At 48.4% G+C, this 84,435-nt stretch carries 66 protein-coding genes, 3 tRNA genes and 1 pseudogene; 38 read left to right on the forward strand and 32 right to left on the reverse strand.

What is annotated here, in order from left to right:
* Positions 1-136: 136 nt before the first annotated feature.
* Positions 137-1,897, reverse strand: a complete 1,761-nt coding sequence (locus H8S65_RS12895) for a helix-turn-helix domain-containing protein (protein WP_186930364.1) — start codon at positions 1,895-1,897, stop codon at positions 137-139.
* Between the two features lie 271 nt (positions 1,898-2,168).
* Positions 2,169-3,452, reverse strand: coding sequence for a DEAD/DEAH box helicase (locus H8S65_RS12900; RefSeq protein ID WP_186930365.1), 1,284 nt, complete (start codon positions 3,450-3,452; stop codon positions 2,169-2,171).
* A 185-nt stretch (positions 3,453-3,637) separates the two neighbouring features.
* Here H8S65_RS12900 and H8S65_RS12905 point away from each other — a divergent pair, with 185 nt between their 5' ends.
* Complete coding sequence (locus H8S65_RS12905; RefSeq protein ID WP_186930366.1) at positions 3,638-5,182, forward strand: PAS domain-containing sensor histidine kinase; 1,545 nt, start codon at positions 3,638-3,640, stop codon at positions 5,180-5,182.
* A 28-nt stretch (positions 5,183-5,210) separates the two neighbouring features.
* On the opposite strand, the gene H8S65_RS12910 is transcribed toward H8S65_RS12905, so the two are convergent.
* From H8S65_RS12910 to H8S65_RS12940, 7 genes are all read right to left on the reverse strand, one after another.
* Positions 5,211-6,038: a transporter substrate-binding domain-containing protein gene (locus H8S65_RS12910; protein ID WP_186930367.1), complete on the reverse strand. Its 828-nt coding sequence runs from the start codon at positions 6,036-6,038 to the stop codon at positions 5,211-5,213.
* A 4-nt stretch (positions 6,039-6,042) separates the two neighbouring features.
* A complete protein-coding gene (locus tag H8S65_RS12915) occupies positions 6,043-8,154 on the reverse strand; it encodes a putative porin (RefSeq protein WP_186930368.1) in 2,112 nt (703 codons plus the stop codon).
* Positions 8,155-8,224: 70 nt separating this feature from the next.
* A complete protein-coding gene (locus H8S65_RS12920; RefSeq protein WP_186930369.1) occupies positions 8,225-8,767 on the reverse strand; it encodes a 2-oxoacid:ferredoxin oxidoreductase subunit gamma family protein in 543 nt (180 codons plus the stop codon).
* Between the two features lie 21 nt (positions 8,768-8,788).
* On the reverse strand, positions 8,789-9,553 hold the full coding sequence (locus tag H8S65_RS12925) for a thiamine pyrophosphate-dependent enzyme (protein ID WP_186930370.1): 765 nt from the start codon (positions 9,551-9,553) through the stop codon (positions 8,789-8,791).
* A 249-nt stretch (positions 9,554-9,802) separates the two neighbouring features.
* Positions 9,803-10,888, reverse strand: a complete 1,086-nt coding sequence (locus H8S65_RS12930) for a 3-methyl-2-oxobutanoate dehydrogenase subunit VorB (protein ID WP_186930371.1) — start codon at positions 10,886-10,888, stop codon at positions 9,803-9,805.
* Positions 10,889-10,897: 9 nt separating this feature from the next.
* Complete coding sequence (locus H8S65_RS12935) at positions 10,898-11,125, reverse strand: 4Fe-4S dicluster domain-containing protein (RefSeq protein WP_115499504.1); 228 nt, start codon at positions 11,123-11,125, stop codon at positions 10,898-10,900.
* Between the two features lie 144 nt (positions 11,126-11,269).
* Complete coding sequence (locus H8S65_RS12940) at positions 11,270-14,062, reverse strand: alpha-L-rhamnosidase (protein ID WP_186930372.1); 2,793 nt, start codon at positions 14,060-14,062, stop codon at positions 11,270-11,272.
* Positions 14,063-14,889: 827 nt separating this feature from the next.
* Here H8S65_RS12940 and H8S65_RS12945 point away from each other — a divergent pair.
* Positions 14,890-15,045, forward strand: coding sequence for an HU family DNA-binding protein (locus H8S65_RS12945; RefSeq protein ID WP_186930427.1), 156 nt, complete (start codon positions 14,890-14,892; stop codon positions 15,043-15,045).
* A gap of 37 nt (positions 15,046-15,082) precedes the next feature.
* Here H8S65_RS12945 and H8S65_RS12950 read toward each other — a convergent pair whose 3' ends face one another.
* The 6 genes from H8S65_RS12950 to H8S65_RS12975 all read right to left on the reverse strand — a co-directional run bounded on the left by H8S65_RS12950 (position 15,083) and on the right by H8S65_RS12975 (position 20,885).
* Positions 15,083-16,684 carry an MFS transporter gene (locus H8S65_RS12950; protein ID WP_186930373.1) on the reverse strand — a complete coding sequence of 534 codons (1,602 nt, stop codon included), beginning with the start codon at positions 16,682-16,684 and terminating at the stop codon, positions 15,083-15,085.
* Between the two features lie 12 nt (positions 16,685-16,696).
* Positions 16,697-17,770, reverse strand: coding sequence for an HlyD family secretion protein (locus H8S65_RS12955; RefSeq protein WP_186930374.1), 1,074 nt, complete (start codon positions 17,768-17,770; stop codon positions 16,697-16,699).
* Between the two features lie 11 nt (positions 17,771-17,781).
* Positions 17,782-19,092 carry a TolC family protein gene (locus H8S65_RS12960; protein WP_186930375.1) on the reverse strand — a complete coding sequence of 437 codons (1,311 nt, stop codon included), beginning with the start codon at positions 19,090-19,092 and terminating at the stop codon, positions 17,782-17,784.
* Entirely contained in the window at positions 19,070-19,510 is a 441-nt protein-coding gene (locus tag H8S65_RS12965) for a MarR family winged helix-turn-helix transcriptional regulator (protein ID WP_186930376.1), read from the reverse strand. Before H8S65_RS12965 ends, H8S65_RS12960 begins: the two co-directional genes overlap by 23 nt.
* A gap of 71 nt (positions 19,511-19,581) precedes the next feature.
* On the reverse strand, positions 19,582-19,971 hold the full coding sequence (locus H8S65_RS12970; RefSeq protein WP_186930377.1) for a hypothetical protein: 390 nt from the start codon (positions 19,969-19,971) through the stop codon (positions 19,582-19,584).
* Between the two features lie 65 nt (positions 19,972-20,036).
* Positions 20,037-20,885, reverse strand: coding sequence for a peptidylprolyl isomerase (locus tag H8S65_RS12975; protein ID WP_186930378.1), 849 nt, complete (start codon positions 20,883-20,885; stop codon positions 20,037-20,039).
* Positions 20,886-20,997: 112 nt separating this feature from the next.
* On the opposite strand from H8S65_RS12975, the gene H8S65_RS12980 reads away from it, so the two are divergent.
* Complete coding sequence (locus tag H8S65_RS12980) at positions 20,998-22,674, forward strand: putative transporter (RefSeq protein ID WP_186930379.1); 1,677 nt, start codon at positions 20,998-21,000, stop codon at positions 22,672-22,674.
* A gap of 209 nt (positions 22,675-22,883) precedes the next feature.
* Here H8S65_RS12980 and H8S65_RS12985 read toward each other — a convergent pair whose 3' ends face one another.
* Together H8S65_RS12985 and H8S65_RS12990 are read right to left on the reverse strand one after the other, a co-directional pair.
* The gene (locus H8S65_RS12985; RefSeq protein ID WP_186930380.1) at positions 22,884-23,036 is read right to left on the reverse strand and encodes a hypothetical protein; all 153 of its coding nucleotides are present in this window, start codon (positions 23,034-23,036) and stop codon (positions 22,884-22,886) included.
* Between the two features lie 874 nt (positions 23,037-23,910).
* Positions 23,911-28,392, reverse strand: coding sequence for a translocation/assembly module TamB domain-containing protein (locus tag H8S65_RS12990; RefSeq protein ID WP_222616288.1), 4,482 nt, complete (start codon positions 28,390-28,392; stop codon positions 23,911-23,913).
* A 110-nt stretch (positions 28,393-28,502) separates the two neighbouring features.
* Between H8S65_RS12990 and tsaD the strand changes: the two genes are divergently transcribed.
* On the forward strand, positions 28,503-29,531 hold the full coding sequence (tsaD, locus tag H8S65_RS12995) for a tRNA (adenosine(37)-N6)-threonylcarbamoyltransferase complex transferase subunit TsaD (protein ID WP_186930382.1): 1,029 nt from the start codon (positions 28,503-28,505) through the stop codon (positions 29,529-29,531).
* Positions 29,531-30,001 carry a CinA family protein gene (locus H8S65_RS13000; RefSeq protein WP_186930383.1) on the forward strand — a complete coding sequence of 157 codons (471 nt, stop codon included), beginning with the start codon at positions 29,531-29,533 and terminating at the stop codon, positions 29,999-30,001. Before tsaD ends, H8S65_RS13000 begins: the two co-directional genes overlap by 1 nt.
* A 1-nt stretch (position 30,002) precedes the next feature.
* Here H8S65_RS13000 and H8S65_RS13005 read toward each other — a convergent pair whose 3' ends face one another.
* The 8 genes and pseudogenes from H8S65_RS13005 to pbpC form a co-directional block, all read right to left on the reverse strand.
* The gene (locus H8S65_RS13005) at positions 30,003-30,293 is read right to left on the reverse strand and encodes a hypothetical protein (protein WP_303140711.1); all 291 of its coding nucleotides are present in this window, start codon (positions 30,291-30,293) and stop codon (positions 30,003-30,005) included.
* Between the two features lie 311 nt (positions 30,294-30,604).
* Positions 30,605-30,862: pseudogene (locus H8S65_RS13010) on the reverse strand (BRO-N domain-containing protein); the annotation flags it as partial.
* A gap of 70 nt (positions 30,863-30,932) precedes the next feature.
* On the reverse strand, positions 30,933-31,826 hold the full coding sequence (locus H8S65_RS13015; protein ID WP_186930385.1) for a hypothetical protein: 894 nt from the start codon (positions 31,824-31,826) through the stop codon (positions 30,933-30,935).
* A 6-nt stretch (positions 31,827-31,832) separates the two neighbouring features.
* A complete protein-coding gene (nth, locus tag H8S65_RS13020) occupies positions 31,833-32,477 on the reverse strand; it encodes an endonuclease III (RefSeq protein ID WP_186930386.1) in 645 nt (214 codons plus the stop codon).
* Positions 32,478-32,480: 3 nt separating this feature from the next.
* On the reverse strand, positions 32,481-32,867 hold the full coding sequence (gene crcB / locus H8S65_RS13025; RefSeq protein WP_186930387.1) for a fluoride efflux transporter CrcB: 387 nt from the start codon (positions 32,865-32,867) through the stop codon (positions 32,481-32,483).
* Between the two features lie 79 nt (positions 32,868-32,946).
* Positions 32,947-33,966, reverse strand: coding sequence for a phenylalanine--tRNA ligase subunit alpha (gene pheS, locus H8S65_RS13030; RefSeq protein ID WP_008155519.1), 1,020 nt, complete (start codon positions 33,964-33,966; stop codon positions 32,947-32,949).
* A 107-nt stretch (positions 33,967-34,073) separates the two neighbouring features.
* Positions 34,074-34,955: a DUF3078 domain-containing protein gene (locus H8S65_RS13035; RefSeq protein ID WP_186930388.1), complete on the reverse strand. Its 882-nt coding sequence runs from the start codon at positions 34,953-34,955 to the stop codon at positions 34,074-34,076.
* Positions 34,956-35,081: 126 nt separating this feature from the next.
* On the reverse strand, positions 35,082-37,421 hold the full coding sequence (gene pbpC / locus H8S65_RS13040; protein ID WP_186930389.1) for a penicillin-binding protein 1C: 2,340 nt from the start codon (positions 37,419-37,421) through the stop codon (positions 35,082-35,084).
* Between the two features lie 538 nt (positions 37,422-37,959).
* Between pbpC and H8S65_RS13045 the strand changes: the two genes are divergently transcribed.
* From H8S65_RS13045 to H8S65_RS13065, 5 genes are all read left to right on the forward strand, one after another.
* The gene (locus H8S65_RS13045; protein WP_186930390.1) at positions 37,960-40,329 is read left to right on the forward strand and encodes an ABC transporter permease; all 2,370 of its coding nucleotides are present in this window, start codon (positions 37,960-37,962) and stop codon (positions 40,327-40,329) included.
* A 15-nt stretch (positions 40,330-40,344) separates the two neighbouring features.
* Positions 40,345-42,720 (forward strand): ABC transporter permease, encoded by a 2,376-nt coding sequence (locus H8S65_RS13050; protein ID WP_186930391.1) that lies wholly within the window; start codon positions 40,345-40,347, stop codon positions 42,718-42,720.
* Between the two features lie 53 nt (positions 42,721-42,773).
* Positions 42,774-43,454: an ABC transporter ATP-binding protein gene (locus H8S65_RS13055; protein ID WP_186930392.1), complete on the forward strand. Its 681-nt coding sequence runs from the start codon at positions 42,774-42,776 to the stop codon at positions 43,452-43,454.
* A gap of 58 nt (positions 43,455-43,512) precedes the next feature.
* Positions 43,513-45,897, forward strand: coding sequence for an ABC transporter permease (locus H8S65_RS13060; protein WP_186930393.1), 2,385 nt, complete (start codon positions 43,513-43,515; stop codon positions 45,895-45,897).
* A gap of 904 nt (positions 45,898-46,801) precedes the next feature.
* Positions 46,802-47,743, forward strand: a complete 942-nt coding sequence (locus tag H8S65_RS13065; RefSeq protein WP_186930394.1) for a sugar phosphate isomerase/epimerase family protein — start codon at positions 46,802-46,804, stop codon at positions 47,741-47,743.
* 98 nt (positions 47,744-47,841) lie between these two features.
* Here the strand turns inward: H8S65_RS13065 and H8S65_RS13070 are convergent, their stop codons facing one another.
* A complete protein-coding gene (locus H8S65_RS13070; RefSeq protein WP_186930395.1) occupies positions 47,842-48,270 on the reverse strand; it encodes an HIT family protein in 429 nt (142 codons plus the stop codon).
* A gap of 308 nt (positions 48,271-48,578) precedes the next feature.
* On the opposite strand from H8S65_RS13070, the gene H8S65_RS13075 reads away from it, so the two are divergent.
* Together H8S65_RS13075 and H8S65_RS13080 are read left to right on the forward strand one after the other, a co-directional pair.
* Positions 48,579-48,866, forward strand: a complete 288-nt coding sequence (locus tag H8S65_RS13075; RefSeq protein WP_255489201.1) for a hypothetical protein — start codon at positions 48,579-48,581, stop codon at positions 48,864-48,866.
* 203 nt (positions 48,867-49,069) lie between these two features.
* Entirely contained in the window at positions 49,070-50,347 is a 1,278-nt protein-coding gene (locus tag H8S65_RS13080) for a hemolysin family protein (RefSeq protein WP_186930397.1), read from the forward strand.
* A 7-nt stretch (positions 50,348-50,354) separates the two neighbouring features.
* On the opposite strand, the gene H8S65_RS13085 is transcribed toward H8S65_RS13080, so the two are convergent.
* Together H8S65_RS13085 and H8S65_RS13090 are read right to left on the reverse strand one after the other, a co-directional pair.
* Positions 50,355-51,041 carry a potassium channel family protein gene (locus H8S65_RS13085; RefSeq protein WP_186930398.1) on the reverse strand — a complete coding sequence of 229 codons (687 nt, stop codon included), beginning with the start codon at positions 51,039-51,041 and terminating at the stop codon, positions 50,355-50,357.
* A gap of 15 nt (positions 51,042-51,056) precedes the next feature.
* Complete coding sequence (locus H8S65_RS13090; RefSeq protein ID WP_186930399.1) at positions 51,057-52,877, reverse strand: TrkH family potassium uptake protein; 1,821 nt, start codon at positions 52,875-52,877, stop codon at positions 51,057-51,059.
* Between the two features lie 227 nt (positions 52,878-53,104).
* On the opposite strand from H8S65_RS13090, the gene H8S65_RS13095 reads away from it, so the two are divergent.
* From H8S65_RS13095 to H8S65_RS13125, 7 genes are all read left to right on the forward strand, one after another.
* Entirely contained in the window at positions 53,105-53,845 is a 741-nt protein-coding gene (locus tag H8S65_RS13095) for an NUDIX hydrolase (protein ID WP_186930400.1), read from the forward strand.
* A 9-nt stretch (positions 53,846-53,854) separates the two neighbouring features.
* The gene (locus H8S65_RS13100; protein WP_186930401.1) at positions 53,855-55,342 is read left to right on the forward strand and encodes a xylulokinase; all 1,488 of its coding nucleotides are present in this window, start codon (positions 53,855-53,857) and stop codon (positions 55,340-55,342) included.
* 40 nt (positions 55,343-55,382) lie between these two features.
* Positions 55,383-56,711, forward strand: coding sequence for a xylose isomerase (xylA, locus tag H8S65_RS13105; protein WP_186930402.1), 1,329 nt, complete (start codon positions 55,383-55,385; stop codon positions 56,709-56,711).
* Between the two features lie 87 nt (positions 56,712-56,798).
* The gene (xylE, locus tag H8S65_RS13110; protein WP_186930403.1) at positions 56,799-58,343 is read left to right on the forward strand and encodes a D-xylose transporter XylE; all 1,545 of its coding nucleotides are present in this window, start codon (positions 56,799-56,801) and stop codon (positions 58,341-58,343) included.
* 35 nt (positions 58,344-58,378) lie between these two features.
* Positions 58,379-59,197, forward strand: a complete 819-nt coding sequence (mtgA, locus tag H8S65_RS13115; RefSeq protein WP_186930404.1) for a monofunctional biosynthetic peptidoglycan transglycosylase — start codon at positions 58,379-58,381, stop codon at positions 59,195-59,197.
* Positions 59,194-59,862, forward strand: a complete 669-nt coding sequence (gene lipB / locus H8S65_RS13120; protein ID WP_186930405.1) for a lipoyl(octanoyl) transferase LipB — start codon at positions 59,194-59,196, stop codon at positions 59,860-59,862. Before mtgA ends, lipB begins: the two co-directional genes overlap by 4 nt.
* A complete protein-coding gene (locus H8S65_RS13125) occupies positions 59,859-60,821 on the forward strand; it encodes a tRNA-dihydrouridine synthase family protein (RefSeq protein ID WP_186930406.1) in 963 nt (320 codons plus the stop codon). Before lipB ends, H8S65_RS13125 begins: the two co-directional genes overlap by 4 nt.
* Here H8S65_RS13125 and H8S65_RS13130 read toward each other — a convergent pair.
* The 3 genes from H8S65_RS13130 to gpmA all read right to left on the reverse strand — a co-directional run bounded on the left by H8S65_RS13130 (position 60,791) and on the right by gpmA (position 63,081).
* Positions 60,791-61,552: an exodeoxyribonuclease III gene (locus H8S65_RS13130; protein WP_186930407.1), complete on the reverse strand. Its 762-nt coding sequence runs from the start codon at positions 61,550-61,552 to the stop codon at positions 60,791-60,793. The genes H8S65_RS13125 and H8S65_RS13130 overlap by 31 nt on opposite strands.
* 128 nt (positions 61,553-61,680) lie before the next feature.
* Entirely contained in the window at positions 61,681-62,190 is a 510-nt protein-coding gene (locus tag H8S65_RS13135; protein WP_186930425.1) for an RNA polymerase sigma-70 factor, read from the reverse strand.
* Between the two features lie 138 nt (positions 62,191-62,328).
* Entirely contained in the window at positions 62,329-63,081 is a 753-nt protein-coding gene (gene gpmA / locus H8S65_RS13140; protein WP_186930408.1) for a 2,3-diphosphoglycerate-dependent phosphoglycerate mutase, read from the reverse strand.
* Positions 63,082-63,224: 143 nt separating this feature from the next.
* Here gpmA and H8S65_RS13145 point away from each other — a divergent pair, with 143 nt between their 5' ends.
* From H8S65_RS13145 to H8S65_RS13215, 15 genes are all read left to right on the forward strand, one after another.
* Complete coding sequence (locus H8S65_RS13145; RefSeq protein ID WP_186930409.1) at positions 63,225-64,250, forward strand: FecR family protein; 1,026 nt, start codon at positions 63,225-63,227, stop codon at positions 64,248-64,250.
* A 238-nt stretch (positions 64,251-64,488) separates the two neighbouring features.
* Positions 64,489-67,788 (forward strand): TonB-dependent receptor, encoded by a 3,300-nt coding sequence (locus H8S65_RS13150; protein WP_186930410.1) that lies wholly within the window; start codon positions 64,489-64,491, stop codon positions 67,786-67,788.
* 12 nt (positions 67,789-67,800) lie between these two features.
* Positions 67,801-69,411, forward strand: coding sequence for a SusD/RagB family nutrient-binding outer membrane lipoprotein (locus H8S65_RS13155; RefSeq protein WP_186930411.1), 1,611 nt, complete (start codon positions 67,801-67,803; stop codon positions 69,409-69,411).
* Positions 69,412-70,213: 802 nt separating this feature from the next.
* Positions 70,214-70,615 carry a nickel-responsive transcriptional regulator NikR gene (gene nikR / locus H8S65_RS13160; RefSeq protein ID WP_186930412.1) on the forward strand — a complete coding sequence of 134 codons (402 nt, stop codon included), beginning with the start codon at positions 70,214-70,216 and terminating at the stop codon, positions 70,613-70,615.
* Between the two features lie 90 nt (positions 70,616-70,705).
* Positions 70,706-72,589, forward strand: coding sequence for a TonB-dependent receptor plug domain-containing protein (locus tag H8S65_RS13165; RefSeq protein ID WP_186930413.1), 1,884 nt, complete (start codon positions 70,706-70,708; stop codon positions 72,587-72,589).
* Positions 72,590-72,635: 46 nt separating this feature from the next.
* Positions 72,636-73,463: a 3-methyl-2-oxobutanoate hydroxymethyltransferase gene (panB, locus tag H8S65_RS13170; RefSeq protein ID WP_186930414.1), complete on the forward strand. Its 828-nt coding sequence runs from the start codon at positions 72,636-72,638 to the stop codon at positions 73,461-73,463.
* On the forward strand, positions 73,463-74,794 hold the full coding sequence (locus H8S65_RS13175; protein ID WP_186930426.1) for a cobyrinic acid a,c-diamide synthase CobB: 1,332 nt from the start codon (positions 73,463-73,465) through the stop codon (positions 74,792-74,794). The genes panB and H8S65_RS13175 overlap by 1 nt, the downstream gene beginning before the upstream one ends.
* Positions 74,795-74,800: 6 nt before the next feature.
* Positions 74,801-75,388: a cob(I)yrinic acid a,c-diamide adenosyltransferase gene (locus tag H8S65_RS13180; protein WP_186930415.1), complete on the forward strand. Its 588-nt coding sequence runs from the start codon at positions 74,801-74,803 to the stop codon at positions 75,386-75,388.
* A 69-nt stretch (positions 75,389-75,457) separates the two neighbouring features.
* On the forward strand, positions 75,458-75,775 hold the full coding sequence (locus H8S65_RS13185; protein ID WP_186930416.1) for a type II toxin-antitoxin system RelE/ParE family toxin: 318 nt from the start codon (positions 75,458-75,460) through the stop codon (positions 75,773-75,775).
* Between the two features lie 8 nt (positions 75,776-75,783).
* A complete protein-coding gene (locus H8S65_RS13190) occupies positions 75,784-76,128 on the forward strand; it encodes a HigA family addiction module antitoxin (protein ID WP_186930417.1) in 345 nt (114 codons plus the stop codon).
* A gap of 28 nt (positions 76,129-76,156) precedes the next feature.
* Positions 76,157-77,551: a dipeptidase gene (locus H8S65_RS13195; protein ID WP_186930418.1), complete on the forward strand. Its 1,395-nt coding sequence runs from the start codon at positions 76,157-76,159 to the stop codon at positions 77,549-77,551.
* 1 nt (position 77,552) lies between these two features.
* The gene (locus H8S65_RS13200) at positions 77,553-78,863 is read left to right on the forward strand and encodes a DEAD/DEAH box helicase (RefSeq protein ID WP_186930419.1); all 1,311 of its coding nucleotides are present in this window, start codon (positions 77,553-77,555) and stop codon (positions 78,861-78,863) included.
* The gene (locus H8S65_RS13205) at positions 78,860-80,122 is read left to right on the forward strand and encodes an amidohydrolase (protein ID WP_186930420.1); all 1,263 of its coding nucleotides are present in this window, start codon (positions 78,860-78,862) and stop codon (positions 80,120-80,122) included. Before H8S65_RS13200 ends, H8S65_RS13205 begins: the two co-directional genes overlap by 4 nt.
* Before the next feature lie 268 nt (positions 80,123-80,390).
* Complete coding sequence (locus H8S65_RS13210) at positions 80,391-81,215, forward strand: purine nucleoside phosphorylase I, inosine and guanosine-specific (RefSeq protein ID WP_186930421.1); 825 nt, start codon at positions 80,391-80,393, stop codon at positions 81,213-81,215.
* Between the two features lie 11 nt (positions 81,216-81,226).
* Positions 81,227-82,015, forward strand: a complete 789-nt coding sequence (locus H8S65_RS13215; RefSeq protein ID WP_186930422.1) for an aspartate dehydrogenase domain-containing protein — start codon at positions 81,227-81,229, stop codon at positions 82,013-82,015.
* Here H8S65_RS13215 and H8S65_RS13220 read toward each other — a convergent pair.
* On the reverse strand, positions 81,998-82,882 hold the full coding sequence (locus H8S65_RS13220; protein ID WP_186930423.1) for an NAD(P)-dependent oxidoreductase: 885 nt from the start codon (positions 82,880-82,882) through the stop codon (positions 81,998-82,000). The genes H8S65_RS13215 and H8S65_RS13220 overlap by 18 nt on opposite strands.
* 110 nt (positions 82,883-82,992) lie before the next feature.
* Here H8S65_RS13220 and H8S65_RS13225 point away from each other — a divergent pair, with 110 nt between their 5' ends.
* From H8S65_RS13225 to H8S65_RS13240, 4 genes are all read left to right on the forward strand, one after another.
* Positions 82,993-83,763 carry an SGNH/GDSL hydrolase family protein gene (locus H8S65_RS13225; RefSeq protein ID WP_186930424.1) on the forward strand — a complete coding sequence of 257 codons (771 nt, stop codon included), beginning with the start codon at positions 82,993-82,995 and terminating at the stop codon, positions 83,761-83,763.
* A 100-nt stretch (positions 83,764-83,863) separates the two neighbouring features.
* Positions 83,864-83,939: transfer RNA gene (locus tag H8S65_RS13230), tRNA-Gly, on the forward strand.
* Between the two features lie 51 nt (positions 83,940-83,990).
* Positions 83,991-84,072, forward strand: a tRNA-Leu gene (locus H8S65_RS13235).
* A 9-nt stretch (positions 84,073-84,081) separates the two neighbouring features.
* Positions 84,082-84,165 (forward strand) — tRNA-Leu (locus H8S65_RS13240).
* Positions 84,166-84,435 lie beyond the last annotated feature (270 nt).

Raw genomic sequence — 84,435 nt, forward strand, 5'->3', positions numbered from 1 at the left:
GAACGAAAATGGCAATTATTACTTATACAACTCGGAAAATTGCGGCATAGAAAAATACTATATCGGGAAAAGGAGGAAACGATATAAAAAGAGGATGTGTCGGTTTTGACACACCCTCATTGGTCAGGATAAAGTTTTAGCGAGTGAGCGAGTCCCTGTATTCCGACGGTGTCATACCATATCTGTTCCGGAAGATACGATAGAAACTTCTTGCATTATTAAATCCGGCATCCGTCGCTACCGCTTCTATCGTATAATTATATTCCCGGAGCAGGTGGATGGAATAATCCAGCCGTTTGTTGTTGATATATCCGCTGAAGTTCGTGCCGGCATAGGTTTGGATCAGTTGTGCAAACGTGTTTTTCGAAATATGGATCTCTTTGAGCAAACGGTCCCTGGTAATATCCGGGTCCAGATATAGTTTTTCTTCTTCGATCAAGCGATCCAGTTTATCAAACAGATTCTTGTCTTCCGGAGACATTTTCACCACGTTATTTTCATCATCTTCCTGTTTTGTGCTTTCGTGTATTATTTCCTGCGGTACATTTTCAGGCATTTGCTTCAGCCTTTCGACTTCGATCTTCGCCTGGTGCAGTTCTTCCTGGCATTTCAATTGGTTGTTTATTTGTTTGGCCAGGAAACGGTTTTTTCGTTTGACCGTATGCAGATGGCGGACGACCAGGTAGATCGTAAGGCCGGCAAGCAGCAACATGCTGATCGTCGCAAACTGGATTATTTTCTGCCGGTCGAGCATTGCCTCCTGCTTTTTGATTCGCGTGTCTTTTTGATGAGTCTCGTAGATGGTTGCCAATTCAAGGGCGGCATTTTGTTTTTCGCGTGTAGTGATGCTGTCGGTGATGACCGATATGCGGTCTTTATAGTTTAAGGCAGCCCGGTAGTTGCCCAAACCGGTTGCAATGTCGGCCTGCCGCGATAGGAACCAGAGGAAGTCGGTGCTTACGCTATCCTGGTTGTTGACGAACTCTTTTTCACTCATCAGGCAATTGGCAGCCTCGTCATATCTGCCCGCCAGTATCAGGTAGTTCAGCGCCTCTGTTTTACCGTGAGATGTTTGGGCGAATTTTGTTGCACGATATCGTTTGAATGCTTCGGCTGCTTTTTCTTTTTGTCCTTTATCGAAGTAGAATACCGCCATTTTGCTGAATAAAAAACCATATTGTTCATCTAAATATCCCGGAGGAGCGCCTCCTAATTCAGCCATTTTGCCGATCAGTTTTTCTCTTTTCTTCCCGACTTCAATGGCCTTGTCTATTTCTTTCTTGCCATAATAATAGGTCATTTGTTGCCCGTATATAAAGGTCAAGGAAGCTAATTCGCGTATGTCGTTGCTGTTTTCAAACATTTGGATCGCTTGCCGGACGTAGGGTTCTGCCTTTTCCTGCAATCCTTGTTCCCGGTAGATCGTGCCGATTTGAAACAAGATGTCGCCTTCTATCCGTTTATACCCGATTTGTTTTGCTTTTTCGTATATCTCGGTTGCCAGCTTCATGGCCTTTTGGTATTCGGCTGAAAGCATATAAGCCGTTATCACATCTCTTTTTATTCTTATTTCGAGCATAGGCGAAGCCGTTTTCATGGAGTCGCTTTGCAAGGTTTTGTTCAGATATGTTTCGGCCAGATGGAACATACGTCTGTTATTGTATATCTGGAATCGCATATAGTTCGCTTTCATATCCGATATTATCCCTTTCGTCTCGGCAGTATCGAGCAGGTTTAAAGCTCGCTGGTGTTCTGTAATATAGATCGATTGTATGTAATCATAAGTATAAACGCTGTCTGCCGGGGAAGACATATCGTTTTTCTGTTGCGGATCTGTGCTTAGGCATCCTGCCAGTAAGCAGATAAAGAGGCTGATGATAGGGTAAAGTGTTTTCATATTTGTCCATTTTTTCAGTGGCAAAGGTAGAAAAAATGAAGTAGATGTCACCTGGGTGATGCAAATAAACAAGATATAATTTATGGGTTCGTGCCGCCATGACAGGAATTCTCTTTAATATGATAGAAACACATCTTTACACTGACAGCTGGAGACGGTTGTAGAATAATCGGGTAGGCCATAATCAGGAAGTGTATCAAAACTCTCCTGTTTCCACGTCAAGCGCGGGAACAGGAGAGTTTTGATACACTTCTATTTTTATAAACGCTATTTATGCTTCCTTTCTCGGCCTTCCCCTGCGGCGTTGGTTGTTATTGCCGGCGGGGCGGCTGTTGCTTTTTCCTTTTCCGCCGTCTTTGCGGGGGCGTCCTCTGCCGCGACGCATGTTGGAGTATTTTTCGGGCTCGTATAAAGGGGTTTCACCGAATTTGGGATCGACCGGTATTTTGTAGACTTCCTTATCCAGAAATTCTTCGATACGTTTGAATTGGAATTGTTCTTCGGTGGAAATGAAAGTGATGGCTAATCCCTCGCCGTTCGTTCCGCGGGCGGTACGACCGATGCGGTGCACATAGTCTTCCGGGTCGTGGGGAATGTCGAAATTGACTACCAACTTGATGTCGTTGATATCGATTCCGCGCGAGACGACATCGGTGGCAACGAGGATATCGATACGTCCGTTCTTAAACTCTTTCATTACCTCTTCACGCTGTGACTGCTCAAGGTCGGAATGCATGGCAGCCACGTTGAACTTCATTCGTTTGAGGGTGGATGCCAACTCCTTTACTTTCATTTTTGAAGACGAAAATATAATGACACGCTGCGGACGGCTCTGTGAGAACAGGTCTTCCAAGATACGCAATTTCTGCATATCGTAGCAGACATAGGCCGTTTGCATGATTGTTTCGGGTGGACGGGAGATGGCTATCTTGACTTCTACCGGATTTTTCAGGATCGTTTGAGCCAGCGTCCGGATCTTGGGCGGCATCGTGGCGGAGAACATGATTGTCTGGCAAGCCGGTGGCAGTTGCTTCTGGACCTGCATGATATCGTCATAAAATCCCATGTCGAGCATCCGGTCCGCTTCATCAAGGATGAAGAAGGATACCTGCGACAGGTCGACAGTCCCCAGTTTGATATGCGACAATAAACGTCCGGGGGTAGCGATCACAATATCGGCACCCATTTCCATCCCGCGCTTTTGTTGCTCCCAGGCAATACCGTCCGTTCCTCCGTAGACAGCAACGGCGGAAACGGGGACAAAATAGGTGAAACCTTCGATTTGCTGGTCGATCTGTTGGGCCAATTCGCGTGTGGGAGCCATGATAATGGCATTGATAGCATTGGCCGGATGTAATCCTTTGCTGAGTTCATTGATTACCGGCAACACATAAGCCGCTGTTTTTCCTGTTCCAGTCTGTGCACAGGCAATAATGTCTTTCCCTTCCAAAATAACCGGAATCGTTAGTTCCTGCACTGGAGTTGTCTCCATAAAATTCATTGCGTCAAGACCATCCAATACGGCCTCTTCTAAATCCAATTCGTCAAATCTCATCTTTCATCATTAAATTCCCGGTAAAGGTAGGTAATATTTGGCAATATTTATTACACGGAAGGCTGCTCTTCTTTCAAAACAGTCGTTTTTTTCAAGAAGATATTGATTTTAACGATGTTTTTCAAGGGTGTTGTTATAAAAATAAATATCTTTAGACCCAAATTAGCGTTTTAAAGCATTTTGTTATGGGCAGTACTTATGGCGGAAAGGATTTTCAGCCAATCTTACAAAAGCAAGATTCATTACATGAATTGATCAATACGATTTTGGATAAACTACCGTTAGGCGTTTTTGTAAAAGATGCCGAAGATGATTTCAGATATCTGTATTGGAATCGTTTCATGGAAGAAATAACCGGTATCGATACGAAAAAGGTTGAAGGGCATAATGATTTCGAACTGCGTTTTGATGCGATCATGTCGGCAGAAGAGCGTTTGGAGTTGGATCGTGATGTCATGATGACAGGTAGAACTGTTGAGTTCAATGGCAAGATTTCGGATGTATATGGCATTCGGAAAGATATTGAGGTCACAAAATTCCCGATCGCACTGAGTAACGGCAAACCTCTGTTGCTGGCTCTATGGCGCGACGTCACTGCCCGCAATAAGATGGAAAACACACTGAAGCGTTCGCAAGTACTCACCAAAATGGCTTTGCATGCAAACGACATCCGGCTTTGTTCCATATTTGTAAATCCCGATAGCAAACGAAATTATAATGATGCGGTTGTCCAGGTGAATAACTGGTTGCCGGGGAAGGAAGACGAACTGATTGATATCTCATGGCCTCGCTTTGCCGCGCGGGTTCATCCTGACGACAGGGAGATGCATGATGAGGCTTTCCGGAAGTTATGTTCGGGAGAAATGTCGGAAGTGAAAATCGAGTTGCGTGTGAAATATCCGGGAATGGATGATTACCACTGGCGTGAATCGTCGGCAACCGTTTACGAACGGGATGAACGGGGAAGAGCATTTGTGATTTTGGGGTGCACGATCAATATTCAGGAACGTAAGGGACAGGAACTGAATCTGGAAGAAGCCCGGCATAAAGCGGAACTTGCCGACAAGATGAAGTCCAAGTATCTGGCTGATATGAGTCATGAGATCCGTACCCCGTTGAATGCGATCACCGGTTTTTCCGAATTGATGGCTTTTGCCGATTCGGATGAGGAACGTCAGGGGTATTATGAGATCATTAAAACGAACAACCAGTTGCTCATGCAGCTGATAAACGATATTCTCGATCTATCCAAGATCGAAGCCGATGCCATCAAGATCAGTTATGAACCGGTCGATATAAACGAGCTGATGGATACGACATTTGCCTCTGTCAAACTCCGTATGCCGGAAGGTGTACAATTGTTCCTGGAAAAAGGCAGTTGCACTTGTCATTTCGGGACCGACAGCATCCGCCTGTTGCAATTGATCAATAACTTGGCGAATAACGCCATAAAGAATACCCAAGAGGGAAGCATCACTTTGGGATATACCTGCCTGCCGGATAAACGTCTGAAGTTTTATGTGAAGGATACGGGAATCGGCATTGCAAAAGATAAACTGGAGAGTCTTTTCACCCGTTTTGTCAAAGTGAACGATTATGTGGAAGGAATCGGTTTGGGGCTTGCCATCTGCCAGGGATTGGTCACTAAAATGGGTGGTTCCATGCACGTGGAATCCGAATTGGGTGTCGGTTCGACTTTCTCTTTCGTGTTGCCGTCACATGATGAATAATGTGCCGAAGCGATAATTCGCCGTTACATTATTTATAATATTTCTTATAGATCTTATTGAATGTACCGTTCTTGCGTATCTGGTCCAGCCAGCTGTTCAGGCTGTCGAGCAGGATAGGGGAGTCTTTGCGGACTGCCCAGGATTGGAGTTGCGTGAAACTTATGTCTGTTTTGATATCTATTTCCGGAAGTTGTTTTTGGGAAAGGACGGCTATTTGCTGGTCGCAGACGGCATAATCGATATCTCCTTTGGCTACCATGATGGCAAGCTGTTCCCCGGAATATAACTCGTCTTCTATTACGTAAATCGTATCGCCGATCTCATGTCCCAGGTTCTGTAGCCTGAGTTGGGAAGGAGAATCTTTCGGGATATATAAAGTCTTACCGGCCAGATCGAGTTGGTTACGGATCGGTTTAAGCCCGTTGTTGGCCTCTTCCGTTCGTTGTATCAGGACTTGTTTGTTGAGGACGATCGGCTCTGTGAACAGATATTTCTCTTTGATCTCGCTGGTTATCGGGATATTGCGGGCGACAACATCGCATTTGTTCTCTTCGAGCATATCGAAGCTCTCGGCCAAGCTCATTTCTAAAAGCGTCTGTACTTCCAAGCCTGATAATTGGGCGATGGCCTGGCTCAGTTCATATTGGAAACCTTCTATCGTATCGCCTGCCACATAATAACCCGATTGATTGTATTCGGTCACCAGCCGCAGGATTCCCTCTTCTTTGATCTCCGGATAATCGCGTGGGAGAATCTCTGTTTTCGACATGGTTTTCAGACGCCATAACATGATCATGGTTGCAACGGCGATTATCAGCAGCCCTGTATAGACTCCTATCAGTTTCCTCGATTTCATAAAATCAGTTGTTGAATGTGACAGCCACGCCCATTTTCAGGACGAACGGATCCAGCGGATAATGCGCCAGCGAGAAGTAGTTCGGATTGACGAACTTGGAACTCAGATTGTAGCCCATCACAAAGAAACGAGCCTGTTTCAGGTGGAAATTGACATAGGCATTGACAAGCGGGTAATTACCGACTTTCACTTCGTCCTGTACCTGGAACTGCTGTGTAGCCGGTTCGTAATACGGGGCGTAGTAAGAAGTATTATAATACATATTGGCCCCCAATTGCACCATCAACACCTTTGCTACCTTAAATTTCAGATACATATTGGTGTACAGGCTGATTTGAGGCAAAGGCAGTACACTTTTGTCGCTGCTCAACTGATAGGCTACTTCGTTTTCCCATCCGAAAGCGCGGTACATGACGTCTTGTTTGATGCGGGCGTTTATCACCTGCAAATTTCCGTTTTTCTGTTCCGGCATTCCTTGCTTGTTGAAGAATACATAGTTTTGTATGCTTTCGATCCCGGCAGACAACTGTGTCCGTGTCGATTCGAGGTCGATCTTGGCTCCGGCGTAGATTTGCTGGATCATGTTCATATCCCGGTTATCCCACCAGAAATAACGGGAATGGAAATGCCGCATATAGAATGAAGGAGTGACATTCTTGATGTATCCTTCCGCACTGATCGTTGCGTCTTTTTTAAATAGCTTGAATTTGGTTTGCAGGTTTCCCGTAGCCCGGAATTCCCCGATGTCGTCACCTACGACGCAAAGTTCTCCACGGGCATTGTAAGTCAGGATGTTTCCTCGGCGTTTGGAGATTTCAGCTCCGATATATGTAGAGAATTCGTCATAAACCTGTGTAACCGGAAATTCGATGGTGGAAGGAGAGGCGTCTAACCCGCTACCGTATTCGGGATCGTAAGACAGTCCCGGTATTTGGGCCGGCAACTGGAATTTGCGCTTGTCGAAAGTCGCAAAGGCTGTGATGCCGAACTTAGCCCAGTCCTGAAAACCTTCGCGGAGGGAGAGCCCGAAAGTATTGCGCAGATTCCAATAGGAAGTACGGTCGTCGACACCCGTACCGTTTTCCAAGCCGAATACACGCGGGTCCCCATCCGGAGTCAGATAGCATTCGTTCAGATTTTGGTTCGCTTCCGAGCGGAAACGGCGGCGGTTGTCCTGATATTCCAGTGTATGAATGATACTGGATACAGGAATAAATATTTTTACTGGATTTCCTAACGTGTCCACTTCCCCTTCCAGTTCGCGTTCGAATCCGAGGTTATAATGGTGGCTCAGGAAATACTGTTTGCCGCGTACACGGTTCCATGCCTTGACCGGATAGCGTGTGTCGAAAGCCTTAGGGTCGTCCTGGTTTCTCTCGCCGGCAAAATATTGGTCCGGGTTGGTGATAACCGAGTCGTTGGCCAACCCTCCGTTTTCGTAATTGATGAAGTTGAAGTTGCTCAGGTAGGCATGCGCTTCGTAGCGATCCGACTTGTAACTGCCGAAAAGACGGTAGCTCAACAACTTATTACCGTTATTCTTGTAATATCCGCGACTGTAGATATAATCCAGATCGCCGCCTACGTTGATCTTCGGGCCGAAGTTCATGGTCAGCGTGCCTTTCAATCGTTCGTTTTTGCTTTCGCTTCCTCCCATAGTCGTATACATCACGTTCGTATAGGGGATTTTCGTATTGTAATACAGGGCGTTCTGAGGGTCCGTGATATAATAATCGTAAGCATCGGCAAACAGGAAATCCCGTGGTTCCTTGCGTTCGGAAAAGATACGGGTTTGTGCCGGTGACCCCGTATTGGCCAGATAGCCGACTGCCAGCGATTCGGATTCCACCAGCGTGCTGTTGGCGAAATTCAATTTATGTGTGTCCAACGGGGCAATATAAGGATCGCCCAGCAGAGGCGTAAGGCGGTAGGCCGTGATACGCTTGTTGTCCGTCGATGCGCTATCGGGAATCAGCAGGCTGTCAGGAACTTCCTGATTGGCTTTGGAGAGGTTGCCGAGCGAGAATCCTTTCCGGTCTCCGCCCGGCCGGCGTTGCGCATGCAGAGCCGAAGCGGATATTATCAAGAGTAATAATATGTATAAGCTATGCTTCATGAGGGGCAAAGATATAACAAAAGGGCGTCCTACGAAATAGAAACGCCCTCTTTATATTCTTTTTGCAAGATTACACTTTCTGTATAATCTCCATACCTTTCTTAATGGCAGCCTCGTTCATCGGGATGAGCTTGTGGTGGCGTTCGGGCAGGGATTTCTTCAAGCCTAACAGAACGTTTTCCAGTTTCACCATCGGGACGATTTTCAGCAGTCCGCCAAGGATCAGCATATTGAATGCTTTCTCGTTTTTCATTTCCGTAGCCGCGTCCATGGCATCCACGCGATATACGCTGACGTCGGTCCGTTTCACCGGTGTATGGATTCCATATCCGTCATAAATAATGATGCCGCCTTTTTTCACCTTGCTTTCGAACTTGTCCATAGAGGGCTGGTTCAGGATGATGGCAATATCATATTCGTTCAGTACGGGAGAGCTGATGCGGTCGTCACTCAGGATAACGGTTACGTTGGCTGTACCACCACGTTGTTCAGGGCCGTAAGAAGGCATCCAGCTGACTTCCTTCCCTTCCATCAGGCCGGAGTAAGCCAGGATCTTACCCATTGACAAAACCCCTTGTCCGCCGAAACCTGCTATTATTATCTCTTGTTTCATTGTCAATAATTTGCTGATTAATTATTCTTTGTTCTTGAGATCTCCTAACGGATAGAACGGGAACATATTCTCTTCCATCCATTTATTTGCCTTTTCAGGTGTCATTTTCCAACCGGATGAACAGGTGGAAACGAATTCGACAATTGAAGTGCCCTTGCCGGCCATCGAGTTTTCGAATGCCTTGCGAAGCATCTTTTTAGCTTTGCGGACGGCTGCCGCAGTCTGTACGCTCTGGCGGGTGACCAGGCAGGTCCCTTCCAACTGTGCAAGCAGGTCGCCGATCTTCAGCGGGTAACCGTTGAGGGCGATGTTACGACCGTAGGGGCAGGTTGCCGTCGGCATTCCTTCCAGTGTCGTAGGAGCCATCTGACCGCCTGTCATACCATAGATGGCATTGTTGACAAATACGATCACGATATTTTCTCCACGGTTGGCGGCATGGATTGTTTCGGCGGTACCGATGGCAGCCAAGTCACCGTCGCCCTGGTAAGTGAATACCATCTTGCCCGGATTCAGTCGCTTAACAGCTGTCGCGATAGCAGGCGCACGTCCGTGAGCCGCTTCGATCCAGTCGATGTCCAGATAATTATAGGCAAAAACGGCGCATCCGACAGGAGAGACGCCGATCGTTTTATCTTCCATACCCATCTCGGCAATCACTTCGGCAATCAGCTTGTGTATCACGCCGTGACTGCAACCGGGACAGTAGTGCATGGGATTTTCATTCATCAACCTGGGTTTCCCATATACCAGGTTTTCCGGTTTAATTATTTCGTTAACTTCCATGTTCGTAATTATTTAGCTAATAAATCTCATCAGATATTGAACCAAGCGGAAACAGATTGCCGCGCCACCGCAATACAGGAATGGCTGGCGGTTTTCAGGGAAGGCGAAGTAGCAGATTACTGCCGCTACAGCCAAAACCATGAATAACCAGGTCAATATCGTGTCAATTTTACTTCCGCGTGTCATGATTGAAAATTAAGAATTAAGAATTAAAAAATAAGACAAGTCGACTAAATGATTTCTTAATTATTAATTCTTAATTATTAATTCCTTAAGCGCATTTAGAACTTCATCCGGGGTGAACACGATACCACCGAGGCGGCCGAAATGTTCAACCTTTACCTTACCGTTTACGGCCAGACGTACATCTTCAACCATTTGTCCGGCGTTCAGTTCGACAGAAAGCATACCTTTTACTTTATCAGCATAAGCAGCAATCACTTTTTTCGGGAACGGCCATAATGTGATAGGACGGAGCAGCCCGAGCTTGATGCCTTCCGCACGTGCGATTTCGACCACTTTCTGGCAGATACGGGCGGAAGAACCGAAAGCGATCAGCAGATATTCAGCATCTTCGCACTGGAACTCTTCGTAGCGGACTTCATTTTCTTCGATCTTCCGATATTTAGCCTGGAAGCGGATGTTGTTTTCTTCCATCTTTGCCGGGTCCAATTCAAGTGAAGTAATGACATTCGGTTTACGGCCGGCTGTCTTTCCCTGTGTAGCCCACGGGCATTCGGCTATGATTTCTTCTTCTGTACGGCGTGTATGGAAAGGAGGCAATACCACTTTTTCCATCATCTGGCCGATGATACCGTCTGCCAGAATAATGGCAGGATTGTTGTATTTGAAAGCGAGTTCGAAACCTAATCCGACGAAGTCCGCCATTTCCTGCACGGAAGAGGGAGCGAGCGTGATCAGGCGGTAGTCGCCATGTCCGCCACCTTTGACTGTCTGGAAATAGTCAGCCTGGCTGGGCTGTATCGTCCCCAGACCGGGACCGCCACGCATCACGTTCACGATCAGACAGGGCAGTTCGGCCCCTGCGATATAAGATATACCTTCTTGTTTCAGACTGACACCGGGGCTGGACGAGGAGGTCATCACACGTTTGCCTGTACCTGCACCTCCGTATACCATATTGATGGCTGCCACTTCACTTTCAGCCTGTAACACGACCATTCCGGTTGTTTCCCACGGCATTTCGGCCATCAGGGTTTCGAGTATCTCCGACTGCGGAGTGATCGGGTAGCCGAAGTAACCGTCTACACCGTAGCGGATAGCCGCATGGGCGATGGCTTCGTTACCCTTCATTAATTTTACTTCTTCTGCCATATCTGTTTATTATATTTTTACTTTATAGATGGTTAAACAACCGTCCGGACAAACTAACCCGCAACTTGCACAACCGATACAGTCATCGGGGTTTTTCATGTACACATAATGGTATCCCTTGTTGTTTACTTCACGCGGGTGCAATTCGAGCACATCCGACGGGCAGGCTACTACGCAAAGATTGCATCCTTTGCATCGCTCTGTGTTTACAACAACAGCTCCTTTTATCTTCGCCATAATTTATTATATTTAAAAACTAATGTAACACTAACTATCTCATTTGCGACTGCCAAAGGTAGTAAAAACTTTACAGAAAGAATCTTTTTTACTTTAATTAGTATGAAATTGTTACTTCCGGCCGCCTGTAAAAATGGCCGCGAGTCAAGGCGACACCTGCTTTGTGGCGACGGGAATCAAGCGGACAGGACTGTTAAGCCCTGATGGCATCGGTTCCCATTTGTCGTATTGTTTTTGCTGGTAATCCAGGTTGACCATGTTGATCTCCTTGAAGATTCGCCAGACTGTTTTCCGGCGATCGTAATCGGCGATCCTGTTTGCGGGCAGGTTGGTCACATCCACATCGATCCGGTTAACGCCCGGAACCAGATAGTCTCCGACTTTCAGGCGGAAAGGGACAGCCCAGACGGTTCCCGCCGGCTGCCCGTTGATGTGGACACGTGCACTTTCGCGTACGTCCCCCAAGTCCAGTATCCAGTCGTCGGCTGCTATTTCGGGCAGTCTGAATGTCAGGCTATACCGGGCAGTCCCCATATTCCGTCGTGCGTCCGGATGGTCGAGTGTGGTCCAGGAGGCAGGACGGTCTATCACGAATGTCCCCGGAATGGCCGGTTCGCTATCGCGGAAATTCAATATCCAGTCATGATCCAGGCCGATGCTGACCGGCTGTTCTTGTATATACTTCCAGGCGGGACAATCGGGAGCCTCTCCGGTGAAAGTCTGCAAGATCAGCGAACCTCCGGAAGGTATTTGCAGATACACTTCCGTTTTTCCTTCGTTGCGGCGGATGCCGGCAGTGCCGGTTTCTTTTGTCATCGGGTCATACAGGATGGCAGCGTTGGCTTGGACGCCCAGCGGAACCCAGCCGTCGACCCCTTTATCCTGCAAGGAGGTGATAAAGTAATGATGTCCGGTAGCGTTGGACCGGCGGATGCATTGCAGGCCGAAACGGGTTTTCATCTCTTCCTGTGCGACTCCGCAAGCCTGCAAGGTGAGAGCGTAGTCGGAACCGGTGATGATCCGCCCCTTTTGCAGGCTGCTCGTCGCGGTTTCGCTGAAAGAGGCGGTTTTCGGTAGCTTGTCCCATGCTTGGCGAAAGTGTCTTCTCCTTTTATCCAGATCTCCGAAACCGGGTACGTCTTCCGGGTAGTTCCCGATGAAGACGATCGTGGCCCCTTCTTTTGCCAATTGTACCAGATGGCTTAAAATATCGGCGGGCATATAACGGGCGGCGGGAACGACCAGCGCCTTGTATAGGGAACCGCCCGAAGTCACCAGCTTCCCGTTTTTGATGCCGGTACTCCGGATGAAGTTGTCAGAAATATAATCGACATCATATCCGCTTTCGTAAATGGTGTGTATGGCATGGATAAACCGGGGAGCCCGTTGTTGCATTTTATGGATATCGAAAGCCAGGAAACGTTCGCCTGCTTCCTGCCACATATCGTATACCGGCAGATAAACCAGGAAATCATTATCGGGCTTGCCCATCTGCAAAAACGACTGGCAACGGGCGATATAATCGAAAAAGGCGGGGGCATCTTTCCATATGCTGTTTGTCGGCGACATGTTGACAGACGCGTAGAACAGCCAGCCGGGCCATTCCGCCTCGCGGGGCGAATAGGGAGTACCGTGGAAAAACATGTGGTTGACACCCGATACGAACATCAGGTCCATATCCGGTTTGCATTGTGAAAGCGACGTACGGAAGTGTTCGGTCAGCCAGGTGAAGGTCTCCGAGGAGGTATATTTTTTGCCGGCTATATGGGCTGCCGAGGAGGCGTATTTGAGCATCGACAGGTCCGAGTCGTTTTTGCGTGTCAGCGAATCCCGGCGTAATCCTTCGATATGGAACCGGGAGAGGCCGAACCCCTCGCATTCGGGGATATCGACCGTGGCGTACAGGTCGATCAGGTTGCCCGGCGAACCATGTGCCTGGTTACGGGTGAGGCTTCCGCCCCGGTGCGCCCATTCCGTCCATTGGCGGGTAAAGTTCTCCAGCAGGAGTTCCGCCAGCGTCTCCCGGTAGTCCGAGAGGATGCGGGCGGTCGTATCCGTCCGTACGGGATTCAGGAATTCCGGCAGGTAATTTTCCAGCCGGTATCCGCGCCTGCGGACAAACTCGTCGAGCAGGCCGGGTGTCCAGTCGGCTCCGTACACCTCATACGAGTCGTTGAAAAAGGCATGCGGATAGGGAACCTTGTTTTCCCGGAAAGCCTGTTCGAAGGTTGCGAAATACTGCTTGACGGCGTTTCGGGAAAAATGATCCATAACATAACCTTCCCCGCCGGGAGCCGCCCGTTTCACTTGCTGGAATGTTTTCCCGCAAAATAGAGCTATCAGGCGCCAGTTCCCCGCAGGGACCGTCCAGTCGAGCCGGTTGTTTTTCACTTTTGATGTGATGTCGATCCGTTCCCCCTTATCGGAAAAGGCCATCAGACGGCTCAGGTTGGCGACGTCCCGTTGTTTCCGATCCTCCGCTTCGATCGCGGTCCGAAGCCTTTCCCCGCCTTTGGCTGCATATTCCCGGAAGATCGCTTTGGTCGCTGCATTTTCCAGGGAGATCATCGGACCACCGAAAGGCCAGCCGGTTCCGGCGTTCATGTCCGTTTCCATTCCGAGACGTTTGCATTCGGACCGGGTGTGTTGCAACATCCGCATCCAGTCGGGAGAGAGGAACGGGATTTCGTGTGCGTCGTTTCCCTGTACGCCATAGATAGGGGTGATCTCGACGCCGCCTAACCCTGCCTGGGCATAGGTTTCCAGGTTATAAGTCAGGTTCGCCGTGTCTACCGCGCTCCCCAGCCACCACCAGCGGGTTGCAGGACGCGATTCGGCCGTGATCTCCGGCCACGATTGTGAAAAAAGCGGTGTTGCGGTCGTCAGGCAGATGAAGGCAACAGGCAGGATATGTTTGAAACGAGGTGTAATGTCCATAATAAATATTGATTTTTCAGGGTTAAAGATACGAATTTATCCGTTACTTTTGGCTTGATCCAAAAGCAACCGAAAGATCAAGATTATTCTGTTACTTTTCTCTTGAAAGAAAAGTAACCAAAAGTTCAAGGCCGAACCTGCTTCGCTACTCCGTTCCCTCCGTTCGCTGTCGCGTCTGAAACTCGCTTCGCTCAGACAGCAGACGCTCCGGGCGCTCACTGCGGTCTCTTCGCTTGACGCTCACCAGCTTAGGCCGGAAGTAGAGCCGTTCCGGCTCTGTTGAGGATGGGGATGCCGCCTGCTTTGGGGTGGGCGCTTACAGTGCCCGGACACTGCATATCGGTGCAATGTGCCAACAAACGGGGCTTTCCTTGTTTCGCAGGCTCTCTTTTGCTCTGCTTCAGCAGACGGATAGATGATTGTTCCCGGCTTTGCCGGTTTCTCTGTGGGTTTTAACCCCCTTTAATTATAATATATGGAAAGGGACTGAAGTCCACAAAGGAAGAGGCTTTGCCTCCGGATCTTTTAAACCGTCTGCTGAAGCAGACGGCAAAAGAGAGCCTGCACCACAAGGCAAGCCTGTAAGCCCGACATATCTTAGCCCAGGGCGTAAGATCTGGGTTTAAAAATACATGCTCCTTTTTTAAGTCCTGTAAGGGTGACGCGATTGTGTCACAGGTTGTTGTGCGGTTGTCCCGGCCTTTTCCTTGATATTGTATCTCTCTTATTAAAGATTTTCTTACCGTTTGTAACGGTTTACGGCAATAAACTGATTACATGTTATCGAGAAGAACGCCGGCTTACATGGATATCTATAAAATCAATAGGTGAAAACAAAAGGAACGGCAATGTCGCTTTTCCTTAAATATAATTACGCATATAAAAAAATGCTGCAAGGCTGGCTCGTCGACAACACGGTGACCACCGAAAACAAGAATGACAAGATCCTGATCCTCAAATCGGCAGGCAATCTGACTTGTTAAATACGTAATACGGCAAGAAAGGGAACCGGCGGGGATATCATACCATATCTTCGCCGGTTCTTACTATTTCTACCTTCAGCGTCTTGTGGAACGGGATGAAGCGGGAGACGACGGCCATGACGATGGCAAACAGCAATGTATAGCCCAGCAATGTCTTGAGCCCTAACAACAAACCTTGCGTTTGCAGCGTGTTGTAGAGTGTATTGGTGGCCAGTTGCGTGGCTTCTTCCAGCGGGTGGCCTTGCGCCAGGGCGTTGTTGAGCGACTGGTTGAAAGTGCCGGCGGCAAGCGGGTTGTCCATCCGCATGTTCTCGGAGAGGACGGACATCGATTGCAGTTGCAGGCGGTAGATCATGTTGTTGAAGAAGGCGGAAGCGATCGACGGTGCGAGGACGGACCGGAAGGTGATCAGGAAAAAAGCGTTGTAGATCAGTAGCTTCGGATCCAGGTCTTCCACCACATAAACGCCGAAAGCGATGAACAGGATCAACATTCCCATCCCTCTGAAAAACATCGGCAGGTAAAGCATCTCGTATGTCCCGTCCGGCTCGATGCCGAAGTAGAGAATCGCCAGGTAGACGGCGAAGCACGACATGCCGCCGGCTATCAGAATCCTGAAACGCCACCGTTGCCACCTGAACCACCAGTAACAGATGAACGCCCCGCAGACGAACCCCGGCAGCATCCACAGGTTTAGCGAATTGGTATGCACGCTGTCTATCCGGAGCACCGAGTTCAGGTAGCTCGTGAGCACCGAACTGGAGGAGGAGAGCACCATCGTGATGATCATGAACACGTAACCGATCAACGCCTTGCTGCTGTTCAGCACCGTAAGGCGGATAAAGGGCGTTTGCGAATATTGCCGGCGTACGAATAGCCACAGCAGCAGGGGAGCCGCCAGCGTATAGGCCAGTATCTTATCCGAGGAGAACCAGTCGAGCTGCTTTCCGTAGGTGGCAACGTAAACGACCAGCAGCATGGCGGTAGAGCCGACCAGCATGCTTTTCCAGTCGATCTCACGGAAAGGGAACCGGATCGGCCGGCGGGCGTAACGGAAGAAAAGCAGGACGAAGAGGATGGCGAGCAGTTGCAGGATCATGACGAAATAGTACATGTATTGCCACTGGTAGGAGTAGGCGAGTTGAGCCGTGAGCGCCATCGAAATCTGTCCGCCTGAGAAGACGAGCGGGTAGAAGTAGGCATAAAATTCGCTTCGGACATTCTTCGGGCTGAAGAACGGACGCGTCATCGTGGTGAATTCCAGCATGACGAAGGCTTTCAGGATGCCGATGAAGAAACTGCATGTAATGACGATCTCCATTTGCCTGGCGTTGGCGCAGATGAAGCTGAGGATGACTTGCAGCAGGAGGTCGATCAGCAACACGGTCTTGGTCGTGATGACAGGCCGCAGCTTGGGGATAATCGGATAGGCGATGGCCATGCCTACCGAGGTGGCGTAGTAGGCCATCCGGATGTCTTCGCTCATGACGCCTAACGTGCCCGATACCTCGACGATGTCGCCCGTGTACGCTCCGTTTACCAGCGTGATGGGGAGCAGGATGACGAAGGCGGTGAGAAGTCCTAACCAACGGGGGACCCAGGGACGGATCGGTACGTTCAGTGCTTGCAGGCGGTTCATGCGGATGGCGGGTTAGTGGCGCAAGGCCTCTGTTTCGACCATCATCCCGGCACGGAGCAATTGCATATCTTCGGGCGAAACGTCCTGCAGGTCGATGCGGACGGGGATGCGTTGCTGGACTTTGACGAAGTTGCCGGCGGAGTTGTCGGTCGGAACCAGGGCGTACTTCGAGCCTGTCGCTTCGGAGATGGCGGTGACGACGCCGTGGAAGGTGCGTCGCTTGAGGGCGTCGACTTTGATCAGGACTTCCTGCCCGATGAAGATATTGGCGATCTGCGTCTCCTTGTAGTTGGCGGTGATCCATTTGTCCTCTCCGCGGACTAAGTAGGTGAGGGTTTGCCCGGCTTGCACGAGCTGTCCTTTTTCGAGCGTCCTGCGTCCCATGTAGCCGTCGTAGGGGGCGGTGACGACGGTGTAGCTCAGGTTCAGTTCGGCCATTTCCAATTCTGCCTCCTTGCGCAGGATGGCGGCGTCGGCGCTGCCTGTCTTTTTCGATGTCTCCGAATATTGGGATTGGGCGGCCTGCTTCTGGTGCATCAGGGCGTTATAGCGTGCCTGCATGGCTTCGTAGTCCGCTTTCACCTGCTCGTATTGCTGGCGCGAGACGGATTCCTCCTTGAGCAGGTTGGCATAGCGGCGGTAGTCCTGTTCGAGCCGCCAGAGCTTTGCTTTCGTCTCGGCGATGTTGGCATCCTGCACCGATACGTTCACTTCCGACGTGCGGATGCCTGAACCGAGCGCGTCACGGGCGGAGCGGGCGTCCATGAGGGCGGCTTCGGCATCTTTCAGCTTGATGCGGTATTCGCGGTCGTCGAGGATAAGCAGGGTGTCGCCTGCCTCTACGAACTGGTGTTCGGTGAAGCGCACCTCGCTGATGTAGCCCGGCACGCGGATGTTGACCGGGATGACGTACTGGTCGACCACCGCGTCGTTCGTGATCTCGTAGTAGACATATTTCCGGAAGTAGTTGACTGTCCACGAAATGCCTCCCAGGATCAGGAGGGTGCAGACGGTGTTCAACGTGATGTTCCGGATCTTTAGCCGGATCAGTTGTTGTCTTCTTTTATGATGGTTGGAGGTGTTCATCTTTTATGGGTTTATAAGTTGCCGCATGCGTGCATGAGTTGATAATAGGTATAGACCGCTTCGCTCTGGGCGGTCGTGAGTTGCAGTTCGGCTTCGAGGCGTACGCTGCTGGCATCCAGAAGGTCTGTCAGGATCGACAGTTGGTTGAGATAGCGGTTGTTTACGATCCGGTAGTTTTCATTTGCCTGCCTGACGGAAAGTTTCAATGCTTTTACCCGGTCGATCGCTTCCTGGTGGCGGATATAGGCGCTGCGCACATTGACGCGTATCTCCTGCATCATCTGTTCTTCCGCGTTGCGGCGGAGGCTGACATATTGCCGCGCTTCGTGCATTTTGTGTTTGTTGCGGTAAAGGGACGAGAGGCTGTAGGATAGGCTGAGCGCAACGTTCCAGTTGTTGGCAAACATATCGTCCATCGTGCTGGTGAGCGGGCGGGACAGGGTGTTGCCGGCGTGTATTGCCAGGGAAGGCAGGTAGTCGGCTCTCGAAATCCGGATGTCGTTTTCGGCCAGGCGTGTGTTGTAGCGGGCGATTTGCAGGCCGGGGAAATGGGTGTATGCTTGCTGTATGTAGGCTTCGCAACTGCCGAGGGTGACGCCGGCGGACAAGAGCGTGGTGTCCGGCAGCAGGAGCAGGGTTTCATCGAGGCCGAGCACGATGTCGAGTTGTTGGGAGACAATGGTGATGTTGTCTTTGGCTTCGCGGAGCGCGAGGTCGTCGTTGGTGAGTTGCAGTTCGCTGCGTATCTCGTCGTTCCGCGTGACGATCCCTTCTTTCCATAAGCGGCGGATATCTTCAAGCCTGCGCCGGGACTCTTCGATGTTGCGGGCCAGCACCTCCGTTTCTTTGTACAGGGCGAAAAGATCCATATACTGGCGGAGGAGCGAGAGCTTGATATCCGCCTGGTCGTTTGCCGTGTAGAGCGAGGCTACCTGTTTCTGGAGGGTGGCGCGCCGGATGGTTCCGCGTATTTTGCCTCCCTGGTAGAGCGGTTGGGTGACTTCCACATTATAATTGTGCGACCAGTCGGGCATGTCGGGATGGGTCGGTTTCGACAGTCCTTGCCTGAAGATCGTCGTCTGGCCGATGTATCCTGCCGTGGCTCCGATGCTGATGTCCGGCAACCGCGCAGTGCGGGCTGTCTTTTCCTCGTCTCCCGCAATGACTTCCTGCATCCGGCTGGCTTTCAGGTGCAGGCTGTTTTCCGTACCCAGCCGGAACAGATCGTCGAGGGTAAGAGGATAGGTCTGCTGCGCGTCTCCCGCAACAGGCTTTGTGGACATTAGTAACAAGATTAAACTATATTTTATCCAGTATCTCATCCAGTTTCTTTAAGTTGTTTGTGAACAGTTCGATTTGCCGTGCAGTCATCCGCGCCCCGACTTCATCGTAGATATTATAGAGGAGGGGCTTGACCTGAAGGGAGAGCTTTTCGCCTTCTTCCGTCAGGTGGATTTGCTTGTTGCGCCGGTCCGACGGGTCTTCCCGGCGTTCCACCCAGCCTTTCTTCTCTAAGTTATTGATGAGGTTGGTCAGGCAGGCTTTGTCTTTAGCCGTCTGTTCTGCCAGGTATTGCTGGCTTACTCCGGGTTTCTTCCATAGACGGTGCATCACCTGGAGCATTTCGAATGTCATGTCGACATTGTTAGACTTTAATACTCTTTGTATGGTCTGGCGAAAGGTCATTCGCGTTTTCAGGATTTGGAGCATTAATTCGTGTGCCGCTTCATTATTTGCCATTGCTGTTTACTTTTACGGCACAAAAGTAGGAAATATCCTTGAGATATTGGTTAAATGTTTAACTGTTTCTTTCAGTGAATACGCTGTTTCAATTCATCCAGCATGTTCACTCGTTCCAAAGAGAACGTATTGTCGTGCGTTTGGATATATTCTAAGAGCGTCTTGGCCTTTTGCAGCATCGCCTGCTCTTCGTCGGGATAGAGGTAGCTTTCCTCGATCAGGGTTTTGACGGCTATCTCGAGGCGGAGGATTCCGCCGTTGTCGTCACTGTCGAGACGGCGGATAAGCTCTTCGGGCGGGACCGTCATAAGGGCAGGACGGTCCAGTTTGAGGGAGTTGTAGACGGTTTGGATCAGCTCCGGGGTATGGCGGGCCGCATTCGTGTTGCGGTTCATAATGATCTGAAGGACTACTTTGGCAAGTTCTTCGATCTGTATCATGATGAAATCTCGTTTTAACACCTTTGTGAATTTAAAATCAGGAATTAATAATTAAGAAATAATAGTTCACTCTCCACTCTCCATTTTCAATTGTCCACTGTTATCTTAATGATGCGGACATCTTTTTTCGGACGGTCGTATTCGTCGCGGGGTTGGCCGGCGATGGCGTCGAGGACGTCGAAGCCTTCGACGAGTTCGCCGTAAACGGTATAGTTGCCGTCCAGATGGTGGCAACCGCCTTCGGTCGTGTAGGCTTTCCGTTGCTCTTTGGTGAACAACAGGTGGCCGGGCGTGGCGCGCACCATCGAATCTACCTGGGCGTTGATTTTACGCAGGCGTTTCTGGTACTCGCGTTTGTTGCTGGCTTTCTGCATGCGCAGTTCGGCACGGACGGGATAGAAGAACTTCTGCATGGCTTTCTCCTTGATATCCTGGTTGGCGATCATTTCCAGCGTGTCCAGTTCACCGTTGGTGTAGACTTTTCCTTGCACGATATAGAATTGCGACATGTCCGATTTCTTTTGCGGGTTGATGTCGTCGTTCTGGCGGGGAGCGGCCAATGCGCCCCGCTTGTTGAAGCGGTGGGGCCGCATCTCCGGCATGATCTCCGAATTCCGGTCTCCGAAACCGCAACGGGCGCCGGCGGGGGCATTGCGCGAATCGGGAGCGCCGCCCTGCATCATAAATTCAGGGAGCACGCGTGTGAACAGCGTCCCGTCGTATTCGCCCCGTTTGGCACGTTCGATAAAGGTGCGGACGTGGTTGGGAACGTCGTCATACAGTTTCGCTTTCAGGGTTCCGGCGCTCGTATTGATGGTGACTATTTTTGCAGGAACCTGTTCAGATGCGGATGTTACGGTGTCCGCATCGCTCTGTCCGAAGGCTGGCGAGAGGCAGGCCAGCAAGCCTAATAAGATATAACAGCTCTTTCTCATCTTTTAAAATATTTGGTGGGTAAAGATAGTATTTATGTTGTTAAACACAAAGTAAATGGCTACCTTTGCAGACTTTAAGGCAAATTTAAGATTATAAACTACACATGTTATTATGAATTGGATTAATGATTTGTTATGGGGCGAAGGCATCGGCCACTCCATACTTCTGCTTTCCTTTGTGATCGCTGCGGGCATACAATTAGGAAAGATCAAGGTCTTCGGCGTTTCTTTGGGGATCACTCTTGTGTTGTTTGTGGGGATCATTTTAGGGCATTTCGGTTTTACGATCAACCACAACGTGATTCACTTTTTTAAAGAGTTCGGATTGATACTTTTTGTCTATTCCGTGGGTATGCAGGTCGGACCGGGTTTCTTCTCTTCTTTCAAACAGGGGGGGATAACGTTGAATATGCTGGCGTGCGGAATTGTGTTCTTAGGAGTCGTGACGGCTGTCATTCTGCATTATGTGACCGGTATTCCGATGCCTACGATGGTCGGTATTTTGTCGGGTGCAGTCACGAATACACCGGGATTGGGTGCTGCCCAGCAGGCGTTTTCCGATATGCACGGAGTGTCTGACAATACGATTGCTTTGGGATATGCTGTTGCTTATCCGCTGGGTGTGATCGGTATTATCCTGTCCATTATCCTGATTAAGTATATTTTCCGTGTGAGTTTCGATAAGGAGAACGAACAGTTGAACAGCGAAGATTCTTCGCATACCAATGAGGCTAAACCTGTATCGCTGGTTGTGAAGAATCCGGCTATCTTTAACAAGACGGTTGCCGAATTGTCGAACCTGCTGGAACATCGTGACTTCGTTATCTCCCGCGTCTGGCGTGACAGCAACAAGCAGATCGAGATCGCTTCCGCCAATACGGTCCTTCAGGAAAACGATAAAGTTTTTGTTATCACGACCGAGACGGATGCCGAGACAATCAAGACGTTTATCGGTATCGAGATCGATATGGAGCGTAAGCAGTGGATCCGTATGGAGAGCCAGTTTGTCAACCGCCGTATCCTGATCACGAAGCCGGAACTGAACGGTAAGCGTCTGGGACAGTTGAAGCTGCGTAAATTATATGGTATCAACATCACCCGTATCAACCGTGCCGGTGTCGATCTGGTCGCCAAACCGGGGCTGACTTTGCAGGTGGGCGACCGTGTGAATGTGGTCGGTACCGAAACAGCGGTTTCCAATGTGGAAAAGGTTTTGGGCAACTCTATGAAACGCCTGAACGAACCGAACCTGATCACGATCTTCGTCGGTATTGCATTGGGTATCGTGTTAGGGAGCATTCCTATTACATTCCCTGGTATTCCGCAGCCTGTCAAGTTAGGCCTGGCGGGTGGTCCGTTGGTTGTGGCGATTCTGATCAGCCGCTTCGGCTATCATTATAAATTGATTACTTATACGACACAGAGTGCCAATTTGATGTTGCGAGAGATCGGTATTACGCTTTTCCTTGCTTGCGTGGGTATCAGTGCCGGTGACGGTTTTGTCGATACGATCGTGAATAATGGTGGTTTTGCCTGGATCGGCTACGGTTTCATCATTACGTTTGTGCCGTTGATGATCATCGGCTGTATCGGCCGTTATTTCTGCAAGGTCAACTACTTTACGTTGATGGGGCTTATTGCCGGCAGTACGACCGACCCGCCTGCATTGGCTTATTCGAATGCAACAGCCGGAAACGATGCTCCGTCGGTAGGGTATGCAACGGTCTATCCGTTGACAATGTTTCTCCGGGTATTAACGGCGCAGTTGTTGATTCTGTTCTTTGCATAACAATATTTCAATGATCTTTCTGTTACTTTTCTCTTGAAAGAAAAGTAACCAAAAGTTCAAGGCCGAACCTGCTTCGCTACTCCGTTCCCTCCGTTCGCTGTCGCGTCTGAAACTCGCTTCGCTTGGGACAGCAGACGCTCCGTTCGCTCACTACGGTCTCTGCGCTTAACGCTCACCAGCTTAGGCCGTAGTTAGAGCCTGACGGCTCTTTAAGGATTGCCGATACCGCCTGCTCTTTTGCGATCCCGCATCAAGTGAGGCAAGCCTCGTGCCGCAGGCTCTCTTTTGCCGTCTGCTTCAGCAGACGGATAGATGATTGTTCCGGCTTTGCCGGTTCCTCTGTGGATTTTAACCCCTTTCATTGATTGCATTAAAAGGGGTTAAAACCCACAGAGGAAGAGGCTTTGCCTCTAAATCCTTTTAAACCGTCTGCTGAAGCAGACGGCAAAAGATAGGCTGATGGGCTTCGGGGATTGCCGATACCTATATAAAAGGCGGTATCGGCAATCCCAAGAGAAAGCGGAGCTTTCTAAGAAAGGCCTAAGCGGACAGGCGTAAAGCGGAGGGTGAAGGCGGAGCGGCAGGAGCCTGCGCTGTTTGAGCGAAGCGAGTTTCGCAGGCGACAGCGTAGCCTTTACCCGGAGTAGCCTGGACGGTTAAGCCTTGATCTTTTGGTTACTTTTGGATCAAGCCAAAAGTAACAGATAAATCGGTATTTAACGGTTCAAATATTCTCATATTCGTACTTTTTATTTGTGGCAGAGCAGGAGGCTTATTGTGTAATACCGGTTCTTTGACAACAAAATACAATCTTTAATAATTGGCCTGAAATCCGGCTTTTTGAGGGTAAAAAAGACTCTCTCATCCTGAGGTGCGCAATTTTTTGCCATGAAGACGGTCGTAATTGCCCTGAGGTGCGCAGTGTATATAGCATGACGACCGTGTTCATGGCGACGAAGACGGTCGTAAAGGAAACGAGGACGGTCGTCATGGCGGGAAAGCCCCGGAATGGATTTAAGATATCCGGAAGATGGTCTCAACTTTTTTATTACAGGCGATTCTCCGTGAGTTCAGGTTTTCCACAATATCCGGTTTTTCTCCTGCCCCGATTACAAAGAGGCATCGTTTTTTCATTTTCTGCCTACGCCGTTTCTTCAATCGTTACCAATTCCAGTAAAAAGCCGGCAAAAAGTCAAATCAAAACGATCCGGGGTTTGACTCGAAATAGAATATGAGTCAATCTGGGGTTATTGTCGTTTTTTCCTGTTTTGTTTGTGTGCTGTCCGGTAAGGCCGGGCGCAGGGGGATCAAAGGATATTTCTTCCGGCGGCGGAAGATGTCGGAGAAGCGGGTAAAGTCTTTTTTGTACATGATGCCGACTCCTTGTGTCGTCAGGGCTTGCTTTAGAATCATATACATATCGTTGGCATGGTTGTAGGCCTTCAAGCGGATATCGCCGCTTGGCGTCAACAGATATTCGAGGTCGAACTCGCCGATGAAGGCATTTTTCTGGTTGTTTATCGTACTGTTCTTATATCCGAAGTTTCCGTTGAAGATAAGGCGGTTGTTCAGCAATTGGCTGGACAGCAGCATTTCTACTTCCGTATCTTCGATGCCGTCCTGGCTGGTCCGGATATTTGTACCGAGTTGCACTTTGTCGGTGAAGCTGTTCATGATACTGGATATCTGTGAGGAAAGAGCGGATGAGGCCACTGCGCTGAAATCGTTCGATTTATATTGTGCATTGTATTCCGGCGTATAGAATTTGTTCAAAACCAACAGATAAATGATTTGCCGGGTCATCATGTCTTCTGTATCGACCAAACTTTTGACCTGCCGTTGGAGCTCTTCGTTGGAACTCGGCAATTCAAGATCGAACGAGATAGTCGGATTCCGCAGCACACCGTCTAATTTCAATACACAATTGACCGGCGTATTGCGTCGGGAACTTTCGTATGTCAGGCTGGGGTCCAGGTCCTGTATGTTGGCTGTCACGTTATAGATGGCATTTACATTCATCGTTGCCTCGAAGGGATCTCCCCGGAAGTTGATAATGCTGCCATCCCGTATCTTAAAGTTTTTATGGATGAGTTGTTGCAGGCTGAAATTATAGTTCCCTTGTACGATCCCGATGTTTCCATACATGCGCAAGTCGGTTTTCGTCCCGTACTGTATCTGGAGGCTTCCGTTGCAGTTTCCTGTTATTTTGTCGCCTGCGATCGGGTCCATGATCAGTTCGATATCGGCATCAGGGGTGACATCGAGTAGGAAATTCATACGGAGTTCCGCCCCGTCGTCTTCGTTTTTGAAGATAAGAGGTTTAATGGAGTCGGCAGGCTGGGTAAGTGCCAGTTCGCGCAGTTCCTTTTTGTCGACGAAAGTAATAAAGTCGTATTCTGCCGCCGAAGAATTGTTCATGAAGTCGAGTTTGACGGATGTCTTGGGATCGCTTCGCATATTGATGTCGAAGTTGATCAATTGCCCGTTCCCTTTTATGGAGGCTGTCCCGGTCCCGAAGACGGTTCCGAATATCAGCGGGTTCTGTTTCTGGGGCGCGTCGAATACCAGCATATTGTTTGTCTGGACTCCTACGTCGAAACTGACATCCTTGAAATGCTTGTGATTGACGGTCAGGTTTACCTTTGCCGAGTTGCCGAACTTGTCATGCACCGTTACGTTACGCCCGATGATCGCTCCCGGAGTTAGGTGGATGGAGTCGGAAAAAGTATAGTAGGTGTTCAGATATTCGATACCCAGCCCGCCATCGAGCACGTAAGCGTCTCCCTCTACATTCAACGCTTTGAACGGCCCGTGCAGATGGACGTTGCCAAAACCGCGCCCTTGCATGTTCTTCGCTATGTTTTCGACGAAAGGCCGGAGGAAGGCGACGTCCAGATCGTTGGCTCCGAAGAAGAGCGACAGCCCGGCGTTTTTGCCGACGGGATATATGTAGCCGCTGACATCCGTCCAAGTCGTATCGTTCTTGTAGATACTGCCTAACATCAGAATGCCTTTTTGCTGGTCGTCCCATTCGCTGAAAAGGTTGAGGCGCCCTAATTGTACCTGGTTGAACGAGAAGTTTTGTACTTCGAGGTCGGTGTTCAGCATCCGGCTGCCGTACAGGTCGGTGATGTTGAAGGTTCCGGTAGCTTTTCCGGCAAATTGGAGCACCGGGATATTCAGGATGTCGAAGATGTAACTCAGCTCGACCTGTTTCAGGTCCAGCAACAGCGTATCGGCCGGATCTTTCGAAACCGTCCCTTCCATGTGGAGATATTCGGTTCCGTTGGAGACGGAAAAGTCTTGTATCCCGATCTTGCCGTCTGCAATGCTGATGGTAGACGGGGCGATGTGCCAGGTGGAATCGTTCAGGATCAGCGGGCTCTCGTTCAGCGAGATTTCCGTACGCAGTTTGGCCGGCCCTTTTTCCTGTTCTTCCTCGATGAAGAGGGTAGAGGCGGAGAGATCTGCTTTAAACAGGCGTTCTTTGTTGTTCGCCCAACCGATCTGCGTCTTTATCAGGTTGTCTTTTGCATCTACTTTCAGGTCCATGTAGTTGCGCAACCCTTTGGCATTGTAGTTGGTTACTTTGAGTTTCAGGTTTACCCTGTCTTCGGGATTGTCGCATGTCAGGTAACCGGATTCGAACATAGACTTGCCGATGTTGAATTTAGGCAGGTAGGTCTCGAAGCGGAAGCGGTTGTACTGGTTGTTGTAATGCCCCGTGATACGTCCCTGGTTCAGCATCGTAAAAGGCAGTTTCAAGGTGTTGGATATGGCTTCCGTATTTTCGATAGTCAGCAAGAGAGAGAAGTTGTTTTCCATCACCTTCTGTTTCTTTTGCGTGACGTTGATCAGAGCCGGGACATATCCTTTTAGCGTTTGCATAAGGCTGGGGACGATCGTCGTAAAGGAGTAAGCACCCGTCACCTCGCCGTTCAGGACGTCGGAGGTAATGGTCAGATGGCGGTCCAGTGAATGGCCTGTAGCCTCCACCTTGAATTTTTTCAGGAAAAAGCTGTCCTGCTTGGTCTTGAAGGAGAGGCTGTCGAGCGTAATGCTCCCTTCCAGGTTGTCGATATTGTTTCCCGTGAAGTCGGCATTCAGCGAGCAGGAGATGTCCGGAGCCTCGTATTTATTTGTCAGATGAAGGCTGTCCGGCCGGAAATGTTCCAGACGCGAGGTGAAGTTGAACATGGAATTCTTGCCCTCGTGCAGGAACAACCCTTCGGCATACAGTTTGCCGTTCGGATCGTCGATGTCCAGCACACCGTTGAACCCGTTTTTCTTGAAGTTGCCTGAGAGGAGTATGTTCTCGTATTTGTAGCCCTTGTATTCTAACTCGTCTATATTTGCCTTGATATTACCCGAAAACGACCCGTTGGCAGGACGGTGCGTGTCCAGCGTAAGGTCTAACTTGGCTGTCCCATACGGGTTACCGTCTGGAAAAAGCTCGTTCAGGTGCAGGGTGGAGGTGGAGAGGTGGCCCTTCAGGTAGGCGGCGATGTTCTTCTCCTTGTCGTTCCCGAATATCAGGTCGGTCTGGACGGAACCGATCGCCGACGAGAACTTGCCGAAAGCGACCAGGTTGTCGAAGAAACCGGAGATCTCGCCGGTAAAGTTGATCGTACCTAATTTGACGATCGCATCCGGCAGTTTGACCGGACGATCGTTGAAGTTGTTAGCCAGGCCTGAAACCCCTTCGGTCGTGATATACATCTTGTTGACCTGTCCGAAGATATAGGCGTCTTCCGGGTGCGTGATCCCTTTCATCTCCATCTTGCCGATGAAAAGCATCTTGTCGCTGTATTTCAGTGTCAGCCGTTTCAGGTCGATATTGTTTATGTAGCCCGATGCCTCGGCCGAAAGTTCGATGGTCTCCGAGAAATTGCGGAATGCCGGGACGAAGGCGGAGAGGTCTTTCAGGCAAATTTGCGAAGGTGCGATATTCAGTTCGACGGGCGAATGATCCAGCAAATCGGACGCACTAACTGCTTCACGGGTATGGATATGGGCGCGGTCTATTTTAAGGTTCGTTTCAGGCAGCTTGATTTCAAAGTTGTTAATGATCGCGCTGTCCTTGTTGGCTACGATGTTGAGCGACAGTTTGTTCAGCGAAAAGCCCGAAGCCTCGTCGAAACTCATCTTCTTGATGTTGGCATTGAGGCTGTCCTTGTTGAATGCCTTCATCGAGATCTTGGCACTTATGTTCCGGATGTCGATATGTTTGGCATTGAACTTTCCGGGAGTGGCGGCTGCATTCTTCACATCGTAACGGAAGTTGCCGCGGCGTATCAGGATCGAGTTGAAGCGCAGGTCGATATTGGATTGCTTTTTCACCGTGTCTTTGCTGGCGAAAGCGTCGATGACGAATTGCAGGTTCAGCTTGTCCGCCGGCGTTTCTTTGCTCAGGCTGACGGAGAAACCGAACAGGCGGACTGTCGAGAACACGATCCTGCCGTTCAGCAAAGGCAGGATTTCGAAACCTGCCGACACATGGTTGGCATCGAACAGCACGGCTCCGCTCTCATCTTCGAGATACAGGTTTTCCAACACCAGGCGGTTGAACCACTCGATGTCTACATTCCCGATCCGTACGGGCACACCTAAACGGTTGGATAATTCTGTCGTTGCCGCATTTGCCACTTTTTGCTGCACATAAGGAATGCGCAACAAGATGGCTGGAGTCGCGTAGAATATCCAGAACAGGGTGAGCAGGGTGATGATTATGTATTTAAGTCCTTTGATATCTTTACTATATTTAAGCACAAAACTACAACAATATCCCGATAGATTTCGTTAATTTGCACAAAAATTGAAACGAAGATATGAGTGTGACAATATTAGGAATCGAATCATCGTGCGATGATACTTCCTCCTCTGTAATACGCGACGGCGTGATGCTGTCGAATGTAATTGCCAGTCAGGCTGTTCACGAAGCCTATGGCGGTGTTGTTCCCGAACTGGCTTCCCGCGCACATCAACAGAACATTATCCCGGTGGTTGCTGAAGCGATCAAGCGTGCCGGTATCGATAAATCCGAACTAAGTGCCGTTGCTTTCACCCGGGGACCGGGCTTGATGGGGTCGTTGCTGGTCGGAACTTCCTTTGCCAAAGGCTTATCCGCATCGCTTAATATCCCGATGATCGAGATCAACCACTTGCAGGCGCACGTGCTGGCTCATTTTATCAAGGAGACGCCGGAAGACGATCATGCCCCTTCGTTCCCGTTCCTTTGCCTCTTGGTTTCGGGTGGAAACTCGCAGATCATCAAGGTGAATGCTTACAACGATATGGAAGTGATCGGGCAGACGATCGACGACGCCGCCGGTGAAGCGTTCGACAAATGCGCGAAGGTGATGGGCTTGGGTTATCCCGGCGGTCCTGTCGTGAACCGCCTTGCCAACGAAGGGAATCCGAAGGCTTTTACATTCAGCAAGCCGCATATCCCCGGTTACGACTATAGTTTCAGCGGATTGAAAACCTCTTTCCTTTATACCCTGCGCGATCAGTTGCAGGAGGACCCTGATTTCATCGAAAAGAACAAGCAGGATCTTTGTGCGTCCTTGCAGGCAACCGTTATCGACATCCTGATGAACAAATTGCGCCGGGCGGCGAAAGATCTGAACATTAAGGAGGTGGCCGTTGCCGGTGGCGTATCGGCTAATTCCGGCCTTCGGGATGCTTTCCTCGACCATGCGAAGCGTTTCGGCTGGAAGGTGCATATCCCGAAGTTCTCTTTCACGACAGACAATGCGGCGATGGTGGCCATTACCGGATATTATAAGTATTTGGATAAGCAGTTCTGCCCGATGGATGCCGTACCGTTCTCCCGGGTGCTTAATAAGTTGGGGTGATGAATATCGAGAATGAAATAGGAGAAATGCTCCGTTCCCGCCACCTGCTGATGGGAACGGCTGAAAGCTGCACGGGCGGATATATCGCCCATCTGATTACACGTGTGGCAGGTAGTTCCGAATATTTTAGCGGGGGTGTCGTATCCTACAGCAATGAAGTAAAACATCATGTGTTAGGTGTTTCGGCAGAGAGCCTGGCCCGGTATGGGGCGGTCAGCCGCCCGGTGGTGGAGCAGATGGCGTTGGGCGCTATCCATACGTTGGGTTGCGATTGTGCGGTTGCCACTTCCGGCATTGCCGGCCCCGGTGGCGGGACTCCCGAAAAACCGGTTGGAACGGTCTGGATCGCCGCCGCCCTCAAAGAAAAGGTCGTATCCGAATGCCATCATTTCGGAACGGAACGGGAAGAGAATATCCGCCTGGCGGCGGGGACGGCGTTGGAGATGTTGAAGAAATTGCTACAGGGATGATCTATAATTCATCAATCAATTCTCCTAATGATTTAGCCTTACGTCCGCCTCTTTTTCGTTTGAGCATTTCTTTCAATCCGGCATCGATCCCTGTTAGGATTTCTTCTTTATTGATCGTCTCTTCTTTGGCTATTTCTTTTTTAAGCTTAGAGTAGGCCTTTTGGAGTTTGTCTAATAAATCCATGTTATCAACTTCTGTTAATATGTCCCTAACTGTTAAAGATTTCCGTCTCTCTTTTGCCGTCTGCTTCAGCAGACGGTTTAAAAGATTTAGAGGCAAAGCCTCTTCCACTGTGGACTTCAGTCCCTTTTATCTATTGTATTTAAAGGGGTTAAAATCCACAGCGGAACCGGCAAAGCCGGAACAATCACCTTCCGTCTGCTGAAGCAGACGGCAAAAGAGAGGCTGCGGCACGAGGCTTGCTTCACTTGATGCGCAATCTCAAAGAAGCAGGCGGTATCGGCCATCCCCAAAGAGCCGTCAGGCTCTATTTCCGGCCTAAGCTGGTGAGCGTTAAGCGCAGAGACCGCAGTGAGCGCCCGGAGCGTCTGCTGTTTGAGCGAAGCGAGTTTCAGACGCGACAGCGAACGAAGGGAACGGAGTAGCGAAGCAGGTTCGGCTTTGGGGGATGGGATGGATTGGATCAGGCGGAATAGTTGTTCGGTGGTGGCAACGTCGGTTTTATAGTATTTGCCATCGGAGGAAAGCATTTTCAGTTGTAAGATTTCAGCGTACAACTGGCTTCCCCCCTTTGATAACTTCCGTTTCAGGTCGCTCCAATAGCGGCGTGGATTATCACTGTCCCATACGGTACGCACTTTTCTTTCTTCAAAGATTTTGATTGCATTTTGTTGTGTCATGTCTGTAGTTTTAAAAGGTTTGGAAACAAAGGTAATCATTTTATTGTAAATAGACTGATGTGCCTGTTTTTCATTCGGGATTGAAACACCCGGTGTAAAAGACCCGGCCATTCTCCTGGTTCGTTTGATTAGTGACGCTGAATTGCGGAAATGCCTGTTCCATCCGCTTTGCCAGCGTGTCTCCCAGCGGGGCATATAAACTGTCGGCAGTTGCATTATGAGGGAGGCTGCCGAAGTAGCAGAGGTGGTTTTCGTTACTGAACAGGTCGGCGCCCAGCCAGCAGTTGCGGATGCGCCATTCGCCGGAATCGGGCAGGGCGACGTAGAGGTTGAGGCTGTCTGCCTGTATCATCAGGTTCAGCGGAGCGTTCGGGTCGAATGTTTTGCGCAGGCGATCCTGGTCGGGGAGCAGGTAGTTTTGTCTGTTCCGCTGTATCCGGGCGACTTCTTCCAATAGCTTTTTACTGTAGCTGGCAACCCAGATTCCCTGATATCGGTAATAACCGAAGAAGTGGTTGCCTGCCTCCGGATAATAGGTGAAAGTAATGTCTTCTTTAACCTGCTTTTGTGGAGCAAATGCGCCGAAAGCCTTTTGCAACGTGTTCTTTTCGATCCGTCCGATCGTTTGCCCGTCTGCCTGCATATACAATACGACACCCTGCGGATGGAAGGAGAAAAGCATCGGAGGAAGATCCGGATTGTTCCGGATAACGGAAAGGTAGATCTCCGGAATTTTGGAGGCGAAAGCTGCATGTTCACGCTCGCGGGATAAAATGTATTTGGCAAAGGCGGAAGGCCGGTTTACGCGTAGCACGGCATCCGATTCCGGAGCGACCAGCATATATAAATCAGTCCGCACAGCCTTTTTCTCTTTTTGCATTTTGCCCAAAAAGAACCAGACTGCCACCAGTGTAGCGAGAGCAGCTATAACGAATGTCACTATTTCCCGCTTGTCAGCTTTCATAATGCGTTATGTTTTCTTGGGGTTCAGGAAATATTTGCACCAGGGTTTAAGGCCGCACTCTTCACATTTAGGCTTGCGGGCGATGCAGGTGTAACGTCCGTGCAGGATCAGCCAGTGGTGGGCGATCGGGATTTGTTCTTCCGGGATGTTTTTTACCAGTTCTTTTTCTGTTTCCAGCGGAGTCTTGCTGTTGTTTGTCAACCCGATGCGGTTGGCGACGCGGAATACGTGCGTGTCGACCGCCATCGCCGGTTTGTTGTAAACGACCGAAGCAATGACGTTTGCCGTCTTGCGCCCTACGCCGGGCAGCTTTTGCAGTTGGTCGATCTCTGACGGAACCACGCCGTCGAAATCGGACATCAGCATCTTCGCCATGCCGACCAAATGTTTCGATTTATTGTTGGGATAAGAGACGCTCCGGATATATTCGAAGATCACTTCAGGGGTGGAAGCGGCCATGACTTCGGGGGTGGGAAAATCCCGGAAGAGGGCGGGAGTGATCATATTCACACGCTTGTCCGTGCATTGGGCGGACAGGATCACGGCAATAAGCAGTTGATACGGATTGTCGTAATGCAGTTCCGTTTCGGCAACCGGTACGTTTTCGTTGAACCAGTTTAAAACCCCTTTATATCGTTCTTCTTTACGCATATCTTATTTAATGAGTGTCATTGCATTTTTACCAAGAAGCAATCCTAAGAATACGGCTAACAGTCCTAACAGGTTACTGGCCAGGATATTCAGGAATGCCAGTCTGTACTCGCCGGTTTTCATCAGCGACATTGTATCTAATGCAAACGAAGAGAATGTGGTGAATCCGCCGAACAGTCCGGTGAAGAGGAAAACTCTTGCGTTGGCAGAGATATTACAGTATTCGGCTATGCTCCAACAGAAGCCGATCAGAAAAGAACCGATCACATTGACCGAAAGTATCCCGAAAGGGAAGGAGTGTAGCATCGAACGCTGTACCCACGTGGAAACTCCGAAGCGGAACAGAGTGCCGATTGCCCCTCCTGTTATAAGCAGTAAAACCTTTATCATAACCATTTACATTTTTAGTGTGTTTTTCCCCGGGCTGGTTAAGGACCCGGGGAGATGGTAAATGATTTAGGTTCTCAACTTAATTGGCTGACTCAAACTGTCTCAGGAAACGAACGTCGTTTTCAGAGAACATGCGTAAGTCTTTTACTTGGTATTTCAGGTTTGTTATACGCTCGATACCCATTCCTAATGCATAGCCGGAATATACTTTGCTGTCGATACCACAGTTTTCAAGTACATTCGGATCTACCATGCCGCAACCGAGGATTTCTACCCAGCCGGTTCCTTTACAGAACGGGCAGCCTTTTCCTCCGCAGATATTACAAGAAATATCCATTTCGGCAGAAGGTTCGGTGAACGGGAAATAAGATGGGCGCAAGCGGATTTTCGTATCTGCGCTGAACATTTCTTTGGCGAAGAACAGTAAAGCCTGTTTCAGGTCGGCGAAAGAAACGTTTTTGTCCACATACAAGGCTTCTACCTGATGGAAGAAACAGTGTGCGCGATAGGAGATCGCTTCGTTACGATATACACGTCCCGGGCAGATGATACGGATAGGAGGCTCTTGGTTCTCCATGACACGTGTCTGTACGGAAGAAGTATGTGTACGAAGCAATACGTCCGGATTATGTTGGATAAAGAACGTATCTTGCATGTCGCGGGCAGGGTGGTCTTCTGCAAAGTTCAGAGAAGAGAACACATGCCAGTCGTCTTCGATTTCCGGCCCTTCAGCAATGCTGAATCCTAAGCGTCCGAAAATGTCGCAGATTTCTTTCTTTACGAGTGAAAGCGGATGGCGGGTTCCTAATTCGATAGGATAGGCTGTACGGGTGAGATCGATGTCATCGTTCGTTGTCTGTACATTCTCAAAGCTGGCTTTCAGCTCGTTTATTCTATTTTGGGTTGCCTCTTTCAGTTTGTTGAGGTGCTGGCCGACTTCACGCTTCTGATCTGCCGCCACGTTGCGGAAATCGTTCATCAGCAAAGATATTTCACCTTTTTTGCTGAGGTATTTAATGCGTAATGCTTCCAGTTCTTCAGCGTTTGCCGCTTTCAGGTTCTCCACTTCCTTAAGCAGAGCGTTAATCTTATTGATCATTTCTAATCATTTTTATTTTCAACGTGCAAATTTACTCCTTTCTTTGAATACTGCAACCGATTACGGCGGGTTTTTTTGAAAAAAGAGAGGCAACTGCCCGCTTTTTATCAGAAATTGTAAGCTACGCCGATGCCTAAAACCTCTTTGAACTGAACTTTGGCGCCGTGTTTTTCGCCTTCATCATTAAAGGTTTTCACGTCGTTGTCGTATTTGAGCGTGGTGTTGAGCGTGGCACTGAGGTATTTGTTAATCTTCATGTTGATCAGGACATCCCAGTTCACGTCCACATTGCCGAACTGCTTGTCGTAGGGAGTGAAAAAGTCCACGCTTGTGATCAGATTCACGTTTTCCATGATTTTTTGTTCTGCTTTTGCCTTGATATAAGCTCCGATCTCCGCCCTGAAACGGTCACCGGGATCGACGCCGAACGCACCTTCATTAGACAGATAGTCGTCTTCCACAAATGTCAGTTTTCCTGCAATCGGGGAGAGGTAGAGGGAATAATTGCTTTTCGGACGGAAATCCATACCTAAAGAAATATTGGAATAAGCGGGGGCGAAGAATTTGGAGATATAATGCGATTTGTCCGGATAATTATAACCTTTATAGAACTGGGTGTTGAGGTCGGCCATCGCCGTGTAATACCATTTTTCGCTTGCCTGGTAGCCTAACTGGGTGGAGAAGGCGATCTTGTCGGATGTTTTTTGTACGCCCTGTGATTTGGTTTTCGTCAATCCGTAGTCCAGTCCGAGATTGCTGATCCATAGCCAGTTCCCGCTTTTATGCGTAAGCGAACCATTCAGATAGGCATTCCCGGCAAAGGAGTTTTCGCCACCGGCGGACCAATTGCTGACGGCTGTTTGTGACATATTTATACCTGTGATACCTTTCAGCACCCATTTTCCATCTTCATAACCTTTATCATCTGTCTGGCTATAGCCGGCAATGCTTCCCATTGCGAGCGCTACTGTTAAAAATATACGTTTCATATCAATTCTGTGTTTTTTTAAAGTTGTAATTAATTAAAGACGTTTTTTATAAAAACAGGTAGCGCCCGCATTTGTTTACCCGGAACTCACAGAATCAAAGTTACGGCTGGTTTGGCAAATGATGGTTTATTTTATTTCGAACGATATAGTCTTTCGATTACCCTGGTTGTCGATTAATGCCAGGCGGTGTTTGCCGGGGGAAGCGGAGCAGCTGATCTGGTGGTGGTCCGTCGTTTCACCGATATAAGTGTCGTCGAGATGCCAGTAGAGGATGGCATCCGGACGGGCGTGGGCGGCTTTGAACACGAATTTCTCCCGTTTGCCGGAGAAGCCTTTCGGAAGATATAGGATGGCGTTATGTTCCGGATAGATCAGTTCGATCTGGCGGCCCAGGTCTTCGCCGCATCCTGGTTTCACAGGGGGCAGAGGCGCATAGTCGATATGATAGTTCCGGTAATAATATTCTTCGGAAGGAGGCAGTACGAACCACGGACGGGTGATCATCCGTTCGACCGACTCGCATGAGCTGTTCACCCGGAAACGGCTGTCCGCAGAAAGATGGACAAGCCGGTGGTAGGGGCAAACCTCCGTATTGTCGGCAGAACGAGGCATATAGAGCGTGTCCACCCGGTCGCAGATCGCAGAAGCCTTGTGTCCGCTCAGACGGCAGACCGCCATCGGTTCGAGTTCGTCGTAAGGCATGTCGAACCAACCGCTTCCCGGAAGAAGCGAGAACAGGTCGAATAGGACGGGAGCGGCATTGCCCACGCCAGTCAGTCCCGGCCGGCCTTCTCCCGAAGCGTTCCCCACCCATACGCCCACCGTATAGCGCGGAGTCGTCCCGATCGCCCAGGCATCCCGTCCGCCATAGCTCGTTCCCGTTTTCCATGCGACCTGCTTCATGGAGCCGAACTGTTGCCAGTCCGCTTCCTCTTCGGGGCGGTTCAGGGCCGACATCGCTTCGAAGGTGAACCAGATGGCGGCGGCGGAGAGGAGCGGCTTGTCCGTTAGCCTTTTGTCTGCGACAGAGCGGACCGGATCGGCCGGGGGAGCCGGGAAAGGGGTGAGTGGATGAATATCCGCCGGATTATACCGCCCGTTGTAAGGCCGGTAATGTGCGAGCGTACGCGCCAGGGAAGCGTACATGCCGGTGAGGTCCCATAACGTCCCTTCGGCTCCTCCTAAGATCAGCGAAGCCCCGTAATGCTCTTCGGAAAAGCGGAGCGTGGTCATCCCTGACTTTTTCAGCAGCGACATGAACCGTCCCGTGTTGTAGGCCGAAAGCATCCGTACCAGCGGGACGTTGAGCGAACGTTCGATCGCCCGGTGTGCCGGGACTGCTCCGTAGAAAGTCTTGTTGTAGTTTTGTGGTGAGAATCCGTTTATGTTAAGAGGGACATCGGAGACGAGCGTACCCGGCAGCAATTGTCCCTCGTGCAGCATCGCCGCATACAGGAACGGTTTCAGGATGCTGCCTGTGCTGCGGGGTGAGGTGATGATGTCGACTTGGTTTCCCCGGCGGGCATCCGCCCGGAAGGTGACGTTCCCGGCGTAGGCAAGCACCTCTCCGGTTTCCGTGTCGCTGATGATGGCGGCCAGGTTGTGGATATGGTTGGAACTGTAGTCGCGGGCATACCGGTTGACAATCTCCTGTGTCTGCCGTTGCAGCATCCGGCTGACGGAAGTCGTGATCCGTGTTCCCGGCTTACCGGCGGCCAGCCGTTCGAGCAGGTGAGGCGCGTCGTCGGGGAGTGGAACCGGCGCTTCGGGGAGCGGCTCCATCAGCGCCAGGTCGCAGGTCGTTTCATCCAGCAATCCGTTTTCCTTTAAAGCGGTCAGGAGTTTGTCGCGTTTAGCTTTCAGTCGTTTCCGGTTGCGTCCGGGATGAATCAGGGCGGGGGAGTTGGGCAGCACGGCAAGCGTTGCGCTTTCGGCCCACGACAGTTCGGCGGCGCTCCGTCCGAAATAGCGCCAGGCAGCCGTTTCGATGCCTACGACATTTCCGCCGAACGGCGCGTGCGAGGCATAGAGGTTCAGGATTTCATTCTTGCTATAGGCCGTTTCCAACAGGAACGCCCAACCTGTCTCGACTATTTTTTCATACAGGGTGCGGTCGCGATTGCCCCGTGCGATGCGCGCCAATTGCATGGTGATCGTGCTTCCTCCGCTCACGATTTTGCCCCGGCGCAGGTTGGTCCGCATGGCCCGGACTACGGCTACCGGGTCTACTCCGGGATGCCGGTAGAAACGTTTGTCCTCGTATGTCAGCAGACAATTCACGAATTTGCCGGGAAGGGTGTCCGCCGGAGGAAAACGCCATTGCCCGTCCGGTGCGATCCTTGCTCCTAACAACTGGCCGTCGGAAGAATAGAGCAGGGTGGAACAGGCCTCCGGAAAGAGTGTCCGGGGGCCGGTAAGATACAGGATTATTCCTGTCAGCAGCTTTATGAAAAATAGAAGAAACATTGCCTTTTCCTCGATTTTGTTGAAAAATGAATTTAATGTACGAAGATAGTGGATTCCGGTAGAATCGGGTTGTTCTTTTAGGTAAAAATCGAAATCGGTGTCTGAAACGAATTCTTTTCATCGGAACTTTTTGCCTTTAGGGACCTTATTGTATTGATTGAAAAATATACATTAGTCCAAATCGAAACTACTATACCGTCTATTTTGATTTTCTACCCCATATAATTCGAATTTCTTGCAATGGTAATATTTTTTAAGAAACAGGCTTTTCGTGCAAATAATTGCTACATAGTTGGTTAGATGCTAATGGCGTTTTTCGGGGACTTATTGTCTATTTTAATAATTTCAACGCTGCTTTTTGATACCTCCTGACTGAGGGCATAGCAGTCGGATAAAGTGTCCAATAAATGGACAGCGGTGTCTAATTTTTTGACACTATTGCCGGTTTGATCTGTTTTTATATTGTTGATTTATTGGCGTTTAATTAGAATGGCACGTTTTTTGTATTTTTGAAGGTGAAAAATAAAACTGTAGTATTATGAAGACTTTGTTACACAACTTTTCCGGTGCGTTGCGGCGGTTCAGGTTACCGACAGCCTTAAATCTGATAGGGATGTCTGTTGCTTTTGCCGTATTCCTGATTTTGATGATGCAGGTGACGTATGAATGGGGATTCGACCGTTTCCATAAGCATGCCGATCGCTTGTACCGGCTTGAGATCACACATGGGGAGTATGGGGCGCAAGCCTGTCTGAGCCGTCCGCTGATCGAGGCGTTCACCGCTTCGTCGCCGCATATAGAGAAAGGAGCGTTCCTGAACGGGTTTGTCGATAAAGAGAATGTGACGGTCGAGCATAACGGTGAGCGTAGGCCCTTCTTGGAAATCCTATACCCCGTTTCCGCCGATTACGCAGACGTATTCGAGTTTACCATGATAGAAGGCGAACGCCGTGCCTTGGACATCGCGGGCCAGGTATTGATCCCGCAAAGCATGGCCCGGAAATTCTTCGGCACATCGTCCGTATCGGGCAAGGAGATCATCGGCGAGGGCTGGACCGCCACCGTCGGTGGCGTCTATAAGGATTTTCCTGATAATTCGATCGTCAGGAATGCCATCTACCGGAAAATCCCGGACAGTTACGGCAAAGGCGGCTGGACACAGAATAATTTCGAATGCTATATCCGCCTTGATAATCCGGCTTCCAGCAATGGATTGATCGACAACTTCAAGCGAAACTTCCACCATGAGCAGTTGACTTGGGAGACGATGGACTTGCGGTTGACCGCCCTTCCCGATGTCTATTTCGAGACGGATTGCAGCTTCGACACCCAGAAACAGAAAGGTAGCTATGCGTTGATGCGTTTGTTGTCGGGCATAGCCTTGTTGATCGTCGTGATCGCCGCTATCAATTTTGCCAACTTCAGCAATGCGCAGGTTCCGATGCGGGTTAGGAGCATCAACACGCAGAAGGTTTTGGGCGGCTCTGTCGGGACGATCCGCTTCTCGTTGGTTTTGGAGGCTGTCGGGATTTGCCTGTTGGCTTATCTGTTGGCTTTGTTTTATGTGTATAATCTTTCTCTGACTTCGTTTGCAGATATTGTGGTCGGCGGGCTATCCTTGGAAGGCAGGCTTCCGTTGGTCATCGGGGCAGGGGTGTTTGTCATCCTGATCGGGGTGGGGGCGAGTTACTGGCCTGCACGATATATCACTTCGTTTCCGCCGGCCTTGGTGCTGAAAGGCAATTACGGTTTGTCCCCGAAAGGGAAAATGCTGCGTAATTGTCTGGTGTGTTTGCAATTTATTGTTTCCTTTATCCTGATCATCGGGGCTTTGTTTGTAAACCTGCAAAACAGGCAAATGCTTCGTATGCCGCTCGGATTTGATAAGGAGCAGGTGGTCGTGGCCGATAACCTGACAAACAAATTGAAGGGGCAACCGGAACTGATCCGGCAAAAATTGGGAGGAATACCGGATATCGAGTCTGTCTCTATGGTTTCGCATCTGATCGGGGCGACAGATAATTATACCCGTATGGGGCGTTCCCATAAAGGCGAAATGATTAACTATCTGACGATTCAAGCCGATCCTTCGATCTTGGAGGTGCTGGGCGTCAAACCGACTGCCGGACGCAACTTCCAGCCGGAAGACGACCTCGGTGACGGTGTCTATATCTTCAACGAGATGGCACGTAAGGAATATGGCTTCGAGCCGGGCGACCTTCTCTCCTTGGATAAGACTTACGACTGGGGTGAAACCCACATACGCGAGAAGATAGCCGGCTTTATGCCGGACTTGAAGTACAACTCTTTCAAAAGCATCACGGAGCCGTTTGCCTTCTATGTCGGCAAGAATCAAATAGTCGGTTCACTTTCTCAATTGATGGTTCGTACCCGTGCCGGCGCCGACTACGCGAACCTGAAAACAGCACTTGCCGCATCCCTCCGCGAGATAGACCCCGATTACCTGCCAAGCCTAAGCCTTTTCGACGAGATGCAAGACTATCTCTACGAAAAGGAACTCCGTGCCGGCCGGCAGATCACCTTTTTCAGCCTGGTGACGGTTTTGATCTCCCTGATCGGCGTGTTCGGAGTCGTGATGCTCGAAAGCGAATATAGACGGAAAGAAGTAGGTGTCCGGAAGGTTTTCGGTGCAACGGTCGGCGAATTGTTGCGTCTTTTTAATAAGGCGTATTTGCAAATCACGACGGCTTGTTTCGTTGTGGCTGTTCCGGTCGCTTATTATACAATAATCCGTTGGCAGGAAAGTTTTATATATAAGGTGAATCTTTCGTGGTGGATTTTTTTGCTGGCGTTTGTGTCGGTAACGGCCATAACGCTGTTGACTGTTTCGGTTCAGAGCTGGCGTGTAGCGAATGCGAATCCGGTCGACAGTCTTAAAAGTGAATAAAATAAATAAGTAGGTATGAAAACGATTTTACGAAATTTCATTAGTGTGCTCCGTCGGTTTAAGACGGCTTCTGTTTTGAATGTGTTGGGGTTGAGCATTGCTTTTGTGGCTTTTATGCTCATTATGATGCAGGTGAATTATGATTATACGTTCGATTGCAGCCATCGGAATGCAGATGCTATCTTCCGGGTGGATATCGTGCATGGAAGTAAGGGATCACAAGCTATTATCTGCCGTCCGTTTGCACGGGCGTTTACCGAATCGTCTCCCCATATAAAAGGCGGATGTCTTTTGAGCGCCTGGGTGGGTAGCCCTTTCTTCTATGTCGAGCAAAACGGGCAGCGGACGGGGTATCGGGAAAATGCCTGGGAGGTGACTCCCGGACTTTTGGACGTAATCCATTTCGATATGCTTGAAGGAACCGCCCAGGCTTTGGATGAACCGGGTAGCGTGATTCTTCCGGAAAGTATGGCGAAGAAGATTTTCGGGAATGAATCGGCTGTCGGCAAACAACTTATTGTTCCCGACACTGAGATGAATGCACAAATCGTAAAAGGTGTATATAAGGATTTTCCACGTAATTCGGTTTTACAAAACGTGATGTACGCGGCTATGAATCCGAAGGAAAACTATGATAACTGGGGGAACTGGAATTATTTTTTCTTTGTCCGTCTCGACGATCCGGTCAATAAGGAGAATGTCCTGGATAATTTCAGGAATAATTTTAATGCGAAAGAAGTCTTTGGCAATGAGTTCGAATGGGGAGAAGAGAATAGCTTTGATCTTCGTCTGACCTCTTTGCCGGATGTCCATTTCCTGAATAACGTGGATTTCGATTCGATGCCGAAAGCGAGCCGCCAGACGTTGCTTGTGCTTTTCTCCATCGCTTTTGTTATCATTATTATCGCCGGTATCAATTTTACCAATTTCAGCACGGCGTTGACCCCTATGCGTATTAAGAGTATCAATACGCAGAAGGTATTGGGCAGTTCCGACCGCATGTTGCGTGGGAGCTTGTTGGCAGAGGCGATTTGCGTCAGTATGTTTGCTTATCTGCTTTCTCTTCTTTTCTTATACATAGTACCGAAAACTCCGGTGGCCTCGCTGGTGGATGCCGATATGTCGTTCGGGGCACAGCCGATGATCATAGCCGGTACGGCGGTGATCGCGGCGATCGTGGGCGTATTGGCCGGTCTTTATCCTTCCTATTATGTCACCTCTTTCCCGCCGGCATTGGTGTTGAAAGGAAGTTTCGGCCTCTCGCTTGCCGGACGCCGGATGAGGAGTTTGCTGGTCGGTATTCAGTTTGTGGCTTCTTTCATCCTGATTATCGGTTCTTTGTTTATGTATCTGCAAAATTATTATATGCAAAATGCGCCGTTGGGCTACGACAAGGAGGAGATGATCATCGTGCACCTGAATGGTAATATCAATAAGAACCGGGATGCTTTCACGAATCAGTTGAAATCGTTCTCTGGTGTGGAGGACGTGACTTACTCCCAGTTTCTGCTTTCAAGTCAGGACCAGTATATGGGATGGGGGCGTGACTATAATGGAAATAAAATAAACTTCCAGTGTCTTCCTGTTTCTTCTTCTTTCCTGAAGGTGATGGGCATAGAGGTCAAAGAAGGCCGCGATTTCCGTCCGGAAGACGATCAGAAGGAGACAGGCTGCTATATATTCAACGAAAAGGCGAAGGCTCAGTACGACTTGAAGTTGAATGACAATATCAACGGTTCCGAGATCATCGGTTTTATCCCGGATATCAAGTTCGCCTCTTTCCGCCAGGAGGTTACTCCGATGGCGTTCTATCTATGGGGCAAATACCAGTGGGGGCAGGAAGACCACTATTATAATGCCGCCTATGTGAAGTTTAAGACCGGAAGCGATCTCCGCGCCGGGATGGAACATGTGCGCGAGTCGCTTGAGAAGTTCGATTCGGAGTATCCTTTCGTGGTCCGCTTTTATGATGAAGTTTTGCAGCATACCTACGAAAAGGAATTGAAGATCGGTTCTTTGATCACTTTGTTCAGTCTTGTCGCTATCTTCATCTCGATTGTGGGCGTGTTCGGCCTTGTCGTGTTCGAGAGCGAATACAAGCGGAAGGAGATCGCCGTGCGCAAGGTGTTGGGATCGACGACGGGAGAGATCTTGTATATGTTCAACGTGAGCTATTTCTGGATTTTGCTGATATGCTTTGTTCTCGGCGCTCCGGTCGCCTGGTACGGCGTCCATCGTTGGTTGGAGAACTTCGCTTACCGTACGCCGATGCATTGGTGGGTGTTGCCGCTGGCTTTCCTCATCGTAGGTGTGATCACGGCTATAACGGTGACATACCAGAACTGGCATGTCGCTAACGAGAATCCGGTAAAAAACATAAAATCAGAGTAATTAAAGAATTAAGAGGCAAGAATTAAAACATAAAATCATAAATCAAAAAAGTCATGATAAAAATCGAAGGTTTAAGTAAGTTTTTCCGCACGGAAGAGGTGGAGACGATTGCATTGAATAATGTTTCCCTGGAAGTGAAAGATGGCGAGTTTGTCGCTATCATGGGGCCTTCCGGCTGTGGCAAGTCTACATTGCTGAATATATTAGGGCTGCTGGACAATCCGACATCGGGCGATTATTACTTGGCAGACAAGGAAGTCGGGCATCTCAAGGAGAAGGAACGTACACAGGTCCGCAAAGGCAACATCGGTTTCGTGTTCCAGAGTTTCAACCTGATCGACGAACTGAACGTGTTCGAGAACGTGGAACTCCCGCTTACCTACCTGAAGGTGAAAGCCGCCGAGCGTAAGCAGATGGTGAACGATATCCTGAAACGCATGAACATCAGCCATCGCGCGGGCCACTTCCCGCAGCAACTCTCCGGAGGTCAGCAGCAACGTGTAGCCATCGCCCGTGCCGTGGTCTCCAACCCCAAGATCATCCTCGCCGATGAGCCGACCGGTAACCTGGACTCCAAGAACGGTGCGGAAGTGATGCAACTCCTGACCGAGTTGAACCGTGAGGGGACGACAATCGTCATGGTGACCCACTCCAAGCACGATGCCAGTTTTGCCCACCGGATCATCAACCTGTTCGATGGTAGCATCGTCTCGTCGGTGAACGAGTTTATCTGAATAGCGGTTCCTGTAAAATAGGGTTGCCATTGAGGACCATCTAATAAAACTAATGGAGATGAAAACGATTCTAAGAAATTTCCTAAGCGCGTTGAGAAGGTTTAGGCTGGCTACGACCTTAAACGTAGTCGGATTGTCGGTCTCTTTTGCGGCTTTTATCATAATCATGATGCAGGTTCGCTACGAGCGTACGTTCGACAGTTGCCATCCGAACATTTCGCGTATTTACCGCGTCGAGGTGGATGTGAAGGACTATAAAGGACTGATCATCCATAGCCGCCCGTTTATTGATGCGGTGATTGCATCGTCGCCTCTGATCGAGCGTGCGACTTTGTATTGCCCTTATACCGGCGACTACTATTTTACGATTATGCAGGGGCAGGACAAAGTGGGTTTTAAAGAGTCTTTCATTACCTGTTATCCTGAAATCACGGACATGTTCCGTTTCGAGATGCTGGAAGGGAGAGCCGATTGCCTCAAAGATGGCGAGAATGTGCTGATCCCGGAAAGCATGGCACGTAAGTTTTTCGGCCATGACCCGGCGGTCGGGAAGCGGCTGAATATGGAGGAAAGCATGTGGGGTAAGAAAGCTAATGGTTTCCTGGTCGTAGGAGGCGTGTATAAAGATTTTCCCGGCAATACGCAACTGAATAACATCATTTATACGGCTCTGAACGATGACAAGACGAAGGATAGCTGGATCAGCCGGAATTACTATTGCTATGTCATGCTGGCCCCGGACGCTTCTCCCGCGACAGTGGCCGAAAATTTCAGCCGCACGTTCGATTTCAGCAAGAGCCATGAGGGGGACGAAGATGTGCAAATATCGCTCCGTCCATTCGAAGATATCTATTACCTCAACGAGTCTCAGGATGGCAACCTGGTCAAGAGCGGCAACCCGGAGACAACCCGGCTGCTGGTGGTGATCGCCTTTCTGATCATTGTCGTGGCAGCTATCAATTTTACAAACTTCAGCACTGCGTTGACACCTTTGCGGATCAAGAGCATCAATACGCAGAAAGTGTTGGGAAGCCCGGATGCGGTTTTACGCCTGTCGCTCCTGGTGGAGGCGATGGGGATCGCTTTTCTTTCATTCCTGTTGTCCCTGTTCCTGATTTATCTGCTGAACCGTCCCGAAATACTCGCTTTTGTGAAGGCGGATCTGACGTTGGCCAATAATGTGGAGTTGCTGGTGTCGGTCGGCGCGTTGTCATTGGTAGTGGGATTGATTGCAGGTTTATATCCGGCATATTATATCACTTCGTTCCCGCCTGCATTGGTTTTGAAAGGATCGTTCGGGCTGTCGCCTGCCGGACGCAAGCTGCGTACGGTATTGATGGGGTTCCAGTTTGTGGTGTCGATCGTCTTGATTATCGGGGCTTTCTTTATCTACCTGCAAAACCGGTATATGCAGCATTTCCCGCTTGGGTTTGACAAAGACCGTATTGCCGTCGTGGAGTTGAACGGGAAGATGGAGGGTGAGAGCAAGGGTCTGTATGTCAATAAGCTGAAAGAATATCCGGGGATAGAGGACGTCGCCTTTTCCCAGCAGAAGTTAGGCGCTCAGGATCGTTATATGACGTGGGGAGGAAGCTATAAGGATCAAGGCGTACAGCTCGACGCTCTGCCTGTGTCGTGGAATTTTATAGATGTGATGGGGATGCAACGCACGGACGGACGGCAATTGACGGAAAGCGATGAAAAGGGGGAGAAAATGACGTTTATCGTTTTCGACTCCATGCGTAAGCGGTACGATATGAAAGATGGAGATTCCTTTATCATTCCCTGGCTGGGTGAGGACTATCCCATCGAGATCGCCGGTTCGGTGAAGGATACGCATTTCTCTTCGCTTCGGGGCAACCTGGAAGGCGGCGTGCTGATCATTAATTATTGGGGGTCGCTGCCGGTCTCTTATATACGCATCAAAGCCGGGGCCGACCTGGCGGAAGCGGTCAGCCATATCCGTAAAACAGTGGCGGAGATCGATCCGGCTTATCCGGTGGATGTGCAGTTTTACGATACCATACTCGACAGCCTTTACCGGCAGGAAGAGAACCTGAGCATGATGGTATTCCTGTTCAGCCTGCTGGCGATCATCATTTCGCTGGTAGGTGTGTTCGGCCTGGTTGTGTTCGAGTCGCAGTACCGGAAGAAAGAGATCGGTATCCGTAAGGTGCACGGTTCGACTGTCGGCGGCATATTGGAGATGTTGAGCAAACGCTATGTCGCCATAGTCTTGATCTGTTTCGTTCTGGCTGCTCCGCTTGCCTGGTACGGCGTGACAAAGTGGTTGGAGGGTTTTGCCTATAAGACGCCCCTCTATCTGTGGGTGTTTGTAGCCGCTCTGTTTGTCGTGATGGTCATAACACTGGCAACCGTCATTTTCCAAAGTTGGAAAGCTGCTACAGCTAATCCGGTCGAAAGCATTAAGAACGATAACTGAAATATTTAGGTGTGGTTATCCTGTTTTTAACAGGGCAATCGCACCTGAATATATCCTTGTATGTCTGTGAAGTTGTTCCTATAGATGCCTGTCGCTTCCCGAAAAGGTCGGCATCGGTTGCCGGATAGATGCCTACCTTTTTGCTGCTACCCTATAGGCTTTTCCCGGACAGGCTAAAGGCTGTATTTTTTAGCCTATAACCTATATTTTACGGGACAGGAACCAATCCGATCCCTTATATGACAAAAACAGAAAACAGGGTTCACGGGCTGGTAAAAGGCTAATGGCCAGCGATTTGTTGTGAAGGCTGTGAAACCGGTTTACGATCATCCAATCCTATCGATCAATCCCGCCTTTTTTTAATCTTGCATTCACAGGGTTCACAGCAACATGCTGATCTACAGAGTCCTCCGGACAGTGTGAACCCTGATTAAATAAAATAGCCAGAGGGTATTTAGAGGATAATCTAAGAATATTTGAACCTGTAAATGATGATTTATGGGTGAGCAAACAGACAAGGCAGCGTCTTGTGCCGCAGGCTCTCTTTTGCCGTCTGCTTCAGCAGACGGATAGATGATTGTTCCGGCTTTGCCGGTTCCTCTGTGGGGTTTACCCCCTTTTAATACAATAGATGAAAGGGACTGAAGTCCACAAAGGAAGAGGCTTTGCCTCTAAATCTTTTAAACCGTCTGCTGAAGCAGACGGCAAAAGAGAGCCTGCGGCATAAGGCGCAGCTTTGTCTGTTAGCTCACTGATAAATCATTATTTATGTTTCAAATCTGCCAAGAAGTGAACCATTTATGCAATGGAATATTTTGGTGAGGTTGCCATCGTTTTTTAGATGAAAATAAAATAACTTTCAGAATAAAATCATACCTTTGGAGCAATCTAAATTTAATAGACCATGATCAATAGAAGAAACTTTTTGAGAAATGCGTCCCTGTTTACGTTGGGTGGCCTGATGGCCGGTAAAGTAGGGAATGCCGTTGCAGCGCAGCCTGCGACATCTGCCGCTTCCGAAGCGATGGCAGCTAAGAATATCGGTTTGCAAATCTATTCTTTAGGCGACGAGCTATACAAGGATGTTCCGGGAGGAATGAAGAAATTGAAAAAGATGGGTTATCAGACCATTGAACTTGCCGGTTATGGTAAAGGTAAGATCCGTGATATCGAATTGATGGACTTTAAGAAGATGGCGGATGATGCCGGTATTAAGATCCTGAGTTCGCATGTAAATCCTCCTGTCCGCGAATATACGAAAGACAATCTGAATACAATAAAGGAATTCTGGAAAAAGACGGCTGACGACCATGCCAAGTTAGGTGTGAAATATCTGGTCCAGCCCGGTCAGCCCAGTACCCGGAATGTGGAAGAAACGAAATATGTCTGTGAAGTCTTCAATGAAGCAGGAAAGATCGTGAAAGCAGCCGGTATTCCGTTCGGTTACCATAACCACGATATGGAGTTTGCGAAAGTGGTTCCCGGCGGTACGGAAATGAAGTTCGGACGCCATAACAAAGGCGAAAAGGTGTATGACATCTTCCTGGCAAATACCGATCCGTCATTGGTATTCTTTGAGATGGACGTTTACTGGGCGGTTATGGGCCAGCAAGACCCGGTCGAGTATATCAAAAAATATGCAGACCGTATCAAAGTGCTCCACATCAAGGACCGCTACGTCTTAGGAGATTCCGGCATGATGAATTTCGAACAGATCTTCAAGCATTTTTATGCGAACGGTTATAAAGACTTTTTCGTTGAAATGGAAGGAACCGATAGCGGCAAGCAGTTCGAAGGCGTGAAAAAAAGTGCCGGTTACCTGCTGAAATCTTCATTTGTAAAGTAAGTAGACGCAGAAGCATTAATAGAGTAGATGCGTATGACGCGAATAATGCGGATTTTATAATTTGTTTATCCGCGTTATCCGTGTCATTCGCGTCTACCTTATAACGCCTCTTTTATCTTTTCAACCATATCCTGGTATTCCGCATCCGTCAAGTACACTTTTTGCGGGTTCATGGTGAATGTTCCTCCAAAATCAGGGCCTCCTTCATATTTCGGGGCCAGGTGGAAGTGAAGGTGCGACAGCTTATCCGAATAAGCGCCGTAATTAATCTTCTGCGGATTGAACACTTTCTGCATCGCACGGGTCACCCGTACGACATCGGCCATAAATGCGTTCCGCTCTTCATCGCTAAGCATGTTCAAGTCGTGCACATGGTCTTTGTAGGCAACCAGGCAACGCCCGTGATAGCTTTGTTCTTTAAACAGGAACAGTCTGGATACCGAGAGGGGAGCAATTTCGATCATCAGATCGTGTAAAGTCTGATTGTTCTGGCAATACAGACAATCTTTGGGATCACTTAAATTCATATTTTATTAGATTTCATTAATGATGCGGCTAAATTAACAATTAAAATGGAGATTGGGAGAGGTATGCCACATTTATTGTAGAAAAAATACACGGACTTCTACACTCTTTCCCACGTTTTGCGGTTTGGCATCCGGTGAGATGCTGCTTTTTTACCCCTTATTTTGTAAGCTCTGGAATACTTTCTCATGTTTTTGGCACGCTGTTGTGGTACGATCCTTGTACTTATTTGATCAGATTGAATAAAGGTTTTAGTAATCACTTAGGTATTAACTTTTAAATTGTTAGAGTCATGAAAAAGATTGTTTTAATGGTTGCAGTAGCAGCATGTGTGGCATTCGCATCACAAAGTGTACAGGCATCAGCAGTACAGGCATCAGTTGAAAACGTAATGCAGGATGATTTCGTGAAAATCGAGGTTAAAGAACTTCCTCAAGCCGTACAGGATGCGATTGTCAAGTCTTACGAGGGCAGCACAGTGAAGGAAGCCTATGTTGCCGGTGCCGATGGCGCCAAGAAGTACAAAGTCGTGCTTGCCGACAAAGATCAGAAGGAACAGACGGTTGTTCTGAATGAGCAGGGCGAGGTAATCGAATAATATGTATCTATCTCCCGATACTGTTTTTCTAATAAAACTTTAAGAAGAGTTAGTAAAACTTATCGACACATAAAGCTGTTCTGTCTGCGAAGATAGAATGGCTTTTTTTATATATTAATTAGATTTATTTTCATCTTGTTAGACGTGAGAGTTCGAATAATTCATATCTTCGCTTCTCTAATCAATCGCTGTGTATATAGCAAATGGAAATATTTATTATTATTGGTCTTATCTTATTGAACGGCCTTCTTTCTATGTCGGAAATTGCTTTGGTGTCGGCACGTAAAGCGCGCCTCGAAGTAGAAGCAAAACGTGGTAACAAATCTGCTAAAACAGCTTTGAAGCTGGCAAACGAACCGGATCGGTTTCTTTCGACTATCCAGATCGGGATTACGCTTATCGGCATTTTGACCGGTTTGTATTCGGGCGAGGCTTTTGCGTCTGACTTGGCAGAACACGTGCGCCATGTCCCTTTTCTGGAACCCTATGCACTGGGAGTCTCGAAAACTACGATTGTCGTGATCGTCACCTATCTGACACTGATCATGGGCGAGCTGGTCCCTAAACGTATCGGTATGGGCTATGCGGAGCGGGTGTCGATGCTGGTTGCCAAACCTATGAATTTTCTCTCGCTGATCGCCTCGCCTTTCGTGTGGCTGTTATCCAAGAGTACGGCATTGACCGTCAAACTGATCGGAACCGATGCGACTGAGGAAAACAGGGTGACGGAAGAAGAGATCAAAGCGATTGTCAAAGAGGGCTTTGATGTCGGCGAAGTGCAGGAAGTCGAGCAGGACATCGTGGAACGTGTGTTTAATCTGGGCGACCGTAATGTCGGTTCTATCATGACACATCGTAGCGAACTTGTATGGTTGGACCTGACGGACAGCATCGAGCAGATACGCGGGAAAGTACAGGAAAATCTATTCAACATCTATCCGGTTGCCGCCGGAAAGTTTGACGATATAAAAGGCGTCGTTTATCTGAAAGACTTGTTCGGTCGTATCGACGAGCCGGATTTCTCTTTGTCCCAGGTGATACGTCCTGCGGAGTTTATGCCGGAAAACCAGAGTGTGTATAATGCGTTGGAACAGTTCAAGCAGGCGCGTGTGAAATATGGCATCGTCACGGACGAGTTCGGAGGCATCCAGGGGATTGTTACTCTGAAAGATATCATGGAAGGTCTGATCGGGCAGGTTCCCGATGTGGGGGAAGAGGCCGAGATCGTCGAGCGGGCTGATGGAACCTGGCTGGTGGACGGGCAGTACAGTTTCTATGACTTCCTTGAATATTTCGACATGGAAGATTTGTATGCCGAGCACGACTATAATACGCTCAGCGGCCTGATCCTGGAGATTCTGGAACGGGTTCCGAAGACCGGCGAGAAATTGAGCTGGCTGAACTTCGAATTCGAGATCGTCGATATGGACGGTGCTCGTATAGATAAGGTTTTGGTAACCAGGATACCGCAAAAAGAATAAACCGGCGTTAAATCTCTGCCAGTTTGTGCAACACTTCCATCTTGCCGAAGAGGATGAGCAAATCACCCTCTTCTACTCTCAGGTCATCGGTGATTTTGTTGATGACGAAGTATTGGGTTTGTTTCAACCCGATCAGGTTGCGTTCTGTTTTGGGACGTTCGATACCGACAAGGCGCACTCCGAAATTCTCTTCCAGGTCTATGGTCTGTAGGGTCTGTCCGACAAAGGTAGCAGGTGCTTTTATCTTATAGAGATGATGCGTACTCGTCACCCTGTACCATTGTTTGAAAAGTTCCCCAAGTAAGGATTGGGATGCGTACATACCGGCAAAATCATCCTCCGGAGTAATGATCTCAGCAACGCCGATCGAGCGGATCACTGCTTCGTGGATGGGAGAGATCCCCCGTACGATCAGTTTGTTCACATCTAAGTTTTTTAGCAAGGCAACAGTCTGTATGGAGGTCCCGAAGTCTTTGCCGAAGGTGACGAAGATGGCATCCATCTCGTTCAGAGGCAGCGTGTTCAAAGCATCCTTGTCCGTCGTGTCGAGGCTGATTGCTCCGGATATGGTATGTTTGACCGCTTCGATTTTATGCGGGTTGATATCTACGCCGATCACTTCATTTCCGATACGTGTCAGGCTTTCGGCGATGGCACGTCCTAAGTTTCCTAATCCGATTACTAAATATTTCATATTGTATTCTTTATGTTACATTAATATATTTTCCTGTGGATAGGTATAATTCTTCTTTTTGTATTCCTTGTAGAAACTGATAAAGAAGGTCAGTATGCCGATACGCCCGACCAGCATGGTGAAGATTATGACCAGTTTTCCTGACATACTCAGCAACGGGCTGAAATTCAAACTTAACCCTACCGTGCTGAGTGCCGATACGACCTCGAAGGTCAAGGTAAAGACCGATACGCCTTTTTCGGTAATGGACAGTACCCAGACGGCCAACCCCAGCCAGCAGAAATAGAAAACGATTGTGGCGAAAGCCCTGCGTATGGTTTCCGGTGATATTTCACGTTTGCGGATTTCCACATTCTCTTTTCCGCGGGCGGCGTTGTGCGCGGTCAGCAGGGCGACACAGACGGTCGTTACTTTCAAACCGCCGCCGGTAGACATGGGAGCGGCGCCTATTATCATCAGGATCAGTGTCAGCATAAGCGTCCCGGTAGTCAGCGTCCCCATATCCGCGACGCAGAATCCGGCCGTACGTGGGGTGACGGCTCCCAGGAATGCATTGGCAAGCTGTCCCCTGAACGGCAATCCAGCAAGCGTATTATCCATTTCCAGCAGGTAGTAGAAAAAGGTACCGCCGGCAAGCAATACCAGCGTGCTGATCACCACGATGTACGTGTTGATATTGATAATTCGGGGAGTATGGATATAATGCTTCTGCTGCCCGATCACGATCTTGAACGTATTGACAAGCAAATGTCTTAACAGCTTCAGGTAGTTGAAGACAATCGGGAAGCCTAACCCTCCGAATACGATGAGCAAGGCGATCCAGACATGCAGGTTGTACTTTTGGGCGACCAGCGGATCATACATATTCCCGCTCAGGGTCGAGATCCCCGCATTACAGAAAGCCGAAACGGCATGAAATACTGCATAGAACAATTCTTCCTGCGTGCCTCCCGGTAAAGCTCCCTTTATATCCAGATAAATCAGGTAAGCCCCTATGCCTTCGATAAACAGTGTCACGAACAGGATGTTAAGGATCACCCGGAACAGTCCGTTCACCCGGTCTTCGTTCAGCATGTCTTTCAGTACGAGCTTGCTGGTGAAAGATGAATGCCCCATAAAGGAAAGGGCGAAAAAACTGGTAAAAGTCATGACTCCTATACCGCCGATCTGGATAAGAAACATAATGATGAGATGTCCCGTATGTGTGAATGTCGTTGCCACATCGACTGTCGTCAGTCCGGTCACGCAGACGGAGGTGGTCGAGATAAACAGAGCGTCTACGAAATGAATCCCGTGCACCGTGGCGTTTGGCAACATCAGCAATCCTGAACCGACAAGGATGACAAACACGAAACTCAGCAGGAACAGGAGGGACGGCTTAATATGGCTTTGCAGCAGCGTGAACGTCTGCCGCGACAAATGAATGGCACTCAGCAACAGCAGGAGGAAATAGACGAACAGCGGTTCCGTAAGGAAACCGAGGTAAGGCAACGACTGATGGATGGCTTCTTTAAAAAATACTTTTCCCGATAGTACGGCAAAGAGGAAAAAATAAATGCCGATATCCAGATATAACATCTTCTCTTGTATGATCTCTTTGAATTTCAAAATATACCGGAGCGATATCCCCGTAAAGAAAGCTAACAAGAGATAAACCCGGCTTGCTTCCAGCATATGGGTGACATGGGCCGAATATTTGAATCCGAACTGATAGACCAGGATGAAGAGGGAGGCGAGCGAGGCGACAAGTATGATCCCTTCGGCCACCACGTTCAGTAAGCCCTTCATATTAGCCCAGTACATTCGGAATGAGAACTGTAGATGTTTGATATCCATAGTGCGTCTTTTTTTAAATAACAAATGTATTAAATAAATGTTAGAAGTATCTTCCCTTTCTGGATAATCGCACTATAATTCAGGTTCGGCACTGTTCCTTTTTTAGCGAGTGGTAACGTATGTTAAATAGCGGGATTTTGGTTTTCTTAAGTAGATATTGTTTGAATTACATTATGTCGTATGTCGTTTTTAACCTTATATTTGCGGAGAATCTTTATTATGATATTATGGAAACACAGGAAAATAAGCGTGACATGTTTTATCCACACGTTTCGGTCGATTGCGTATTGCTTGGGGCAAACGAAGATAAACTGTGCGTGTTGCTCGTCGAAAGACAAGTTGCCGGTAGTGACGAGAAACACTACAAACTGCCGGGAAGCCTGATTTATGAGAGTGAAGATTTGGATACGGCCGCTTATCGTGTCTTGAACGAAGCGACAGGCCTGAAACGTGTTGCCCTGAAACAGTTCCGCACTTTTGGATCTCCAGCCCGTACCAAGAATAAAGAAGATGTGCAATGGCTGGAAAATGCTTCCAAGATGAAGATCACACGAATCGTGACGGTCGCTTATCTGGCGTTGTGCAAGTTCGGGAAGAAAATGACGAAGGGTGAGATGTCCGATACCCTTATCTGGGCGCCTGTCAATGAATTGCCACATCTGCCATTCGACCATAAGGAGATTGTTGAAGCTGCCGGCGAGGAGATACGGCGGTGGGTAGATGTCGAACCGGGTATCGTTTTCGATTATCTTCCGTCGAAGTTTACGGCCTATCAGTTGCGGCGCATTTTCGAGATCATTTATAATAAGGCGATAGATGTGCGCAATTTCCATAAAAAGATGGCGGCGATGGAATACGTCGTGCAAACAGATGAAGTGGAAACGGGAGTGAACCACCGGGCAGCCCGCTATTACCGGTTCGACAAGGTGAAATATAACAAGTTACATTCGAAGTTTAATAAGATATAAAGATATAGTATGTGTTTATTAGGTTGTGATATCGGAAGCTCTTCGGTGAAGGCTTCGATTGTCGATAAAGATACGGGGCTGACGCTTGCTTCCGATTTTTATCCGAAAGAAGAGGCGGCGATCAAAGCCGTACGTCCCGGATGGGCTGAGCAGAATCCGGATGGCTGGTGGATGTATCTGAAAGAAGCGATAAAGGGCGCGATCACGAAGGCGGGCATCAAGGGAACGGAGATAGATGCGATCGGCATCTCGTACCAGATGCACGGGCTTGTGCTGGTGGACAAGAAGATGCAGGTGTTGCGTCCGTCCATTATCTGGTGTGACAGCCGTGCGGTGATCTATGGCGAATACGCTTTCAAGGCGATTGGCGAAAAGCAATGCCTGGCGCACCTGCTGAACTCACCCGGAAACTTTACGGCTTCCAAACTTGCATGGGTGAAGGAGTCCGAACCGCAGATATTCGAACAGGTATACAAATTTATGTTGCCAGGCGACTTTATCGCCATGCGCATGACGGGCGATATCGTAACGACTGTTTCGGGCCTTTCGGAAGGAATTTTCTGGGATTTCAGGAATAACAGCGTTTCCGGAGACTTGATGAACTATTTCGGGTTCAGCAAGGAACTGATCCCGGATATCCGTCCGACTTTCGGCGTGCAAGGGGAATTGCTCGGATCGGTTGCTTCGGAGTTGGGCTTGAAGAAGGGTACGCCGGTTACCTATCGGGCAGGCGACCAACCGAACAATGCGTTGTCGCTGAATGTCCTGAATCCGGGTGAAATAGCTGCTACGGGCGGCACATCGGGGGTCGTGTACGGTGTGAACGGCAAGGTGAACTACGACACGCTGTCCCGTGTGAATACGTTTGCGCATGTGAACCATTCGGTCGACCAGACGCGTTTAGGTGTCCTTCTGTGTATCAACGGTGTGGGAATCCTCAATTCGTGGGTGAAGCGGAATGTGGCTCCGGAAGGCATAGACTACCCTGCCTTGAACGAGTTGGCGGCAACCGTTCCTATCGGTTCGGAAGGTCTGTCGATCCTGCCTTTTGGAAACGGTGCGGAGCGTATGTTGCAGAACAAGCAGGTGGACTGCTCCATTCATGGATTGAATTTCAATATTCACAATAAAGCCCATATCGCCCGTGCCGCTCAGGAAGGGATCGTGTTCTCTTTTAAGTATGGCATGGATATCATGAATGAGATGGGAATCGATATCGGGGTGATCCGTGCCGGTAATGCCAATCTGTTCCTAAGCCCGATTTTCCGGGATGCGTTGGCAGGCGTGACGGGGACGGTGATCGAACTTTACGATACGAACGGGGCTGTCGGGGCTGCCAAAGGCGCCGGTATCGGTGCGGGTATCTATACGTCGGCGGAAGAGGCGTTTGCTTCCCTGAAAAAGATCGATGTGATAGAGCCGGACGGGCTGAAAGCGGACAAGTACTGCGGGGCTTTCGAGGTCTGGAAAGAACGGTTGGAGAAAGCACTGGCGTAATAAACGAAAAAATTGTATAATCAATAAAATACTTATTATCATGAATTACTTTAAAGGTGAAAAAGAATTTTTTCCGGGAATAGGAAAAATAGAGTTTGAAGGACGCGAGTCAAAAAATCCGATGGCTTTTCATTACTATGATGAAAACAAGGTCGTAATGGGTAAAACTCTGAAAGACCACCTGCGTTTCGCTATGGCCTATTGGCATACATTGTGTGCTGAAGGGGCCGACCAGTTCGGTGGAGGAACGAAAACTTTTCCTTGGAATGCAGGGGCGGACCGTATTTCCCGTGCCAAGTATAAAATGGATGCTGCTTTCGAATTTATGACGAAATGTAACATCCCTTACTATTGTTTCCACGATGTGGATGTTGTGGATGAAGCGCCGACATTGGCCGAATTCGAGAAGGACCTGCATACGATGGTCGAATATGCCAAACAACACCAGGAAGCGACCGGGAAGAAGTTGTTGTGGTCTACCGCCAATGTGTTCGGGCATAAACGTTATATGAACGGGGCTGCCACAAATCCTTATTTCCCTGCTGTGGCTTGTGCCGGCACGCAGATCAAGAACGCGATCGACGCTTGTATAGCCTTAGGTGGCGAAAACTATGTGTTCTGGGGCGGACGTGAAGGGTATATGAGCTTGCTGAACACCAACATGAAGCGCGAAAAGGAACATCTTGCCATGATGTTGACGATGGCACGTGACTATGCCCGCAAGAACGGGTTCAAGGGTACTTTCCTGGTAGAGCCTAAGCCGATGGAACCGACTAAACATCAGTATGACGTGGATACGGAAACGGTTATCGGTTTCCTGCGCCATTATGGCCTCGACAAAGATTTTGCCATCAATATCGAAGTGAACCATGCCACATTGGCCGGACATACATTCGAACATGAGCTTCAGGCTGCCGCCGATGCCGGTATGTTGTGCAGCATCGATGCGAACCGCGGTGATTATCAGAATGGTTGGGATACGGACCAGTTCCCGGTTGACATCTACGAACTGACACAGGCTTGGCTGGTTATCCTCGAAGCAGGCGGCCTGACTACCGGAGGTACGAACTTCGATGCCAAGACACGCCGTAACTCGACCGATCTGGATGATATCTTCCTGGCTCATATCAGCGGTATGGATTCCTTTGCCCGTGCTTTGATGGCCGCCGCCGATATCCTGGAACATTCCGATTACAAGAAAATGCGTGCCGAACGTTACGCCAGCTTCGACCAGGGTGACGGCAAGAAGTTCGAAGAAGGCAAACTTCTCCTCGAAGACCTGCGTACGATCGCCCATGCCGGTGGCGAACCGAAGCAGATCAGCGGAAAACAGGAGTTGTATGAGATGATTATCAACCAGTACATTTAATAACATATAAATAATGGTTTATCCGTTACTTTTGAATCAAACCAAAAGTAACGGATAAACCATTATTTACCTATATGAATCTCTATCGTGAAAAACAACAACTACTACATTTTTGGAATTACCCTTGTTGCGACATTGGGGGGATTATTGTTCGGATATGATACGGCGGTGATATCCGGGACGGTCGAATCGCTGCGTAAATTCTTTATCGAACCTTTCGGGTTACCATTGGATCAGGCGAATGCGCTTGAGGGGTTCGTTGTGAGCAGTGCCCTGATCGGTTGTATCTTAGGCGCTTCTTTTGCCGGCTGGATCAGCCAGCGGTATGGACGGAAACCTACGCTTGTGTTGGCTGCTATCCTGTTTTTGTTGTCGGCAATCGGTTCGGCATGGCCGGAGCTGTTTGTCGGAATGCCCGGCAGCGGCGACCACACGTACATGTACCTTTTTGTGTGTTACCGGATTGTCGGAGGGGTAGGAGTCGGATTGGCTTCTATGGTTTCTCCGATGTATATTGCCGAGATGGCGCCGGCGGAGAAACGGGGAAACTTAGTGTCGTGGAATCAGTTCGCGATCATCTTCGGTATGCTTGTCGTCTATTTTGTGAATTACAGCATTGCGTTGCAGGGAAATGCCGCCTGGCTGCATGCGATCGGCTGGCGTTGGATGTTCGCGTCCGAGATCGTCCCGGCTTTGCTCTTCCTGTTCCTTCTGATGTTTGTGCCGGAAACGCCCCGTTATTTGGTGATGCGTGGCAAAACGGATAAGGCCCAGTCTGTACTGGACCGCTTGATGGGAAAAGAAAAAGCGGCTCCTGAACTGGTAGAAATAAAAGAAAGTTTCAGGAAAAAGGAACCCTCCATGCGTCCCTATTTCCTGTTTATGGGGATGTGGCTGGTGCTGTTTCTGCTTTTGTACGGGGCACTGGAACTGGCTGGCAATACGAGTGCTTTGGAGATCGCCTTGATCGGTAGTTTTTTTGTTTCCTTAGTCTTCCCCGTACGTTCGTTCGGCATGCTGATCATATTTGTCGGTGTCATGCTGTCCGGTTTCCAGCAGTTTGTCGGGATCAACGTCGTGTTGTATTATGCGCCGGAGATCTTTAAGACAATGGGGGCTGCCACCGATGCCGCCTTGTTGCAGCAGATCGTGGTGGGAGCCGTGAACCTTTCCTTTACCGTGCTGGCTATCTTTACGGTCGACCGGTTCGGACGCCGTCCATTGATGATTATCGGGGCATTGGTCATGGCTGTCTCGATGATGATCCTGGGGACGACTTTCTATACGCATTCCGTCGGTATCGGCTCGCTGGTTTGCATGTTGGTGTACACGGCAGGTTTCGCGATGTCGTGGGGACCGGTCTGCTGGGTATTGTTGGCGGAGATTTTCCCGAATACGATCCGCTCGACGGTGATGAGTATAGCCGTTGCAGGGCAGTGGATTGCCAATTTCCTTGTCTCCTGGACTTTCCCGATGCTCGATAAGAACCAGTATCTGACCGATACGTTCAATCATGGTATGGCCTACTGGGTTTATGGTGTCATGGGAGTGCTGGCTGCCCTGTTTATCTGGAAATTCGTTCCCGAAACCAAAGGTAAGACACTGGAGCAGATGGAACAATATTGGAAATAAATCCGTAAGTTTGCCGTTCGAAAAGACATGAATCGATGCGCATACTGAAAAAAATACTGATAGGAGGCCGGAACCTGTTGCTGTTCCTGTTTGTTTCCAGTTTGTTGGCTGTGGTGGCATATAAGTTCATTCCTGTTTACTACACTCCGCTGATGTTTATCCGGATGTACGAACAGTTCCAGGATGGTAAGCCCTTCAAGTTGGAACACAAATGGGTGCCGATGAAGAAGATCGCCCAGCCATTGGCACAGGCGGTCGTGGCTTCGGAAGACAATCTTTTTCTCGACCATCACGGTTTCGATATGACACAGATTCAGAAAGCCCGTGCCGATGCCGAAAAAGGCAAACGCGTACGCGGGGCGAGCACCATCTCGCAACAGACCGCCAAGAACGTGTTCCTATGGCCCGGAAGGACCTATTTGCGAAAAGGCATCGAGGCTTATTTCACCGTCCTGATCGAATGGATCTGGGGAAAGGAACGCATCATGGAAGTCTACCTGAACTCGATCGAAATGGGAGACGGTATTTATGGTGCCGAAGCAGTCGCACAGGCTCATTTTAAAAAGCCGGCCTATAAACTGACGAAGGCGGAGGCGGCTCTGATCGCCGCGACCTTGCCGAATCCCCGCAAGTTCAATTCGGCAAAACCTTCTCCTTATATGTTGAAACGGCAGGCGAAGATCATGTCGCTGATGGGAAAACTGCTTAAGATCGAAATGGGGCATGACAGCGGTGATCCCGATCCTGAATCCGGCAGCAAAAAAGTGCGTAAACGGAAGAAGCTCCGGGCGGAATCCGGCACGACGGTCCGTCTGTCCGAAAAGAATATTCACACAAGAACGATAATCATATGAGTCATTTTGTATATCACGATCTCGGACGTATCGAGTATGAAAAGGCACTGGAACGCCAAACGGCTGCTTTCAACGCCCTGTTGGAGGCGAAAGCGCAAGGCATGACCGGAGAAAACCGGTTGTTTTTCTGCGAACACCAGCCGGTACTGACCATTGGGAAGAGCGGCAAGGATGCCAACCTGCTGATCCCGGAAGAACTGCTTGTACAGCGGGGTATTTCTTTCTACCATATCAACCGGGGAGGGGATATCACGTATCACGGGCCAGGACAAATTACCGGATATCCGGTCTTCGATCTCGACGTTTGGAAGTTGGGGCTCAAGCAATACATCGACAGGCTGGAAGAAACGATTATCCGTTTTTTAGCTCTTTATGGTATTAAAGGGGAGCGACTCGCGGGAGCTACAGGTGTGTGGATCGATCCCGATGTACCGGGAAAAGCCCGTAAGATTTGTGCGATCGGTGTGAAAAGCAGCCGTTTCGTTACCATGCACGGCTTTGCTTTGAATATAAATACGGATTTGGATTACTTCTCCTTGATCAATCCTTGCGGCTTTAAAGATAAAGGGGTTACCTCGCTTGAGAAAGAATTGGGGGCGGAGCAGGATTTCGAAGCGGCCAAAGCACGTCTTCATTCACTCTTCACTGAAATGTTTCCGGAATGATGGAACCGTATGCTATTCATTTCGCCCCTTTGCAGGGTTATACCGACTCGGTTTACAGGGAAGCGCATGCACAAATATTCGGGGGAGTCGAGACCTATTACACTCCGTTTGTCCGTCTTGAAAAGGGTGGCTTCCGCAATAAGGAGCTACGGGATCTTGCACCGGAAGCAAATACATCCGCCTCGCTGGTTCCCCAGATGATCGCAGCCTCGCCCGAAGAATTCCGCCGGATTGCCGGTTTGTTTCGTGAGTCGGGCTATCGGCGTGCCGATATTAATTTAGGTTGTCCTTTCCCTATGCAGGCACGACAACACCGGGGAGCGGGTATCCTGCCTTATCCGGATGAGGTGAAAGCGTTGTTGGAAACGATTTTTGAATTTCCGGAGATACAGTTCTCGGTCAAACTGCGGTTAGGCTGGGATTCATCGGATGAGGCACAGGCACTTCTTCCTTTTCTGAATGGGCTGCCCCTCACGCATCTCACGCTGCATCCGCGGATCGGCACGCAGCAATATAAAGGAGAGACGGACCAGAAGGCTTTCTCCCGGTTTTACGATTCATGCTCGCTTCCGCTTTTTTATAATGGCGATATCCGGACTTTGCCGGATATTCGTTTGTTAGCCGGACGTTTCCCCCGTTTGAAGGGTATCATGCTCGGACGCGGTCTGCTGTCTTCTCCTTGGTTGGCAACGGAATATATATCCGATATCCCGCTTACTGCCCAGGAGAAGAAGGAAAAGCTGTCCGCTTTCCATACCTTACTAATAGCGGGCTATTCTTCCCGTCTGGAGGGAGGCGAACATCAGATACTTGACAAAATAAAGACTCTTTGGGACTATCTGCTGCCGGATGCAGAGAAACGGCTTCGGAAAAAAGTCCTGAAAAGCTCCCGGTTGGCTGATTACCAGGAGGCGGTGAGGAATTTAATTTACGATACCTCGATCACCGCCGGACAATGATCCGAATGGACGGCCTCATTTAAGATATACGCTTTTTCCACCTGTTCTTTCATCGGTTCGCTGACCATGCAATAGTCGATGCGCCAGCCCTTGTTTTTGGCACGGGCGCTGAAACGGTAACTCCACCAGGTATATTCTTGTTTGTCCGGGTTGAGGAGGCGGAAAGTATCGATGTAGCCGGCATCCAGGAAACGAGTCATCCATTCCCGCTCTTCCGGGAGGAAGCCGCTGTTCGTCGCATTGCGTATCGGGTCATGGATATCGATCGGCTCGTGGCAGATGTTGTAATCCCCGCATAAGATCAGTTTCGGATGCGACTTTTGCAACTCCACCACATAGTTCTGGAAATCTTCCAACCATTCCATCTTGAATGCCTGACGCTCGTCGCCGCTCGTACCCGAAGGGTGGTAAACGCTGATCACCGACAGATCCCCGAAATCGGCCCGGATGAAACGTCCCTCGTTATCGTACTTTTCGATCCCCATCCCATATTCCACGTGGTCCGGTTCGCGGCGGCTCAGGATCGCAACCCCGCTGTAACCTTTCTTCTGCGCACTGAAAAGCCACGCTTTGTAGCCGAGCGACTCAAATGCTTCGGCCGGGTATTGATCCGGTTGCAACTTGGTTTCCTGCAGACAAAGCACGTCGGGCTGTTCTTGTGCCAGCCATTCGGGCAATCCTTTTCCTACGGCGGCACGCAGGCCGTTTACATTGTATGTGATAATTTTCATCTCCTAATACTTATTTTTAATGATAAGGCAAATGTAATTTAAATTCATAATTCATCAGCCATAAATCATAATTCTTTTACATTTAGCAGTTGTAAACACCAAATATGCGCTTCGAGCAGATGAAACACCTATTTATAAAGCAGCCAAAGCAGTAGCGGCATATAGTCTTTTAGTTCCGTACGGAGTATTTTCAGGGATTGGCAGATACGGTATGCAATAGTTTTAGGAGAAACACCTGTCCGGTCTGCGATCTCATTATAAGTAAGATGGTGGAAACGGTTCAGTTCGAACGCCAGTCTATAATCCTCCGGGAGCTCCCGGATCGCTTTGGTTACCAAAGCGATCAATTCTCCTTCCAGATAAAAGTCAGGATCTTCAAACTGATCTTTGAATTTATCATATAATTTTTCCCTGACTTGTTGTTTGATTTGATTGTGGGTTATATTATTCAGGCAGCGGTTTTTAACCATCGTAAACAACAGGGATTTCAGGGACATTTCCGGATTTAAAAGGGTATGGTTTTCCCATACCCACATCATAACATCCTGTACAATTTCTTCACATTCGGATTCTGCTACGTATTGAGAGGCAAAGGCACATAGCCCCCTGTAATATTGTTTATAAACGGTGTCGAACATTTGTTCGTCACCGCTATTTAATTTGTGTATAGTTTCTTCGTTTTCGTAGACCACCAGGTTCTTTTTTATTGCAAACTTAATGAATTATTTTGAATAAAGAGCGATTCTTATTCAAAATAGAACAAATACTCCCTGGCTTTATTTTTTATCTTTCTTTCCTTGATTAGCTACTGCATCCATTAATTTTTTAATTTCTTCCGGATCGCCGAGAAAATAATCGTTCACAAGATTCATATTATCGTCAAATTCAAATACGTACGGCACGGCTGTCGGCAGGTTAAGATGTACGATCTCGTCGTCCGGGATATTTTTCAGATATTTGATAATCCCACGCAGGCTGTTCCCGTGAGCGGCTACCAATATCTCGTCGGATGTTTCGAGCGAAGGGAAGATCACTTCTTTCCAATATGGCAAAATTCGTTCCACCGTATCTTTCAATGATTCGGTACGGGGCAGTTCGCTATCGGGTACATCTTTATAACGGAGTTCGAAACGCGGATTGCGCGGGTCGTCTTCTTTCAGAGGTTGAGGGGCGATATCATAACTTCTGCGCCATATCAGTACTTGTTCATCTCCATATTTTTCAGCCGTCTCGCTTTTATTCAGTCCTTGTAACGAGCCATAATGCTTTTCATTCAGCCGCCAACTCTTTTCTACCGGAATCCAATCCTGATCCATCCGGTCCAGAACGCAATTCAATGTTTTAACAGCACGTTTCAGATAAGATGTGTACGCTTTGTCGAATTTGAATCCTTTTTCTTTCAATAAGTCACCGGCCTTTGTCGCTTCCTCTACGCCTTTTTCGGTAAGATCGACATCTGTCCATCCCGTAAAACGGTTTTCTTTGTTCCAAACACTTTCGCCGTGGCGAAGTAAAACTATTTTTTTCATATGCTTAACTTTATAACTAATTGATTATTAATATAACAGATGAGATGATGAAAAAGATTTTATAAATTCTTGAAAAAAAATCGCTTTTTCGTTTAGTACATCCTTTTTCTGGATTGTATTAGTTATAGAAACAGGAAAAAAAGATGACAATAGACGAAAACATATTAATCAAGTATCTGGACGGGACACAGACTAAGAGCGAACAAGCCGAGGTTGAAGCCTGGTTGGCGGAGTCGCCCGCAAATGAAAAGGTGCTCGAGCAGTTATATTTCACGTTACAAGTAACGGATCGCCTGCATGTCATGCAGTCTGTAGACCCTGAAATGGCGCTTGTCCGTTTTAAATCGAAAGTACGTAAACAAAATAAAAAAGTTAGGTTGTATAGGAATTTGTCTTTATTGCAAAAAGTAGCAGCAGTGTTGTTCATTCCGGTATTGATTTTATCTGCATATATGTTTATGCAGTTAGGACGTGAAAGGGTGCGCATGGTTGAAGTGCGCACCAATCCCGGAGTGGTTTCCCGCTTTGAACTGCCTGACGGCACGAAAGTTTGGCTGAATGCAGGAAGTACACTGACCTATCCGCAGAACTTCTGGTCCGAAAGTCGCCAGGTGGAATTGACCGGACAAGGCTATTTTGAAGTAACGAAAGATCCGGAAAAGCCTTTCATCGTAAAAGTCGATCCAGCCTATTCGATAGAAGTTTTAGGAACCACTTTCGACGTGTCGGCTTACCGGGATGATGAGGTGATCGGGACCACATTGGTGGAAGGGTCTGTAAAACTGAATATTAATCAGAAAAACGGCAAAACGGTTTCCCAGCTTTTAAAGCCGGATGAAAGAGCCGAATTTTCGAAATCGACCTGCAAACTGAATATTACTTCCGTCAATACGGATTACGACACGGCCTGGATAAACGGTGAAGTCATTTTCCGTAACCATTCGATGCGACAGGTTTTGAAGATGTTGAGCCGCCATTACAATGTCAGGTTTGACGTGAAGGATAACGATGTGCTGAATTCGGTTATCACGGCGCGTTTCAAGGATGAGCAGTTGCCGCAGGTTATGGAATATCTCAAACTCGCTTCCGGTATTAAGTATAAGATACAGAAGCCGGTGATGAATACCGACAATACGTTGCAAATATCAGTAATAGAAATATCAAAATAAAAAATAGAGTGTATAACCATTTTAAATCGGATTGCCCATGAAGACATAAAAGGAATTAAAAAAACATACGGAAGAATGTTGACGCATTCCCCCGCATGAAAAGTCTAAAAAGCTGTTGACGCAGCTCACAAATAACTTTATTATAAATAATAAGCATCACAAAAATATGAATAAAATTGTAACCTTAGAAATTATAGGAAAGGAAAGTTACGCTTTTTTCCTAAAAATACCATTAGTTATGAGATTAAGTGTTGTATTTCTTTTTTTGAGTCTCGGCATTGCAGTAGCAAACAATTCCTATGCCCAGAATACCACTTTATCGTTGGAAATGTCGAACAGTACGATTGCCAACGTGCTGGAAGCGGTAGAGAATCAGACGGACTTCTCCTTTATCTATGATGCTAACGTGGTCAACATAAATAAGAAGGTCTCTGTCAGTGTAAACGAAAAGAATATCTTTGATGTACTGAATAAAATGTTCGGTAATAGCGATATCGCTTACACCGTTGTTAACAAAAAGATTATCCTGAATAAGAAAGAAGCTGTCATGCAGCAACAGGGTAAACGCGTGTCGGGTGTGGTTGTCGATAAGAACAACGAACCGGTTATCGGCGCTAATATTTTGGTGAAGGGAACGACAAACGGGACGATTACCGATATAGATGGTAAATATACGCTCGACAATGTTCCGGCCGATGCCATATTGGTATTTTCTTATATCGGATTCGATTCGCAGGAGTTGAAATATGGCGGACAGGCTACTATCGATGTGACTTTGTCCGAAGATACGCAGAAGTTAGATGAAGTGGTTGTGACTGCCATGGGTATCAAGAAGAAAGCTGCTTCCTTAACCTATTCAAGCCAGCAGGTTGGAGGTGACGAACTGACACGTGCCAAAGATCCGAACATGATTACGGCATTGGCTGGTAAGACGGCCGGTGTGCAGATCAATAAGAACTCATCCGGTCTGGGTGGTTCGGCAAAGGTTTCGATCCGTGGTGTACGCTCTGCCAATGCAGATGCAAACAACCAGCCTTTATATGTGATCGACGGTGTTCCGATGTTGAACTCGATCAGCGAACAAGCCTCTTCCGCAATGGGAGGTAAAAATAACGGTGGTAACCGTGACTCCGGTGACGGTATCTCCAACCTGAACCCGGACGATATCGAAAGCATGAGTATCCTGAAAGGGGCTTCTGCTGCCGCCCTTTACGGTTCGCAGGCTGCCAACGGTGTGATCCTGATCACGACAAAGAAAGGTAAGGCTGGTTTGCAGCGCGTTACTTTCTCTTCCAACCTGACGGTCGATCATGCAATCAGTCTTCCTGAATTCCAGAACAATTACGGTCGTAAGGACGACCAGAGTTGGGGCAAAGATGGGAACCTGAAAGATTATGATAATGCAGGCGATTTTTTCCAGAATGGGGTAACGGCTATCAACTCGTTGTCACTGACAAGAGGTAACGATAAATTGCAGACTTATTTCTCTTATGCAAATACCAGTGCAAGCGGTATCGTAGAAAAGAACAAACTGCAGAAGCATAACCTGAACTTCCGTGAAACGGCACAGTTCTTTGACGATCGCCTGAATATCGATGCCAACGTCAATCTGATGACGCAGTCTATCAAGAACCGCCCGACCTCCGGTGGTTATTATATGAATCCACTGGTTGGGCTGTACGGATTTCCGCGTGGCGAGGATATGGCTCCCTACAGAGATGGATACGAAACGATCGATTTCGAACGGAATATGCCGGTACAGAATTGGCATACGGCTATTAACAGTTTTGAGCAGAACCCCTATTGGCTGGTGAATCGTGTGACAAGCCGCGACAAGCGTTACCGTGCGTTGGCTTCATTGACTGCGGCCGTGACAGTTACAGACTGGCTGAAAATCCAGGCTCGTGGGAATGTGGACTATACGAACGATAAGTTCCAGCAGAAAATGTATGCAACGACCTCGGTCGATATCGCCGGTACGAACGGTCGCTACATCGACCTGAACCATACGGAAATGTTGTTGTACGGAGATGTTATGGCTATGGTTAACAAGAAATGGAACGACTGGTCTTTGAATGCAGCCTTAGGTACAAGTATCAACAGTACGCGGGTAGACGAGTTACGCTTGGATTCCAAGACGGCTTCCCTCTATTATCCGAACGTATTTACTGTTGCCAATATCAATATGAACACATCGGCCGGCTGTGACGAGATCATCAACCAGCGCCGTACGCTCCAGTCTATATTCGCGACAGCCCAGGTGGGATGGAAAGAAAGCCTGTATTTGGATGTTACGGCCCGTAACGACTGGTCTTCCACACTGGCATTCACCAAACATAAGAATAAAGGTTTCTTTTATCCGTCGGTCGGTTTGTCATGGATCATGAATAATTCGCTCGATATGCCGGAATGGATCAACTTCGGTAAACTGAGAGGCTCCTGGTCTAAAGTGGGTAACGATATTCCTCTGTATGTAAGTAATCCTGTCGATATGATTGGTGCAGGCGGTAAGATCATCGTGAACGAAGCGGCTGCTTTCGATAACTTGAAACCTGAATTGAGCACATCCTGGGAAGTCGGTACGGAATGGAAGTTCTTCAATTACCGTTTGGATTTGGATTTCACTTACTATAAGACAAATACGAAGAACCAGTTGCTGAAGATGCCGTCGTTTGCAGGTGCACCGTATAAATATTATTACGTAAATGCAGGTAATATCCAGAACGAAGGTGTGGAACTAACGGTTGGCGTCACACCGGTTATGACAAATGATTTCCGTTGGAAGTCTTCATTCAATTTCTCAACCAACAAGAACAAAGTAGTGAAATTGCATCCGGACCTGAAATCGTTCGCTTATGGGGACGAGGGCTTCAGTATGATGTATATGATGCGTATTAAAGAAGGCGGTTCGCTGGGTGACCTGTACGGAAATGCTTTCGAACGCGACGAAGCCGGCAAGATCATTTTTGATGAAAACAATTTGCCGAATGTAAATACCGGTAATAATGTGAAGGTCGGTAATTCAAACCCGGATGCTTTGCTGGGATGGAGCAATACCTTTACTTATAAAGATTTCTCTTTGTATTTCCTGGTTGACTGCCGTTTTGGGGGTGATGTATTGTCTATCACACAGGCCGACCTGGATTCCAAAGGCGTGACACAGGCTACAGCCGATGCCCGTAATGCCGGTTTCATCGATTTGGAAGGTACACGTATTGAAAAAGAAAATATAGAAGCTTTCTATAGCCGGGTCGGCGGACGTAACGGATGTTCCGAATATTATATGTATAATGCTACAAACGTTCGTTTGCGTGAACTTTCTTTAGGCTATACGTTCCCGAGAAAGTTGATGGAGAAATCGAAAGTATTCCAGGATGTGCAACTCTCATTTGTTGCCCGTAACCTGTTCTTCTTCTATAAAGATGCTCCGTTCGATCCGGATGCCAGCTTGTCCAGTGGCAATGGCAACCAGGGTGTGGATGTGTTCGGTATGCCGACTACCCGGAGCTTAGGTTTTAATCTGAAGGTTTCATTCTAAAAAAAGAGTATTATGAAAAGCAAATTCAATAAATATATAGCTGCGTTCTTTATTGCAGGAGTGGCCGGACTGATGGCTTGTACGGAGGACTTCGAATCGCAGAATACGAAAACAAACGGTTTTAACGAGGAACTGCAATCGTACGATTATATGTACTACACCTTGCCGCTTACGATCGTTGAACAAGGTATCTATTTCAACTATGATTGGGGTGGTGGCAAGAACTGGCCGTTCCAGACGATGCAGAATCTGGAAGCCGATATGTTCTCCGGTTATTTCCATGATATGAACGGTAGTTTTAATAGCAACAACTCCACCTATCACTTGAACGATGGCTGGACTTCTTCCAACTGGACTTATACTTATGGATATATAATGACCGCAGCCAAGAATGCAGAACGCAGGAATGCGGACAGGCCTGAATTTCTGGGTGTCGCTAAAATCCTGAAGGTGGAACTGATGCATCGTATTGCCGATATCTACGGACCGCTGATCTATACGAATTACGGCGAAAGTACCGGTTCCGAACCGGAAGATATGAAAACGGCTTATTATGCATTTTTTGCCGATCTGGACGAAGCATTGGTGGCTATCCGTTCGTATGTAGCGGCCAATCCGGATAAAAATCCTTTTAAGAAATCAGATTATCTGACACCGAACCAGACTTATGGCGACTGGATCAAATTTGCCAATTCTTTGCGTTTGCGCCTGGCTATCCGTTTATCCGTTGTCGATCCGTCTAAAGCTGCCGAAGAGGTTAAAAAAGCGTTGTCTGATGAAGGTGGCGTACTGGAAGAACCGGCGGACGTAATTGCAGTGAATGCTACGACAAGCGGATTCACGAACCCGTTGGGGGAAATCAATAAGGGTTGGGGTGAAGTCTTTATGAATGCAAGCATGGAATCTTTCCTGGTAGGATATGACGATCCGCGTATTTCTAAATATTATACTCCGGCTTCCGGTGGTTCTGAAGGAGCTTTATTCAATATTGCCGGAACTTATAAGGGAGTCCGCCAGGGAACGGGAGTCACGCATAAAAAATATAGCGACCATTCGGCCAGTACGGTCGCCCAGAACACGGATGCTATTCTGATGACGGCTGCCGAAATCTGGTTCCTGCGTGCCGAAGCGGCTCTTCGTGGATATATTTCCGGCGATCCGGGCGAGTATTATAAGAAAGGTGTCGAAACTTCTTTTGCACAGTGGGGAGCTGATAACGTTTCCGACTATCTGGCAAGCGAGAAAGTTCCGGCCGATTATAAGGATGCATTCGACGCGAAGTTTGATGTGGCTGCTGTCTCCAAAGTGACGCCAAAGTGGGACAACGCTCTTTCCAACGAACAAAAACTGGAAAAGATTATTACACAAAAATGGCTGGCGATCTATCCGGAAGGTTGCGAAGCTTGGACGGAACAAAGACGTACAGGATATCCGAAACTGTTTAAGGTAGCTGTCAACAATAGTGGTGGAACGATCGATACGGATATCATGATCCGCCGTCTGTTCTATCCGCAGGCATTGATCAGCGACAATCCGACGCAGTACGAACAATTGCTTCAGTTATTGGGCGGTCCTGATACGGGCGGAACTCGTCTGTGGTGGGATATGGGCAGAAACTTTTAAGAAACATTTGATTCTGTAATATTTTAAGTTAGAACGATTAGATTATAATGGGAGCGGGCTTGTGAAAAGTCTGCTCCCATAAATTTTTACAATAACCCCTCTTTTTTCTATTTCAAGAGAAAACGATCGCTATTCCAATCTGTCTTTTTTCTACTTGTTTGATCCTTTTTCTAACATAATAGACTGATCAGCTGCCAGGGTTTCCCAAATAGCATTGCATCTGTCAATTGATTTTCCATGATTCCTTACATCCCGGAAAAGTTTAACTCCCGGAGAATCGAATATTTGAGAGAATATGAAGGAGGATACAGAAATATAGCAAGGGAGGCAAGGCTCTTTTCGGAGGTTGCGGCGGAAGATTTCCTGACGACCGTCTTCATCGCCCTGACGACCGTCTTTGCTGCTCCGAGTTGCCGAGTTCACTATGTATGAACATTGACTTCATGGCGATGAAGACGGTCGTCGCGGAAATTTTCTGCGCAATTCATGAGTAAGACGTTTCCATAACTACTTTTTTCGTCTTGGATACAATTGTTCAGAAGACACTTGACAAGAGGTTTGTAAGCCGTTTTAAAGATGTTTTTTACAATAAGTCATTGGGGCGATTGGGGCGAGGAGGCGTTTCAACCACGAAATATATCGCATGAGCAGAAGTATTTTTTTGTGCAGGTGTAGGAAGGAAAGATAATGTAAAGCCTAATAAAAAAATCTTTTTCAAATTCTACTTTTTACCATTTATACAACCCTTTGATATAAAAAATATACTACCTTTATGCCCGAATTTTTAATAAAAGAGCTGTATATGTCTTTAAAGCGTTTTGGTGTTTCATTGGAAGATAACCTGCTGGAATCGTTAGACCAATATGTGAGCGAGAATGGTTTTGCCAATCGTTCGCAGGCTATTCGTTTTCTGGTGGAGAAGAATGTCGCTGAAAAGAAATGGCAGTGTAACCATATTGTGGCGGGTACGATTATCCTTATGTACGATCAGGTAAAAAAGGAGATTACTTCCCGGATTGCCGATATCCAACAAAATTATCAGGATGTTATCCTGTCTTCTTCCCAATATTATGTGAACCGGAATTTTTGTCTGCACATCGCGACCGTGATGGGTACGGCTTACCGTTTGACTGAACTGTCGGACCGGTTGACTACGATAAAGGGGCTTAAGCATGGTAAATTGGTTATGAGCCGGGCGGATTAGATATATTTTTTATCCGTATGGTAGCACGAATTATGAAAAGTGTGACACGATTAAGCGTTTGACAGTAGAAATTTAATACATAGATGAGAGATGAAAAAAGTAATTTTACTTGCCTCCGGGCTTTTGTGCAGTTCTCTGGTTTTTGCAAATGATCCGGCTGCAATCGATAGTCTGATTAATTTGCAGGGGGTTGTGATTTCGGCAAATAAGGTACAAGTGAACCGGAGCAGTGTACCGCTTACTATCTCGGTGATAGACCGGGACCAAATCGAAGCGAGCAGCGAATCGGCATTGTTACCGGTACTGTCAGAACGTATACCGGGATTGTTTGTGACAGAAAAAGGAATTACCGGCTTTGGAGTTTCTTCCGGATCGGCCGGAACGGTGAATATTCGTGGTGTCGGACAGGGCAACAAGGTGTTGATGCTGTTCGACGGGCAGCCGCAATGGGCAGGAGTGTTCGGGCATTCTTTGCCTGACACCTATGTGGCTTCGGATATAGAGCGTGTGGAAGTGATCCGCGGACCCGGTTCTTTGCTGTATGGTTCTAATGCAATGGGAGGGGTTGTTAATATAATTACCCGCCAGCATAAGCAGCAGGGACGCCGTACGCAGGCACGTGTCATGTTCGGTTCGTATAATACGCAGAAGTATATGATTAACAATGGATATAATGTCGGAAACTTCAGTAGTTTCATATCTGTCAATCATGATCGTACGGATGGGCACCGGCCTGATTCAAAATTTGATATCACGAATGGTTTTGCAAACCTGGGATATCGGATTGATGACCATTATAAAGTGACCGGAAATTTAAGTCTTGCTAAATATAATACGGAAGATCCTGGTATGATCACCGCTCCCAAGTTTGATCATGTGATGCATATCTTGCGTGGAACAACCTCTTTTGCATTGGAGAATCATCATGAGAAAACAAGTGGGGCACTACGTGTTTTCTATAATTGGGGGCATCATAAAATCAACGACGGCTATTCGGAAGGAGAGCAACCGAGCCCGTTCCTGTTTTATTCGGACGACCATAATACGGGAATCCAGTTATACCAGTCGTTCCGCCTGGTGAAAGGGAATACATTTACGGCTGGTGTCGATTATAAGAATTGGGGCGGACATGCCTGGAATGATTCGATTAAAGGTACGATCGGGGAAGTTGTCGATAAATCGGTCCATGAAGTGGCGGGGTATGCCATCATGCAGCAGGATTTGTTTGATATTTTGAGTTTGAATGCCGGGGTACGCTATGAACATAGTAGTGCTTATGGGGGAGAGTGGGTTCCGCAGGCCGGTTTTGCGATTCGTCCGTTTGAAGGAAATACGATAAAAGGGTCTTTCTCTAAAGGCTATAGAAGTCCTACGTTGCGTGAATTGTATATTTCTTATCTTCCTTATTCGAAAGCGAATCCAGATCTGAAACCGGAAAGTATGTTGACTTATGAGTTGTCTATCGGCCAATTCCTGCTGGATAATCGTTTACATGCCGAACTGACTGCTTTTTATATTGATGGCAAGGACATGATTTCGGTTGTAAACCGGCAGATGTCCAACATCGGGCGCTTTTATAATAAAGGTATAGAGTTCGAAGCCGGTTATCAGGTTTGTAAGAACCTGAATCTGGATATGAATTACAGCTATTTATATATGAATAAGGAAATAGAAGCGGCTCCGGCACATAAATTATATGCCAGTGCTACCTATACGCCCGGACGTTTTACCTTTAATATGAGTGTACAGTCTATTTTCGATCTTTATACCACGGTTGGAAAGACGCCGGAAGATAATAAAAAAGAGGACTACACGGTTCTGAATGCCCGCGCTTCCTATCGTTTCGGTTCGTTAGATAAGGGTTTGAAGCTCTTTGTAAAAGGCGAGAATCTGACGGCTACCCGCTATTCGATAAACGAGGGCTATCCAATGCCGAAGGCAACCTTTATGGCAGGAATCGATGTCACTTTCTAAACATTTTGTATACCTTTGCGTCCTGTAACATTTAATAAAAATCATTATGTCAGTTGCAAAGAGGGATTTAGAGGATAATAGAAAGGTGACCACACGCCGCCTGATAGAAATGAAACAGCGTGGAGAGAAGATTTCCATGTTGACTGCTTACGATTATTCGATGGCTCAACTGATCGACCAGGCCGGTATGGATGTTATCCTGGTGGGCGATTCGGCTTCCAACGTAATGGCTGGTAATGTAACGACACTGCCGATCACGTTGGACCAGATGATCTATCACGGCAAATCGGTGATGAAGGCCGTTAAACGTGCGTTGGTTGTGGTGGACCTGCCCTTTGGTACTTATCAAGGTAACTCGAAAGAAGCGTTGGCTTCGGCTATCCGTGTGATGAAGGAAACGCATGCGGATTGCATCAAGCTTGAAGGCGGTTCTGAAATTAGGGAATCTATCGAACGCATTCTGTGTGCGGGTATTCCTGTCATGGGACATCTGGGATTGACGCCTCAGTCCATTAATAAATTCGGAACATACACGGTTCGTGCCCGTGAGGAAGAGGAAGCGAAGAAGTTGATTGAAGATGCTCATCTGTTAGAAGAGATCGGTTGCTTTGCTATCGTATTGGAAAAGATTCCGGCTGCTTTGGCTGCACAGGTCGCTTCCGAGTTGACTATTCCGATTATCGGTATCGGTGCTGGCGGCGGCGTGGACGGACAGGTGTTGGTTATGCATGACATGTTAGGGATCAACCAGGGATTTTCTCCCCGTTTCCTGCGTCGTTATGCGAATCTGGCAGAAGAAATAACCCGTGCTGTACAGGCATATATTGAAGATGTAAAGACGCAAGATTTCCCGAACGAGAAGGAACAATATTAATAATGTGTCATCTATTGATCGGTGCTGCTTCATCGGGGAGCGGGAAAACAACCTTTACGCTCGGTTTACTTCGTGCCTTGAAGAACCGTTCGTTCAAGGTGCAGCCTTTTAAATGCGGGCCGGACTACATAGACACGCGCCATCATAGGATGGCAGCCGGCAATCCGTCCGTGAACTTGGATCTGTTTATGATGTCGGAGGCACATGTGCGTGACTTGTATGCCGGCTATGCGGAAAAAGCGGATGTGGCGGTGACCGAAGGGGTGATGGGACTGTTTGACGGATATGACGGTATGAAAGGGAGCAGCGCGGAAATTGCCTGTATGCTGAAAATACCGGTAGTCCTGATTGTGAATGCGAAAAGTACGGCATATTCAGTGGCTCCTTTATTGTACGGGTTTAAACACTTCGACAAGCAAGTACAAATAGTAGGAGCTGTCTTTAATTTTGTCGCTTCCGAAAGCCATTATTCCTTTTTGAAACAGGCCTGTGAAGATGCCGGAGTCGAGGCGTTGGGATATCTTCCCAAGTGTGCGGATGTGGAGATCCCCAGCCGCCATTTAGGGTTGTCGCTCGATGAAGATTTCTGCTTTGAAGAGTTTGCCGACCGTGTGGCGGAACTTGTCGAGAAGCATGTAAACATCGATCGGTTGCTGGAGTTGACGAAACCGGTTGAGACAGTTGCCGTTCCTACGTCCGCAGGTCGCCGTACCTATAACCGTGAATCTTCTTTTCCTATTGCGATTGCCCGCGATGCTGCATTCAATTTTATGTATGAAGCGAATATCCGTTATCTGCATCATTTAGGGGAAGTTACTTATTTCAGCCCGTTGACAGACACTTCTTTGCCGGAAGCCGGTTTCGTTTACCTTCCCGGAGGTTATCCTGAGTTATATCTTGCTGCTTTATCGGCAAACAAACCGATGCTTCAATCCATTCGCCGGTATGCCGAGAATGGGGGGAAGTTGCTGGCCGAATGTGGTGGTATGATGTATCTATGTGATGAGATACGGGATAAAAATGGAGACGTTTATCCGATGGCAGGCGTGTTGCACCAGTCTGCGACCATGGAGAATATGAAGTTGCGTCTGGGATATCGTACCTTATTGTATAACGATGCCCGCCTGAAAGGGCATGAGTTCCACTATTCCCGCCTGGTGGAACAAAATAATCCGCTTCCGTCCTGTGCTGTCGCTTATACTGCCAAAGGAGTGGAAACGGATACTCCGCTTTATCGTTATAAGAATGTTTGGGCCGGATATACGCATTTGTATTGGGCGGACCCGGCCGGAAACGAATGGTTTACCAATTATCTGTTCGGAAAGGAATAAATTGATATGAGAATATACACGCGTGGAGGAGATAAAGGCCGCACCGGGATTCACGGAGGCGAGCGGGTGGATAAAGACGATATCCGGATCGAAGCGAACGGGACGTTGGACGAAGTGAATGCCGAAATAGGCATTATCCGTGCATTGCTCCCGGCTGAACATGAGTGGCAGGGTCTGCTGGGAAACATACAAAGGGAGATGATGGCGGTGATGTCACATGTGGCGACTCCGTTGGCTATTCGTGATAAGAATCCGAACAAAATATCCGATGATCTGGTTCTTGTTTGCGAGGAACAGATCGATGCCTTGTCGGCGAAGATGGAAGATAACGGTTACTTTATCCTGCCTGGCGGTTCTTTGGTTTCCGCTCACTTGCAGTTGGCCCGTACGATCGTACGCCGTGCCGAACGCCGTCTGTGGACATTGAACCGGAAAGATCCGGTATCACCTGAGATCATGCAGTTCGTGAACCGCCTCTCCGATTTGTTTTTTACAATGGCACGCTATGAAATGTTTTGCCAGGGGAATGTGGAGGAACGTTGGCAGTCGTTTTTGTATAAGCGGAAAGGCGGAACAATGCCTGAAGATACATAAAAGAAATGGTTCACATTTTTGTGAATCAGGAAAGAATACATTATATTTGTATGTAAATACGAGAACAATATGGTTGTTACATTTGAAGAAGCATATTTGCGTGATCTTTACGAGAAAGGAAAAGCCGAGGATAAGAAGCATCGTTTCCAACCTGATGTTATAAGGCGTTATCAAAAGTGTATAGATTTTCTTTTGGATGCCAAGAAGGTAGAAGAACTTCTTTTGATAAATTCCTTGAATTATGAGGTGTTGAAAGGTGATAAGGCTGGTATTTCATCTATGCGGGTGAATAATAGATATCGGGTTGAATTTACTGTAAGAGATTCGATGGAAGAACCGATTGTTACAGTATGTAATATAATAGAATTGTCAAACCATTATAAATGATTGTAGCTATGATTACACTTCAAGGTATTGATCCTAAAATGATTGCCAATAATTTGACTCCGTCCGAACCGATACATCCGGGCGAATTGATAAAAGATGAGATAGAATATCGGGGTATCTCTCAGCGGAAACTTGCAGCACAAATGGGTATTTCTCCGACATTGCTTAATGAAATATTAAATGGTAAGCGTTCTGTTTCGACAGAATATGCTCTTTTGTTTGAAGCTGCGCTTGGCATCGATGCAGAAGTTTGGATTCGTCAGCAAACCCGGTATGATATGCAAATGGCAAAATCTGATAAATCCTTTTTAGAAAGACTTGCCAACATTAGAAAAATGGTAGCAGTATTGTAGTGGGAAAAGACTAAAAATAAGAATAAATATGACATCCGTAAAAAAGTATATCGAGTCCAACAAAGACCGTTTCATCGAAGAGCTTTTCTCTTTGATCCGTATTCCATCGATAAGTGCCAAGTATGAACATAAGCCTGATATGGAGGCATGTGCAAAACGCTGGACAGAACTCCTGCTTGCCGCCGGTGCCGATAAAGCGGTTGTGATGCAGACCGAAGGCAATCCGGTCGTGTATGGGGAAAAGATGATGGGGACGGACGGTGTAGAGACGCACGGCAGTGCGTCTCTACGTGATGTTCCGACCGTTTTGGTCTATTCGCACTATGACGTAATGCCCGCCGAGCCGCTCGACCTGTGGAAGAGCCGCCCGTTCGAACCCGAAATCCGGGACGGTCGTATCTGGGCGCGTGGTGCGGACGATGATAAAGGGCAGGCCATGATGCAGGTAAAAGGCTTCGAAACCGCCCTGAATCTGGATTTGCTGAAATGTAATGTGAAATTTATCTTCGAAGGAGAAGAAGAGATCGGTTCGCCGAGCCTCGAAGCCTTCTGCCGTACACATAAAGAATTGTTGAAAGCAGATGTTATCCTGGTTTCCGATACCAGCATGGTCAGTGCCGAAACACCTTCGTTAACCACCGGTCTTCGCGGATTGGCCTATTGGGAAGTGGAAGTGACAGGCCCCAACCGTGATTTGCATTCCGGGCATTTCGGGGGTGCAGTCGCCAACCCGATTAATGTGTTGTGCAAATTGATGGCTGACATAACCGATGCCGACGGACGGATCACGATCCCCGGTTTCTATGATGACGTGGAGGAAGTTTCCCCTGCCGAACGCGAAATGATTGCACAAATCCCGTTTGACGAAGCCAAATACAAGGCCGCTATCGGAGTGGATGAACTGTTTGGTGAAAAAGGTTATTCGACGTTGGAGCGTAACAGTTGCCGTCCATCCTTCGACATCTGCGGCATCTGGGGCGGTTATACGGAAGAGGGCAGCAAGACGGTCCTTCCTTCCAAAGCCTATGCCAAAGTTTCCTGCCGTTTGGTTCCACATCAGGACCATGAGAAGATTTCAAAACTGTTTGAAGCGTATATCACCCGTGTGGCTCCGGCTTATGTCAAGGTAAAAGTGACGCCTAAACACGGTGGACAGGGCTATGTCTGCCCGATCGACCTTCCCGCTTATAAGGCGGCTGAAGATGCCGTTGCCGTAGCTTTTGGCAAACGTCCGTTGGCCGTGCGCCGTGGTGGAAGTATCCCTATTATCTCGACCTTCGAGCAGGTGTTGGGCATCAAGACCGTCCTGATGGGATTCGGCCTCGAACAGAATGCGATCCATTCGCCGAACGAAAGCTGTACGCTTGATTTCTTTTACAAGGGGATCGAGTCGGTAGCCGAATTTTATAAACGATTCAATTGATATGACGAATAATGAAATAGTCGCCCGTGCGCTTGCCAATACCGGCATTGCTGCTTTGAACGAGATGCAGCAGGCGGTACTGGATGCCGGGACGACAAAAGACATGGTGCTGCTCAGTCCGACAGGATCAGGCAAGACGCTGGCTTTCCTTTTGCCTTTGCTGACGACGTTGACGGATGAGGACAAAAAGATACAGGCCTTGATCATCGCTCCTTCCCGTGAGCTGGCCTTGCAGATCGAAACGGTATTCCGTTCGTTGGGGGCCGGATATAAGGTGAATTGTTGCTACGGAGGGCATCCTATCCGCACGGAGAAGAAGAGCCTCGAACATCCGCCTACGGTCCTGATCGGGACGCCGGGACGTATCGTCGACCACTTGGAACGGGGAAATATCGACCTGGACAGTGTGCGTACGCTGATCTTGGATGAGTTTGACAAATCGCTCGAACTGGGTTTCCTTGCTGAAATGAAGGAGATCTTAGCACATCTTCCCGGCGTGCGCCGCCGGGTGCTGACTTCGGCAACGGCAGCAGTCGATATTCCTGCTTTCACTGGAATCACGGCTCCGGTGCGGTTGTCGTTCTTGAAAGATGTGAAGGAGTCGAAAGGACTGACTCTGCGTGTGGTCAAGTCTCCCGTTAAGGACAAGTTGGAAACCTTGTACAAACTTTTAGGCGAACTGAAAGGCGGTTCTGCCCTTATCTTCTGCAATTACCGGGAGACGGTGGAACGGGTGAGCAACTACCTGACCGAAATGGATGTGGATAACGAATACTTCCACGGAGGGATGGAACAGCCGGAACGCGAACGTGCCTTGTCGCATTTCCGTAACGGCAGTGCTACCGTATTTATCTCTACCGATTTGGCCTCCCGCGGTCTCGATATTCCGGAAGTGAAGAATGTGATCCATTACCATCTTCCGGTGAGTGAAGAGGCGTATGTGCATCGTAACGGACGTACGGCCCGTATGAACGCAGAAGGAGTCGCTTATCTGATCTTGAATGCGGAAGAGACGGTTCCCGAATATATCACCCGCGAGCCGGATGAGTTTTTCCTGCCGGAAGTAGCAAAGAAGCCCGTCCGTTCCGAGTGGGTGACGCTGACGATCAACCGGGGAAAACGAGATAAACTGAGTAAGAAGGATGTAGTCGGCTTCCTCTTCCAGAAAGGGGGACTGGATAAGGATGATTTAGGCATTGTCGAGATAAAAGAAAGCTGTGCTTTTGCTGCTGTCAAGCAGGACAAACTTTCCGGTTTGCTGGATCGCATCCGGGATGAAAAGATAAAGAACATGAAAGCGAAGTTTATATGAGCATATTGATAAAAGGCGTCTTATTGAATGATGCCGTGAAAGATGTTTATATTGAGAAAAATGAGATCAGGCACATCGGTACGGACTTGCAAGTTCAGGCGGATCAGGTAATCGACGGAAAGCGTAAGGCTTTGATACCCGGCTTCGTGAATGCACATACACATGCGGCTATGACGCTTTTCCGTGGTTTCGGTGATGACATGGCGTTGATGCCCTGGTTGGAACAGAAGATTTGGCCGAATGAGGATAAGTTGACGTATGAAGATATGTATTGGGGTACAAAACTGGCCTGCCTTGAAATGATAAAAAGCGGGACGACGACATTCTCCGACATGTATCATCAATACGAGGCGACTGCCGATGCGGTGGAAGAGATGGGAATGCGTGCGTTGGTGGCGGGCGCCTGCTTCGACGGCTTCAATCTGAAGTTGGCGGAACGGTGCAAGCGAGAGAATGAAAAGCTGATGGCGGAAGTGGTCGGGAATTACAGTGACCGGATACGGTATGCCGCCGGTCCTCATGCCATCTATACGGTTTCCGGTGAACTTCTTAAATGGATACATAGTTTTACCGCGGAACATGATGCCCCTGTCCATCTGCATTTGGCAGAGACGGAAGGAGAAGTGCAGGACTCAGTAAAAAAGTTCGGCCTGACGCCTGTACGTTACCTGAATAAGTTGGGTGTACTGTCTCCTCGTCTGATTATCGCACACGGCATCTATGTCGATGACGACGAAATCCGCATGCTGGCCGATCATGATGTGAAGGTCGTACACAATCCTGCCTCCAATATGAAGCTGGCTTCCGGCATCCGGTTCAAGTTCTGTGAGATGAGAAAAGCCGGTGTGACCGTCGCTTTAGGGACTGACGGCTGTTCCTCTTCCAATAATCTGGATATGGTCGAGGCAATGAAGCTCGCTTCGCTTTTAGGCAAGGCCTGGAGGAAAGATCCGGAAGCGATTCCTGCCGGTGAAATATTCAAGGCGGCGACAGAAGCCGGTGCTTCGGCTATCGGGCTGAAAGCCGGACGGATTGCCGAAGGCTATCTGGCTGATCTCTGCCTGGTCGACTTGAACATTCCGGCTTTTATCCCGAATCATAACTTTGTCTCCAACCTGGTATATGCAGCGAACGGCAGTTGTATCGATACCGTTATCTGTGATGGTAAAATCCTGATGCAAGATAAAAAGGTTCCGGGCGAGGAGGAGATTATGGAGCGGACAGCCGAGCTTGCCTATAAGTTGGTGAAAGAATCGTAGGCGAGGAAACCAAAGTTTCCTCGGCAGGAAACCAAAGTTTCCTCGGCAGGAAACCAAAGTTTCCTCGGCAGGAAACCAAAGTTTCCTCGGCAGGAAACCAAAGTTTCCTCGGCAGGAAACCAAAGTTTCCTCGGCAGGAAACCAAAGTTTCCTCGGCAGGAAACCAAAGTTTCCTCGGCAGGAAACCAAAGTTTCCTCGGCAGGAAACCAAAGTTTCCTCAAGGGCTATCCATTCTCTTGTCCGTATGAAAAATAAATTAGAACGTATATGAATACAAATGACAATGCTTTTTATCGGGAAGCGGCTGATTACTTGTCGTCCCGTATTACCGGTAATCCGGAAACAGCTATTATCTTAGGTAGCGGCTTGGGCTCCCTTGCCGACCAGATTGAGGATGCCGTGGTTATTCCTTACGCTGAGATCCCGCATTTTATGCATTCGACAGCCGCGGGGCATAAAGGAAACTTCATCTGTGGCAGGTTAGGAGGAAAACAGGTGCTTGCCATGCAGGGACGTTTCCATTATTATGAGGGTTACACGATGCGGCAAGTGACGTTCCCGATCCGGGTGATGAAGCTGTTGGGGATTAAAAACCTGTTGGTTTCCAATGCGGCAGGCGGTATCAATACGAGTTTCAAAGTCGGTGACCTGATGATTATACGCGATCACATCAATATGATGCCTAATCCGCTGATCGGCCCGAATGACGAACAGTTCGGAACCCGTTTCCCGGATATGACGCGTGCGTATGACCGTGAGTTTATCGGGCTTGTCGAAGAAATTGCCGCATCCCACCGTATCTCGTTGAAGAAAGGCGTATATGTCGGACTGACAGGCCCCTCTTTCGAGACTCCGGCAGAGTATGCTTTCTACGGAAGGGTAGGAGGCGATGCGATCGGAATGAGTACGGTTCCGGAGGTGATCGTGGCCCGTCATGCCGGCCTGCGTGTATTCGGTATGTCCGTGATAACGAATGAAGGCTATCATTTTGCCGATGATTTTGTGAACGACGGGGCCGATGTGATTGTAGCAGCCAATAAAGCGGCTGCGGTTATGACCGTCCTTTTCCGGGAATTGGTTGCCAAAATATAACTTTTGTTGACATGAAAACATTTGTAATAGTAGGATGCGGACGGCTTGCCGGAATAGTTTCGGAAGCTGTCGTTAAAGGATTATTGCCCGAATATGAGTTGGTGGGAGTCTATTCGCGTACGGCTGCCAAAGCTGAACGTATTGCCGGCCAGATGGAAAAGATCGGAAAAAGTTGTACAGTATGTACTACGGCAGATGAATTGCTGGCCTTGAAACCCGATATACTGGTGGAGACTGCTTCTCCGACCGCTCTTCGGGAGTTCGCCGTTCCGGCTTTGAAGAACGGAACTTCCATCGTTACCCTTTCGATCGGTGCGCTGGCCGACGACTCGTTTTACCGGGAAGTATGCGAAACGGCTAAAGAGAACGGGACACGTATTTATATCGCTTCGGGAGCTACCGGAGGATTCGACGTTTTGCGTACGGCTGCCTTGATGGGGAATGCGACAGCCCGTTTCTTCAATGAGAAGGGACCTGACGCTTTGAAGGGAACTCCGGTTTATGAGGATGCTCTGCAAAACGAACGAAAAGTGGTGTTTACTGGCAATGCCGTGGAAGCCATCCGCCTGTTCCCTACGAAAGTGAACGTCACGGTGGCCGCCTCACGCGCCTCTGTCGGCCCGGAAGCCATGCAGGTGACCATACAGTCGACTCCCGGATTTAAGGGAGACACGCAGAAAGTCGAGATCAGGAACGATCAGGTGCATGCCGTCGTGGACGTGTATAGCGCAACTGCGGAGATAGCAGGATGGTCGGTCGTGAACACCCTGCTGAATATTGTCTCACCCGTTGTATTCTGAAAGATTGGCCAGCACCTTTTCGCTCAGGCGGTCGAATGCCTGGCGGGTGCGGCCTGTTGAGGTCTGTACGCATCGTACATGCGGATGCTTCAAAAGGTGAGTGCCGCCCAAAGCGCCGACGGTATCGCAAAAACAGAGGTTATTGCCTGATAACCATTTGACGAACGGCTCCTCGTCCCAGGCAGGGGACAGTCCTGTGTTGAACAGTATCTTTTTATCACCCAACTTCTGGAATTCGGCCTCGTGCAGCAGGACGGTGTTTTTGTTCAGGCAGCAAAACAGGGCTTCGCTTTGTGCGAGCAGTTCGTCCAAAGGAAGGAAACGATATCCTTTCTCACGTGCCCATTCCTTTTCACTGCGGGCAAAATAAGATATTTCCGCACCGAAGAACCGGAGTGCATCGGCGATCATGCCACCCGACTTACCCAAGCCGATGATACCTGCTTTTAGCCCGGTGATTTCACGGACGTCGCCATCCCAGGCCGGCCCGTCAAACCCGTGGAAGCAACGTACCAGTTCACTTATGACATATTCGACCACTCCTTCGTCTCCATAATCCCGGATGCCTGTGACCGTGATGCCGTGCCCGTTGGCATAAATGATATCGACGTTAGCGCTTTCCGGTGAGTAAAGCGAACAGCACATGCCGATATATTTGATATTGGGGCATCTTTCCATTACTTCGCGGCGGATACTCGAAGTGTAACTCAGCAGTACCGCGTCGGCATTGCCGATACGACGGACGATCTCCTCGTCATCTGCTGGAATATCGGGGTACATCACTACTTCATTTGCAAACGTATGCAACGCTTTCTCTGCCGAAGGAATCAAACTGACCGGCTCTATCGCAACTATTTTACTAAACATGTTAAATTATTCTTTTTGAAAATATGAAGAAACAAAGATACGTTTTTTTGTAAAGTTTCTATCTTTGTATTCAATTCAATCAATGTAATAAAATAAACTTATTTCTACCCATGAAGAATTCCAGAAGAGACTTCCTTAAAAAGGGAGCGTTGGCAGGGTTCGGCGCCCTGATGATCCCGGAGATCGCAAAAGCCGCTGTAAAAGAAAATACATCTGTACATGCTCCGAAGATTAATCTGAAAAAAGATTGTGTGATCCTGTTCCAGGGAGATTCCATCACGGACTGCGGCCGCGACAAGAATAGTAACCGTTGCAATACGATGGAACAGTTCGGTAGCGGCTATGTGCTCTTTTGCGCTACGCAGTTGTTGGAGAGGAAAGCGGCTTTGCAGCCTAAGGTTTACAACCGCGGCATCAGCGGTAATAAAGTCTATCAGCTTCGAGAACGCTGGGAGATCGATTGCCTTGCTTTCCAGCCGGACGTCCTGAGTATTCTGATCGGGGTGAATGATTACTGGCATACGTTGACACATGGTTATAAAGGAACGGTCGAGACATACGAAAACGATCTGCGTGCCTTGTTGAAATATACGAAAGAGAAACTCCCGAATACGCAAATAGTCCTTTGCGAACCCTTCACTCTGCGTGACGGGGCGGCTATAGAAGATTCCAAATGGTATCCGATGTTCGATGAATTCCGCAAGTCCGCCCGTAAACTGTCGGAGGAATTCAATACCGTATTCGTTCCCTTCCAGTCGGGTTTCGATGCAGCAGTGAAGCTGGCTCCGGCACGTTATTGGTCGAATGACGGTGTGCATCCCGATTTGCCCGGTCGCCAACTGATGGCAAACATGTGGATGGAAGCGACTGGATTAAAGTAAGATATGATTTTGGACGGGTGCGGACTGTAAAAATAGTGCAAAAAAAGTGCAGTCAGGTTTTGGAGAATAAAAAAATACCTCTATCTTTGCACCCGTTATCGCGGAAGTAGCTCAGTTGGTAGAGCATAACCTTGCCAAGGTTAGGGTCGCGGGTTCGAGTCCCGTCTTCCGCTCCAATCGGTAACAGAGGCGGTATGAGGCCGCTTTTTTTAATGTACTGAAGAAAGGCCCAGGTGGCGGAATTGGTAGACGCGCACGTTTCAGGTGCGTGTGTCGAGAGGCATGCAGGTTCGAGTCCTGTTCTGGGCACCTTTTCTCGCGCAGGTGGTGGAATTGGTAGACACGCTACTTTGAGGGGGTAGTGCCGGTTACGGCGTGTGAGTTCAAGTCTCATCCTGCGTACACAGATAGTCCATATAGTTAGTTTCAAAAGCTGATTATATGGACTATTTTGTTTTTGTATCCTCCTCCCATTCCTGTCCGGTATGTCCATTGGTATAGAATCCATGCTTTACTTGAATAAAAAAGAAGGTGTCTGAAAAGGATGCCTTCTTTTTTTGTTATGCCGCCCGTTTATTATCCATTTTTATTTTTAAAACATCTTTGGTCTTCTCAATTGTCTCTCTTCGGGAAGTAATCCTACAGAAATAAGTAAAAAATAAAAGAGAACTG

Source organism: Parabacteroides hominis, assembly GCF_014287585.1.
GTDB classification, from domain to species: Bacteria; Bacteroidota; Bacteroidia; order Bacteroidales; family Tannerellaceae; genus Parabacteroides; species Parabacteroides hominis.

Bases quoted from the DNA above. Each gene is read 5' to 3' on its own strand.
- H8S65_RS12940 (WP_186930372.1), bottom strand. From the start codon at position 14,062: ATGGACATTACACCTCGTTTCAAACATATCCTGCCTGTTGCCTTCATC.
- H8S65_RS12950 (WP_186930373.1), bottom strand. From the start codon at position 16,684: ATGAACCGCCTGCAAGCACTGAACGTACCGATCCGTCCCTGGGTCCCC.
- H8S65_RS12895 (WP_186930364.1), bottom strand. From the start codon at position 1,897: ATGAAAACACTTTACCCTATCATCAGCCTCTTTATCTGCTTACTGGCA.
- H8S65_RS12915 (WP_186930368.1), bottom strand. From the start codon at position 8,154: ATGAAGCATAGCTTATACATATTATTACTCTTGATAATATCCGCTTCG.
- H8S65_RS13200 (WP_186930419.1), top strand. From the start codon at position 77,553: ATGACGAATAATGAAATAGTCGCCCGTGCGCTTGCCAATACCGGCATT.
- H8S65_RS12960 (WP_186930375.1), bottom strand. From the start codon at position 19,092: ATGAGATACTGGATAAAATATAGTTTAATCTTGTTACTAATGTCCACA.
- pheS (WP_008155519.1), bottom strand. From the start codon at position 33,966: ATGATCAATAAGATTAACGCTCTGCTTAAGGAAGTGGAGAACCTGAAA.
- H8S65_RS13070 (WP_186930395.1), bottom strand. From the start codon at position 48,270: ATGAATTTAAGTGATCCCAAAGATTGTCTGTATTGCCAGAACAATCAG.
- H8S65_RS12935 (WP_115499504.1), bottom strand. From the start codon at position 11,125: ATGGCGAAGATAAAAGGAGCTGTTGTTGTAAACACAGAGCGATGCAAA.
- H8S65_RS13065 (WP_186930394.1), top strand. From the start codon at position 46,802: ATGATCAATAGAAGAAACTTTTTGAGAAATGCGTCCCTGTTTACGTTG.
- nth (WP_186930386.1), bottom strand. From the start codon at position 32,477: ATGCGTAAAGAAGAACGATATAAAGGGGTTTTAAACTGGTTCAACGAA.
- H8S65_RS12920 (WP_186930369.1), bottom strand. From the start codon at position 8,767: ATGAAACAAGAGATAATAATAGCAGGTTTCGGCGGACAAGGGGTTTTG.
- H8S65_RS13080 (WP_186930397.1), top strand. From the start codon at position 49,070: ATGGAAATATTTATTATTATTGGTCTTATCTTATTGAACGGCCTTCTT.
- H8S65_RS13220 (WP_186930423.1), bottom strand. From the start codon at position 82,882: ATGTTTAGTAAAATAGTTGCGATAGAGCCGGTCAGTTTGATTCCTTCG.
- tsaD (WP_186930382.1), top strand. From the start codon at position 28,503: ATGAGTGTGACAATATTAGGAATCGAATCATCGTGCGATGATACTTCC.
- H8S65_RS13015 (WP_186930385.1), bottom strand. From the start codon at position 31,826: ATGAAAGCTGACAAGCGGGAAATAGTGACATTCGTTATAGCTGCTCTC.
- H8S65_RS13000 (WP_186930383.1), top strand. From the start codon at position 29,531: ATGAATATCGAGAATGAAATAGGAGAAATGCTCCGTTCCCGCCACCTG.
- H8S65_RS13190 (WP_186930417.1), top strand. From the start codon at position 75,784: ATGATTACACTTCAAGGTATTGATCCTAAAATGATTGCCAATAATTTG.
- H8S65_RS13055 (WP_186930392.1), top strand. From the start codon at position 42,774: ATGATAAAAATCGAAGGTTTAAGTAAGTTTTTCCGCACGGAAGAGGTG.
- H8S65_RS13135 (WP_186930425.1), bottom strand. From the start codon at position 62,190: ATGTTCGACACCGTTTATAAACAATATTACAGGGGGCTATGTGCCTTT.
- H8S65_RS13100 (WP_186930401.1), top strand. From the start codon at position 53,855: ATGTGTTTATTAGGTTGTGATATCGGAAGCTCTTCGGTGAAGGCTTCG.
- H8S65_RS12905 (WP_186930366.1), top strand. From the start codon at position 3,638: ATGGGCAGTACTTATGGCGGAAAGGATTTTCAGCCAATCTTACAAAAG.
- H8S65_RS13195 (WP_186930418.1), top strand. From the start codon at position 76,157: ATGACATCCGTAAAAAAGTATATCGAGTCCAACAAAGACCGTTTCATC.
- H8S65_RS13050 (WP_186930391.1), top strand. From the start codon at position 40,345: ATGAAAACGATTTTACGAAATTTCATTAGTGTGCTCCGTCGGTTTAAG.
- H8S65_RS12955 (WP_186930374.1), bottom strand. From the start codon at position 17,770: ATGAACACCTCCAACCATCATAAAAGAAGACAACAACTGATCCGGCTA.
- pbpC (WP_186930389.1), bottom strand. From the start codon at position 37,421: ATGTTTCTTCTATTTTTCATAAAGCTGCTGACAGGAATAATCCTGTAT.
- H8S65_RS13150 (WP_186930410.1), top strand. From the start codon at position 64,489: ATGAGATTAAGTGTTGTATTTCTTTTTTTGAGTCTCGGCATTGCAGTA.
- H8S65_RS12930 (WP_186930371.1), bottom strand. From the start codon at position 10,888: ATGGCAGAAGAAGTAAAATTAATGAAGGGTAACGAAGCCATCGCCCAT.
- H8S65_RS12910 (WP_186930367.1), bottom strand. From the start codon at position 6,038: ATGAAATCGAGGAAACTGATAGGAGTCTATACAGGGCTGCTGATAATC.
- H8S65_RS13085 (WP_186930398.1), bottom strand. From the start codon at position 51,041: ATGAAATATTTAGTAATCGGATTAGGAAACTTAGGACGTGCCATCGCC.
- H8S65_RS13215 (WP_186930422.1), top strand. From the start codon at position 81,227: ATGAAAACATTTGTAATAGTAGGATGCGGACGGCTTGCCGGAATAGTT.
- xylA (WP_186930402.1), top strand. From the start codon at position 55,383: ATGAATTACTTTAAAGGTGAAAAAGAATTTTTTCCGGGAATAGGAAAA.
- panB (WP_186930414.1), top strand. From the start codon at position 72,636: ATGTCAGTTGCAAAGAGGGATTTAGAGGATAATAGAAAGGTGACCACA.
- H8S65_RS13075 (WP_255489201.1), top strand. From the start codon at position 48,579: ATGGTTGCAGTAGCAGCATGTGTGGCATTCGCATCACAAAGTGTACAG.
- H8S65_RS13090 (WP_186930399.1), bottom strand. From the start codon at position 52,877: ATGGATATCAAACATCTACAGTTCTCATTCCGAATGTACTGGGCTAAT.
- H8S65_RS13180 (WP_186930415.1), top strand. From the start codon at position 74,801: ATGAGAATATACACGCGTGGAGGAGATAAAGGCCGCACCGGGATTCAC.
- H8S65_RS13125 (WP_186930406.1), top strand. From the start codon at position 59,859: ATGATGGAACCGTATGCTATTCATTTCGCCCCTTTGCAGGGTTATACC.
- H8S65_RS13165 (WP_186930413.1), top strand. From the start codon at position 70,706: ATGAAAAAAGTAATTTTACTTGCCTCCGGGCTTTTGTGCAGTTCTCTG.
- H8S65_RS13210 (WP_186930421.1), top strand. From the start codon at position 80,391: ATGAATACAAATGACAATGCTTTTTATCGGGAAGCGGCTGATTACTTG.
- H8S65_RS13060 (WP_186930393.1), top strand. From the start codon at position 43,513: ATGAAAACGATTCTAAGAAATTTCCTAAGCGCGTTGAGAAGGTTTAGG.
- H8S65_RS13225 (WP_186930424.1), top strand. From the start codon at position 82,993: ATGAAGAATTCCAGAAGAGACTTCCTTAAAAAGGGAGCGTTGGCAGGG.
- H8S65_RS13045 (WP_186930390.1), top strand. From the start codon at position 37,960: ATGAAGACTTTGTTACACAACTTTTCCGGTGCGTTGCGGCGGTTCAGG.
- nikR (WP_186930412.1), top strand. From the start codon at position 70,214: ATGTCTTTAAAGCGTTTTGGTGTTTCATTGGAAGATAACCTGCTGGAA.
- crcB (WP_186930387.1), bottom strand. From the start codon at position 32,867: ATGATAAAGGTTTTACTGCTTATAACAGGAGGGGCAATCGGCACTCTG.
- H8S65_RS12975 (WP_186930378.1), bottom strand. From the start codon at position 20,885: ATGAGAAAGAGCTGTTATATCTTATTAGGCTTGCTGGCCTGCCTCTCG.
- H8S65_RS13145 (WP_186930409.1), top strand. From the start codon at position 63,225: ATGACAATAGACGAAAACATATTAATCAAGTATCTGGACGGGACACAG.
- gpmA (WP_186930408.1), bottom strand. From the start codon at position 63,081: ATGAAAAAAATAGTTTTACTTCGCCACGGCGAAAGTGTTTGGAACAAA.
- H8S65_RS13130 (WP_186930407.1), bottom strand. From the start codon at position 61,552: ATGAAAATTATCACATACAATGTAAACGGCCTGCGTGCCGCCGTAGGA.
- H8S65_RS12900 (WP_186930365.1), bottom strand. From the start codon at position 3,452: ATGAGATTTGACGAATTGGATTTAGAAGAGGCCGTATTGGATGGTCTT.
- mtgA (WP_186930404.1), top strand. From the start codon at position 58,379: ATGCGCATACTGAAAAAAATACTGATAGGAGGCCGGAACCTGTTGCTG.
- H8S65_RS13185 (WP_186930416.1), top strand. From the start codon at position 75,458: ATGGTTGTTACATTTGAAGAAGCATATTTGCGTGATCTTTACGAGAAA.
- H8S65_RS12985 (WP_186930380.1), bottom strand. From the start codon at position 23,036: ATGAAAGGGGTTAAAATCCACAGAGGAACCGGCAAAGCCGGAACAATC.
- H8S65_RS13205 (WP_186930420.1), top strand. From the start codon at position 78,860: ATGAGCATATTGATAAAAGGCGTCTTATTGAATGATGCCGTGAAAGAT.
- H8S65_RS13035 (WP_186930388.1), bottom strand. From the start codon at position 34,955: ATGAAACGTATATTTTTAACAGTAGCGCTCGCAATGGGAAGCATTGCC.
- H8S65_RS12965 (WP_186930376.1), bottom strand. From the start codon at position 19,510: ATGGCAAATAATGAAGCGGCACACGAATTAATGCTCCAAATCCTGAAA.
- H8S65_RS13095 (WP_186930400.1), top strand. From the start codon at position 53,105: ATGGAAACACAGGAAAATAAGCGTGACATGTTTTATCCACACGTTTCG.
- lipB (WP_186930405.1), top strand. From the start codon at position 59,194: ATGAGTCATTTTGTATATCACGATCTCGGACGTATCGAGTATGAAAAG.
- H8S65_RS12925 (WP_186930370.1), bottom strand. From the start codon at position 9,553: ATGGAAGTTAACGAAATAATTAAACCGGAAAACCTGGTATATGGGAAA.
- H8S65_RS13155 (WP_186930411.1), top strand. From the start codon at position 67,801: ATGAAAAGCAAATTCAATAAATATATAGCTGCGTTCTTTATTGCAGGA.
- H8S65_RS12980 (WP_186930379.1), top strand. From the start codon at position 20,998: ATGAATTGGATTAATGATTTGTTATGGGGCGAAGGCATCGGCCACTCC.